Consider the following 112,736-nt stretch of genomic DNA (forward strand, 5'->3'; position numbering starts at 1 on the left):
GCTCCGATCGCCATGGAAACCGGTCTGCGCTTCGCTATCCGCGAAGGTGGCCGTACCGTGGGTTCGGGTGTGGTTGCTACCATCCTGGCCTAACACTTTTGCGTGACCAGTCCGTTAGGCTGCTTTCGGCAGCCAAGCGGGCTTCACCTACTTCGCGGTACTCAAGCGATTGAGTCCGCACGCTCTTTGAAGGAATCGTCATGCAAAAGCAAAAGATCCGCATCCGCCTGAAGGCGTTTGACTACAAGCTGATCGACCAATCGGCTGCCGAGATCGTGGAAACCGCCAAGCGCACCGGCGCGATCGTCAAGGGCCCCGTGCCCCTGCCGACACGCTTTGAGCGTTTCGACATCCTGCGTTCGCCGCACGTCAACAAGTCTTCGCGCGACCAGTTCGAAATCCGTACCCACCAACGTCTGATGGACATCGTGGACCCGACGGACAAGACTGTTGATGCACTGATGAAGCTCGACCTGCCTGCCGGTGTCGACGTTGAAATCAAGCTGCAGTGATCATTTGAGTGCCAGAGTTGCCGTGAGGCGGCGCCAGGCACTTGAGCTGATCTAAGAAGAGGGCGATTCGAAAGGATCGCCCTTTTTCTATGGTGAGTCCAGCAGGCCTTGCGCATTCCTCAGGGTTCACGCTATACTCGCCAGCTTTTCCGCGGTGGAATTTTCCGGCGCGGAATTTGGCGCATCGTGTCCGGCAAGGCCTTCTCGAGAGGTTTTGTGCGTACGGTGCACTGGTCAGCCCGGCCAATCGATGTCGGGTGTATGTAAATGGCTTCCAGGGTCAACCTGTGGGGCTGGAGAAAAACCATGAGTCTAAGCAATCGTCTCGGATTGCTGGGCCGCAAGGTGGGCATGATGCGCATCTTCACGGACGACGGCGATGCCGTTCCTGTGACGGTGCTGGATGTGTCCAACAACCGCGTGTCCCAGATCAAGACCGTAGAGACCGACGGCTACACCGCCATTCAAGTGGTGTTCGGTGAGCGCAAAGCATCGCGCGTTACCAAGCCGGAAGCCGGCCACCTCGCCAAGGCAGGTGTTGAAGCCGGTCGTGTCATGAGCGAATTCCGTGTTGCCGCCGAAGTGGCTGCCGAATACAAGCCGGGCGCGCAAGTGCCGGTCTCGCTGTTCGCAGCGGGCCAACTGGTGGACGTGCAAGGCACATCCATCGGTAAGGGTTTTGAGGGCACCATCAAGCGCCACAACTTCAGCTCGCAGCGTGCCTCGCACGGTAACAGCCGCTCGCACAATGTTCCTGGCTCCATCTCGATGGCGCAGGATCCGGGTCGCGTGTTCCCGGGCAAGAAGATGTCGGGTCACCTGGGTGACGTGACGGTGAGCGTGCAGAACCTGGACATCGTGCGCGTTGACGAAGCTCGTCAGCTGCTGCTGGTCCGCGGTGCTGTACCGGGTTCGAAGAATGGCCACGTTGTCGTTCGCCCCGCCGTCAAGGTCAAGCTCAAGAAGGGAGCCATCTGATGCAGCTCGAGCTCCTGAATGAGCAAGGTCAGGCCACCGCCAAGGTGGACGCTCCTGATACGCTGTTTGCTCGCGATTACAACGAAGCCCTGGTGCACCAGGTGGTCGTGGCCTTCCAGGCCAACGCCCGCCAAGGCACTCGCGCCCAGAAGGACCGCGAACAAGTCAAGCACTCGACCAAGAAGCCGTTCCGTCAAAAGGGAACGGGCCGTGCACGTGCTGGTATGACGTCTTCGCCGCTGTGGCGCGGGGGCGGTCGGATTTTCCCGAACATGCCCGACGAAAACTTCACCCACAAGCTGAACAAGAAGATGTATCGCGCCGGTATGGCCGCCATCTTGTCGCAGCTGGCCCGTGAAGGTCGTCTGGCCGTGATCGATTCGATCACGCTGGAAGCTCCCAAGACCAAGCTGTTGGCCGCCAAGTTCAAGGCCATGGGCCTGGAATCGGTGATGCTGATCGCTGATCAGATGGACGACAACCTGCTGCTCGCTTCGCGCAACCTGGCCAATGTGCTGGTGTGCGAGCCGCGCTACGCGGATCCGCTGTCGCTGGTCTTCTACAAGAAGGTGCTGGTGACCAAGGCCGCTATGGAGCAACTCCAGGAGATGCTGGCATGAGCGCCCCTAAGTATTCTGAAGGCCGTCTGGCCTCAGTGCTGCTCGCTCCCATCGTGTCCGAAAAGGCCACGGCGGTTGCTGAAAAGCACAACCAAGTGTTGTTCAAGGTGCTGCGCGACGCCACCAAGCCGGAAATCAAGGCCGCTGTTGAACTGATGTTCAAGGTCGAGGTTGAGGCTGTGAACGTTGTCAACGTCAAGGGCAAGGTCAAGAAGTTCGGTCGTTCGATCGGCCGTCGTGACCACGTCAAGAAGGCTTATGTTTCGCTGAAGGCGGGCCAAGAGCTCAACTTCTCCGGGGAGGCTGCGTAATGGCCGTCGTTAAAGTCAAGCCAACCTCGCCCGGCCGCCGTGCCGTCGTGAAGGTGGTGCATTCGCACCTGCACAAGGGCGCTCCGGAAGCTTCGCTGCTGGAACCGCAAAAGCAAAATGCTGGCCGTAACAACAACGGTCACATCACGATTCGCCACAAGGGCGGTGGTCATAAGCACCACTACCGTGTGGTCGACTTCAAGCGCAACAAGGACGGCATTCCCGCCAAGGTTGAGCGCATTGAGTACGACCCGAACCGTACGGCCCACATCGCTCTGGTGTGCTATGCCGACGGCGAGCGTCGTTACATCATCGCTCCGCGTGGTCTGGAAGTGGGTTCCACAATCTTGAGCGGCGCGGAAGCCCCGATCAAGGCCGGTAACACGCTGCCTATCCGCAACATCCCCGTGGGTTCCACCATCCATTGCGTCGAAATGCTGCCCGGTAAGGGCGCGCAAATCGCTCGCTCGGCTGGCGTGTCCGTGGTGCTGATGGCTCGCGAAGGCGTCTACGCCCAGCTGCGTCTGCGCTCGGGTGAAGTTCGTCGCATCCACATCGACTGCCGCGCCACGATTGGCGAAGTGTCCAACGAAGAGCATCAGCTGCGCCAGTACGGCAAGGCCGGCGCGATCCGCTGGAAGGGCATCCGACCGACCGTTCGTGGTACCGCCATGAACCCGGTGGATCACCCGCACGGTGGTGGTGAAGGTCGTACCGGTGAAGGCCAGGCGCCTGTGTCGCCGTGGAACACCCTCACGAAGGGCTTCCGCACTCGTAACAACAAGCGCACGCAGACGTTCATCGTTTCGCGTCGCAAGAAGTAAAGGGTAGGCCATGACTCGTTCACTGAAGAAGGGCCCGTTCATTGACCACCACCTCTTGGCCAAGGTCGAGAAGGCGGTTGCTGCCAAGGACAAGAAGCCTATCAAGACCTGGTCGCGTCGCTCGACGATCCTGCCCGAGTTCATCGGTCTGACGATCGCTGTGCACAACGGCAAGCAACACGTTCCCGTTTATGTGTCGGACCAGATGGTCGGCCACAAGCTGGGTGAATTCGCACTGACCCGCACCTTCAAAGGCCATCCGGCCGACAAGAAGGCCGGGAAGAAGTAAGGATGCCAACGATGGAAACCAAAGCAATCGTTCGCGGCGTTCGCCTCTCGTGTGACAAGGGCCGCCTGGTGGCGGACCTGATCCGCGGCAAGAAGGTGGACCATGCGCTCAACATCCTGGAATTCACCCAGAAGAAGGCGGCCCTGATCATCAAGAAGGCGCTGGAAAGCGCCATCGCCAACGCCGAACACAACGACGGCGCTGACATTGATGAGCTCAAGGTCACCACGATCTATGTGGAGCAAGGTGCCACGCTGAAGCGTTTCTCTGCCCGGGCCAAAGGCCGTGGCAATCGGATCAGCAAGCCCACCTGCCACATCTTCGTGTCGGTCGGCAACTGAAGGCTGAAGGAAGACTATGGGACAGAAAATTCATCCGACCGGTTTTCGTCTGCCGGTCACGCGTAACTGGGCTTCGCGTTGGTACGCGAACAACCAGAACTTCGCGACCATGCTGGCTGAAGACCTGCAAGTCCGGGAGTTCCTGAAGGCTCGCCTGAAGAACGCCGCTGTGTCGCGCGTTCTGATTGAGCGCCCCGCCAAGAACGCCCGTATCACCATTTACTCGGCACGTCCGGGTGTGGTGATCGGCAAGAAGGGCGAGGACATCGAAAGCCTGAAGGCCGAGTTGACCAAGCGTCTGGGCGTGCCGGTGGCTGTGAACATCGAAGAAGTGCGCAAGCCTGAAATCGATGCTCAGCTGATCGCCGACTCGATCACCCAGCAGCTGGAAAAGCGCATCATGTTCCGCCGCGCCATGAAGCGTGCGATGCAGAACGCGATGCGTCTGGGTGCTCAAGGCATCAAGATCATGTCGTCGGGTCGCCTGAACGGCATCGAAATCGCTCGTTGCGAGTGGTACCGTGAAGGCCGCGTGCCGCTTCACACCCTGAAGGCTGACATCGACTACGGCTTCTCCGAAGCCAGCACGACGTACGGCATCATCGGCGTGAAGGTGTGGGTCTACCGCGGTGACCGCCTGGCCAACGGCGATGCGCCGGTGATCAAGAGCGAAGCCGGTGAAGACGATCGTCGCCCGCGTCGCAACGCCCGTCCTGGCGCCCCCGCCGGCCGTGGCCGTCCGGGTGGTGACCGTGGTCCGCGTGGTGAAGGCGGCGACAAGCCGGCTGCCACCGGTGACGCAGCCCAGCCCGCTGCCAAGCGTGTCGTCCGTAAGGTCGCACCCGCTGGCGGTGAGGCCAAAGGAGAATAAACATGCTGCAACCAGCTCGTCGCAAATACCGCAAGGAGCAAAAGGGCCGTAACACTGGTGTTGCCACCCGTGGTGCTGCCGTGTCTTTCGGTGACTTCGGTCTGAAGGCCACTGAACGCGGTCGCCTGACGGCTCGTCAAATCGAAGCTGCACGTCGTGCAATCTCGCGCCATATCAAGCGCGGTGGTCGCATCTTCATCCGCATCTTCCCCGACAAGCCGATCTCCCAGAAGCCTGCTGAAGTCCGGATGGGTAACGGCAAGGGCAACCCGGAGTACTACGTCGCTGAAATTCAGCCTGGCAAGGTGCTCTACGAGATCAACGGTGTGCCGGAAGCCCTGGCTCGCGAAGCGTTCACTCTGGCAGCTGCAAAGCTGCCGCTGAGCTGCACCTTCGTGACCCGCCAGGTCGGCACCTGAAGCGGAGAACACCATGAAAGCATCTGAACTGCGTGGCAAAGACGTCGCTGCCTTGGAAAAGGAAGTGACCGACCTGCTGAAGGCCCATTTCGGCCTCCGCATGCAAAAGGCGACCCAACAGTTGACCAACCACACCGTGCTGGGCAACACGCGCCGCGACATCGCTCGTGTCAAGACTGTTTTGGCCGAGAAGAAGAAGGGAGCCGCGAAATGACGCAAGCTCAAGAGAAGAACACGCGCACCCTGGTGGGTCGCGTGGTCAGCGACAAGCGCTCCAAGACCGTCACGGTCCTGGTCGAGCGTCGCGCCAAGCACGAGCTCTACGGCAAGATCGTGGCCCGTTCCCGCAAGTACCACGCCCATGATGAAAATGGCGAGTACAAGATGGGTGACGTCGTCGAGATCGCTGAAGGCCGTCCGTTGTCCAAGACCAAGAGCTGGGTTGTGACCCGCTTGGTCGAGAAGGCACAAGTGGTCTGATCGCTGCTAGACATGTCTTTCGCGGGGTCTTAGTGCCCTGATTGACAGGAATGACCGGAACGCTGGAATACTGGCGCCCGGTCATTTTTCATTTTCGAAGTTACTTTCTCTCGTCGCATGGGCCTTCTGTGCGCGATGAGTTCGTTGCTTCCAATTCCGCTACCCAACTAAAAGGACAACTCCATGCTGAAGATTGGCGATCGCCTGCCCGCTGCGACCTTGCAAGAATTCATTGAAGTCGAGGGCGAGGGTTGCTCCCTCGGTCCGAATAAGTTCGCTGTTGACGCCCTGGTGGCTGGCAAGAAGATTGCCATCTTTGCTTTGCCTGGCGCCTTCACGCCAACTTGTTCCGCCCAGCATGTGCCTGGCTATGTGCAGCAGGCTGCGGCTCTGCGCGCCGCTGGTGTTGATGAGATCTGGTGTCTGTCTGTCAATGACGCATTCGTCATGGGAGCTTGGGGCCGCGAGCAAAAGACTGCAGGCAGCGTGCGCATGATGGCTGACGGTAGCGCTGAGTTCACCAAAGCAACGGGACTGACTCTGGACCTGACGGCGGGTGGGCTCGGTCTACGTTCGCAGCGCTACTCCATGCTGGTCGTCGATGGCGTTGTCAAGACGCTCAATATTGAAGCTCCGGGCAAGTTCGAAGTCAGCGACGCATCGACCATGCTGAGCCAGGCTCAGCAGGTCTGAGCTCGCGCGGCACCGTTCGGCGCTGCGCATCGTCGGGCGCTTGCATGACACAGGCCTCGCGAGAGGCTGACTATTCAATTGTTTTGCAAATCGCGCTTGACGGCACCAGAGCTTCTGGTGCACAATCTAAAGCTTCGCCGAACGCAAGGCGCATCTAGTGATGCGTTATGGCCTCGGATCCGCCCTCAACTGCTGGGCGCGAAACTCACACAGGAGTGCTGAGAATCGCGTTTGGTCAACGGGCCCAAGACTGACCGATGAGCTTTGTGCGTCATGCATGGGGTGATTTGGGAAAAGTTGGGGATAGACATGATTCAAATGCAATCGCGACTTGATGTCGCGGACAACACTGGCGCTAAATCCGTCATGTGCATCAAGGTGCTTGGTGGTTCCAAGCGTCGTTATGCCGGGATTGGTGACATCATCAAGGTCAGCATCAAAGAAGCTGCGCCTCGTGCCCGAGTGAAAAAGGGTGAGGTTTACAGCGCTGTGGTGGTTCGCACCGCCAAGGGCGTTCGTCGTCAAGATGGCTCTTTGGTCAAGTTCGACGGCAATGCCGCCGTGCTGCTGAACGCCAAGCTCGAGCCGATCGGCACTCGCATCTTCGGCCCCGTTACGCGTGAACTGCGTACGGAGCGTTTCATGAAGATCGTGTCGCTGGCGCCTGAGGTTCTCTGAGCTCAGCCACAGACAAAGGTATTGCCATGAACAAGATTCGCACAGGCGACGAGGTCATCGTTCTGACCGGCCGTGACAAAGGTAAGCGCGGCGCGGTTTCGCAACGCGTGGATGCTGATCACATCGTCGTCGACGGCATCAATGTCGTCAAAAAGCACGTCAAGCCCAACCCGATGAAGGGTACCACCGGTGGTGTGGTGGACAAGACGATGCCTATCCATCAATCCAACGTGGCGATTTTCAACGCTGCATCCGGCAAGGCCGATCGCGTGGGCATCAAGCTCACCGCCGATGGCAAGAAGGTGCGCGTTTACAAGTCGACCGGCGAAGAGATCAAGGCTTAAGGGGTTCGACATGGCTCGTTTGCAAGCGTTTTATCGCGAAAAAGTTGTGCCCGACCTCTCGACGAAGTTTGGTTACAAGTCGGTCATGGAAGTGCCGCGCATCACCAAGATCACACTGAATATGGGTGTGAGCGAGGCCGTTGCCGACAAGAAGGTCATGGACCACGCCGTGGGTGACCTGACCAAGATCGCCGGCCAGAAGCCCGTCGTGACGAAGTCGAAGAAGGCGATTGCCGGCTTCAAGATTCGTGACTCGGTGCCTATCGGCTGCATGGTCACACTGCGTGGCGTCCAGATGTATGAATTCCTGGATCGCTTTGTGACGATCGCGCTGCCGCGCGTTCGTGACTTCCGTGGTATCTCGGGTCGCTCGTTCGACGGACGTGGCAACTACAACATCGGCGTCAAAGAACAGATCATCTTCCCTGAGATCGACTATGACAAGGTGGATGCGCTGCGTGGTCTGAACATCAGCATCACCACTACCGCCAAGACGGACGACGAAGCCAAGGCTCTCCTGGCTGCGTTCAAGTTTCCGTTCAAGAACTGAGGTGACTCGTGGCTAAAACTTCACTTATTCAACGTGAACTGAAGCGCGACGCGTTGGTGGCCAAGTACGCGAAGAAATACGCGGAACTGAAGGCAATCATCAACGACGCGAAGAAGTCGGACGAAGAGCGCTACATCGCTCGCCTGGAGCTGCAGAAGCTGCCTCGCAATGCCTACCCGACCCGTCAGCGTAATCGCTGCGCGTTGACTGGCCGTCCCCGCGGTACTTTCCGCAAGTTCGGCCTGGGCCGTAACAAGATTCGTGAGCTGGCCTTCAAGGGCGACATCCCCGGTGTCGTCAAGGCCAGCTGGTAATCGGCACGATTAGGAGATTTCGCAAATGAGCATGAGTGATCCTATCGCCGATATGCTGACCCGCATTCGCAACGCCCAAAGCGTTGAGAAGCCCAGCGTCGTGATGCCTTCCTCCAAGTTGAAGATCGCGATCGCCAAAGTCCTGAAGGACGAGGGTTATATCGACAGTTTCGCAGTGCGCGGTGAAGCCGCTCGCCCGGAGCTGGAGATTGCGCTGAAGTATTACGCCGGACGTCCGGTGATCGAGCGCATCGAGCGCGTGAGCCGCCCCGGCCTGCGCATTTACAAGGGCCGCCACGATATTCCTCAGGTCATGAATGGCCTGGGTGTGGCGATTGTCACCACCCCGCAAGGTGTGATGACGGACCGCAAAGCACGTCAAGCCGGCATCGGCGGCGAAGTGCTCTGCTACGTCGCCTAAGCGCAAGGAGATTTACACAATGTCCCGCGTTGGAAAAATGCCGGTCGCCATTCCCCAGGGAGTGGACGTGACCGTGAGCGCTGATCAAGTCAGCGTCAAGGGCGCTCTGGGTACGCTGGTGCGTCCCCTGAACGGCCTCGTGACCATCAAGAATGAAGGCGGCCAGCTGTCTTTCGTTCCCCGTGACGACTCGACCGCCGCTGGCGCGATGAGCGGTACCGTTCGCGCTCTGGTGGCCAATATGGTCAACGGCGTGAGCAAGGGTTTCGAAAAGAAGCTGAACCTGGTTGGCGTGGGCTTCCGTGCCCAGGCTCAAGGTCAAAAGCTGAACCTGCAGATCGGTTTCTCTCACCCTGTGGTGAAAGACATGCCGGCTGGTATCAAGGTTGAGTGCCCGACCCAGACCGAAATTCTGATCAAGGGCGCGGATCGCCAAGTGGTCGGACAGCTGGCAGCAGAAGTGCGCGCCTTCCGTCCGCCGGAGCCCTACAAGGGCAAGGGCATCCGCTATTCCGACGAGAAGGTCTCTCTCAAAGAGACCAAGAAGAAGTAAGGAGCAGCGCCATGTTGACCAAAAAAGAACAGCGCATCCGTCGCTCGCGTCAGACTCGTGCCCGCATTGCGGTGCAGCGCGTCGTGCGCCTGACGGTCTTCCGCTCCAATCTGCACATTTACGCAAGCGTCATCTCCGACGATGGCACCCGTGTGTTGGCCAGTGCTTCGACCGCCGAAAAGGCTGTTCGCGAGCAACTGGGCGGCGCTGGCAAGGGTGGCAATGTGGCCGCAGCCACATTGATCGGCAAGCGCATCGCCGAAAAGGCGAAGGCTGCTGGCATCGAGAAGGTTGCTTTCGACCGCGCAGGTTTCGCCTATCACGGTCGTGTCAAGGCTCTGGCCGAAGCAGCCCGCGAAGCCGGCCTGCAGTTCTGACGCAAAAAGGATTTCGAAATGGCAAAGTTTCAACCCCGCGTGCAGACCGAAGGCAATGACGACGGCCTGAAGGAAAAGATGATCGCGATCAACCGCGTCACCAAGGTGGTGAAGGGTGGTCGTACTCTGAGCTTCGCCGCGTTGACGGTGGTCGGCGACGGCAATGGCCGCATCGGCATGGGCAAGGGCAAGGCGAAGGAAGTTCCCGTCGCAGTGCAAAAGGCCATGGAATCGGCTCGTCGCAATATGGTCAAGGTTGACCTGCGCAACGGCACCATTCACCACAATGTGGTGGGTGGCCACGGTGCAGCCAGCGTCATGATGATCCCCGCACAAGCCGGTACCGGCGTGATCGCTGGTGGTCCGATGCGCGCGGTCTTCGAAGTGATGGGCGTGACCGACATCGTGACCAAGAGCCACGGTTCGACCAACCCTTACAACATGGTTCGCGCCACTCTGGACGCGCTGAAGCGCTCCACGACGGCTGCGGAAGTCGCCGCCAAGCGCGGCAAGTCGGTCGAAGAAATTCTCGGCTGATTCGCCAGCATTGGAGTAGACACATGTCTGACAAGAAAACCGTAACCGTCAAGTTGGTTCGCAGCCCCATCGGTACACGTGCTTCGCACCGTGCCACCGTGGTGGGTCTGGGCCTGCGCAAGCTGAACAGCACCAGCGTGTTGGAAGACACGCCGGCCGTGCGCGGCATGATTAACAAGATCGCCTACCTCGTGCAGGTGCTGTAAGCATCTTCACGAACAGAGGACAACACATGCAACTCAATACCATTCAGCCCGCAGCTGGCGCCAAGCACGCCAAGCGCCGCGTGGGCCGTGGCATCGGCTCTGGCCTGGGCAAGACCGCAGGTCGTGGCCACAAGGGTCAAAAGTCGCGCGCTGGCGGCTACCACAAGGTGGGTTTCGAAGGCGGTCAAATGCCTTTGCAACGTCGCCTGCCCAAGCGTGGTTTCAAGTCGGCTGCTTTGAAGTTCAATGCCGAAGTGAACCTGGACGATCTGCAAGCCCTCGTGGCCGACGAGATCGATCTGATGACGCTGAAGGCTGTGGGCCTGGTGCCCGAGCTGACCAAGAACGCCAAGGTCATCCTGTCAGGTTCGATCAGCCGCAAGGTCGCGCTCAAGGGCGTGGGTGCGACGGTTGGTGCCAAGGCGGCCATCGAGGCAGCCGGCGGCTCGGTCGCTTAAAGCTTTAGGAACGAGGCACAGTGGCTACCAACGCAAACCAACTGGCCAAGAGCGGCAAGTTCGGCGACTTGCGTCGTCGTCTTGTGTTTCTGTTGCTGGCTCTGGTCGTGTATCGCATCGGGGGTCATATCCCGGTGCCTGGTATCGATCCGGCTCAGCTGCAGCAGTTCTTCAAGGGTCAGGAGGGTGGCATCCTGAGCCTGTTCAATATGTTCTCGGGCGGCGCTTTGTCGCGCTTCACCGTCTTTGCGCTGGGCATTACGCCCTACATCTCGGCGTCGATCGTGATCCAGTTGATGGGTTATGTCGTTCCGGCCTTGGAAGCGCTGAAGAAGGAAGGCGAAGCAGGCCGTCGCAAGATCACGCAGTACACACGTTACGGGACCTTGGGTCTGGCGTTGTTTCAGTCGCTGAGCATTGCTCTGGCGCTTGAGAGTTCGGCCGGCTTGGTTGTCAATCCGGGTTTTGGCTTCCGCTTGACGGCGGTGTCCAGCTTGGTGGCCGGAACGATGTTCCTGATGTGGTTGGGTGAGCAGATCACTGAGCGTGGCTTGGGCAATGGGATCTCGATCCTGATCTTTGGCGGTATCGCCGCAGGTTTGCCTGGTGCTATTGGTGGTCTGTTGGAACTGGTGCGTACTGGGGCTATGGGTCCTGTGTCCTTCCTGTTCCTGTCGGCTGTCATCGTTGCCGTGACCTATTTGGTGGTGTTCGTCGAGCGCGGTCAGCGCAAGATCTTGGTGAATTACGCCAAGCGCCAGGTGGGTAACAAGGTCTATGGTGGTCAGTCTTCGCACCTGCCGCTCAAGCTGAACATGTCGGGCGTGATTCCGCCGATCTTCGCGTCGTCCATCATCTTGCTGCCGACCACGATCGTGAGTTGGTTCGCTACGGGTGACGGCCTGCGCTGGTTGAAGGACCTTGCTGGCATGGTGGCGCCAGGACAGCCGATTTACGTGCTGCTCTACGCCGCTGCTATCGTGTTCTTCTGCTTCTTCTACACGGCGCTGGTGTTCAACAGCCGTGAGACTGCAGACAACCTGAAGAAAAGCGGAGCGTTCATTCCGGGTATCCGCCCGGGTGACCAGACTGCAAAGCATATTGACAAGATCTTGTCTCGTTTGACCCTGGCGGGCGCCATCTACATCACCGGTGTGTGCTTGCTGCCAGAGTTCTTGACCTTGAAGTACAACGTGCCGTTCTATTTTGGTGGCACCTCCCTGTTGATCATTGTTGTGGTCACCATGGATTTCTGGGCTCAAGTGCAGTCTTACGTGATGAGCCAGCAGTATGAATCGCTGCTGAAGAAGGCAAATTTCAAGGCCAGCTGAAAAGCTGATCCCCCGTTTAATCAATTTCCATCAGAACAGAAACGAAGGCATGGCGAAAGACGACGTCATTCAGATGCAAGGCGAGATTCTTGAGAATCTTCCTAATGCCACGTTTCGAGTGAAGCTGGAGAACGGGCATGTTGTTCTCGGCCACATCTCCGGCAAGATGCGGATGCATTACATCCGCATCCTGCCTGGCGACAAAGTCACCGTTGAACTAACCCCGTACGATTTGAGTCGTGCTCGCATCGTATTCCGGGCGAAGTGAGCTTTTCTTTTCCCCGGTTACGCGCTGTGAGCGCATTTGAGTAGGTCAAGGAGCAGACCATGAAAGTTTCGGCATCCGTCAAGCAGATGTGCCGCAATTGCAAGATCATCCGTCGCAAGGGCGTGGTGCGTGTGATCTGTACCGATCCGCGCCACAAACAGCGTCAAGGCTGATTGCTGCACGACACGAGCGAATTAGAGGACGCACATGGCACGTATTGCTGGTATCAACATTCCGCCGCATAAGCACACTGAGATTGGTCTGACTTCCATCTACGGCGTTGGCCGTACGACGGCTCAGAAGATCTGCACGACTTGCGGTATTCCTTTCGACAAGAAGGTCAAAGACCTCACCGACGCTGATCTGGAAAAGATCCGTGACGAAGTGGGCCGCATGACCATCGAAGGCGACCTGCGTCGCGAAATGTCGATCAACATCAAGCGCTTGATGGACCTCGGTTGCTACCGCGGTTTCCGTCATCGTCGCGGTTTGCCGATGCGCGGGCAGCGTACTCGCACGAACGCTCGCACTCGTAAGGGCCCGCGCAAGTCGGCCGCTACGGGCAAGAAGTGATCTGCGCACAGCATTGAAAGAAGGTCAAGATGGCAAAAGCACCCAATAACTCGGCTGCGCAACGCGTTCGCAAGAAGGTTCGCAAGAACGTTGCCGATGGCATTGCACACGTTCACGCGTCGTTCAATAACACGATCATCACGATCACCGACCGTCAAGGCGGCGCTCTGTCCTGGGCTTCCAGCGGCGGCCAAGGCTTCAAGGGTTCGCGCAAGTCGACTCCCTTCGCAGCCCAGGTGGCAGCTGAGGTGGCCGGTCGTGCCGCTCAAGACCAAGGCATCAAGAACCTGGACGTCAAGATCAAGGGTCCCGGCCCGGGTCGCGAGTCGTCGGTTCGTGCTCTGGGTGCTTTGGGCATCCGGATCAACTCGATCTCTGATGTGACACCGGTGCCGCACAACGGCTGCCGCCCGCAAAAGCGTCGTCGCATCTAAGTTTCCACGGATGCTCGCTTTTCTGCGATAATCTGCGGTTACTCATCGCCGGCGGGCACGTAAGTGCCGCGCCGGCGGTTCTGTTGAAGCCTTCGGGCTTGTTTGTGGCCTATTCGATCGTGTATGTCGCGATCCAGGCTGATTGTTGAAGACCACCGTCTGAGCCGATAAAAACACTGGCCGGACTCGCGCAGGGCTCATCTTCGATAGGTGTGCTGGCGTTAGATTGAACAAGGACACTCAAAGTGGCACGTTATCTCGGCCCCAAGGCCAAACTTTCCCGCCGTGAAGGCACCGACTTGTTCCTGAAGAGCGCTCGCCGCCCCATCAGCGACAAGGCGAAGTTTGATTCGAAGCCTGGCCAGCATGGCCGCACTTCCGGTCAGCGCACGTCTGATTTCGGTCTGCAGCTGCGTGAAAAGCAGAAGGTCAAGCGCATGTACGGCGTTTTGGAGCGTCAGTTCCGCCGTTACTTCGCAGAGGCCGAGCGCCGCAAGGGTTCGACGGGTGTCAACCTGCTGACGCTGCTGGAATCGCGTCTGGACAATGTCGTGTATCGCATGGGCTTTGGCTCCACTCGTGCAGAAGCCCGTCAGTTGGTTTCGCACAAGGGCATCGTCGTCAACGGTGAAGTCGTGAATATCGCGTCTTACCTGGTCAAGGCCGGTGACACCGTGGGCGTTCGTGAGAAGGCCAAGAAGCAGCTGCGCATTGCTGACTCTCTGAAGCTGGCCGAGTCTATCGGTTTGCCCGCCTGGGTCACTGTGGACGGCACCAAGTTGGAAGGCGTCTTCAAGAAGGCACCTGACCGCGACGAGTTCGGCGCTGAGATCAATGAATCGCTGATCGTTGAGTTGTACTCGCGTTAATCGATCTTCTTTTGCCGGCGATGCTCTTGCGAGCATGGCCGGCGTTTCCTCGTCTGGGCTTAGCGCAGACGCGCAAAGCCCGGCTGGTCCCTCAGCCTTATCGGTGTAACGAACCGAGGGTATTGAAAGAAAGACCTCATGCAAACAAACCTGCTCAAACCCAAATCCATCAATGTGGAGCCCCTGGGCGGACATCGCGCCAAGGTGACTCTGGAGCCGTTTGAACGCGGCTATGGCCACACTCTGGGCAATGCTCTGCGCCGTGTGCTGTTGTCGTCGATGGTGGGTTATGCGCCGACAGAAGTCACGATCGCTGGGGTGCTCCACGAGTACTCGGCCATCGACGGTGTGCAGGAAGACGTCGTTCACATCATGCTCAACCTGAAGGGCGTGGTGTTCCGTCTGCACAACCGCGAGGAAGTGACCCTGGTCTTGCGCAAGGAAGGTGAAGGCCCGGTGACGGCAGCCGACATCCAGACCCCGCACGACGTCGAGATCGTGAACCCTGAGCATGTCATTGCCCACCTGTCGCAAGGTGGCAAGCTCGACATGCAAATCAAGGTTGAAAAGGGCCGTGGCTACGTGCCCGGGTCCATGCGTCGTTATGGCGATGAGCCCACCAAGTCGATCGGTCGCATCGTTCTGGACGCGTCCTTCGCTCCGGTGCGCCGTGTCAGCTATGCGGTGGAAAGCGCCCGTGTGGAGCAGCGCACCGACCTGGACAAGCTGGTCATGGAAATCGAAACCAACGGCGCCATCTCGCCCGAGGAAGCGATCCGTGCTTCGGCCAAAATCCTGGTGGAACAACTGGCCGTGTTCGCTCAGCTGCAAGGCAGCGAAGTGCCTGATTTCGACCAGCCTGCACAGCGCAGCTCGTCGTTCGACCCGATCCTGCTCCGCCCTGTGGACGAGCTGGAACTGACGGTGCGTTCGGCCAACTGCCTGAAGGCCGAAAACATCTACTACATCGGCGACCTGATCCAGCGTACCGAGACCGAGCTGCTGAAGACCCCGAATCTGGGTCGCAAGTCGCTCAACGAAATCAAGGAAGTGCTGGCTTCGCGTGGTCTGACTCTGGGCGCGCGCCTGGAAAACTGGCCGCCGCAAGGACTGGACAAGCGCTGATCCGTCTCCCCCGCAAGGGTTGCGCCTGCAGGGCTGGCTTCGCCAGTCAGGCTGGCGCTTTTGGATTCATTAGTTTTTAAGAAGGGTGGCCTTTCCGGCCACCCGGTGCACCCGGGCAGTACCTGATACGGCTGCTGGGATTAATCGAGAAAGGAATAGCACCATGCGTCACCGTAACGGCCTCCGTAAGCTGAACCGTACCTCCGAACACCGCAAGGCGATGCTGCGCAATATGTGCAACTCGCTGCTGCAGCACGAAGCCATCAAGACCACCGTCCCGAAGGCCAAGGAACTGCGTCGCGTTGTTGAGCCCCTGATCACTCTGGCCAAGGTCCCGACCGTCGCCAACCGCCGCCTGGCTTTCGACCGTCTGCGTGACCGCGACATGGTCGTCAAGTTGTTCGACGTGTTGGGCCCGCGTTTCGCTGCCCGTCCGGGTGGCTACACCCGTATCCTGAAGATGGGTTTCCGTGTGGGCGACAACGCTCCCATGGCCTACGTTGAGCTGGTGGACCGCGGCGAAGCCGAGACTGCTGGCGAAGCTGCTGAGTAAATCCAGCGCAGCCAGGGCGCCGGAGCTGAGTCTTTCAGTTTCGATTGCCTGCAAATGAAGGCCAGCCGACGTGCTGGCCTTTTTTTTGGGCGCTGCGCGAACGGAGCCCTGCCTTGAGTCGGGTCAGTTGCTGCAGTCTGGGCGCACCGGCGGGCTTTCGGCGTACAGTTCCGCGCCTTAGGCAGTCATCACGTGGCTGCTTCTTGCCTTCGAATCTTTTGACCTATGGAACACCCGGGCCGCAGGGCTGGGTGTCGTTTGCCCATGATGCGTCTGTTCTCTTCATCTTCCCTTTGGCGGCCCCTTGCAGGCTTGCTGCTCTTGCTGAGTTTGGTGCTGCAGCCGGGGTTGGCGCGCGCGGACGATTTTCTGGATCCTGAGCAAGCTTTCAAGCTTTCGGTGAAGCCGCTCGATGAGCGTAGCGTCGAGGTCCGGTTTGACATTGCGCCCGGGTACTACATGTACCGTGAGCAGTTCAAAGCGGAGTCGGCAGACGCCAAGTTGGGTGAGCTCGCCATCCCCAAAGGCAAGGTCAAGTTCGACGAGACCTTTCAAAAGGAAGTCGAGGTCTACCGCGAGGCCTTGGTGGTCAAGGTCGCAGTTGAGCAAGCGACTGGGCCGTTCAAGTTGCTGGTCAGCGGCCAAGGCTGCGCAGACAAGGGCTTGTGCTATCCGCCCATGAGCTCTGAGTTCCAAGTACGCCTCTCGGCCTTTGGTGGGGGTGTCAGCGAAGTCAAGCCGGTGCTTGAAGGTGCGTCACTCGCAGCGCAGCAGAGCAGCACGGCAGCGGTTTCCGCGCTGGATGCTGCGTCGATTGCGACTGGTCCGGTGTCGGAGTCGAGTCGGCTGGATGCTGCCTTGCAGTCTGGGAAATTCTGGACTGTGGTCGGCGTCTTCTTTGTTGCCGGCTTGCTGCTGTCGCTCACGCCCTGTGTGTTGCCCATGTTGCCGATTCTGTCGTCCATCATTGTTGGTGAGGCTCAGGGCGGAAAAGCCACCCGTGGGCGCGGTCTGCTGCTGGCGACCAGCTATTCCTTGGGCATGGCGCTGATCTACACCGCCTTGGGTGTCGCCGCCGGCCTTGCTGGTGAAGGCTTGGCTGCCACCCTGCAAAAGCCGTGGGTCCTGGCAGCATTCGCCAGCGCGCTGGTGCTGTTCTCTCTGTCCATGTTCGGCGCCTATGAGATCAGCCTGCCCAGCGGATTGAGTGGTGGGCTCTCGCAGGCTTCGCAGCGACTTCCGGCTGGCCATCTCTTCGGGGTCTTTGTGATGGGCGGTGTGTCGGCCCTGATCGTCAGCCCTTGTGTGGCGGCCCCGCTTGCCGGTGCCTTGTTGTACCTGAGCCAGTCCCGCGATGTGGTGCTTGGCGGCAGTGCACTCTTCGCCCTGGCAAGCGGCATGAGCGTCCCTTTGCTGCTGCTCGGTGCTTCGGCGGGCAGTCTGCTGCCTCGTGCGGGCGCTTGGATGGACGGCGTCAAGCATTTCTTCGGCATGCTCTTGCTTGCTGTCGCGCTGTGGACCGTGCAGCCGGTTCTGCCTGCGGCTCTGTCCCAGGCGCTCTGGGGCGCTTTGTTGATCGGCACCTCTGCCATGCTCGGCTTGTTTCAGCCAGCCCACGCTGTGCACCGCCCGCGTACCTGGTTGCGCAAGACGGCCGCCGTGTTGGCCTTTGTCTATGGCCTGCTGCAGGTGGTGGGAGCGGCCAGCGGCGGCACCGATCCGCTCAAGCCTTTGGCCGGGCTGAGCGTGGCCGAGGCCAGGACTGGCGGCGCGGCAGCTGCCGGTGGGGCATTGAGTTTTCAGAAAGTCCACAGCGTGGCCGAGCTTGACGCGGCTCTCGCCACCGCTGGTCGGCCTGTCATGCTGGACTTTTATGCCGATTGGTGTGTGTCTTGCAAAGAGATGGAGCGATTCACTTTCACCGACCCCGCGGTGCGCCAACGACTGGCTGGGGCACTGCTGCTCAAGGCGGATGTCACGGCCAATACGCCGGCGGACCGCGAGCTGCTCAAGCGCTTCAAGCTCTTCGGCCCGCCGGGCTCGATCTTCTTTGATGCACAAGGCCAGGAGCTGACCAGCGTCCGCGTGATCGGCTTTCAGAACGCCGAACGCTTCCTTTCATCGCTTTCTGCCGCTGGACTTTGACGCCAGGGCGGAAACTGCGCTATACTGCTAGCTTCAGTCGCGGGGTGGAGCAGTCTGGTAGCTCGTTGGGCTCATAACCCAAAGGTCGTAGGTTCAAATCCTGCCCCCGCAACCAAATACCAGTGCAGTGCGGCTCGGAAAGATTTCCTAGCGGTTCTGACAAGAGCCATGAACAACAGCAAGGCTGCCGAATTCGGCAGCCTTTGTTTTCATCACCCATCAGTCGCGGGGTGGAGCAGTCTGGTAGCTCGTTGGGCTCATAACCCAAAGGTCGTAGGTTCAAATCCTGCCCCCGCAACCATCTTGTCGCAGCGCCAACCGTGAGGTTGGCGTTTTGCTTTGTGCGATCGATTTTGCCCGTAGGCCTACGGCACTGTCGTTGCGTCGACACGCTGCTGCGCCAGCCGCACGGCCCGGGTTTTCTTTGTAGCAAGCCAAGAGCCGGATGAGTCTCAGGGACTACGATGCACAGTCTTGCCCAATACATGTGCAAGCGGCTCCGTCTAGAGCCCTGCACCTAAAATGCCGGCCCACGCTGACCTCTCAGCTCCGATTCCTTCCACCGACTCTCATTGATGACCCGGCCTTCGAATCTTCTCCACCTACTGCTGCCGGCGCCCTTGCGCGGCATTCTGGCCAGCGTGCTGCTCGCCCTGAACACTGTGATCGGTGTGGCTTTGATGATGCCGCCGGCGCTGCTCAAGCTCATCCTGCCCTTCTTGCCGGTGCGTCGCCTGTGCGACCGAACCCTCAATGCGATCGCGGCGGGCTGGGTGGCATTCAACAATGCGTGGATTGCGACCTTGAATCCGCAGCCCTGGGATGTCCAGGGCATGGAAGGGCTGCACGAGCGAGGCTGGTATCTGGTTTCGCCCAACCACCAGACCTGGGTGGATATCTTGGTGCTGCAGCGCGTGTTCCATGGCCGCATTCCATTCCTGAAGTTCTTTCTCAAGCGGGAGTTGATGTGGGTGCCCGTGATCGGCCTGGCCTGGTGGGCGCTGGACTTTCCTTTCATGAAGCGAGGCCGCAATGCCAGCTCGCAAGCGGATGACCTGGAAACCACGCGCAAGGCTTGCGAGCGCTTCAAGACCATCCCGACCACGGTGATCAACTTCGTTGAGGGCACGCGCTTCAGTGCTGCCAAGCATGCCGAACAGAACAGCCCGTACCAGCACTTGCTGAAACCCAAGGTAGGTGCCCTGAGCATGGCCATGGCCACCATGGGCGACCAGTTCGAGGCCATGCTGGATGTCACCTTGGCGTATCCCGACGGCACGCCAAGCTTTTGGGATCTGCTCTGCGGCCGTTGCGGGCGTGTAAGGGTGTACGTTCAGCAACGGCCGATTCCCGCCGAGCTGGTCGGAGGCAATCCCATGGCTGACAAGCGCTTGCGGGCAGGTATTTCCATGTGGATCAAAAGGCAATGGTCCGACAAAGATGCCTTGCTTTCTGGCATGCGCGCGCCGGAGTAAGGTGACGCGCGCGATGGTCGGCGGTTTCTTTTTGATCAACTTCCATTAAGGCTATTTGTCATGCGAGTACTCAGCCGCAGCTCGGTGTCCTTCGTCCTGACGGTTTCGGCGCTCGCCGTGGCCGCAGCAGACCTGCAGACATGCCGCAAGATCGCCGACTCCCAGCAGCGACTGAGTTGCTATGACGCGCTCTCGCCTCCAGCTGCTGTTGGCGTGACTGCACCAGCGTCGACGGCTGCCGCCCCAGCTCCGGCCCCCGCGGCTGCTGGCAGTGCCGACGGCTTTGGTCTGCCGGTCACTGCTCGTTCGAGCGAGGCTCAGACCGTGTCCAGCCGTCTGGCCCGCGAACTGGATGGCTGGGGCCCGAATCAGCTCATTCAGCTCGCCAATGGCCAACTGTGGCAGGTGGTCGACGGCAGTAGCGGCGTGCTCCAGGCCGAGAATCAACGCGTTCTGGTGCGCCGCGGCGCTTTGGGGACCTACTTCATGGAGTTCGAAGGGCTCAATCGCTCGCCGCGGGTCAAACGCGTGCAGTGACCTCCGGGGCATCGCTACTCCTGGGCCCTGAAAGCAACGTTTCTTTGCCCGGCGGGCGGATGGCTTGTACCTAAACTAGGACTCGCCTCTGACTATTTGCGCGGCTTGGTGCCGCTTGCCTGATGCCCATGCTTGGCCTGCAGCGTTTTCGGGTCGTAACACCTGCCGCCTTGTGGCGGGAGTTTCGCTTGGGCGGGCGGATGGCCGTACTCGCGGCGCTCGCTGTGGCCGTGGTCGGGGTGGCCCTGACAGCCTTTCTTAGCCTGAGCAAGCACGCCGAGATTGCGCAGGACGCCCAGCTTCGCTTTGACATCCTGGCCGCGCGCATTGAGCGCGAGATTGAGCAGCGCTTGCGCCAGCCGATCTATGGCCTGAAGGGTGCGCGCGGTGTTTATGCGGCCAGCGACTCGGTCACACGTGGCGATTTCCGCAACTATGTGGACTCGCGCCAGATGGAGCAGGAGTTCCCCGGCATCCGCGGCTTCGGCTTCATCGAGCGCGTTCTGCGGGCTGACCTTGATCGTTTCACGGCAGAGGCCAAGGCGGACGGCATGCCCGACTTTCGGGTCCGAAGCAGCCCCGGGGCTACGGCTGAAGACCTGTACGTGATCAAGTACCTTGAGCCCCTGGCCAACAACATCCAAGCCCTTGGATACGACATGGGGCAGGAGCTGCTGCGACGTGAAGCCGTCGAACGGGCGGTGCTCACCGGGCGGGACACTTTGAGCGGGCGGGTCAACTTGCTACAGGACGAAGCCGGCCGGCCTGGTCTGCTGCTCCTGGTGCCGGTCTATCGGCGTGGGGCCGATCCGCAGACCCCGGATCAGCATCTGCGCGCCCTGGTAGGCTTGGTTTACGCGCCCTTGCTGGTCCATGAGTTGATGGCCGGTGTGGCCAAGGTCAGCGAGCAGCTCCTGGACTTCCGCCTGCTCTCCGATGATGGGCCGCAGCAACTGAGCCCCCTCTATGAGACACAGAGTGTGCCGCGACAAGCCGGCTGGCAGATCGAGCGGCGATTGGAGTTCGGCGGCAAGCACCTGCAACTGCAACTGAGCAGCACGCCAGCGTTTGAGCAGCAGATCGACCACGGCCCGGTCCAATGGATTGCTCTCAGTGGCTTGGGCTTGAGTTTGAGCCTCGCGCTGGCAAGCTGGCTGCTGATTTCGGGGCGGCAGCGTGCCGAGGCCTTGGCGGCCGCGCGTACGGCGGATCTGGCGCAGGCGCTTGGAGAGAACCGTTCTCTGCTCAACACCATCCACCAGCACGCCATCGTCTCCATCACCGACCCGGCGGGCACCATCATCGAGGCCAACGAAGCTTTTTGCCGCATCAGCGGCTACAGCCGAGAGGAGCTGCTGGGCAGCGACCATCGCATCGTCAATTCCGGGCACCACCCTGCGGAATTCTGGCGTGGCGTCTGGCATCAGCTGCAAACGGGGCACAGCTGGCGGGGAGAGCTGTGTAACAGGGCCAAGGACGGTCGGCTCTACTGGGTGGATAGCATCATTGCGCCCATTTTTGATCTGCAGGGCAAGCTCGAGAAGTACATCTCGATCCGCACCGACATCAGTGCCGCCAAGCGCGCAGCCCAGCGCCTGCAGAGCAACCAGGTCGTGCTGGACCGTGCCGAGCGTCTGGCCGGGCTTGGCGCCTGGGAGCTGGATCTGGCCAGCGAGCAGCTGATCTGGTCAGACCAAACTTACCGTTTGCATGAGGTCAGCCTGGACTCGCCCGTGACCCTGGAGTTGGCGCTTTCGCACCTGGCCGAGCCCGGCCGAGCGGCCCTGCAAGAGGCCTTGCACGAGGCCGCTTCGGGGCGGGCCTGGGACTTGGAGCTCAGCCTGCGCACGAGCAAGGGCCGCGAGCTGTGGGTGCGCTCGGTCGGCGAGGCGTCCTTCGACGACCACGGCGCCCTGCGGGTGTTCGGCACCTACCAAGACATCACCCTGCAGCGCGCTCTCGAGGCCCAGACTTTGCAGGCCAACCAGGTGCTGCGCAGCGTGCTGGAGAACCTGCCTTGCGCCCTGAGCGTGTTTGATGCCCAGCTCAATTTGCTGGCACATAACGCCCAATTTCGGCGCCTCCTGGACTTTCCAGACGATCTTTTCGACGGCGAGGTCACGAGCTTCGAGCGCATCATCCGGTTCAATGCGGCGCGCGGCGAGTATGGTCAGCCGGCAGACCTGGAAGCCACGGTGCAGCAGATCATCGAGCGCGCCCGTCACCCCAGCGCCCATCAGTTCGAACGCACCCGCCCCAATGGCGACACCCTGGAAGTGCGCGGCTCTCCCATGCCAGGCGGTGGTTTTGTCACCACCTATGTCGATATCAGCGCACGCAAGCGAGCCGAGGCCGAGATCTTGCGTGCCGAAGCGTTGCTGCGTGGCTCGATTGATGCCGTCAATGAAGGCTTTGTGCTCTACGACCCGGACGACCGCCTGGTCTTTTGCAATGAGAAGTACCGCCAGATGTACGCCGCGTCCGCCGACCTGATCGTGCCGGGCGCAAGCTTTGAGTCCATCATCCGCGGCGGCGCCGAACGGGGTCAGTATGCGGAGGCGCAGGGTCGGGTCGATGAGTGGGTGGCCGAGCGCATGAAAGCCCATCGTGAGGGGCAGACCAGTCCCTTGCAAAAGCTTGGTGACGGTCGCTGGGTCCGAGTTGTCGAACGCCGCATGGACGATGGGCATCAGGTCGGCTTCCGCATCGACATCACCGATCTGATGCGCGCCACCGAGGCGGCTGAGAGCGCCTCACGCTCCAAGAGCCAGTTCCTGGCCAATATGAGCCATGAGATCCGCACGCCCATGAACGCCATTCTGGGCATGCTCAAGCTGCTGCAAAAGACCGAGCTGAGCGAGCGGCAACTGGACTACGCCAGCAAGACCGAAGGCGCAGCGCGCTCGCTGCTGGGCCTGCTCAATGACATTCTGGATTTCTCCAAGGTCGAAGCCGGCAAGATGACCCTGGATCCGCAGCCCTTCCGCCTGGAGCCGCTGCTGCGTGATCTGTCGGTGATTCTTTCGGCGACGGTCGGCCCCAAGCCGGTCGAGGTCTTGTTCGATCTCGACCCGGCTCTGCCGCCGGCCGTGGTCGGCGATGCCCTGCGACTGCAGCAGGTGCTGATCAATCTCTGTGGCAATGCCGTCAAGTTCACGCCGCGCGGTGAAGTGGTGCTGGCCTTGCGCCTGCTCAGCCTGAAGGCTGGCGAAGCCGAACTGGAGTTCTCGGTGCGCGACAGCGGCATCGGCATTGCGCCCGAGCATCAGGCACAGATCTTTTCCGGCTTCACGCAGGCTGAGGCCTCAACAACTCGCCGCTTTGGCGGCACCGGGCTGGGCCTGGCCATCAGTCAGCGCCTGGTGCAGCTGATGGGCGGCGACTTGAGCCTGGACAGCGCGCTCGGAAAGGGCAGTCGTTTCGCCTTCACCTTGATGCTGCCGTTGGCGCCGGATGTCGCCGAGGCGCCGGCACAAGTGGCCGCTACAGAGCCGCCGCTGCGCGCCTTGATCGTGGATGACAACCCGCTGTCCCTGGCCCTGCTCGGGCAGATGGCCCAGACCCTGGGCTGGCAGGCCGAGCTGGCCAGCTCGGGCGAGGCCTGCCTGGCCTTGCTGGAGGCCGCCGGGGCCAGCAATCGTGCTTATCAGCTGGTGCTGATCGACTGGCAGATGCCGGGCCTGGATGGCTTCGAGACGGCTCGGCGGATTCACGCCTTGGACGCCGCCGCCACGGCACCGCTGCTGATCATGGTCACGGCCCATGGGCGCGAGGTGCTGAGCCAGCGCAGCGAGCAGGATCAAGAGCTGCTGCAGGGCTATCTGGTGAAGCCGGTCACACCGGCCATGCTGGCGGATGCCCTGCGGGCGGCCCAGGCCCACCTCGGTCGGCCGGTGTCGCCTGCCCTGGCCACGGCCGCCGCGCCGCAGCGTCCCTTGCAGGGTTTGCGTTTGCTGGTGGTGGAGGACAACCCGAACAATCAGCAAGTGGCTCAGGAGCTGCTCGAAGATGCCGGTGCGCTGGTCCAGCTGGCGGGCCATGGCCAGATCGCCGTCGATGTCTTGCGCGCTGACCCCGACGGTTTCGATGTCGTGCTGATGGATGTGCAGATGCCGGTGATGGATGGCTACACCGCCACGCGTGTGATCCGGCAGCAGCTCGGCTTGGTCGAGCTGCCCATCGTCGCCATGACGGCCAATGCCATGGCCTCGGACCGCGAGGACTGCCTGGCCGCGGGCATGAACGAGCATGTCGGCAAACCTTTCGATCTCGAACATCTGGCCCAGGTGCTGCTGCGCTTGAGCGGCCGTGTCGCTCCCGAGGCGCCGGTGCAGCCCGAGCGCAGCTTCCCGACGCTGGCCGTGCCGGGCGCGCTGCGCCAGCGGGCCCAGAGTCTGGGCGTCGACTTGCAGGCCGCTATGGACCGTTTCATGGGCAAGACGGCGCTGTTCCAGCGCATGGTGAGCTCCTTCTGCAAGTCCGCTGGGCAGATGGATGCGCAGCTGCGCAGCTGTCTGGCGCAGGATGACCGCGCTGGCGCCATGTTGGCGCTGCACAGCTTCAAAGGCTTGGCTGCAACCCTGGGCGCACAGCGCCTGTCCGAGCGCGGTGCCGAGGGCGAAACCCTGCTCAAGCAGGGGCAGGCGCTGGGCGAGGCCTGGCTGGTCGATCTGCAGCAGCAGGTGTTGCAGGGCAGTCAGGACTTGCAGCAATTGGCCGGTGAGCTGGCGGCACTGGAGGCCATTCCGGTCGAGCAGGCGCCGCCTGTCGAGGCGGCGGCCGGCGATGATGCGGCCTTCCGCGCCGCTCTGCAGGGCTTCATGCGCATGCTGGAGGATTTCGACATGGATGCCACCGAAGCTTTTGCCGAGCTGCAGCGCCAACACGGGGCGCGCCTGGGTGCGCAGGCTGAGGGCCTGGACGAAGCCGTCAGCGCCCTGGACTTTGCCCGTGCCTTGCAGCTGGCCCGCGAGCTTGTGCCGGAGGCTGCCACATGAATGCCATCGTCAGCAGCCCCAGCGAAAGCTTCAACCCTTTGCAGCAGCTGGGCCGGCGGCCACGCCTGCTGATCGTCGACGACCAGCCGGTCAATATCCAGGCGCTCTACCAGGTGTTCGCTCATGACCACCAGGTCTTCATGGCCACCTCTGGCGCCCAGGCCCTGCAGCTGTGCCGAGAGAAGCAGCCGGACCTGCTGCTCTTGGACATCCAGATGCCCGGCATGGATGGCTACGAGGTCTGTCGTCAGATCAAGGCCGACCCCGAGCTGGCGGCCCTGCCGGTGGTCTTCGTCACGGCACACAGCGATGCCGAGACCGAAACCCGCGGCCTGGACTTGGGCGCGGTGGATTTCATCAGCAAGCCCTTCAGCCCGGCCGTGGTGCGCGCGCGCGTTCGCACGCATCTGACGCTCAAGGTCCAGAGTGATTTGCTGCGTGAACTGGTCTTTATCGATGGTCTGACCGGGGTCTACAACCGCCGGCATTTCGACGAGCGCCTGGCCCGTGAGTTTCAGCGGGCGCGCCGCCAGGGCAGCAGCCTGGCCTTGATGATGATCGATGTCGACTATTTCAAGCGCTTCAACGACCGCTACGGTCATCTGGCCGGCGACGACGGCTTGCGTCGGGTGGCGATGGCGCTGAAGGCCCAGCTCAAGCGCCCGGCGGATTTGCTCAGCCGTTTTGGCGGCGAGGAGTTTGCCTGTGTGCTGCCCGACACCGAGCTGGCCGGTGCCCTGTCCTTGGCCGAAGCCATGGGCGAGGCCATGACGGCGCTGGACATCGCCCATGCCGACTCCGAAGTCGCGCGCTGCTTGAGCGTCAGCATCGGGGTGGCTGCGTTGCGACCGCACGGCACGCTGGCGGCGTCCGACCTGGTCACGGCGGCTGACGAGCAGCTCTATCTGGCCAAGTCCGGCGGGCGCCGGCGTGCCTGCGGCATCACGCTGTAGCGGCGTCGGCCGTCAAGCGCTTGTAGTAGAGCGCCGAGCCATGGAGCCGTCCATCGGCACAGGCTTCATGGTCCGGGATCTCGCCGGCGCGCTGCCAGCCCAGGTGGACGAACACCGCTTCGGCTTGCGATCCGGCCTGGGCCTCCAGCACCAGCAGTGAGCGTCCTTGTGCCTGGGCGCTGCATTCCAGTCGGGCCATCAGTCGGCCCGCAATGCCGCGGCCGCGCGCTTGGCTGTGCACCATCAGCTTTTGCACCTCACCACGGTGGTGCGCATTGCTGTGCGGCGCCAGCGACAGCTGCACCGCACCCTGCAGCGGGCCGCTGGGCACGTGCGCGTCACTGCCGTCGGCGCTGTCGCTGTCGCAGGCAATCCAGAGGCTGTGTTGTGGGCCCAGGCGGGCGAACACGCCGTGCCAGTAGGTCAGGGCTGCATAGCGCGACAGCGGGGCCAGGAAGCCAAGGCTGGCGCCCCGGTGCACACCGTCGATCAGCAGGTCGCACAGTGCCGGCAGCCACTGCAGATCGTTGGGGCCGATCTTGCGCACGCTCAGTGCTTGCTGGCCTTTGACGGCCTGCAGCGCCGAGGCGGTCAGGCATTTGCGGGCGGCCTCGGGCGCCATCAGGGCGCTGCGTGCGGTGAAAGCGCTGGCGGCGGGTTTGGCAGAGAGGATGGTGGAAAACATGGCCTGGCCTCCGGGTGCGTGCAAAAGGAATCAAGAGCCCGGGTGATCCCCTGGGTTTGTCCTGCTTGCATGCAAGCGGCGTGCCAGGCCTCGCGAAATCAGTCTTGTAGACCGGGCTCGGCCTGCAGATGGGCGCGGCCGCCGCGCTTGGCCTCATACAGCGCAGTTTCGGCGCGGCGTTTGAGGTCTTCGATGTCACGGTCGCCATGCCTCAGCTTGGCCCATCCGCCGCTGTAGGCCAGCTCGAAACCGAGCTCCGCTGGTGCACGCTGCGCCAGGGCGGTGCGCAAGCGCGCATCGAGGGCCTCAGGGCCCTGGGCGTCGCAGCGCGCCATCAGCACGCCGAACTCTTCAGGGCCGATGCGCCCGGCCAGGTCGCCGAGCCGCATCTGCGCTTGGATGCAGCTGCCGAACAGGGCCAGGGCGCGGTCGCCACCTTCATTGCCGTGGCTGGCGTTGATCGCCTTCAAATGGTCCAAGTCCAGCAGCACGAGGGCCAGCGGCTCCTGGTGCCGGCGCGCCATGGAGATCAGCGCCACCGAGCGGGCCGCGAAGGCGCGGGCGTCGGCCAGGCCGGTCAAGCTGTCGGTCTGGGCCAGGCGAGCCAGCTCAGCCTCCGCCTCGCCGCGCCAAGCCAGCACCAGGCCCAGCAGGCCGGCCGTCAGGCTCCAGTGCACGGTCAGTCCGAGCAGGCTGTTGGCCGCGCCGGCCAGATGCAGATTGGCCAGGCTGCTGGCATCTTGCAGGCCCACAGCCGTCAAGGCAGCACGCAGCAGGCAGATCAGGCCGATCGGCACGATGGCAGACAGCAGCAGTGCGCGCCAGCGCAGGCTGACACTGCTGGGCTGCAGTTCGGCTGCGGTCGCGCTCATGTCTGGGTGCAGCTCCTGCGGCGGCCGCGGCAGGGCCAGGCTCAAGGTCAGCATCAGGCATTGCAGGCCCAGCCAGGCCTGGCTCCAGGCCAGACGGAAGCTCACGCTGTCATGAAAGTGAATGCCATAGCCCAGGCCCAGCAACACCGGCGCCGCTGCCATCAGCCAGAGGCCCCGACGGCGCAGCAGCCAGAGCTGCAAAGCCCACCAAAGGGCGCTGAGGCTGGCGCTGAAGGCCACCATGGCGAGGGTTTGCAGGCCGCGCGCCAGCTCGGGCTGATTGACGCTGGCCTCGATCAGCAGCCAGCCGAGCGCGTTCGCACCCATGCAGGCCTGGGCCCAGCGCGTGGCCGGGCCGCTGCGCCAGCCACTCAAGGCCAAGAACAGGAGGGCCGCAGCCAGGGCCTGCACCAGCAGCACATTGAACAGCGTGGGGTTGTCAAACAGCATGGTGGCGGGCTCTGGTTGTTCTTGTCGCTTGCAATGGACGCAGGGCGGCTTGATGGATTCTCTACTGGAAGGCCACCTCGGCAAAGCTGCGCAGCTTGCGGCTGTGCAGCTGCGCGGCCGAGCCCTGGCGCAGCAGCTCGACGGCACGCAGGCCGATCTGCAGATGCTGGTCGACGCGGGCACGATAGAACTGGTCGGCCATGCCGGGCAGCTTGATCTCGCCGTGCAGGGGCTTGTCGCTGACGCAGAGCAGGGTGCCGTAGGGCACGCGCAGGCGCAGGCCGTTGGCGGCGATGGTGGCGCTTTCCATGTCCAGGGCCACGGCCCGGCTCTGGCTGAAGCGGCGCTCGGGGCCGCCGTGGCGGGTCTTGGGCAGCAGCTCCCAGTTGCGGTTGTCGGTGGAGGCCACCGTGCCGGTGCGCAGCAGGCGCTTGAGCTCCAGGCCGCTGAGCTGGGTGATGTCGGCCACGGCGGTTTCCAGCGCCACCTGCACCTCGGCCAGGGGCGGGATGGGCACCCACAGCGGCAGGTCTTCGTCCAGCACATGGTCCTCGCGCACATAGGCATGGGCCAGCACATAGTCGCCCAGCTGCTGGCTGTTGCGCAGGCCGGCGCAGTGGCCCAGCATCAGCCAGGCATGCGGGCGCAGCACGGCCACATGGTCGGTGATGGTCTTGGCATTGGCCGGGCCGACGCCAATATTGATCAGGCTGATGCCGCTGCGGTCGCGCCGGATCAGGTGATAGGCCGGCATCTGCGGCAGGCGCGGCGGCAACTGGCCCAGGGCATCGGCGTCCTCGGCGCTCAGGCCCACGCGGCGCGTGATGCGGTTGCCCGGCTCGACCAGGGCGATGCAGTCGTCCAGCTCATGCGGGCGGTTTGGGTCGGGCCGCTCGCGCATCAGCGCCAGGCCCAGCTTGACGAACTCGTCGATGTAGAACTGGTAGTTGGTGAAGAGCACGAAGTTCTGGAAGTGCTCGGGGCTGGTGCCGGTGTAGTGGCGCAGGCGGTGCAGGGAGTAATCCACCCGCGGCGCGGTGAACAGGGCCAGGGGCTGGGGCGCACCGGGTGGCAGCTCCTGCGTGCCGTTGGCGATGCCGTCGTCCATATCGGCCAGCTCGGGGAAATCGAACAGGCTGCGCAGCAGGCGGCGGCGCTCGGGCGCCAGCTGGCTGTCCAGGCTGGCCTGCTCGTCGAGCGCGAAGTGCAGGGGGATGGGCTGCTTGCTGCTGCAAACCTCCAGCTCCACGCCGTGGTTCTGCAGCAGCAGCTCGAACTGTTCCAGGTAGTAGCGCGCAAACAGCTCGGGGCGGGTCAGCGTCGTCTCGTAAACGCCGGGGCCGGCCACAAAGCCGTAGGCCAGGCGCGACACCTGGCGCTGCTCGCGCGCGCTGCTGCCCACGCGCAGGCGCAACAGGGGGTAGCAGGCGCGCACCGGGGCGATGTCCTGGCCGGCGAGAAAGTCCTGCAGCGCGCGGCGCAACTGCTGCAAGCCGGCCTGGTAGATCTGCTGCACATAGGCCAGGGCCGGGGCGGCCTGGTCAAAGGTCTGGGGCGCGAAGAACAGTGAGTCCATGAGGCAGTGTCGGGCGGGTTGGGCGCGGCCGAGGCGCTGCGCCATCGGCCTTGATTGTGGCCCCGGCCAGGACAGCCTCGACCTCTCCGCGACCCAGGGCCAGATCGTTCAGCGCCCGACCATCCATCTCGCGCAGCTCGGCCCGTGCGCGGCGGGCTTGCTGGCTTTGTTTCAGCATGCGCAGCAGGGTTTGTGGGAGCAGAGAGAAAGGCTTGGAGCTCATGGCGTTCACCGTGTGGGTTGCGAGTGGTTGCCATCTTGGGTTTTGAGGTATGGTTTGAAAAGTTGAATGAACTGATTGGAAAGATCAGGAAAACTGATGCGATGCCTGAGCCTGGACCAGATCCGCACCTTGGTGGCAATCGCCGACCTGGGCAGTTTTGCCGCCGCCGCCCAGGCCCTGCACCTGGCGCCGCCGACGGTGAGCCTGCACATCAGCGAGCTGGAATCGCGCCTCGACGCCACACTGCTGCTGCGCCGCAAAGGCGCGCCGCGCGCCGATGCGCGGGCCGCTGGGCTGAGCCTGACCCCTGCCGGCCAGGAGCTGGTGCAGCGCGGCCGTCAGCTCTTGCGCGATGCCGAGGACGCCGAGGCCCAGGTGCGCCGCCATGCGCGCGGCCTGGTTGGGCGGGTGCGCCTGGGCACGGCCACCGGTGTGGTCGTGCATCTGCTGCCGCAGGTGCTGGAGGCGCTGGCTCAGCAGCATCCGGGCATCGATGTGGAGCTCAGCGTGCTGGGCTCGGCCGACACTTTGGCGCGGCTCGATGCCGGGCGCCTGGACATCGGCCTGGTCACCTTGCCCTTGCCCGGCGGCACCGGCCTGCGCTGCACGCCCTGGCGGCGCGATCCCATGGTGGCTTTTCTGCCGGCCGACTGGGAGGCGCCCGCGCAGCTGGACCCGGCCTGGCTGGCCGACAAGCCGCTGATCTTCAACGACAGCAGCACCCAGATGTACCGTATGACCATGGCCTGGTTCGGTCAGGCCGGCTTCAACCCCAGCGCCCGCATCGAGCTCAATTTCACCGAGGCGATGAAGAGCCTGGTGGCGGCCGGCTACGGCGCGGCCCTGCTGCCGCTGGAGAGTGAGCCGGAAGCCGAACGTCTGACCCGCCTGGTCGGCCAGGAGCGCATGCAGCTGCGCCCCCTGAACCCGCCGCTGAGCCGCGAGCTGGCCCTGGTCCATGCCGACGAGGCCATGCTGCCGCCCGGCGCGGCGCCGGTGCTGGAGGTGTTGCGGGCTTTTGCTCAGGCCTGAGGGGCGCGTTTCTTGGGCGGGTCCCTTCAGCGGGCCAGCGTCACCGCCGCCAGCAGCAGCCAGGCGCTGTGCGGCAGCCATTGCTCGTTCCAGCGCCACTGGTCTTCGCTCGGGCCATTGGCAAAGGCCAGGCCCCCGCCGGCCTCGCTGTCCGGCGCGCCGGTGATGCCGTTGGACACACCGCCGCGCAGCATCACGCCCGCGCTGCTGGGGGCTGCTGGCGGGTTGCGCGCACCAAAGCCGTAGAGCATGGAGATGCCGTAGGGGTTGCGGCCCAGGATCCAGTCCAGCTGCGCCTGGGCGCTGCGGGCCAGGTCGGCACGGATGCCGAAGTTGGCGCTTCCGGCGGGCACGGCCGATGGCTCCAGTGCCCGTCCGGCCAGCACGGCGGCTGTGCTTAGGGACGCCAGGCGGGCGCTCTCGCCCTGCCACCAGTAGCCGGTTTCATTGCGGTGCGGCATGAAGAAACCGCTCTGGATGGGGCCGGGTGTTCCGCCTGCTGCGGCCAGGCGGAAGCGCTGGCGGGCGTAGCCGTAGGGGTTGGCCACGGCCTGGTCCAGACGCTGCTGCGCGTCCAGCGCACGGCCCAAGGCTTGCCGCACAGAAGCTTGCCTTGCGGCCTCGGGCTCGATGCTCAGGTAGTGGCTGAGGCTGATCAAGGGCAGGCCAGCCTCGACCGCGTGGTAATGCGGGCGCTGACCCACGGCATCGCTGTAGAAATGGCCTTCGCCGTCCTGCCGCTGCAGCATCTGCGCGGCGCGTTCGCGCGCGGCTTGCAGGTACTCGGCGTCGCCAGTGGCGCGCAGTAGTTCCACCGCTGCGAGCAGGGCGCTGTAGTCGTCGATCAGGTTCTCCTGGCCGTTGGCGCAGTAGCTGCGGCCGAAGGTTTGCAGATGGCTGAAGGCCCGGCGCGCATCGGCCAAGTAAGTGGCGCCGCTGAACTCGCCCTGGCGCCCGCTGCTCTCGGCCAGCAAGGCGGCACGCGCCAGCGCGGCGATGGCCAGGCCGCCGCCGGCGCGGAAGGCGCTGCGGTAGCCTCGGGTGTAGACGCCGTCCTCGCCCTCGTAGCCCACCACCATGCGTTCGGCATCGGCGGCGCCCCAGCGGTCGAAGACGGTGGTGTAGAAGTAGCCCTCTTCGTCCAGCACGCGGTGCAGGTAGTCGGCGCCCCAGAAGGCCTCATCCTGGGCCTGGCGCAGCAGGCCGGCGCGGGCGAACAGACCGGCCGATTCATGGGCGCTGTGGGCCAGCACCCACGCGGCCATGGGGGCTTGTTGCGGGTTGAAGAAGTTGGCGTAGCCGAGGTGGGACAGGTATTTGCCGGTGTCGCCACCGGCATCGCGCCAGCCGCCCCAGACATCGACGACACGGTCGGTCTCAAAGATGCGGCGGCGGCGATCGCCTTCATCGAGGTGGCGCGACTGGCGGAAGTAGTCCAGCAAGGCCCCGGCCGTCTGGCGGAACAGGGCTTGCGGCTCCACCTGCACCGTGGCCGAGCGCACATGCTGGCCGCCGACCCACACCTCGACCTGGTAGCGGCCGGGCGCCGTCAACGCTGAAAAGTCGACCTGGAAGTGTTGACGCCCCGGCGTCCAGGCCTCGAAAGCGGGCAGGGCGCTGAGCGGCCCTTCGGTCTGCACCCGGCCCTCGCGCAGCACGCGGTAGCGCCCGCTGCTGGCGCGGCCGGCCGAGCTGACCACGGCCACCTTGGGCCCCAAGCTGTCCAGCCCCACCTGGTTGATCTGCACCTGCAGCGCGGCCCGGGGCAAACGCACCAGGCCTTCGACCTTGGCGCTCGGGGCGCCGTTGGCGCTGCCGAGCAAGCCCAGACTCAGGCCGGTGGCCGCCAGCCAGAGGGCGCGCCGACGCGGGCAGGGACAGGCGGGGTGCGGGGGAGATGGCTGATGCATGGGCGTGGCTCGTGAATCGAAGCGGGTGGGGATGATTGGGAAAGGGGTGGAATGCCCGGCGGACCATAGCGACCCGGGCTGCGATCGTCAATACATACAACCACTAGAAGTAATAAAATGAAGGATGAGCTCAGTGGGGCAGGCGCCGAACGGCCGCCCGGGCCCCCTGGCTTATGATTTCAGCGACATCACGAGGACTTGAATCCATGCGAACCATAGGCCGCGGCGCCACCCAGCAATCCAGTGCTCCTTACAACCGCCGGGTCGTCTTGGACTTCATCCGCCAGCAGGGCGCGGCCTCGCGCAAGGACATTGCCGACATGGTCTCGCTGAGCCCGCAGACCGTGGCCAATATCACCAACGATCTGGAGTCCATCGGCCTGATCGTCTCGCGCCGGCAGAAAGTGGACAAGACGCGCGGCCAGCCGCCGATTGCCTTTGAGCTGAACCCGGAAGGCGGTCATGCCATCGGCGTCAGCCTGGAGCCCGGGCGTGTGTCGGCGGCGCGGGTCAATCTGGTCGGTGATGTGCTGGAGCGCAGCGAGATCGAGCTGGACACCAGCCACCGGCAAAACCTGCTGGCTGCCATGCTGGCCCAGGTGCTGCAGCTGCGCAAAGGCACGCGTGAGCGGCTCTGGGGCATCGGCGTGGCCCTGCCGGGGCCGCTGGGCGCCACCGACATCAGCTTCCTCGGCCCCACGGCCATGGAGGGCTGGGCCGATCTGTCCTTGCTGGACGAGCTGCGCGATGCCGCCCGGCTGCCCCTGTTCTACAGCGTCGACAGCGTGGCCGGCGCCCTGGGCGAGACCCTGTTCGGCGTGGCCCAGTCCCTGGACAACTTCTTTTACCTGCACCTGGGCCTGGGCCTGGGCGGCGCCCTGGTGGTGAACCGCAATGCCTACCGCGGCACCAATGGCAATGCCACCGAGATCGGCCATGTGCCGGTGGTGCCCGGCGGTCTGCCTTGCTACTGCGGCAATTCCGGCTGTCTGGAGCGTTATGTCTCCATGCATGCCTTGGCCGAGGCCCTGGGCCTGAGCGACCCGCAGCTGCGCGCGCCCGAGCTCTTGGCGCGGCTGGCGGACCCGGCCGATGCGGTCGTCAAGGCCTGGTGCCAGCAGGCCGGTGAGCGCCTGCGCGACGCCATCTGCATGATCGAGAACATGCTGGATCCGCGCGCCATCGTCATCGGCGGCGGGGCGCCCAAAGTGCTGGTCGAGCGCTTGCTGGCCGCCGCGCAGCCCCTGCGTCGTTCGGTGCGCGGCGGCGTCGGTGATCCGGATCTGCGCCTCTTGCTGTCGGAGCGCCAGGGTGACAGCTCCATCCTCGGGGCGGCCGTGTTGCCGATCTACGAAATGCTCTCGCCACGGCTGGAAACCGTGCAACAGGACCGCCGCCCGGATGCCGATGTGGCCGAGCTGCTGGGGCACCGCAGCGGCGGCCGCTGGGGTGGCTGAAGCGGCGATGAAAAATAAACACATCCATTGGATTTAATTATTGACGAGGCGATTCGGGCCGACCTATAGTCGCGCCCCATGGATCGCAACACCTCTTCTTCGTCCCCTCTCATCTGCGCCATCGGCGACATCGGCGTCGATCTCGTCATGGGCATGCTCGATCAATGGCCGGAGCTGGGCACCGAGCTGGTGCTGCCGCGCAGCGAGCTGCGCGCCGGTGGCTCGGCCGGCAACGCCGTGCTGGCCCTGCGCCACCTGGGCGCGCCGGCACGCTTGGTGTCGGCCGTGGGGGATGACGACTTTGGCCGCTGGCTGAGCGCGCAGTTCGAGGGCGTGGATGCCCGCCTGGCGGTCTGCGAGGTGGCTTCCACCGTCTCGGTCGGCCTGATGCACCGCTGCAGCGAGCGCAATTTCTTCACCACCGAAGGCCATCTGGCCGCCTTCAGCCTGGAGCAGGTGCTGGAGCGCGTGCCGGCCGCTGCACCGGGCAGCATCGCCTTGCTGACCGGCGTGTTCCTGCTGCCGCGCCTGCGCCCGCACTACCCGCAGCTGCTTGCCGAGCTGCGCGCCCGTGGCTACCAGCTGGCGCTGGACACCGGCTGGCCCAGCGAGGGCTGGACGGAGGCCGTCCGGGCCGAGGTGCTGGCTTGGCTGCCGGACTGCGATCACCTGCTGCTCAATGAGCTCGAGGTCCGCCAGCTGGCAGGGATCGAGGATGTCGATCAGGCCATTCGCATCTTGCAGGCCCATCTGCCGCCGGGTGGCACCTTGGTCGTCAAAGCTGGATCGCGCGGCGCCTTGGCGGCGCGGGGCTCGCAGCGCTTGCGCCAAACTGCCGAGGCGGCTGAAGTGTTTGACACCATCGGCGCCGGCGACAGCTTCAACGCCGGCTACCTGGCCGCCTGCCTGCGCGGCGCCCCTCTGCAGCAGGCCCTGGCCTGTGCTTGCCAATTGGCTTCGGCGGTTCTGGCGCGCTTCCCGCGCCGGGGCATCCAGCCGGGCGAGTTCCGTGAACTGCTGCTGGCCCAGCCGGCTTGAAGCTAGACCGAAAGACCGAGGAGGCCCGAATGAGACAACAGCGCCATGGCATCGTCATCTACATCCTGGTGATCTGGTTCGCGATCTCCTTCGTGACCAATCTGATCGGCCCGCTGATGCCGGTGCTGATCGAGGACTTCCATCTCAGCCTCGGGATGGCGGGCTTTCTGCCTTTTTCCTTCTTTCTCGCTTACGGTCTGGTGTCGATTCCCGGCGGCCTGCTGGTCGAACGACGCGGCGCCCGCTTCACGCTGGCCCTGGCCTTTGCCCTCAATCTGATCGGTGCCCTGGCAATCGCGCTACAGCCGGTGTATGCGGTGGTGATTGGCGGGCTGTTCGTGATCGGCCTGGGCATGGCCTTATTGCAGGTGGTGATCAACCCGCTGATGCGCACGGCCGGCGGCGAGGCGAATTTCGCTTTCTATTCGGTGATGGGGCAGCTGGTGTTCGGCCTGGCGTCCTTCATCAGTCCCTGGGTCTTCCAGCGCTTGATGGCGCGCCCGCCGGCCCATCCCGGCGCGCTGGTCTGGGTCGATTTCTACTGGGCGTTTGTGTTCGCCTTTGCCGCCCTGGTGCTGCTCAATCAGCGTCTGCCCCTGCCTCAGGTGGAGTTGCGCGAGGATGAGCGCATGGGCGGCTGGTTGGCCTACCGCGAGCTGCTGCGGCGGGTTGATGTGTGGTGTTACTTCCTGGCCATCGTCGCCTACGTCGGCACCGAGCAAACCCTGGCGAACTGGATGTCGCAATTCCTCAGCAGCCAGCATGGCCTGTCGGCCACGGCCGAGGGCGCCGATGCGGTGGGCCAGTTCTGGGGCCTGATGTCCCTGGGCTGCTTGCTGGGCCTGCTGCTGCTCAAGCTGATGGACTCGCGCCGGGTGCTGGCCCTGTTCGTGCTGGCGGCCATGGCCAGTGTGGCGGCCGCGCTGTTTGGCAGTGCGAGCCTGGCGCTGTGGGCCTTTCCGGCGGCTGGCTTTTGCCTGTCGGTGATGTTCTCGGTGCTGTTCTCGCTGGCGCTGAACTCGGTGCCCCTGCACCACGGCGCCTTCTCAGGCATCTTGTGCACGGGCATTCTGGGCGGCGCGGTGCTGCCCATGCTGGTGGGTCAGCTGGCCGAGACCACCGGCCTGCGCCTGGCCATGTGCAGCGTGTTTCTCAGCCTGGCCTATATCTTCAGCGTGTCGATCTGGGCACGGCCTCTGGTCAGCAACCAGATGCTACCGCTGTCCGAACTCTTGCAGCGGGCGCGACGACGAGCGCCGGCCACACCGGCGCAGCCCTGACGCTGCCGTCGAGCTTCTCTCCCAGTTTTTCTTGCTTCCTTGCGCATGCCGTCTCGGCATGAGCCGGTTCGTCTCTGTCTGCTTGTCTGTCTCTACGTCCTTCTTCTCCCTACAACGATTCAGGAGCCTTGAATGAAGACCCGTCACCCCACCCGTTTGACCTTGACGGCCCTGGCCGCCGCTGCAGCGCTGAGCTGCCTGGCGCAGCAGGCGCGCGCGCAGGAGGCCAGCGCCGCTGCGCCGGCCGCGAGCCGCGCTGAAGCCAAGGACAGCAAGGCGCAGGACAAGAACGAACTGCCCTTGGTGACGGTGACGGCCACGCGCGTCAGCACCGGTCTGCTGCAAACCCCGGTGGCGGTGACGGCCATCACCCAGGATAAGCTCACCCGCGAGGGCGTGACCGATGTGCGCGGACTCAGCGGCTCGGTACCCAATTTGCAGATTTCCACCGGTGCCGATTCGGGCGTGCAGATCAGCATCCGCGGCGTCAGCTCCAACAACTTCACCGAGATCGGCGACCCGGCCGTGGGCCTGCATGTGGGCGGCCTCTACTCGCCGCGGCCGCAGGGCGCCATGGCCTTGATGTTCGACCTGGAGCAGGTGGAAGTCTTGCGCGGCCCGCAGGGCACGCTGTTCGGCCGCAACTCCACAGCCGGAAGCGTCAACATCATCCCGGCCAAGCCCGAGTTTGGCGAGACCTACGGCACGGCCGAGCTCGACCTGGGCAACTACAACAAGCGCCAACTCAATCTGGTGCAGAACATCGGCCTGAGCGACACCCTGGCCTTGCGGGCCACCTTCAGCAAGGTCACGCGCGACGGCTGGATCAATCAAAGCCAGGACTTCACCGATGTTTACGACCCGGTGCATGGCCTGCAGCCCGATGGCATCCCCGATGTCGACCAGCGGCGCAACAGCAAGGTCAGCAAGAAGAACTACTACTACAACAAGAACGAGTGGGCCGGCCGCATCACGGCGCGCGCCAAGTTCAGCTCCGATCTGGAAGGCAGCCTGTCCTACGAGAAGTTCCAGAACTCCGGCGCCGGCGAGCTGGCCATGAAGGACTGCGACCAGGCCGCGGGCACGGCCTTTGCCTGCCCGGGCGGCAAATGGGATGCCAAGGTCAATGTGCCCGGCAAGATCGACATGTCCATCGACACCGTGCGCGGTGGCCTGGTCTGGAATTTGAACAAGAGTTCCACCCTGGAGTACAACTTCGCCTACGCTGACCAGCGCCGTTCCCAGCAGACCGATGACGATGCCGGTTATCACCCGCTGGCCAATCAGATCACGGCCGAGGTGCCCAACCACTCGGGCGAGGAGAGCTGGGGCATCTACCCCTTCTACGACAACTCCTCCAACACCATCGATTCCAAGTACATCTCGACGGTGCATGAGCTGCAGTTCAAGCAGAAGACCGAGACCCTGCAATACGTGCTGGGCGCCTTCTGGATGCACGAGAAGAACCAGATCAACTACGCCCAGGACATGCTGATGGGCGGCCCCTACGGCCTGCCGACCAGCGCCTACTTCGCGCAGCCGAACCGGCCGGTTGATTCCAAGGCGCTGTTTGCTCAGGCCGACTGGAAATTTGCACCGACCTGGACGGCCACGCTCGGCGGCCGCTTCAGCTGGGACAAGAAAACCGACATCGGCGGCCGCAACTACGGCTCCTACGGCGTGGCCGACGGCGCTTACTACAACGGCAAGTACGAGGCCGGCCTGCCCGGCCACGAGGGCTTTCGCCCGCACACCAGCAAAGACCTGACGGCTGAGATGGGCGCATTCGCAGGCGTGGGCGCCTATGCCGGTTACGGTGAGCCCGCGCACAACGACCACAGCGAGAGCTGGAAGAAGGTCACCTACCGCCTGGGCCTGATGAACCAGATCACGCCCAAGGACATGGTCTACACCTCGCTGGCCACCGGCTACAAAGCGGGTGGCTTCGGCGACAAGGACACCTTTTGCATGGAGCACGAGTGCATCGGACCCTACGCCGGCAAGACCACCTTCCTGCCCTACAAACCCGAGACCGTCACCAACCTAGAGTTCGGCTACAAGGGCTTGATGCTGAACAATCGTCTCAGCATCTCGGCCACCGCCTTCTACAGCAAGTACAAGGACATGCAGGTCACCGGCGATGCCTTCATGAGCAAGTTCAAGCCCGAGGCACCTTGCCCGGCTGACAACCCGGGCTGCGATCTGCACAGCACCTGGCAGACCGTCAATGTCGGCGTGGTGGACATCGCGGGCCTGGAGTTGGAGCTGGACTACAAGCCTTGGGCGGGCGCCCGCTTGGGCGGCTTCTTCTCTTACCTCAGCACCAAGATGAAGAACTACCCGAGCTTCAGCGATGCCTGGCAATGCGACTACCGCGCGCAGATGGGTGCTCCGGCCTGCCCGCCGACTTATGAAGGCAGCGACCCAGCGCTGCTCGGTCGCCCCATCTACGACATCACCGGCAACCAGCTGCCCCTGGCGCCCAAGTACAGCCTGGGCCTCAACTTCTCGCAGGACTTCAACTTCGCCGGCGGCTACAAGCTGACGCCTTGGGTTTCGCTCAAGTGGCAAGACAAGATGTACTTCACCCTGCGCAACCTGGACAATGCCCACATCTCGGATGCCCAGAAGGCGCACACCAAGGTCGATGCCTCGATCAAGCTGGTGTCACCCAAGCAATGGCATGTTGAGGCCTATGCGCTCAACCTGGGCAACACCATGACCAAGAACTCCTTGATGGCGGGTGATGGCTGGGTCAAGGGCACTTGGAACGATCCGCGCATGTATGGCGTTCGGGTGGGTATTGAATACTGAGCCGGCACAGCCGGCCTGAGGAGGAGCACCGGCATGGCCGTTCTTGAGAGCAACGAGGCGCCCGCGAGCGCCTCCTGGCCCGCGCTGCGCGGGGGCCGCATCGTCGCCATCGACATCTTCCGGGCGCTTACCGTGCTGGTGATGATCACGGTCAACACCTGGGGCGGGGTCGCCGGCCTGCCCGCCTGGATGCGCCACATGCCGGCGAATGCCGATGCCATGAGCTTTGTCGATGCGGTGTTCCCGGCCTTTCTCTTCATTGTCGGCATGTCCATTCCTTTCGCCCTGCAGCAGCGCCAGCGCCTGGGCGACAGCACCGTGCAGCTGCAACTGCAGGTGCTGCAAAGAGCGCTGGGCCTGGTCTTGATCGGGGTCTTCATGGTCAATGCGGAGGGCGGCTTTCATGCAGCGTCCATGCCGCTGCCCATCACGGCCTGGACCCTGTTGATCTACCTGGCGGCCTTTGGGGTCTGGGGCTCGCTGCGTGGTGGGCCGGCGCTGGCGCGGTCCTGGCGTTGGGCCGGGCTGGGCCTGTTTGCCCTGCTGGCCTGGCTCTACCGCGGCGGCGCCGATGGGCAGAGCGGCATGAGCCCGCAGTGGTGGGGCATTCTGGGCTTGATCGGCTGGGCCTACCTGATTGGCTGCGCGGTCTATATGCTGGCGCGTGGTCGTCTGGGCGGCGTTCTGCTCGGCTTGGTGTTCAGCGCGGCCTATGCCACGCTGCATTGGCTCGACGCTGTGCAGGCGTCACCGGGCTTGGCCCTCTTGTTCAGCCAAAACGGGCATTTCGCCCATGCGGTCCTGGTGCTCAGCGGCTGCGCCACGGCCTTGCTGTTTTATGGAACCCGGAGCCAAACGGATCGCGCGCGGCTTTGGCTCTGGGCCCTGGCTTTTGCGGTGCTGCTGGCGCTGGCAGCGGCGCTGCTGCGGCCGGAGTTCAAGGTCTCCAAGATCCTGGCCACGCCGAGCTGGGCTTTGTACAGCGCGGCGGCCTGCGTGTTGATCTTTGCGGCGCTGGCGCAGTGGGTGGACGGCTGGGGCCGCAACATGTGGCCCGCCTTGCTGGAGCCAGTGGCGGCCAACCCCTTGCTGGCTTATTTGATCCCCTTCGTCGTCGGCGCCGCCATGGGCTTGGTCGGCTGGAGCTGGCCTGAGCTGTTCAGCCGCAGCCCGGGCGGGGTGATCTTCGGCCTGGTCTATGCCTTGCTCGTGGCTGCTGCGGTTAAGTGGCTGGCCGCACGTGGCGTGCGGCTGCGCATTTGAGTGAGCAGGCGTGGTGGCGAATTCAGCGCAGCGCCTGCGGTACCGGGCGATGCACCGGGGCATGGATCAGCGCAATGCTCATCCAGACCGCGACGCTGAAGTAGGCCGACATCCAGAGCATCTCGCCCTGCCAGTCTTCCTGGCGGTGTGACACCACCCAGCGGCCGGCCACATCGATCAGGCCCTGGCTCACGCTCAGATAGGGGCGGCCGGCCAGCTCATCGGCCACCCAGCGAGCCCAGTACATGGGCACGTCCACCATGAACATGAAGGCCACGTACACCACGCCGGCCACGCACCAGGCCGCCAGCAGCGGGCGCTGGCGCGGGCTGCAGCGCGGCCAGATGGCCACCAAGCTGAGCACCAGCAGGGCGGCGCACAAGCCCCAGATCGACTCCTCCATCACATGGCCGATATTGGCCGTGGTCAGCACCGAGTACCAGGAGCAGGTTTCGGCCACCGCGATCAAGGGCACGATCCAGAAGGAGGTCAGGTGGCCGACCCGGCTGCCGGTGGCCTTGGACACCTCGCGCAACATCAGCGCCCACTGCGCCACAAAGCAGAGCTCGGCCACGGTCGCCACCGAGCGACCGATCAGCACGCTGGACATCCAGCTGTCCAGCAAGACCAGGCGGGGCACGTCATAGACCGGGACAAAGGAGCGGTAAGCGCAACCGAAGACATAGCCGGCCGAGAGCAGCAGCTGCCAGCGCCGCATCAGAAACACCTCGTCGCTGAGGGCCGCTCGCCGGCGTCGCAACAAGGCGGTGGAGAGCAGCCAGGCGAGGATGTTGAAGGCGGCGACCGTGCTCAGCAGGGTCCACCATTCGGCGACAGTCAATGTCATCATCTTGTCATGGTGGCACGCTAAAGCGATGTGGGCAAGCGCCAAACAAGCGGGCGGAGCCCTGGTTCATGGCCGCTTGACGGCTGCGCTGGCCGGCCGATGATGGCGCTTCAGTTCTTGCCCGAGCCCCGCCATGCCCGCTTCGGAAAACAATGCCGTCAGCCCGCGCGTGCAACGTCTGCACCAGATCCTGCTCTGGCCCCTGCGCCTGATGCCGATCGGCGATGCGCCCGGCGCGCCACGCCGCCCCTGGGAGCGCCTGGCCGCCGTGGCCGACAGCCCCTGGCGCGAAGTGGCCGACGAATACACCGGCGGGCCGCAGAATTTCCACGAGCGCCACTACCAGGAGTTCGTCACCTTCCTGCCCTATGTGCAGCGCTTTCTCTACGGCGAGGGTGCCGAGGGCGGAGCCGGCTCGGGCATGAAGGTGTTCCGCCGGCATGACGTCCAACAGCTGCGCGTGCAGACCCGGCCACAGGACGCGCCGCTGCTGCTGGAGGTGGTCCATGTCGACCTCTATTTCTTCTTCGATGTCGACGTGGTGCTGCTGAATGTGGAAGTCAGCAGCTCCGATCTGGCCCTGGCCCAGGCGCAAGAGCTGATGTACCGCCTGGGCCGCGCCTACCCGCCGGGCTGGGATGCGCAAGGCATGCCTCTGCACTGCCTGGCGCAAGCCGAGTGGCTGGACGCCGAGGGGCTGGTCTTGTCCAGCTCCGACAGCCGCGAGCGCGAGCGCTTCATCGAACATGTGCACCGCCACCGTGCGCCGCGTCTGGCCACGCATTGGGACTGGTTGCTGCGCCCGCTGCTCAACCATGCCAGCGAGGAGGCGCGGGCACAGCCGGGCGCGCTCAGCTACCGGCAGATCGAGTACTACCGCATGCCCATGATGGCTTACCTGGCGGTGGACGAGCCGCGCGCCTTGACGCGCAGCGACTTCGTTCGCCTGGGCCTGGTCACCGGTTCCGGCCCGGTGGCGCAGGAGGGCAGCCTGCCTTATGGCGAAGATCATCTGAGCGACTTCGAGCGGCGCTATTGCTACGACCGCTTCTGGAGCGATGGTGGTGCGGCGCCGCAGACGCGCTATCTGTGCAGCGGCCATGCCCTGGTGGTGGTGGGGCGGGCCGATGCGGAATTCTTCAGCTGTCGCGACCGCGGCGTGCTGGCCCAATTCCGGCACCAGCATTTCCTGATCTTCTTGATTGCGCATTTTCAGAAGGCGGCGCTGTTGATGTTCTCCGACCGCCTGGTCGAGGCGCTGCGCCGGCTCAATGTGCAAGACCCGGAGAATGTGCGCCGCTTCAAGCGCGCCATCCGCTCGGCCTTCGAGGGCTTTCTGCGCTTCACCCACCGCTACTGGTTCCACGATGTGGCCGAGCAGGCGCAGTCCCGCGCGCTGTTCCGCATGTGTGCCGAGCACCTGGGGCTGGATGCCTTGCATGCCGAGGTCAAGCAGCGCGTCACCGATATGAGCGCCTATCTGGAGACCGACAGCATCCGCCGCCAGGCCAACACCGTGGTGCGCCTGACCGTGGTCACCATCTTCGGCCTGGTCGGCACCATCACCACTGGCTTTCTCGGCATGAACCTGCTGGCCGAGGCCGATGCGCCCTGGACCGAGCGCCTGGGCTACTTCGCCGGCGTGCTTGCGGTGACGATGGCGCTGACGGTCTACACCATGGTCAAGTCCAAGCGCTTGTCCGATTTTCTCGATGCCTTGTCGGACGAGCGCCTCAGCGCCTGGGACAAGTTGCGGGCCTTTGCCGCGGTCTGGCGGAGTGGTCCGGGCTGAGGAAAATCGACCCGCATTTGGGCCTCGCGGACTTGGTGAATTCACCAGCCTTTATGCTCCCGCGATGAACCGAACTTCCGCCGCCCCGTTTCGTTTGCCGCCGGCCCTGCCCGCTTGGTGCTTGGTCTCGCCCGTGCTGGCCTTGTTGGGCCTCTGGGGCATCAGCCATCTGGGCCAAGAAATGGGCGGCTGGGCCATGCTGCCCCCAGCCTTGCTCTTGATGGCCGCGGTGCTGTCCGCCGTGCACCATGCCGAGGTGGTCGCGCACCGCGTGGGCGAACCGTTCGGCTCCCTGGTGCTGGCCGTGGCGGTGACCGTGATCGAGGTGGCGCTGATCGTGTCGCTGATGCTGGCCGGAGGTGAGAGCTCGAATGCGCTGGCGCGCGACACGGTGTTCTCGGCCCTGATGATTGTCTGCAACGGGGTGGTCGGCCTGTGCCTGCTGCTGGGCGGCCTGCGCCACAAGGTGCTGGCCTTCCGGGTCGAGGCGACCAGCCCGACTCTGGCCGTGCTGGTGGCCCTGGCCACCCTGACTCTGGTGCTGCCCAGCTTCACCACCAGCACGCCGGGCCCGACCTTTTCCACCGCCCAGCTGATGTTTGCCGGCTTGGTGTCCCTGGTGCTCTACGGCGCGTTCGTCTTTGTGCAGACGGTGCGGCACCGCGAGTACTTCCTGCCCATCGAAACCGAAGAGGGGGAGCAGGCGGCAGAGCGCCCCTCGGCCGGCGTGGCGGCTTGGAGCGTCGTGCTGCTGCTGGCCTGCCTGGTCGGCGTGGTGGGCCTGGCCAAGCTGTTGGCGCCGGGCATCGAGGCCGGCGTGCGCGCGGCCGGTGCGCCGCCGTCTGTGGTGGGCGTGATCGTGGCCTTGCTGGTGCTGCTGCCGGAGACCGTGGCCGCCGTGCGAGCGGCTCTGCGCAAGCGCTTGCAGACCAGCCTCAACCTGGCCCTCGGCTCGGGCGTGGCCAGCATCGGCCTGACGATCCCGGCCGTGGCCCTGCTGTCCCTGTTCTTCCCCTATCCCCTGGTGCTGGGCCTGTCCAACACCAGCATGGTGCTGTTCCTGCTGACGGTGGTGGTGGCCACTCTGACCCTGGGCAGCGGCCGCGCCACGGTGCTGCAAGGTGCCGTGCACCTGGTGCTGTTTGCGGTGTTCTGTTTCCTGGCCGTCGTGCCCTGATCGGTGGGCGCGGTGTCCGCGCTTTCCGAGTGCTTTGTGTTTTTTCTCTGATTGATGCAGCAAACCCGACTTCTTCTCGAAGGCGCCGCCGGCGCGCCCCTGCCTGACTGGGCCTTGCTGGAGCCCGGCTACCGCCTGGGCCACTACGCCCGTGGCGACGATGTGTTCAGCATCGGCCAGTGGCAGCCTTTTGTGTATGTGCTGCGCCAGGGTGTGGTCAAGCTCAGCTACAGCAATGAGGCGGGCGAGGAGTGGATCAAGTCCTTCATCGGCGAAGGCGACTTTTTCGCCTGCCCCAATGTGCTGGTGGCCGGTGGCAAGACCGACTATGCCGCCGTGGCCCTGGAGGATTGTCAGATCGAGCAGGTGGACTTTGCCGCCATGCATGCGCTGACCGAGCGCCACCCGGCCTGGCAGCGCGCCATCCGCCAGTTGCTGGCCTGGCACATCGTGCGCAAGGAGCAGCGCGAGCGCGAACTGCTGACCCTGCGCCCCGATGAGCGCTACCAGGCCTTTCTGCGCAGCCAGCCAGCCCTGGCCGAGCGGGTGCAGCAGCGCGACTTGGCCCATTACCTGGGCGTGACGCCCGAGGCCTTGAGCCGCATCCGCAAGCGTCTGAAAAGCTGAGGTTTTCTGCTGCGCCCTCGCCATGCGTCGTTGGCCCTCGCTTCAGGATCCTCACGTACAGGAAGTACGTTCCGGTCCTTCAGCTCCGGCCGCCTAGCCTGCCGAGCGCTCGCGACGAAAACCGGGCTCCGTGAACACGCGGGTTGACCCAAGTCAAAGCCCCGCCACACGACCCGGGCCGATTGATCCGGATCATTTGTCAGCCGCCTCGGCGGCGCCAAGCTACGCCCATGCCTTCACCGCTTCCCTGGCGAACGGTGAGGTTCAGCGGATTCCTGAAGGATCTGCTGCCACCCCTGATATGAAAGCGAGCTTTGCCATGACCACACCTCAATCGACCCGCCCCATTGATTCATCCTTCCGCGCCTTCCTGCTGGGCGGCGGTATCGGCTCCATGGCCGCAGCGGCCTTCATGATCCGCGACGCCGGCGTGCCCGGCGCGCAGATCCACGTCCTGGAGGCCTTGCCCTTGCTGGGCGGCAGCCTGGACGGCGCCGGCGATGCCGAGCGCGGCTACTCGCTGCGCGGCGGCCGCATGCTGACCACCGACAACTACGAGTGCACCTGGGACCTGTTCAAGTCCATCCCCTCGCTGGAACACCCGGGCCAGAGCGTGCTCGGCGAAACCCTGGATTTCAACGAGAAGTACAAGGCCCATTCGCAAGCCCGCCTGGTCAACCGACAGCGCGCCAAGGTGCCAGTCGAGTCCATGGGCTTTTCCATGCACGACCGCCTGGAGCTGCTCAAGCTCTCCAATGCCAGCGAAGAAGAGCTGGGCACCAGCACCATCACCGACTGGCTGTCGCCCGCTTTCTTCGAAACCGAGTTCTGGTTCATGTGGGCCACCACCTTTGCTTTCCAGCCCTGGCACAGTGCCGTCGAGTTCAAGCGCTATCTGCATCGCTTCATGATGGAGTTCTCGCGCATCGAAACCCTGGGCGGCGTCAAGCGCACGGTCTACAACCAGTACGACTCTTTCGTCCGGCCGCTGCAGGCCTGGCTGCGCGAGCAGGGCGTGAACTTCGTGATGGACTGCCAGGTCACCGATCTGGAACATGTCGAGACCGAGGGTCAGTTCCAGGTCACCGCGATCTGCTGCCAGCGCGCCGGCCAGGCCGAGCGCATCGAGCTGGGCCCGCAGGACCTGGTGTTTTTCCAGAACGGCTCCATGACCGATGCCTCCAGCCTGGGCTCCATGCACAGCGCGCCGCCCCAGCTGAACAAGCGCGACAGCCAGGGCTGGGCCTTGTGGGAAAAGCTGGCCCAGGGCCGGCCCGAGTTCGGCAATCCGGCGGCCTTCAACAGCAGCATCGCTGAGTCCATGTGGGAGTCCTTCACCGTCACGCTCAAGGACACGGCCTTCTTCGACAAGATGCGCGCCTTCAGCGGCAACGAGCCGGGCACCGGCGGCCTGGTGACCTTCAAGGATTCGAACTGGCTGATGTCCATCGTGCTGGCCCACCAGCCGCACTTTGCCAACCAGCCGGCCGATGTGCAGGTGTTCTGGGGTTATGCCTTGTTCCCGGATCGTGTCGGTGATTTCGTGGCCAAGCCCATGTCCGAGTGCACGGGCGAAGAGATCCTGCGCGAGCTCTGCGGTCACCTGCGCTTCGATCTCGATGCCGTAGCCCAGGCCAACTGCATCCCCTGCCGCATGCCCTACATCACCAGCATGTTCATGCCGCGCGCGCTCAGCGACCGACCGCTGCCGGTGCCCAAGAACTCGCGCAATCTGGCTTTTGTCAGCCAGTTCGTTGAGATTCCGGACGATGTGGTCTTCACCGTCGAATACTCGGTGCGTGCGGCGCAGATGGCCGTCTACCAGTTGCTGAATGTGCCGCGCACGGTGCCGCCCATCTTGCGCCACGACCATTCGCTCAAGGTGCAGCTGGACGCCTTGGTCAAGGCGCTGAAGTGAGCTGTTAGCGCTCTGGAGGCCGCTCAGGCCTCCAGCCCTTGCAGCTGCCGCGCCGAGCGTGCCATTTCTTCATGCAGCCACCTGCACAGGGTGCGCAGAGCGGGCTCGTCCTTCAGGGCGGGCGGATAGACGATGTGATAGCGGCGCTGCACTGCGCCCTCGAGTGCCGGCCCAGGCAGGCGAACCAGGCGGCCGTCCAGCAAGGCATCGGCGGACAGCAGTTCGCGCACCAGGGCCACGCCCATGCCAGCCTCGGCGGCCTGCACCAGCAGGCCTCCGTCGTTGAAGCTGGCGCTGGGCAGCACCCGGCGGGCCAGGCCGCAGCGGGCGAACCACTGCGTCCACTGCTCGGCGTCGCCCAGCAGGGGTTCATCGGCCAGTGCTGCAGGCGGCGCGCCCGTCAGGCGCTGGGCAAGCGCGGGCGCTGCCACCACGATCTGGCGCGATTCCATCATCACCTCGTTGACCAGGCCTGGCCAAGGGCCCACGCCTTGGCGCACGGCCAGGTGAAAGCCCTCCTGCTCCAGATCGATCACCCTTTGCAGGGTGAAGAGTTTGAGCACGATATGGGGGTTCGCCGCTTGCCAGCGGCCCAGGCGGGGGATCAGCCAGCGCTGCGCAAACGAAGGCGTGCAGGTGATGTTGAGGCTTTGCATGGCGCTGCCGCTGGCGGCGCTGGCCGCGCGCAGGCCCAGCTCCAGCTCGGTCCAGGCGCGCTCGAGCGCGTTCTGCAGGGCGCGGCCGGCGGCGTTCAGGCGGATGCCGCGGCCCTGGCGCTCGAACAAGGGGTAGCCCAGCTGCGCCTCCAGGGACTTGATCTGCTGGCTGACGGCGCTGTGCGTGAGGTGCAGCTGTTCGGCCGCGGCGCGCACGTTTTCGCTGCGGGCGGTGGCGCGGAAGGCGGCCAGGTATTGCAAGGGCAGGCGGGCGGCTGAAACCATCTGGAAAGTTTAACTGTCCAATCCGGCCAGAAATTCGCGCTATTCATCGGTTTGCTGAAAACCTAGGATGCCCAGCCATGGCTTCCACGGGGTTCAGGAGATGAATATGAAGGATATGAAGGTCGCCGCACGCACGCTCAAAAAGCACTCGCGCAGTCTCTTGCTGGGCCTCGTCTTGATGGCGACGCTGGGTTTTGTCTTCAGCCTGCCGAGCGGGTCGCCCAGCGAAGTGATGGGCGCGCTCAAGCCCATGCCGCCGGTGCCGGCCGCTTCCAGTTCCTTGCAGCCGCTGCGTGATCGCCGTGTACTCAGCCTTGCCGGTGCGAGCTCGGCCGCGGATGGCGGCGCCGCTGCTGCCGAATGGTCCGAGCATCAGTTTTCCACGCCCGATGGCCTGCTGGCCTACACCAGCCTGGGCCAGGGCCCGGTGCTGGTGGTGCTGCCGGGCGGGCCCGGTGGCAGCGGCCATGGTCTGAGGCCCTGGTTCCGCGTGCTGGCGCGCGAGCATACCGTGGTGCTGCTGGACAATATCGGCCGGGGCCGCTCGGCCCGCCTGACGGATGCCTCTCGCTACACCGTGGACCGCGATGCTGAAGATGTCGAACGCCTGCGCCGCCACCTCGGCGTGCGCACGCTGGCGGTCTACGGCCATTCCTACGGCGGCCTGGTGGCGCAGGCCTATGCCAGCCGCTACCCGCAGGCGGTGGACCATCTGATTCTGGGCAACACCTTGCATGGCGCGCGCAGCTGGCAGGCGCAGATCGACCACTTCGAAGCGCATCTGCAGCGCCACGAGCCCGAGCGCTGGCAGGCCTTGCAAACCCTGCGGGAGCAGGGCAGTTTGAGCGGTAGCGCCGAGGCGCAGCGCCTGCTCGGCGACGCGTTCTCGCCCTTGTACTGGGCCGACCGCGCCGCCAGCCACCCCCGGGCGGCGCCCAGCCGCGATCCGCGCGATGCCCTCAATCTGGATGTCTACCGCGCCATGCTGGGCCCCGACCCGGAGCGCCGCGTCGGCGGCACCCTGGTCGGCGTGGAATTGCTGCCGCGGCTCAAGGCGGTGACGGCGCCCACGCTGCTGCTGACCGGCCGCTACGACCCGGTGGCGCCGCCCCTGGTGATGAACGAGATGCGCGATGCCCTGGGCTCGCAGGCCCGGGCCGAGAGCGAGGTGTTCGAGCATTCCGGCCACCGGCCCTTCATTGAAGAGGGGGCGGCCTGGGCCGGACGGGTGCAGGCCTTTCTGGCGCGCTGAAGTCGGGGCCGCACAGGCGGAAGCCCTGGCCGGAACTGCCGCTACTTGCGCGGCTGGCACGCTATTGACGTGCGCGGGTCGGGGCCACCTCCTGGCCCGCAGCCTGCGCTCCCAAAGCGACAGGCGCTCAGATGCGGAACATGGCGCTACGCGGAAAGCTCAGGATGAAACGACTGCCCTGCCCGGGCGAGGACTTCGCTTGCAAATCGCCACCCAGCACCGTGGTGACGATGCGGTAAGCCACCGACAGCCCGAGCCCGGAGCCGCCACTCCCCAGCTGGGTGGTGAAGAAGGGGTCAAACACATGGGCCAACACCTGCGGGCTCATGCCGGAGCCATCGTCCGCCACCTCAAGGTGCAGCACATCGCCATGGACCTCAAGTTCAATGGCGATACGGCCGCTTGCTCGGCCCTTGAAAGCATGGGTCAAACAGTTCTGCAGCACATTGCCCAAGGCCCAGCCCAGAGGCCCTGGGTAGCTGTCGCAGCGCAGCGCCTGTGGCACTTCGATATGAACCCGCAAACCTGACAGCTCGGCCGGGACGCGCAGCGCTGCCACGCAGTCTTCCACCAAGCTCCTCAGATCAAACTCGCGCCGCTCTTCCGACGCCTGGTCAACCACCAGTTGCTTGAAGTCTGCAATCAGACCGGCCGCACGCTTCATGGACCGGGTCACCAAGGCTGAGCTATGCAGACCATCGGCCACAAAGCTGTCCAGCGCGGAGCGACGCAGTTGGCCTTCGGTCAGCGTTTGGGCGATCTGATCGAAGCGACTCTCCAGGGTCGTGCTCGCCATCAGGGCGTTGCCGATCGGCGTGTTCAGCTCATGTGACAGTCCCGCCACCATGGCGCCCAGCGACGCCAGCTTTTCCTGTTGCACCAGCAAGACCTGCGTGCGCTTCAAGGCCTGAATCGCCTCAGCGTTGGCCAAGGCAATCGCACCATAGGCACACAGCGTTCGAAAAATCGCGGTTTCCCGTTCCCCATAAGCCTGCTCGCGGACGGACTGGATGGTCATGGCCCCCAGGCAGCGCTCACCGACCGTCAGCGGCGCAAACATCATGCTCAGTGTCGGCAAGCTTCCAGGAATCAGCATCGGGCTGCTCGTGCCCGCAGCCAAGGAGCGAACGATCTCAAGCCCCTCACGCACGCATCGCACCAAATTGGACTCAGGATCATCCAGGGCGATCCGGTGAGGGCTCAAGCGCTGCCCGCATTCCTCGCGCAGCGCACTGTGCAAGAAGCAGCCTTGCTCGTCCAACAAATAGATCGAAAAGCTGGCGGCATCGAGCAGACCCTGAACATGGCGGGCCAAGGCATTGAACACCGCCTCGGCATCCAGGCTGGCGGTGATTTCCCGGCCGATCTTGCCCAAATCTTCCAGGGTTGCATTGGCGCCCAGCAAGGCGTCGGCTCGGTGCGCCTCAGCCAATGCGCGTTCGGCTTGGGCCTGGGCGAGCTGCTTCAAATGCTCCGCTTCCAAGCGCGCCCGCTCCATCTCGTGGCGGATCTGCACGGCCATGGCGCGGTTGCCGGCCTCCCTGGACTGGATGCGTTCACGCGAGAGCCCCGCCTGCAGCGCCAGTTGATAGGCCTGCTCCAACTGACCGAGGCGAGCGCATTCGCTGGCGGCATCTTCCAGCAAGGCATGGGGCACAACATAGCCCTCCAGTTGCGCCGCCAGTCCCAAGGCTTGCTGGAGATAGTGCAGGGCGGGGCTGGGCGCATGGTTTTGCTCAGAAACCGGTATCGCTAGGTCCAGCTGACCCTGCAAGCCGGCGACCACCTGCAAAAGCTCGATCTGCTCGATACGGTAGCCCCATGCATGACAGAGACTGAGTGCCTCCTGGGCGTGGGCGAGCGCCTGGTCCGGGCTGCCCAGCTGCTTTTTCACAAGCGCCAAGCCACGCAAGACATCAATCAAGCGGTCTTGTGCCGACATGGCCCGACACATCGCTTCGGCCTGCCTGAACCAATCCAAGGCTTGCGCCGGCTCGGCCAGGGCCAGGGCGATATCGCCCAGCTCAATGAGGGCGATCAGATAATTGCGCGAAGCCTTGACTGGCTGCAAGGCCTGGAGCGCATCCAGCAAATGCGCCTGGGCAGCGGCCGGCTGGCCCAGATGGCGCAAAGCCTCGCCGGTTCGTTGCAGCATGCTGCCTGTCAAGACATCCAGGCCAGCTGTGCGGGCAATCTCCAGCCCGCGTTCGGACCACTCGAGCGCCAAGGCCGGGTTGTTCAATTGCAGGAACGCAAAGCTCATGCTGGCCGCGGCCATGACGGCTTGTTTGATCTGACCGGTCTGAAGTGCGCTCGAACAAGCCAACTGGAAATGCCAAGTGGCTTGCCGATGCTGGCTCGCCAATCCGGCCAACAAGGCAATGCCGGCATGCAGCCAGGCTGCCGCTGCCGGATCGAGCGCCAGCCCCTCCTCCAAACCGCAAGTGGCCAGCAGGGCCTGGGCCGCCGATGCGTCGAGATAGGCCTGCACATAAATGCTGCGGGCCAGGCCCATCTGTCGACGTTGTCCATCGTCGCTGGCGGCGTAGGCCTCGCAGGCGCATTGCATGTCTTGCAAGGCCTGCTGCGGCGCGCCGCAGTCATTGCTGAGAAAAGCCGACAGCCAATACGCATCTCCGCGTCCCGCTGGGTCCTGCAGGCGCTCGAACTCGGCCAAGGCTTCGCGCAGCAGCTGCCGGGCTTGTTCCAGATGGCCAAGCAACCAGGCGCCTTCGGCTCGTATCAGCTGCAGTCGTGCTTGGTGGCGCTGCCATTCGCTGCCCGCACAAGCGACCGTGATGAACAAGCGTTCCGCCTGTTCAGCCAACTGCAATGCACGTCTGACATCGCGTTGGCGAAGCTGCCAAGCCAGGGCCAACATCAAGGCGGGAACCGCTTCGGGAGATGCGGCAGCAAGCCTGGACTCCAGGCGCGCAAGATCCTCTGAATTGGCAAAGAATTGCATTTCGTCACGACGTTCTCTGCAGACGCCGGAGTCTACAAGGCTGCCCAGCGTCGGGCCGCCTTCGTTCATCCATTTCGGAACCCACGAGAGGGCATGGCCGCGGCCGGAGGAGCGTTCAAGGGAGCGGCCGTCCGCGCCCTCAACGGCGGGCTCCGCGTCCGCATTCCGGCTGGTGTTGCTCCTGGGCGCCAAGTAAGTCTGCGAGAGCGCGAGAGGTGCTGACGCTGTGTTCAGCGCTGAAGCGCAGCCAAGGCCTGCACCGCGGCGACGATTTCGGCCGGCGTCAGCGCGGCAAAGCCAAGCAACCAGCCGTCCTGACGCGCAGGACCCCGATAGAGTGCGCTGAGGCTGGGCGTCAGCAGGCCGGCGCTGGTGGCGCGCCGAGTCCACAGCGATTCTTCCTTGGGTGGCAGCAGGGCAGCGATCTGCAGGCCGCCCGGGCTGGGCTGGGGCCGCAGCCAGTCGCCGACGCGGGCCTGCAGCTCGTTCATCAAGACCTCTCGTCGCTGGCGGTAGAGCTGGCGCATCAGACGCAGATGCGCGGCGAAATGGCCCTGGGCGATGAAGTCAGCGGTGACCGCTTGGGACAGCAGGGCGCTGTGCCCGTCCTGGATGCTGCGCGCCGTGCACAGCGGCGCCACCAGCTCCGTCGGCAGCACCAGATAGGCCAGGCGCAGCGAAGGGAACAAGGCTTTGGAAAAGGTGCCGAGGTACAGCACCCGGCCCGGCTCCTGCTCGGGCTGCAGGCCTTGCAGCGCGGGCATGGGCCGGCCTTCGTAGTGGAACTCGCTGTCGTAGTCGTCCTCGATCAGCCAGCTGCCCTCGCGCCGCGCCAACTCCAGCAAGGCCTGGCGCCGGGCCAGGCTCAGGGCCACGCCGCTGGGGTATTGGTGCGAGGGCGTCAGGAATATCAGGCGCGGGGCTGGCACTGCATCCCCCGCAGGTGGGCACAGGCCCTGCGCATCCACCGGCACCGGCCGCAGCCGCGCGCCCGCAGCGGCAAAGGCGGTGGCGGCGCCGCGGTAGCCGGGCTCTTCCATCCAGACGCTGTCGCCTTCATCCAGCAGCATGCTGGCCAGCAGCTGCAAAGCCTGCTGCGAGCTGGTCAGCACCAGCACTTGCTCTGCGCTGCAGCGCAGGCCGCGCGCCTGGCGCAGATAGCCGGCAATCGCTTCGCGCAGGCAGGCCAGGCCTTGGGGATCGCCATAGCCCAGCAGCTCGCGCCCGCCCGCGTCGCTGAGCCGGCGCTTGATCAGCTGGCGCCAGAGCGGCAGGGGAAAGGCGCGCAGATCGGGGCTGCCGGCGGCAAAAGGCAGGGGGTGACGCGGGTCTTCACAGGCGCCGCCGCTGGCGATGCGTTGGCCGCGCAGAGAGAGCGGGGGCGGGCGGCTGGGCTGCGGTTGCGGCCTGGCCCCTGCGCGGGGGCTGTTAGCGGGAGCCTGAGTCATGGCGAAGGCGACAAAGCTGCCCTGGCCGATGTGGCGGCTCAGATAGCCCTCGGCCTCCAGCTGGCCGTAGGCCGCCTCCACTGTCACGCGAGACAAGCCCAGATCGGCCGCCAGCATACGGCTCGAAGGCAGGCGCTCGCCCTGCTGCAGATCGCCTTCGCGCATGGCCTGACGCAGGCTGGCGCAGAGCTGCTCGCGCCGGCCCAGGCCTGCGGCTGCGCCGCGCTCGAACCACTGCAGCCAGAGGCGGGATGGAGGCATGGGTCTTATTGAATTGAGGAAATTGGCCTCAATGCTAAGGCCAATGCGGCGCACAGTGGCCCTGCCGTGTGGCTCAGCCCCGGCTTGCCACCTTGTTGTTCATTTCGCAAAGGAAGTTTCCTGTGATTGCTGTATCTGTAGAATCGAGCTTGTCCCTGGTTTTGGCCCACCCCGCCCCCAGCCCCGCTGAGAGCGCTGCCTTCATGGCCGCCAAGCTGCGCTTCCATGCCGATGCCTGGGATGTGGCCGAGGACTTGAGCGCCGGCATAGCCGCCCTGGTCGTTATTGACACCCGCTCTGAGGCGCTTTACGCCGCCGGCCATGTGCCGGGTGCGCTGAGCCTGCCGCACCGGTTGATGGACGCTGCCGGCACCGCCGGCCTGGACCGCAGCAAGACCTATGTGACCTACTGCGATGGCATCGGCTGCAATGGCTCCACCAAGGGCGCGCTCAAGCTGGCCTTGCTGGGCTTCCAGGTCAAGGAGATGCTGGGAGGGCTGGACTTCTGGAAGCGCGACGGCCACCCCGTGGCCCAGGGCAGCGAGCCCGGCAGCATGCGCGGCCATGCCTTGATCGCTTGTGCGTGCTGAGGCCTCGCTGGACCCAGCGTCGCTGACTGTGCGCCGGGCCGCGCCAGGCGATGCCGAGGCTCTGGTCCGCCTGGGCGAGGCGCACGCCGCCTTTGAAGGCCTGGCCCTGCCGGATGGCCGTGAAGCACGGCGACGCCGTCTGGAGCTTGCCTTGTTGCAGCAGCGCGTGCAGGCTTGGCTGGTGTGCGGCCCGCAGGCCCTGTCCCTGTCCCGGGCTCATGGCTATGCCAGCCTGACGCTGGACTTTTCCACTTTGGCCGCCGAGCCCTATGCCCATCTCGACTGCCTCTACTTGCAGCCGGCGCTGCGCGGCCAGGGCTGGGGTCAGGTCTTGCTGCAGCTCGCCAGCGGCCATGCCCGCGCCCAGGGCTGCCGTGAGCTGCAGTGGCAAACGCCGGAGTGGAACGAGGCTGCGGCGCGTTTCTACCGCCGGCAGGGTGCGCAGGAACGGATCAAGCGCCGCTTCATCCTGGCGCTACCGGATTGAATCCGCCGGCGTCTGGCTTCAGGGCGTGGTGGCGCCGAGTTGCAGGCCTTGCGCGTCAATGCGGATCTGCTCGGCCGGCAGCTTCAAGGCTGCCTCCAGGCTGGCGCGTGCGGCGGCGCGGTAGTTCTGCTCGGCCGCCGGCTGGGGCTGTTTGAGAAAAGCCAGCCGGGCCACGGCCATGAACATGCCTTGCATGGCGCTTTGCTCATAGAGCTTGCGCTTGGCGGCGCCGCTCTTGGCGCTGAAGCCGGGGTTGCGGGGCAGGGTCTCGCGCAGCTGAGCGGCCAGGCGGACAAAGCTGGCGTCGGGCACCTCGACCTGGTGCATGGCCATGTAGTTGCCGGCGATGAAGGCGGCCAAGGCATTGGCCACATCGTTCTCCGGCAGGCCCAGCTTTCGCTCGAGCTGGCGGTAGCCTTCGAAGGCTTGGCTGTAGGCCTGAGCCAGGGCTTCGCGCTGTGCCGGCAGCACTTGGGCGGCCAGCTCTCGCGCATGGGCTTGCACCTGGGGCGGCTCGGTCGCCAGCGTGATGCTGGACGTGTGGTTGCTATTGCTGCGTGGAGTCGGTTTGTTGCTGCTGCTGGCTGAGCTGCCTGAAAAGGGAATGGCCGAGGAGCCAGGGAACAAGGGGAAGATCAGCCCTTGGTAGAGCGGTGGCGGTGGCGGCGGGATGTCGAAGGCCCAGGTTGACTGCAGCAGGCTGCACAGCAGCAAGCCTGCCAGCGTGCGCCGGCCGAAACGCAATGCCCGGAATGAGGAATTCAACTTCATCGGATCCGCTCCTTGGCGGCCGCGGGCCGCCGTTTGAAACATGGGCCGCAGTCTAGAGGTCGGCGCAGCGTCACGAGGCCGGCGGCCTAACGACTTTGTTACCGGACATCTCCAGCCTTGAGGACACTGCGGTCGCAGAGTCCGCGCCTTCTGCGCATCTCCCGCGCGCTGTTGGTTCTGGTGCACAGCTGTGGCGTCGGGATGACAGTCGCGCAGCGCCGCCGCACAATGGTTGAAACGCCTGACCTTGTTTCCCGCCCCGATGGATCGACGTGCTCTCTTGCTCAGCCTGGCCCTGCCGGCCGTCGCGCCGCGGCGTGTGGCGGCCACGCCTCGGACGATCAGCTACCCGGTGTTCGGCGGGCTGGAGGACCCGTTCCGGGTCTACTGCATCGAGGTCCTGAAGCTCGCGATCGAGCACTGCGGGGTCCCGTACGCCTTGCAGGCGGTGCCGCAACCGGTCGGCCAAGGCCGGGCCATCCGGCAGCTCAGCGCCGGCGAGGGGCCGCTGCAGCTGATTTGGAGCATGACCAGCAAATCCCGGGAGCGCGAGCTTCTGCCGCTGCGCATCCCGCTCGACCGCGGTTTGATGGGCTGGCGCCTGCTGCTGGTTCGAAAGAGTGATCAGCAGCGTTTCGCGCGCATCCACAGCCTGGCCGAGCTGGCCCCGTTGACCGCGGGCCAGATGTACGACTGGCCTGACACCGAGATCCTGCGTGCCAACGGCCTCCAGGTCGGCACGGCCAGCGCTTACGAGAGCTTGTTCGCGATGCTGCAGCGTGGTCGCACCGACTATTTCCCGCGTTCGGCTCTGGAGATTGAAGACGATCTGGTTCGCTATGGCGCTAAGCACGAGTTGGCCATTGCGCCGGGCCTGCTGCTGCGCTACCCGACGGCCTTCTATTTCTTTGTCAGCCCAAGGGAGCCGCGCCTGGCCGAGGATCTGGGCCGTGGGCTAGAGCGCCTGGTCAGTGACGGCGGCATGCGGGCGCTGTTCCTGCAGCATATGCAGCCACTACTCAAGCAGCTGGGTTTGAACCGGCGCCAGGTGCTGGCCCTGCGCAACCCCTTGCTGCCGGAGGCCACCCCGCTGCGGCGCAGCGAACTCTGGGAAGAGCCAGGGCGCTGGGGCAGCTGAGGCGTGGCGCACGGCGCCTACACTGCCGGCCGTGAAGCCCGCTCTGTTCCCTGCTCTTGTCCTGCTGCTGTTGGCCTTGCCCGCCGCGGCGCCGCTGTGGGCGCAGCCCCTTGTCACCGCGCCTCCCTTGCTGACTCTGGAACAGCTGCCGCGCCCCAGCGGCCCGCCGCCGGACCGGGCCCTGGTGGTGCCGTCCCAGGTCTTGCGCTGGCGTGATGAGGCCAAGGCCTTGGAGCATGGGGTCAATGGCGTGCCACGCGACCCGGCGGCCGCCGCCGCGCTCTACTGCCGTGCTTCTCGCTACGGCGACGCTGAGTCGCAGTACAGCTTGGCCTGGATGCTCAGCCATGACCGCGGCATCGCCCGCAACGACGCCGAAGCGGCCCATTTGTTTGCCGCCGCCGCCGAGCAAGGCATCGCCCAGGCCGAGCGCATGCTGGCCGCCATGGGCGGCACGCCCATGGGCGAACCGCCGCCTTGCCTGCGCCCGCCCGAGGCCGATGTGCTGCCGCCCAAGCCGGTGATGGCGGCTCAGAAACCTGGCGCAAAAGGGCAAGCACTGGCCCGCTCGCAAGACTGGCCCGCGATGCCGCCGCCGGCGCAGGCCCCGGCGGCCATCGTCGACTTCGTCCAGCAAGTGGCGCCCGAGTACCGCCTGGCACCGGCCTTGGTGCTGGCCGTGATGGCCACCGAGTCGAATTTCGATCCGGCTGCCTTGTCGCCCAAGAACGCTCAAGGGCTGATGCAGCTGATGCCCGACACCGCCCGCCGCTTCAAGGTCAGCCGCCTGACCGACCCGACGCAGAACATCCGTGGCGGCATGGCCTATCTGCGTTGGCTGCTGGCCTACTTTGAGGGCGATGTCGCCCTGGCCTTGGCCGGCTACAACGCCGGTGAGCGGGCGGTGGAGCGCTACCGCGGCGTGCCGCCGTACGCGGAGACTCGGGCTTATGTGCGCCGGATATTGACAGCGGTGCATGGGCAGCGAAACCACCCTTTCGATGCCGCGGTGACGCCACCCTCGCCGGTGCTGGATTTCTGGCGCCCTGTGGCGCCACGAAGGCCCTGAAACGATGGCGACTCTTGATAAGTTTGATCGGCAGATTCTGGGCCTGATGCAGCAGGACTGCCGGCAGAGCGCGGAGCAGATCGCCGACCGTGTCGGCCTGTCGGCGACGGCGGTGCAGCGCCGCATCAAACGCCTGCGCGAGACCGGTGTGATCCAAGCGGAGGTGGCGCTGGTCGACGCGCAGGCGGTGGGCCTTGGCGTCAGCGTGCTGGTCGAGGTTGAACTGGCCGAAGCCAGCCGTGAGGCGGTGATCGATGGCTTCAAGCGCCGCATGGTCGCGCGGCCGGAGGTGCAGCAGTGCTTGTATGTGGCCGGCGCCAGCGACTTCGTGCTCTTGATTGCCGCGGCCGATTTGGCGTCCTTCGAACGCTTGACCCGTGAGCTGTTCTTTGACGACCCCAACATCAAAAAGTTTCGCAGCACCTTTGTGCTTGAAAGTGCCAAGCTGGGCCTGGCTCTGCCCTTGGCCGTTTGAGTTTGCGGTTTGTCGGCGCGAGGGCCGTCGAAAACGCCGCCGGGCGACGCCGCTGCCTGCCGACACTGAGGGCTTTGGCAGATCGAGCCCCCCATGAACAGCCCCGCCCGCTACGAAATCCTGGATCCCCGTTTTGAAGACTGCATTCGCCTGAGTGCCCAGCTGGAGCAACTCCACACGGGCAACCGTTGGTGCGAGGGCCCGGCCTGGTTTCCCGCCCACCGCTCTCTGGTCTGGAGTGATATTCCCAACGAACGCATGTTGCGCCTGGACGAGGCCTCGAACGCGGTCAGTGTGTTTCGCCAGCCCTCGGGCTACAGCAATGGCAATACGGTGGACCGGGAAGGGCGCCTCATCAGCTGCGAGCATGGCGGGCGCCGTGTGCTGCGCACCGAGCATGACGGCAGCTTGACCGTGCTGGCCGAGCGCTACCAAGGTCGCCGGCTCAACAGCCCCAACGATGTGGTGGTCAAGTCCGACGGCACGGTCTGGTTCACCGACCCCAACTACGGCATCACGTCGAACTATGAGGGGGTCAAGGCCGAGCAGGAATTGCCGGGCTGCTATGTCTACCGGCTGGACCCCCGCAGCGGCGAGCTCACAGTGGTGGCCGATGATTTCGTCAGCCCCAACGGCCTGGCGTTCTCGCCCGATGAGCGCCATCTCTACATCGCCGACACCGGGCTCGACTGCGGCACCATGCGGCGCTTTTCCGTGGGGGAGGGCGGGGTGCTGTCCGGCGGCGAGGTGTTCATCCGCTGCCAAACCGGCTTTTATGACGGCTTTCGTTTTGACGAGGAGGGCCGGCTCTGGACCAGTGCCGGCAGCGCCATTCACTGCCACCTGCCTGACGGAACGCTGATCGGGCGCATCCTCATGCCCGAGCGTGTGGCCAATCTGGTGTTCGGGGGCCCCAAGCGCAACCGACTCTTCATCTGCGCCAGCAGCTCGCTCTATGCGCTCTTGCTCGCGGTCAGTGGCGCCAAAACCTTTTGAGGGCGAGGCCCGTCGGGCGCGCGCTGGCAATTCCGGCCCGCGCGGTGTCGCGGGCGAACTTCAGACCTTCAGGACTTCAGTTTCGCCTTGAGGCGGGCCAGGCCGAGTTTCAGCTGGTCGCCGGTCTGTTGGGCTTGGCTCAACAGTTGCTCTTGGCTGGGCAGGCGCTCGCTGGCCCAGGCCGTCGCTTGAGCCGCGGCCTCGGCGGCCGCCAGACCCAGCTGCTCGGCCGTCTGGCCGGCCTTGCTGGCTCCGACTTTCAAGCGCTGTGTGGATTGCTCGGCCGCCTCGCGCAGCTGTTCGGCCGTGGGCAGGCGCTCGGCGGTCCAGTCGGCCGCCTCCAGGGTGGCGCGTTTGACCTGCTCGGCCGCTTCGCCGGCCTTGGTCTTGGCCGTGGCCCAAGACGCGGCCAGTTCGCTGGCAGGCGCCGCCCGCAAGGTCTGCGACACGCGGGCTAGGGCCAGGCTTTCTTCGTTGGAGAGCGGACCGGCGGCTTCCAGCATCTGGGCCAGAAAGGCGATCAGCTCTTCCACCATGACTTTCTGATTGCAGTCGGGGTTGGCATGCAGCAGGTCGGAGAGGTCTTTTGCCAAAACCTCCAACGGCGCCTCGGCAAGCTCAGACTCGACAGCGCCGATGGCGGCGTCGATAAAGCGCGGGTCCAGCCCCCATTCATCGACCAGGTGCTGGCGCAGAAACGCACGCTCGGCCGCTTCAATCTCGCCGTCGACCATGGCCAAACTCAAGCTTAGCGGCGCGATCAGATCGAACAGGGCCAGGCCCAAGGTGTCCAGCGGCGTGTTGAGAAACTTCGGAATCTCGATCACGCGGCTGCCCTTGCTGTGGCCCAGCCAGCGATAGATGCCGTAGCAGGCACCGCCCGAGGCCAGAGCCGCGAAGGCCACCCAGCCGACCGGTGTGGCGGCGGCGCCAATGCCCATGGCGCCCATCAGCCCGCTGGGCGCAAAAAAAGTCGAAGCCACCAGGCTGGACTTGGCAATTGCAGCGCCCGCGCCCGCAGCGCCCAGCACATCCCAGACCTCGCGCGCACGGTTGACCATGCGCAGCGAGGCGTAGGCGTCTTCGCCGATGGCCAGCTTGGCCTTGAATCGCAGCGGCTCGGCCACCACGCGTTCCACGCCTGAAAAACGCGTCAGATCATGGGCGACGTTGTGGGTCTGATCGGCTGTCACGGTGCGGCGCTCCCTTCAAGCAGTGGGAGCGCAAGCGTAACCGAGCGGCCTGTGACCCGGCAATCGCAGGGGCAAGGCTGCCGTTCGGCGCCCGCGCCCTGGTCGCACTTACATGCTCCGCCGGTACTGCCCGCCCACCTCGAACAGCGCCGAGGTGATCTGGCCCAGGGAGCAGACGCGCACGGCGTCCATCAGCACTTCGAAGACGTTCTTGTTGTCGATCACGGCCTGCTGCAGGCGCTGCAGCTGGGTGGCGCTGTCGCCGGCATGGCTGTGGTGGAAATCGCGCAGGCGGTGCAGCTGGCTTTGCTTTTCTTCTTCGGTCGAGCGGGCCAGTTCAATGCTTTCCGGCGCGTGGTCGCCGTGCGGATTGCGGAAGGTGTTGACGCCGATGATGGGGTACTCGCCGGTGTGCTTGAGCATCTCGTAGTGCATGCTCTCTTCCTGGATCTTGCTGCGCTGGTAGCCGGTCTCCATGGCGCCCAGCACGCCGCCGCGTTCGGCGATCTTCTCGAACTCGCTCAGCACGGCTTCTTCCAGCAGCTCGGTCAGCTCTTCGATGATGAAGGCGCCTTGGCTTGGGTTCTCGTTCTTGGCCAGGCCCCACTCGCGGTTGATGATCAACTGGATGGCCATGGCGCGGCGCACAGACTCTTCGGTCGGCGTGGTGATGGCCTCGTCAAACGCATTGGTGTGCAGGCTGTTGCAGTTGTCGTAGATGGCGATCAGGGCCTGCAGCGTGGTGCGGATGTCGTTGAACTGGATCTCCTGCGCGTGCAGGGAGCGGCCCGAAGTCTGGATGTGGTACTTCAGCTTCTGGCTGCGCTCATTGGCGCCGTATTTGTCGCGCATGGCCACGGCCCAGATGCGGCGGGCGACACGGCCGAGCACGGTGTACTCGGGGTCCATGCCGTTGCTGAAGAAGAAGCTCAGGTTGGGCGCGAAGTCATCGATGTGCATGCCGCGCGCCAGATAGGCTTCCACAAAGGTGAAACCGTTGGAGAGCGTCAGCGCGAGCTGGCTGATCGGGTTGGCGCCGGCCTCGGCGATGTGATAACCGCTGATCGAGACGGAGTAGAAATTGCGCACATTGTGGTGCACGAAGTACTCGGCGATGTCGCCCATCACCTTGAGCGAGAACTCGGTCGAGAAGATGCAGGTGTTCTGGCCCTGGTCTTCCTTCAGGATGTCGGCCTGCACCGTGCCGCGCACATTGGCCAGCACCCAGTCCTTGATCTTGGCGGCCTCGTCGGCGGTGGGCTCGCGGCCGTTGTCCTGGCGGAATTTGGTCAGGTTCTGGTCGATGGCCGTGTTCATGAACATGGCCAGAATCGTCGGCGCCGGGCCGTTGATGGTCATGGACACGGAGGTCGTGGGGCTGCACAGGTCGAAGCCGTCGTACAGCACCTTCATATCGTCCAGCGTCGCGATGCTGACGCCGGAGTTGCCGACCTTGCCGTAGATGTCCGGCCGCGGTGCCGGGTCGGCGCCGTAGAGCGTGACCGAGTCAAACGCGGTGGACAGGCGCTTGGCCGGCATGCCTTCGGACACCAGCTTGAAGCGGCGATTCGTGCGGAAGGCATCGCCCTCGCCGGCGAACATGCGGGTCGGGTCCTCGCCCTCACGCTTGAAGGCGAACACGCCGGCGGTGTAGGGGAAGCTGCCCGGCACGTTTTCCAGCAGCAGCCACTTGAGCAGCTCGCCATGGCACTCGTAGTGCGGCAGCACGACCTTGCGGATCTTGGTGCCCGAGAGGCTGGTGTGAACGAGGTTGGTGCGGATCTCCTTGTCGCGGATCTTCACCACGTACTCGTCGCCGGCGTAAGCCTTTTGCATATCGGGCCATTGCTTGAGCAGCTGGCGGGCGCCGCCTTCCATCTGCGCTTCGCGGGCCTCGGCCAGCTCGCCCAGGGCGGTGCGGGCGCCGTTCTTTTCGGGGTTGGCTTCCAGCAGCATGCGTGAGCTGCCCCAGAGCTGCTGAATCTCGCGCGCCAGCGTGGCCTGCTGGCGGGCGCGCTTTTTGTAGCCGCGCACGGTGTCAGCAATTTCGGCCAGATAACGCACACGCGCAGCGGGCACCACCGGCGTCTGGTGGGTGCTGTGGCGGGTGGCGACCAGGGGCAGGCGGCCTTCTTGCAGCTGCAGGCCCAGCTCGGCCAGGCGAGGCTTCATGGCCTGGTAGAGGGCGGTGACGCCGTCGTCGTTGAAGCGGCTGGCCATGGTGCCGAAGACCGGCATCTGGTCCGGCGCGGTGGTCCAGGCTTCCTTGTTGCGCTGCACCTGCTTGGCGACATCGCGGATCGCGTCCAGCGCGCCCTTGCGGTCGAATTTGTTGATGGCCACGAACTCGGCGAAGTCCAGCATGTCGATCTTCTCGAGCTGGCTGGCGGCGCCGAACTCGGGCGTCATCACATACATGGGCACGTCCACATGCGGCACGATGGCCGCATCGCCCTGGCCGATGCCCGAGGTCTCGACCACGATCAGGTCGAAGCCGGCCACCTTGGCGGCGGCAATCGCGTCGGGCAGGGCAGGGGAGATTTCGCTGCCGAAGTCACGGGTGGCGAGGCTGCGCATGAACACTCTTTGACCTTGGCTCCACGGACCAATCGCGTTCATGCGAATGCGGTCGCCGAGCAAGGCGCCACCGCTCTTGCGGCGCGAGGGGTCGATGGAAATGACGGCCACGCGCAGGCGGTCGCTCTGGTCCAGGCGCAGGCGGCGGATCAGCTCGTCGGTCAGGCTGCTCTTGCCGGCGCCACCGGTGCCGGTGATGCCCAGCACGGGCACCTGGATGCTCTTGGCGGCGGCTTGCAGCTCGGCCACCAGGTTCGCATCGGCCTTGTCGTTTTCCAGCGCGGTGATCAGCTGGGCCAGGGCGCGCCAGGCGGCTTCGCTGTGGCCTTGCAGGGCGCTCAGGGCGCTGGGGGCGTAGACGCTGAAGTCCTGGTCGGCCTTCATCACCATCTCGCCGATCATGCCTTGCAGGCCCATGCGCTGGCCGTCTTCGGGGCTGAAGATGCGCACGCCGTGGGCGGCCAGATCGCGGATCTCGGCCGGCACGATCACGCCGCCGCCGCCGCCGAAGACCTGGATGTGTTCGCCGCCGCGTGCTTTCAGCAGCTCGACCATGTATTTGAAGTACTCGACATGGCCGCCCTGGTAGGAGCTGATGGCGATGCCTTGCGCGTCTTCCTGCAGCGCAGCGGTGACCACCTCGTCGACCGAGCGGTTGTGGCCCAGGTGGATCACCTCGGCGCCCATGCCTTGCAGGATGCGGCGCATGATGTTGATGGCCGCATCGTGGCCGTCGAAGAGGCTGGCGGCCGTCACAAAGCGCACCTTGTTCGTCGGGCGGTAATTGGCCAGGGCTTTGTTTTCGGCGGACAAATCGGTCATGGCGAGTCTCCTGCGGGCTGTGCGGTGGCGAAGCCCGGTTCTATCAGCAAAGGTGGGCGGATTCTAGGTGTTGATTGACGTTTACGTAAACGTCATTGGCCGCGAAGGCTGGGTTCGTCCTTGCACCTCCTTGTACCTCCTTGCGCTCTCGGGTGAGCTTCGTCAAGTCTGCCCAAGCCCGGCGATCTCGCCTAGCATCCAGCGCTGCCCGTCCTGACTTTCACCCCCGCCCGCCACGGCCGCCCTGTGCTGTCGCGGGCCGAACCAGGAGATTGCTGTGCCCCGTCCCTCCCTCGCCAACAAGCATCGTCTTCTTGCCACGGGGGCTGCGGCCACCTGGCTTTGCTCCGTGTTGCTGGCGGCTGCGCTGCCGGCCACGCCCTTGCGCGCCGCTGAGGCGCCGGCTGCCGCCGCGGCGGCAAGCCAACAGACCGCCACCGGCCACACCTTCAGCCCCCCCGAGGGCTTTGTGCTCAAGAACGAAGGCCGGCTCAGCTTGATGACCGCGCCCGAGGGCGATGCCACTCTGGCTATTGCCGACCTGGCCGAGGCCAAGGATGCCGACAGCGCCGTCGCCCAGGCCTGGGCCCTGTTCAAGCCCGGCTTCAAGCGCAGTCTGCGCTTGGCCACGCCGCGCCCGCCGCGCCACGGCTGGGAGGAGCAGCGGGTCTATGACTACGAAACCTCGCCCAACGAGCGCCTGGTGCTGCAGGCCATGGCGCGGCGCGCTGGCAGCCGCTGGGTGGTGCTGATGTTGGAGGGCTCGGAGGCCACCATCGAAAAACGCGGCTCCCCCATCAACCAGACCTTCTCCAGCCTGCGCCCGCAGGGCTACCAGCGAGAGAGCTTTGTTGGCCGCAAGCCGCTGCCGCTGACGCCGGAGCGCATCGCCGCGCTCAAGGCCTTTCTGGCCCAGGGCATGAAGGCGCTCGATGTGCCGGGCGTGGGCTTCAGCCTGATCGATGGCAACAAGGTGGTGTTCGAAGGTGGCTTGGGCGTGCGGGCCATGGGCTCGACCAAGCCAGTCGATGCCGACACGGTCTTCATGGCCGCCTCCAACACCAAGGCCATGACCACGGCCTTGCTGGCCCAGGCCGTGGATGCCGGCCGCCTGCGCTGGGATCAACCGGCCGCCCAGGCTTTCCCTGGCTTCAAGCTGGCCGACCCAGGCGTGACCCAGCAGGTGCTGATCAAACACCTGGTCTGCGCCTGCACCGGCATGCCGCGCCAGGACCTGGAATGGCTGTTCGGTGAAGTGAAGGCGCCGGCCAGCTCCACCTTCGACCAGCTCAGCCTGATGAAGCCGACCAGCCAGTTTGGCGAGGTGTTTCAGTACAGCAATTTGATGGTGGCGGCCGGTGGCTACATCGCGGCTTCTGCCTTCGCGCCGGGCCAGGATGTCGGTCTCGCTTACGACCGCCTGATGCGCGACAAGCTCTTCGGCCCGCTGGGCATGAAGAACACCACCTTCGACTTCGCCCAGGCATTGCGCGGCAACCATGCCGAGCCGCATGGTGACGACCTGATGGGCCGCACCCGCCCGGCGCGCATGGACCTGAACTACACCATCGTGCCGGCCCGGCCGGCCGGCGCCGTGTGGACCAGCCCGCGCGATTTCAGCCGCTATGTGCTGATGGAGCTGGGCCAGGGCCGCACGCCCGAGGGCCAGATCCTGATCAGCGAGCCCAACTGGCGTGCCCGTTATGCGCCGCAAGTCATGGTGGGCGAAGACATTCACTACGGCATGGGTTTGATGATTGACCGCCAGCAAGGCGTCACCGTGGTGCGCCACGGCGGTGACATGATCGGCTTTCACAGCGATATGTTCTGGCTGCCCGATTTTGGCATCGGCGGCACCATCCTGACCAACTCCGATTCCGGCGTGCTGCTGCGCGGCCCCTTCCTGCGCAAGCTGCTGGAGATCGTGTTCGAGGGCAAGCCCGAGGCCGACGAGCGCCTGCGCCTGGCGGCCCTGAATCGCCATGCCGAGGCCAAGCGGGCGCGCGAACTGCTGACCTTGCCCGTGCCCAAGGCCAGCATGGAAGCCTTGAACGCCGGCTATGTCAGCAAGGAGCTGGGGCCGATCCAAGTGGGCAAGAAAGGCGGCAAGCTGGACTTCCGCTTCCAGCATTGGCACAGCGAAGTGGCTCTGCGCAAGGCCGAGGACGGCACCCAGTCCTTCATGACCATTGACCCAGGCATCGGCGGCATCGAGTTCGTGCTCGGCGCGGCCAAGCCCGCTGGCGGCGCTCGCGCGGCGGCGCCGCTGATCTTGCGCGATGCCCAGCACGAGTACGAGTTCGCCCCGGCTTGCGGCCGCTGGAAGCAAGACGACAGCGGCGCCTGGACGGCGGCGGCCTGCGGGCGCTGAAGCTCGGCCGCAGCCTGGCCGCGACAGGGTTTGGCCTGCTTGTTCGTTTCGGGCTTGACCCTGACGCAAGGGTAGGCTTCATCATCCAGCCTGACTCGCATGGGGCGAGCCGTTTGGAGATGCAAAGCAGGCCATGAACGAGCAGAACAGCAACAACTACAACTACAGCGTGGGTGAGCTGGCCCAGCGCAGCGGGCTGACCGTTCGCGCCTTGCACCATTATGAAAAGCTGGGGCTTTTGCTCCCCTCGGCACGCAGCGAGGCCGGTTACCGGCTGTACAGCGAGGCCGATGTGTTGCGTCTGCACCGGCTGTTGGCATGGCGCCAGACCGGCATGGCCTTGAAGGACATCGGGCCCTTGCTGGACAGTGAAAGCCCGGCGCTGCGCGAGGTGCTGGCGCGCCAGGTGGCGGCTTTGCAGGCGCAGATGCTGCAGCAACAGCAGCTGCTCGATGCGCTGCAGCATGTCGCCCGTCAGGCGGAAGGGCAGGGCGCGGGTGCGGATACCGAACCGAGCTTGATCGAACACCTGTTGTTCGCCATGTCCATGATGCGCGTGCAGGACAAGTACTTCAGCGCTGAGGACCGCCTGGTGCTGGCGCAGCAGAAGGCGCAAATGGGGCCCGAACGCGTGCTCGCGGCCGAGGCCGAGTGGCCGGCCCTGATTCGAAGCGTGCAGCAGGAAATGGCGCGAGGCACACCGTCTGGCAGTCCGCGTGTGCGCACCCTGGCGCAGCGCTGGATGGCCCTGACCCAGCAGTTCGTGGGTGACAGCCCGACGCTGCGCAGCAAGGTCACGACCATGTATGCGCAGGAGCCCGACCTGCAACGCCTCACCGGCGTGACGCCTGAGTTGATCGGCTACTTGCGTCAGGCCGTGGCCGCTTCCGGCGATGCAGCAGCCGCCGGCGAGGCGCAAGCATGAGTGCCGCGAACGACGTCAAGGCCGCGCCGGCTGCCGACCCGCGCCGCGCCCTGTTCGCCAATGCCAACTTCCGCTGGCTGCTGGGCGGTGGATTTTTGTCCATGTTGGGCGATCAGTTCACCTTGCTGGCCTTGCCCTGGCTGGTGCTGCAACTCAGCAGCGACCCGCTGGTGCTGGGCACTGTGCTGGCGCTGGCCAGCCTGCCGCGCGCGGTCTTCATCCTGATCGGCGGTGCCATCGTCGACCGCTACTCCTCGCAAGCCGTGCTGCAGCTGAGCAAATGGGCCAATGCCCTGCTGCTGGGCGCGCTGGCGGCCATGGTGGCTTCGGGCACGGTCAGTCTCCAGGCCGTGTATGCGATCAGCCTGCTGATCGGCCTGGCCACGGCCTTCAGCTATCCCGCCGGCAGCTCCATCCTGCCTCAGGCGCTGCCGCCGGCCCTGTTGCAGCCGGCCAATGGCCTGCTGATGGCCTTGCGCCAGCTCTCTGCCTTGCTGGGGCCGGTCACGGCGGGCCTGCTGATCGCGGGCCAGGCCTCGGGGCTCGACGCCAGCGCAGCGCCTGGGCGCAGCGGCCTGGCCTGGGCCTTTGCGCTCGATGCCCTGAGCTTTGTGCTGTCCAGCTGGACCCTCAGCCGCGTGCGCCTGCTGCCGCGCACGGCGCCCCTGGCCGATGCTCAGTCGGTGCTGCAAGCCGTGGCCGAGGCCTTGCGCTGGTGCTGGCGCGATGTCGAGTTGCGCAGCCTCTGCCTCTACTTTGCGGCGGTGTCCTTTTTCGTCGCTGGACCCTTGCAGGTGGCGCTGCCGGTGTTGGCCAAGAACCAGCTGCCGGAGGGGGCCGCGGGCTTGGGCCTGCTGCTCACAGTGCATGGTGTGGGCAGCCTGATCGGCATGGCCATCGCCGGCCTGCGGCCCAACTGGCGTCTGTCCACGCTGGGCGGCACGGTGCTCTTGATCGACACCGTGGCCGCGCTGGTCTTCATGCCTTTCGGCCACATCCACGCCAGCTGGCAGGGGGCCGCTTTGCTCTTGCCCTTGGGAGTCTTGGGCGGCCTGGTGCAGGTGGCGGTGTTCAGCTGGATGCAGCAGCGCGTGCCGCCGGCCATGCTGGGCCGGGCCATGAGTGTGTTCATGTTCATCTTCATGGGCGTGGCGCCTTTGGCTGCTGCTTTGGCTGGTGCTGCGCTGCGGTTCTTGGCCGTGGCCGATCTCTTCACGGCTGCGGGCGTCTGCTTGCTGCTGATCGTGCTTCTCGGCCTCTGGCTGACGCCGATCCGGCGCATCGCCTACTTGGTGCCGGCGGAACCGCGAGCCGGCGTTTGAAGGCTGGAGCGATCGGCAGGGCTGCGCAAGCTGCGATGATGGGCGCACCTCATTTCTTATCAAGCGAGAGCGCTCTGACCATGAACTCCAAGTTCCAATTTCTGGCTTCTTCGACCGCACTGGCCTTGAGCCTGAGCTTGGCCCTTCAGCCGGCCCGGGCCGCCGAAGAGCCGGCCAAGCCGGCGGTCAAGAAGGTCGTCAAAAAGGCCGCAGACAGCAAGAAGGCCGCAGCCGTCGCCGCCACCGGCGCGGCCGCAGCGGCTGCCACTGCTGCTGCTGCTGCAGCATCGGCAGCGGCACCTGTAGCGGCGCCGGCCCCGGTGCTCACCGCTTCAGGCCTGCGTTATGAAGAGCTTCGCACTGGCACCGGCGCCCATCCGACGGCAGCCGACAAGGTGCGCGTGCATTACGTCGGCACTTTTCTCGATGGCCGCGAATTCGACAGCTCGATCAAGCGCGGCACGCCGGCCGAGTTCCCGCTGGGTCGTGTGATCAAGTGCTGGACCGAAGGCGTGCAGCTGATGAAGGTCGGCGGCAAAGCTCGCTTGCATTGCCCCTCGGCGTTGGCCTACGGTGAGCGCGGCGCCGGCGGCGGCGTGATCCCGCCGAACAGCGACCTGCAGTTTGAGGTCGAGCTGCTGGATATCGTGGCGCCTTGATCGTGGTCGGGGGCGGCTGGATTCGGCACAGAGCCGTCGTTCGCTGAGATTTGAATACGAACGCAGAGTGCGCGGAGGTTCGCAGAGATCGCAGAGAGAGAAGAAGAGCGAGGATTGTGTTCTCAGCGTCCTCTGCGGTCCTCTGCGAACTCTGCGTGCTGAAGCTTCTCCGCGAACGACGGCTCCGTGCCGATTGCAGCCCCGGCCAACACAGCCATAAATTCGCCTCAGCGCAGCTTCACCGGCGTCAGGTTGTCATCCGAGTTGCGGTCGATGCGCAGGTTGTACGGGTCCACGCCGACGAAGCTGGGCAGGCGGTCCAACAGCAAGTGGATCTGCTGTGAGCCCGACTTGAGCCGCTGGCGTTCCATCTTCAACACCGAGTTGCGCTGGAATTCCGGCTTGCCGGGCTCTGCGGTGAAGGCGCCGATGTCGAAGGCTTCGTCGAGCACAGCCTCGGTCTCTTTGCCCTTGCCGTCGGCGTAGACCTTGCGAGCGTCGACCCGGAAGCTGACTTCATAGCGGCCATCACTGCGCTTCGTGGCCGTCGCTTCGCTGGCCTTGAGGTCGAACAGGGTGATGCGTTCGAACAGGTCCTGGATCAAGGCTTCATGCTGGGGCCCGGCCTCGGCGCGCAGCAGGCGCAGGAAGTCGCGGCTGTCGGCATAGGGCGCGCCCTTGAAGCCGAATTCTTGGATCAGCTTGCGCATCGCCCGGTTGACGGGCGCTTCGCCGACCAGCTCCTTGAGTGAATACATGACCACCGCGCCTTTGCGGTAGTGGATGTAAGCCTGGTTCTCCACCCGGGCCAGGGGCAACTCTTCGATCAGCTCGTTGCCGCGCTCGCGCAGATAGCGGTCCAGCTCGAACTTGAGGAACTGGCGGATCTGTTCCTTGCCGTAGAGCTTCTCCATCACCAGCATGGCCGAGTACTGGGCGAAGGATTCGGTCAGCAGGGTCATGCCTTGCTTGTCGGCGCCATTGACCTGGTGGCCCCACCACTGGTGCGCCATCTCGTGGGCGGTGACAAAGCTGCCCAGGTCGATCTTGTGCTCGGCGTCGTTCTTGAAGTTCTGGATGAAGCCGATGCTTTCCGAGAATGGCACCGTGCCGGCAAAAGCCTGGGCAAAGCGCTCGTAGGCCGGGAACTCGATGATGCGGGCGTGGCGGAAGGGATAGGGGCCGAACTGTTGGCTGAATACCTCCAGCGAGGCCTTCATGCCGTCAAGCATGCGCTGCACATTGGCCACATGCTCCGGATGATAGAACACCTGCAGCTGGACGGCTCGGCCATCCGGCCCGGTCCAGCTGGATTCCTTGAGCGCATAACGGGCCGATTGCAGGGAGAAGAAATGCGCAATCGGCACCTCGCTGCGCGTCACCAAGGTGCGGCGGCCGTCGTGGCTCTGGTCGCTGACCGTCATGCCCGGGGCCACTGGCGTCTGGTCGGCGTCGGTGCTGAAGCTGATCTCGGCATTGACGAAGTCGCTGTCGCGGCGCAGGTAGTTGTGGGCATTGGCGCTGTCGTCTTCCAGCAGCGGCGGCCGCATGTCTGGCACCAAGCCATGCTTGCGGCGCTTGCTGCGGTCTTGCAGCAGCACGCTTTGAGGCACGCCCAGCTGCGGGCTGATGCTGGCGTTGTTGAGGAAGCTGCCGTTGGCGACGATGCGGGTCAGCGGGTCATGGTTGACAAAGCCGCGCTCTTCTAGGCGTGTGGCAAAGCGAAGCTGGCGGCGCTCGCCGGCCTGCATGGGCGTGCTCAGCTTGTAGATGCGGTGGTGGAACTGCGGGTAGTCTTTTTCAAGCACGGCACCGTCGAGTTCCAGCGTTCGCATCTGCAGCGCCTGCGGCCATTGCACATGGATGCGGTCCAGCGCCTTTCCGCTGCGGTTCTCCAGCTCGTAGCGACCTTCGGTGTCGGCGCGGGTCTCCCGGGGGAAAAGCTCGACCTTGAGCTTCACATCGGTGATGGTCGGCTGGGGCCGCGAGGCAAAGGCCCAGAGCGCTTTTTCGTAGTCGGCGGCCAGGCGCTCGGCATCGTCCTTGGTCGCGTAGCGGTTCAGCACATTGCTGTTGTAGAAGATCCAGGCGCCGCTGCCCAGCCAGGCCAGGCAGGCGGCGGCCAGCAGCAGCCCTGCAGGGCCGGCCAGGCGTTGGCGCAGCTGGGCCAGACGCGGGCGCAGCCGGGTCTCCACGCCACGGCGCCACATCAGGTGGCTGGCCACCAGCAGCATCAGGCCGAAGGCCAGCCAGTAGGCTTGGTGCCAGGCGCGGGCGATCCAGAAGCGGCCCATGGCGTTCATATCGGACAAGGGCACGTTCGCCGTGTCCGCATAGTTGTAGAGCTTGTGCTCCAGGCCCAGGCTGGACATCACCATGCTGGAGACCATGAAGACCAGCATCACCGCCCAGCCGACAAACTTGTGCGGCACCAGGGCCTGGACAAAGATCGCCAGAATGGCCAGCAGCAGCATGGTGACCAGGCCCGGCAGCACCAGCCAGAGCAGGTAGGCATCGATTTGTAGATGGGTGTAGCCATGGGCCAGCTGGAAGCCCATGCCGGTCAGCATGGCCACCAGGTAGCAGCCCAGCAGCACGCCGGTGATGGCCAGCACCTTGGGTGCCAGAAAGGCCCAGTTCGGCGCCGCGCTGGCGTCGATGATCTCGTGCATGCGGCGCTCGCGGTCGCGCCAGACCAGCTCGCCGGCGTAGTAGATCGCCACCAGCATGGGGATCAGGCTGAAGCTGCCGGCCAGGGCCTCGACCACGCTGCGCGTGACCGGAAAGTAGTCGATGCCGCGCTCGGTGACGGTCATCATCAGAGACGCCAAGGCATTGGCCACGCCCATGGCCAACAGCACGAAGAAGGCCGGGCTCTTGAAGACGAAACGCATGTCAAAGCGCGCCAGGGCCCAGAACTGGGCGCGGCTGGCGGCCGCACCGTGGCGCGGCGCCGCGAGCGGCTTGGCGGCTGGCGCGGCAGCCTCGGCCTGCGTCTGGCTTGCGGGCTTGAGCCGTGCGGCGCGCGGCTCGAAGCTGAAGCCGCGATAGGCCAGGCCGAACAGCAGCGCCGACACACCGAGCCAGATCAGGCGGTTCTGCAGCAGCAGACCCTCAAATGGCGGCAGCAGGCTGTTGCGGTCGGCGGTGGTCCAGTACTTGGTGACTCGGCCCAGGGTGCTCAGGGCAAAAGGGTCGCTGAGCGAGGCCGCCGCATCGAGGCTGGGGTCGCGCAGCAAGGCACGCGAGGCGCCGTAAAGCACCAGCAGGGCGACCGCGCCGACATAGCTCCACATCATTGAGCGCGTCAGCGTCGCCAAGGCGAACAGCGCCGTGCCGGCCAGCAGCAGGCTGGGCAGGCCGATCACCAGCTGGGCATAGAGATAGTGCTGCAGCACGAAGGGACCGAGCTGTTCCGCATCGAGCCAGGGCATCTGCGAGCCGATGGCAATCGCCAGGGGCACGGCCAGGGTGACCAGAAAGGCCACGCCCATGGCGCCGAGGAAGCGGCCGACCAGGTAGTCGAACTTGCTGACCCGAGTGGCGCGCAGCAGGGCGGCGAAGCCGAACTCCTCATCGCGGATCACCACATTGGCGACGAAGGCGCAGACCACGAACAGCGCCATCATGTGCATGAGGGCCACGGTCATCAAGATGGCGTGCGGCGCATTCAGATGGGTGCTGCCCTTGGGGCCGCCGATCTGGATGTCGGGCGAGGTGATGGCGCCGAAGCTGAGCAGAAAGAAGATCACGAAGCTCAGCACGAACAGGGGCGAGCGCAGCTGGTAGCGTGCCTCGAAGGCGGCGATGTGTTTCATCATCATCATGATGGCCGTCCTCAGGCGCCGGCGCGCTGGCGCGAAGCCGTCAAGGTGGCGAAGTACAGGTCCTCCAGATCGGCGCTGACCGGCTCGAAGCCCGCCTCGGGTGCGGCGTCGGCCAGCACATGGATGACGGTGTCGCCGCCGCGCAGGCGGTGCGAGATCAGCTGGTGCTCCATCTGCATGCGCGGCAGCTCGGCCGCGCTGACGCGGCGGCGCCAGACCCGACCGGCCAGGCTGCGCATCAGCTCCTGCGGCGCGCCGCTCAGGACGATGCGGCCGCCGGACAGGATGGCCATGCGTGGGCACAGGTCGGCCACATCCTCGACGATGTGGGTGGACAGGATCACCACCACCTGTTCGCCGATGGCGGCCAGCAGATTGTTGAAGCGGTTGCGCTCCTCGGGGTCCAGGCCGGCCGTCGGTTCGTCGACGATGATCAAGCGCGGCTGGCCGATCAAGGCCTGGGCCACGCCGAAGCGCTGGCGCATGCCGCCCGAAAAGCCGGCCACGGCCTTCTTGCGCACGCCCCAGAGGTTGACCTGGGCCAGCAGGGTCTCGACCGTCTCGCGCCGCTCGGCCTTGTCGCTCATGCCCTTGAGCACGGCCAGGTGGTCCAGCAGCTCCAGCGCCGACACGCGCGGGTAGACGCCGAAGTCCTGCGGCAAGTAGCCCAGGGTGGCGCGCAGGCGCTCGGGCTGCTGGATGACATCGATGTCATCGAAGCGGATGCGGCCGGCGCTCGGTGTTTGCAGCGTGGCGATGCAGCGCATCAGCGAGGACTTGCCGGCGCCGTTGGGGCCGAGCAGGCCGAACATGCCGGTGGGGATGTCGAGATTCACATCGTCGAGTGCGACGGTGCCATTGGGGTAGGTGTGGCTCAGGGCCCGGATTTGCAGCATGGTCTTCCTTGGAGCGGCGGAGGCGCCGGCGATGGCATGACGAAGAGGGTTGGGCGCAGTGTGGCGGCCCGTGCCTGCCGCGGCCAGCGGCTTGCGAGCAGGCGGCGAATCCGCGGGATGAACTGCAGAGCGCCGTCCATGGGCACGATGCTTGCAAGCGCTCGTTCATCCAAGCCGCAGCCATGTCCATCGATTCCACCGCACCCTTGACCTCCCCGCCGACGGATGAACCCGGCGCCCCCCTGCCCGAGCTGGGCTTGCGCGTGCTCCTCATTGATGACGGCGCCCACCGCGTGCAACTGATCCGCGAGGAACTGGTGCGGCGCGGCTGCGAGGTGGTCGGCGTGATCGAACAGGCCACCCTGATCCATGACTGCGTGCTGCGGCTCAAGCCCGATGTCGTCATCGTCGACAGCGAATCGCCGACCCGCGACACCCTGGAAAACCTGGCCACGCTCTCGGCCCAGCTGCCGCACCCGGTGGTGATGTTCTCGGAGGACGCCAGCAGCGCACCCATGCACCGGGCCTTGAAGGCCGGGGTCAGTGCCTATGTGGTGGCCGGCCTGCAGCCGGAGCGCCTGGCCTCGGTGCTGCAGGTGGCGATCGCCCGCTTCGAGCAAGACCTGGCCCTGCGCCAGGAGCTGAGCCGGGCTCAAGCCCAGCTCAGCGCGCGCAAGGGTATCGAGCGCGCCAAGGGCATTCTGATGAGCGAGCTGGGCCTGGACGAGGACGCTGCCTACAAGCGCCTGCGCCGCCTGGCCATGGACCGCGGCCAGGCCTTGGCCGAGGTGGCCGAGCGCATCATCGACGCGCAATCGCTGCTGCGGCCAGGCTGAGCTGGCGGCCACCCTTTGGGGCGCGCTCGCACCAATGTGGCGTGAAGAGGCCGCGCTCTGCCTTCGAAACGTGCACATGGCGCCGTTCCCTCCGGGCAAAGGCTGCTGGCACGAGTTCTGCTAGATACGGACTGCGGGCCTGCAACGGCGCAGGCCCGCGACACGTACGAATTTTGTATTCACGAACGTAGGAACCGCAGGCTGCACCGCCTGCAGGTCCCGGACAAAGGCGTCCGATCCATGTCCCCAAACCGCTCCCTTCATCGGGGTCGGGCTTGCGGCGGATCGCGACGCCTTTTTTCGTTTCCTTTTTTCTTTCTACATGTTCATTCAGTGACGGAGCCAGACCATGCGATTCGGCAAACCCCGCCAGCAGCCACAGAGCGCCCCCAGACCTGCCGCTGCGCGTCAGGCCCCCCGACGGGGGCAAGCAAATTCGGGAGCGGCCCTTCACTTGCTTGAGAAGACGCAGGCGCAGCAACACCCCGGCGACGCAGCCCAAAGCGCCACCGCAACAGGAGTCGGTTTGATGAGTGAAGACAGACGCAAGCTGCTGGTCAGCGGCGCGGCCGCGGCCGTCGGTACGGCGGGCAGCGGCCTGAGCATCCAGGCCTGGGCCGCCGGCTCCGACAAGCCCGAGAAAGAGGAGGTGCGCATCGGCTTCATTCCGCTGACCGATTGCGCCTCGGTGGTGATGGCCTCGGTGCTGGGTTTTGACAAGAAGTACGGCGTGCGCATCGTCGCCAGCAAGGAAGCCTCCTGGGCCGGCGTGCGCGACAAGCTGGTCAATGGCGAGTTGGACATGGCGCATGCGCTCTACGGCCTGGTCTACGGCGTTCACCTGGGCGTGGCGGGCCCGAAGAAAGACATGGCCGTGCTGATGACGCTGAACCAGAACGGCCAGGCCATCACTTTGTCGCGCAAGCTCGCCGACAAGGGCGCGGTCGATGGCGCCTCGCTGTCCAAGCTGATGGCGGCCGAGAAGCGCGGCCCCGATGACGCACGCACCTTTGCTCAGACCTTCCCGACCGGCACCCACGCCATGTGGCTGTATTACTGGATGGCGGCGCACGGCATCCATCCGCTGAAGGAGGCCAAGGTCATCACCGTGCCGCCGCCGCAGATGGTGGCCAATATGCGCGCCTCGGCCATGGACGGCTTCTGTGTCGGCGAACCCTGGAACCACCGCGCCATCATGGACGGCATCGGCATCACGGCTGCGACCACCCAGGAGATCTGGACCGACCATCCGGAGAAGGTGCTGGCCTGCAGCGGCGACTTTGCCCGCAAGTACCCGAACACGGCGCGTGCCGTCATCATGGCCGTGCTGGAAGCCAGCCGCTGGATCGATGCCAGCCTCAGCAACAAGCTGAAGATGGCCGAGACCATCGCCGAGAAGTCCTATGTCAACACCGGCGTGGACGCGATCAACCAGCGCATCCTGGGTCGCTACCAAAACGGCCTGGGCAAGACTTGGGACGACCCCAACCACATGAAGTTCTTCCGCGATGGGGCGGTCAACTTCCCCTACCTCAGCGACGGCATGTGGTTCCTGACCCAGCACAAGCGCTGGGGCCTGATCAAGGAGCATCCGGACTATCTGGACGTCGCTCGCCAGATCAACCAAGTCGCGCTCTACCGCGAGGCGGCCGGGGCCTTGAAGATCAACACGCCCAAGGACGTGATGCGCAGCGCCAAGCTGATTGACGGTGTGGTCTGGGATGGCCGGGACCCGGCCCGTTATGCCGACGGTTTCAAGATCAAGGCCTGAGCCTTGATCTGATCCCTGATCCCTTTCTTTTCTGCGATCAACCCGGAGGACCATGCCATGGTCAGCGCTGTCTTTCATTCACCCGGCGAGCTGCTCGCCGACGCCCCGCCGGCCGCCCCCGCACTTGCGGCCCCGGCAGCCCCGGCGGCCGCTGCGGCGCCGGCCAAGGCCGCACCGCGCCCCGGCGTCGACGGCCGCGAACTGGCGCTGCGTCTGCTGCCGCCTCTGCTGGGCCTGGCCCTGCTGCTGGGTTTCTGGGCTCTGGCCACGCAGAAGGCGGGCGGGCCCTTCCCAACGCCGCTGGCCACCTTCGAGGCCGCCGTCAAACTCTTCTCCGACCCCTTCTACAGCCGCGGCCCCAATGACCAGGGCATAGGCTGGAACATCTTGTTCTCGCTGCAGCGGGTGGCGCTGGGCTTTGGTTTGGCCGCAGCGGTGGGCATACCGCTGGGCTTTGTGATCGGGCGCTTCCAGTTTGCCCAGCGCATGGTGGCGCCGCTGATCAGCCTGCTCAAGCCGGTCTCGCCTCTGGCCTGGTTGCCGATCGGCCTGCTGGTCTTCCAGAGCGCCAACCCGGCCGCGATCTGGACCATCTTCATCTGCTCGATCTGGCCCATGGTGGTCAACACCGCCGCCGGCGTGCAGCGGGTGCCGGAGGACTATCTGAACGTGGCCCGGGTGCTCAAGCTGTCCGAGTGGCGGGTGTTCACGCAGATCCTGTTCCCGGCCGTGCTGCCCCATGTGTTGACCGGCGTGCGCCTGTCGGTGGGCACGGCCTGGTTGGTCATCGTCGCGGCCGAGATGCTGACCGGCGGCGTCGGCATTGGCTTCTGGGTCTGGGACGAGTGGAACAACCTCAATGTCAAACACATCATCGTCGCCATCTTTGTCATTGGCATCGTCGGCCTGGCCCTGGAATGGGCGCTGATGGCTGTGGCCCGCCGCTTCAGTTTCGAGGAGTGAGTCTCACCATGAACACATACATTGCACGGCCCGAGCTGGCCTCGCCCGAGCCCCACAGTACCCGGCCCTTCATCGAGGTGCAGGGCGCCGAGATGGTGTTCCACAGCCGCAAGGGCAGCTTCCACGCCCTGCAGAACATCCATCTGCAGGTTCGGCGCGGCGAGTTCCTCACCTTGATCGGCCATTCGGGTTGCGGCAAGTCGACCCTGCTCAATCTGATTGCCGGCCTGCTGCAGCCCAGCGCCGGTGTGCTGTTGTGCGACAACCGCGAGATCCGTGAGCCCGGCCCCGAGCGCGCCGTGGTGTTCCAGAACCATTCGCTGCTGCCCTGGCTCAGCTGTTTCGACAATGTGCTGCTGGGCGTGCATGCGGTGTTCGGCAAGAGCGAGTCGCGCGCGCGCCTGCAGGAACGCAGCCAGGCGGCGCTGGAGTTGGTCGGCATGGCCCACGCGGCGCAGAAGCGGCCGCAGGAGATCTCGGGCGGCATGAAGCAGCGCATCGGCATCGCCCGTGCGCTGGCCATGGAACCCAAGGTCTTGTTGATGGATGAGCCTTTCGGCGCGCTCGATGCGCTGACCCGCACCCATTTGCAGGACGAGCTGCTCAAGATCGTGGCCCGCACCCAGAGCACGGTGGTGATGGTGACCCACGATGTCGACGAGGCCGTGCTGCTGTCGGACCGCATCGTCATGATGAGCAACGGCCCTGCCGCCACCATCGGCGAGATCCTGGACGTGAACCTGCCACGACCGCGCGAGCGTGTGGCCCTGGCCGAGCAGCCCGCGTATGCGCGTGCGCGCAAGGCGGTGATCGATTTTCTCTACACCCGCCATGCCCCTGTGGAGCGTGCCGCATGAACGCCCCAACCCCGAACGCCGGGCTCAAGCCCGCGGCCAGGAAGCTGCGATTGGTGCTGATCGGCAATGGCATGGCTGGCGTGCGCACGCTGGAAGAACTGCTCAAGCTGGAGCCCGATCTCTATGACATCACCGTCTTTGGCGCCGAGCCCCATCCCAACTACAACCGCATCCTGCTCAGCCCGGTGCTGGCCGGCGAGCAGACGCTGGACGAGATCATCCTCAACCCGCTGGACTGGTATGTCGAGAACGGCATCACCCTGCATCTGGGCAAGACGGTCACCGCGATCGACCGCCTGCGGCGCGTGGTCACGGCCAGCGACGGCAGCGAGGCGCCCTATGACCGTCTGCTGATCGCCACCGGCTCCGTGCCCTTCGTGCCGCCGATTCCGGGCAAGGACCTGGACGGCGTGCTGGCCTACCGCGACATCGCCGACACCGAGGCCATGATTGCGGCCGCGGCACGCTACCAGCATGCGGTCGTCATCGGCGGCGGCTTGCTGGGCCTGGAGGCGGCCAACGGGCTGATGCTGCGCGGCATGCAAGTGACCGTGGTCCATCTCGGCGAGAGCCTGATGGAGCGCCAGCTCGACGAGACCGCCGGCGATCTCTTGCGCCAGTCCCTGCAGGCGCGCGGCCTGCGCTTTCTGCTCGGAGCGCAGACCCAGGCGCTGATCGCCGAGCGCCCGGCCGCAAGCACTGCGCAGGGTGAAACAAGCCCAGCCCGGCAGCGCGTGCTGGCCGTGCAGTTCAAGGACGGCCGCGAGATCCCGGCCGACCTGGTCGTCATGGCGGCCGGCATCCGCCCCAACACCGCCCTGGCCGAGTCGGCCGGCCTGCTGTGCGAGCGCGGCATCGTCGTCAGCGACAGCCTGCAGACCCGCACCGATCCGCGCATTTATGCCGTCGGCGAATGCGCGGCGCACCGCGGCATCGCCTATGGCCTGGTGGCACCGCTGTTCGAGCAGGCCAAGGTCTGCGCCAACCACCTGGCGCAGTTGGGGCTGGGTCGCTACCTCGGTTCTCAGACCAGCACCAAGCTCAAGGTCACCGGCATTGACCTGTTCTCGGCCGGCAACTTCAGCGGCGGCGAAGGCACCGAAGAAATCGTCATGAGCGACCCCTTTGCCGGCGTCTACAAGAAGCTGGTGATCCAGGCGGACCGCCTGGTCGGCGCCTGCCTCTACGGCGACACGGTGGATGGCAGCTGGTACTTCAAGCTGCTGCGCGAGGGCCGCAAGATCAGCGACATCCGCGACCGCCTGATGTTCGGCGAGTCGAACATTGGCGATGTTGGCCACCAGGGCCACAACCGAGCCGCAGCCATGGCCGACAGCGACGAGGTCTGTGGCTGCAATGGGGTCAGCAAGGGCGCGATCTGCAAGGCCATCAAGGACAAGGGCCTGTTCACGATCGAGGATGTGCGCAAGCACACCAAGGCCAGCGCCTCCTGTGGCTCGTGCACCGGCCTGGTCGAGCAACTGCTGATGGCCACGGCCGGTGGGGACTACTCCGCCGCGCCCGGCAAAAAAGCGATGTGCGGCTGCACCGAGCTGAGCCATCAGGAGGTTCGTGACGCCATTGTCGAGCGGCATCTGACCCGGCTGGATGAGCTCTACGCGGCGCTGTCCTGGCGCAGCCCCAATGGCTGCGCCAGCTGCCGGCCGGCCTTGAATTACTACCTGATTTCCAGCTGGCCCAAGGAGGCGCAGGACGACCCGCAGTCGCGCCTGATCAACGAACGCGCCCATGCCAACATCCAGAAGGACGGCAGCTACAGCGTGATCCCGCGCATGTGGGGCGGCGAGACCTCGGCCGACGAGCTGCGCCGCATCGCCGACGCGGTCGACAAATACAAGATCCGCACCGTCAAGGTCACCGGTGGCCAGCGCATCGATCTGCTGGGCGTGCGCAAGGAGGATCTGCCGGCGGTCTGGAAGGACATCGGCATGCCCTCGGGTCACGCCTATGCCAAGGCCTTGCGCACCGTGAAGACCTGCGTTGGTTCCGATTGGTGCCGGGTCGGCACGCAGGACAGCACGGCCATGGGCAAGACCCTGGAGCGGGCCATGTGGCGCATGTACGCGCCGCACAAGGTCAAGTTCGCCGTCTCGGGCTGCCCGCGCAACTGCGCGGAGTCCGGCATCAAGGACGTGGGCATCATCGGCGTGGACAGCGGCTGGGAGATGTACATCGGCGGCAATGGCGGCATCAAGACCGAGGTGGCGCAGTTCTTCACCAAACTCAAGACGGCCGAGGAGGTGCTGGAGTACACCGGCGCCTTCATGCAGCTCTACCGCAAGGAGGGCTGGTATCTGGAGCGCACCGTGCACTACCTGGCGCGCGTCGGCATGGCCCACGTCAAGCAACGCATCCTCGACGATGCCGAGGGCCGGCGCGCCCTCTGGGCCGAGCTGCAGTTCGCGCTCGACGGCGAGCCCGACCCCTGGGTGGAGCTGGATCAGGCGCGGGTCGACCGGCGCCAGTTCGAGTTGCTGGCATGAAGACCATGGAGACCTCAATGACGACGATGGACACCCAAGCGGCGGACTGGACGCGGGTCTGCCACATCAAGGAGATTCCGGTGCTCGGCGCGCGCCAGCTGCAGCGCCCGCAAGGGCCGGCCGTGGCTTTGTTCAGGACCGCGGACGAGCGCGTGTTTGCCTTGCTCGACCGTTGCCCGCACAAGGGCGGGCCGCTGAGCCAAGGCCTGGTCTTCGGCCATGCGGTCGCCTGCCCCTTGCACAACTGGACCATTGCCCTGGACAGCGGCCAGGCCCTGGCGCCCGATCAGGGCTGTTCGGCCCGCTTCAGCGTGCAATTGCGCGAGGGCGAGGTCTGGCTGCGCCGCAGCGAGCTGGACAGCCTGGGCCTGGAGTTCGCGCCGCTGCAGGCCGGGCCTTGCGGTGCTTGAAACCATGAACGAGGCCAAGGACACCCGTTCCACTTGCCCCTACTGCGGCGTCGGTTGCGGCCTCATCATCGAAAGCGTGGCCGGTGAGATCCGCGGCGTGCGCGGTGACCCTGAGCATCCGGCCAATGCCGGCCGTTTGTGCAGCAAGGGCGCCACCCTGCATCTGACGGCCACGCCGCTGATCCAGCGCAGCCGCCGGCTCTTGCAGCCGGCCTGGCGGCCCGAGCGCGGCGCGCCGGCGCAGGCGCAGCGCTGGGATCAGACCCTGCCGCGCCTGGCCGAGCGCCTGGCCGAGATCCACCGCAGCCATGGGCCGGATGCGATCGGCTTCTACATCTCGGGCCAATTGCTGACGGAGGACTACCACGCCTTCAACAAGCTGGCGCGTGGCCTGGTCGGCACCAACAACATCGACAGCAACTCGCGCCTGTGCATGAGTTCGGCCGTGGTCGGCTACAAGCAGAGCCTGGGCGCCGACGCCCCGCCTTGCTGCTATGAGGACATCGAGCAGGCCGGCTGCGTGCTGATCAGCGGCGCCAATCCGGCCTGGGCTCACCCCATCCTCTTCCGTCGCATGGAGGCCGCGCGCGCCGCCCGGCCCGAGATGAAGATCATCGTCGTCGACCCGCGTCGCACCGAAAGCGCCGAGTTCGCCGATCTGCATCTGCAGATCCTGCCGGGCAGCGATGTCGCGCTCTGCCTGGGTTTGCTGCACGCCTGCATCTGGGAAGGCTGGATTGCCGAGGACTTCATCGCCGCCCACACCGAAGGCTTTGCCGCCTTGAAGGAGCTGGCGCGCGGCTACACGCCGCGCGAGGCCGCGCGCTTGTGCGGCATCCAGGAGGCCGACCTGTTGACGGCCGCGCGCTGGTTCGCGCTCAGCCCGGCCAGCCTGTCGCTCTACTGCCAAGGCCTGAACCAGAGCAGCAGCGGCAGCGACAAAAACAGCGCCCTGATCAATCTGCACCTGGCCACGGCCCAGATCGGCCGGCCCGGGGCCGGGCCTTTTTCGCTGACCGGCCAGCCCAATGCCATGGGCGGGCGCGAAGCCGGCGGCATGGCGACGCTGCTGCCCGGCCACCGCGACCCGGCCGACGCCGCACACCGCGCCGAGATCGCCGCGCTCTGGGGCGTGGACGCGCTGCCGGAGCGGCCGGGCAAGAGTGCGGTCGAGCTGTTCGAGGCCGCTGCGCGTGGCGAGATCAAGGCGCTCTGGATCGCCTGCACCAACCCGGCTCAATCCATGCCCGACCAGGCCCTGGTGCGGCGCGCATTGGAGGCCTGCGAGTTGGTCATCCTGCAGGACTGCTTTGCCGATACCGCCACCGCGCCCTATGCCGATGTCTTGCTGCCCGCTGCCGGCTGGGGCGAGAAAGAAGGCACGGTCAGCAACAGCGAGCGCCGCATCAGCCGGGTGCGCGCCGCCATCGCGCCGCCCGGCGAGGCGCGGCCGGACTGGCAGATCGTGCGCGATCTGGCCCAGCATCTGGAGCCGCTGCTGCGTCCGGGCCGGCCGGGCTTGTTCGAGTTTGAGCGCAGTGAGCAGCTGTGGCTGGAGCACCGCGCCGCTACCTTGGGCCGTGACCTCGACATCGGTGGCCTCAGCTATGCCTTGCTGGACGCCCAAGGCCCGCAGCAATGGCCGTTTCCGGCCGGCGCCCTGCGCGGCCAGGCCCGGCTGTACCAGGACGGGCGTTTTGCAACGCCCGACGGCCGGGCGCGCTTCATCGCCCGGCCTTGGCAGGCGCCGCGCGACAAGATCGATGCCAAATACCCCTTGGGCCTGAACACCGGCCGCCTGCGTGAGCACTGGCATGGCATGAGCCGCAGCGGTCAGGTGCCGCGTCTGTTTGGCCATGAACCGCGACCGCTGCTGCGGCTGAATCCGCAGGACATGCCGCGCCGCGGCCTGGCCGATGGTGATCTGGTCCGCTTGAGCTCGCGCCGCGGCGAGATGGTTTTGGCGGTGCAGGGCGATGCCCGCGTGCGGCCCACCCTGGCCGATCTGCCCATGCACTGGGGCCAGGACCATGTGTCCGGGCGGGACAGCCAGGGCCGGCCGCTGCTGGGTGTCAATGCGCTGAGTCAGCCGGCTTTTTGCCCGGACTCCCGCCAGCCCGAGCTGAAATTCACCGCCGTGGCCGTTCACAAGCTGGACCTGCCCTGGCGGCTCAGTGCCGCGGCATGGGTGTCGGGCGATGCGGTGGCCACTGTGGGTCGGGCCTTGTCGGCGCTGCTGTCCGAGTTCGACTATGCGCACTGCCTGCCGGTGGCAGCGCCGGCCGGGCTGCCGCCCGAGGAGGGCTTGCAGGGCTGGAGCCTGGAGGCGGCCAGCGCCGCGCCGGTGGCGCCGGAGCTTTTGCGGCGCATCGGTGATCTGCTCGGCCTGCGTGGCGCGCGCCTGCTCCGTTATGTGGACGGCCAGCGTGGTCGCAGCCGCCTGGCGCTGCTGGACGAGGGCGGTCATCAGGCCCGGCTGCGCGCCGTCCTGACGGTGGGCTCGGTCGGTGAGGGCGCTTGGGTGCAAGCACTGTGGCGCAGTGCGGCCCTGGCTGCACCCTATGGCCGCCGTCTGCTGGAGCCGGCCGAAGTCGATCTCTCGGACGCCGGGCCGCCGGCCGCTGCGCCCAGCCCCCAGGTCTGCAACTGCCTCGATGTCAGCGAGGCGCGCATCCGGGCGCAACTGGCGAGCTGCGCTGGCAGCCCGGCCGAGCGCCTGGCCGCGCTGCAGCAGGCCCTGGCCTGCGGCACGCAGTGCGGCTCCTGTCTGCCGGCGCTGCGCCGGCTGGAGCGCAGCACGGCGCCTGCTCTTGTTTCTTCAGCCCCTTGCCTGGAGTCTCAGCCATGAAGAACTCATCTGCTTGCTTGCATCCGGTCAGCCTGGTCGGAGCCGGCCCCGGTGACCCGGAGCTGCTGACCCTGCAGGCCTTGAAGCGCCTGCAAGCGGCCGAGCTCATCCTCTGCGACGACCTGGTCGATGCCCGCGTGCTGGCCCTGGCCCACCCGGCGGCGCGGGTCTTGCGGGTCGGCAAGCGCGGCGGCTGCGTCTCGACCGAGCAGAGCTTCATCCATGAGCTGATGATCCGCGAGGCGCGCGCCGGACGGCGCGTGTTGCGCCTCAAGGGCGGCGACCCCTTTGTCTTCGGCCGCGGTGCCGAGGAGGTCGATGCGCTGCGCGCCGCCGGCCTTTCTGTCGAGGTGCTGCCGGGCATCACCGCCGGCATTGCCTCCCCGGCCAGCATCGGCATTCCGGTCACCGACCGGCGCCATGCACCCGGCGTGGCTTTTGTCACCGGCCACAGCCGGCCGGAGCTCGGCCAGGACGCGGGCCCGGCCGGTCCCGACTGGGCCGCGCTCGCGCGCAGCGGGCTGAGCCTGGTCATTTATATGGGCTTGAGCCGCATCGAGGACACGGTGGCCGCCTTGTGCGCCGGAGGCCTGGCCGGCACCACACCGGCGGCCGTCATTGCCGCGGCCCACACGCCGCAGCAGCGCCAAGCCGTCTGCACCCTGGAGAGTCTCGCCACCACCGTGCGCGAGCAGGGCCTGGCCAGCCCGGCCATCATCGTCATCGGCACCGTCGTCTTGCAGGCCCATGCTGGAGCCTCGGGTTTGCCGCTGGATTTGCAGCCGGATTCGTTGGGGAAACCGCTGGTGGAACTGCAGCGGAGCTTGCGCCAGGCCTGAAGCTTCCTGTGCGGCCGAGGGTCTGCACGCGCGAGCAGCCCGAAACTGCTGGTAGGCTGCGCGCAATGCCACTGTTGCGTCTGCGGTCGCCCTTCTTGCCATGAGCTTTCTTGCCATCGATATCGGCAACACGCGCCTGAAATGGGCGCTTTACGCCTCGCCCCAGCCGGGCGCGGTGCTCTTGGCGCATGGGGCTGTGTTCCTGGAGAACATCGACCAGCTGGCCGACAGCGACTGGCGCGCCTTGCCGGCGCCGCACAGCGTGCTGGGCTGCAATGTGGCCGGGGATGCGGTGCGCCGCCGTGTCGAGGAGCAGCTGGAACTTTGGGACATCGAGCCGCGCTGGGTGGTCAGCAGCGCGCAGGCGGGCGGCGTCACCAATGGCTATGACCACCCGGGCCGGCTCGGTACCGATCGCTTCGTGGCCTTGATCGGCGCGCGCGCCCATGTGCTGGCGCGGGCCACGGCCGAGCGGCCGGCGCGCGCGGCCCTGGTGGTGATGATTGGCACGGCCGTGACGGTCGATGCGCTCGATGCCAGCGGGCGTTTTCTGGGCGGGCTGATCATGCCCGGCCACGGCATCATGCTGCGCGCGCTGGAAGGCGGCACGGCCGGCCTGCGCGTGCCCACCGGCGAGGTGCGCGAGTTCCCGACCAACACCTCGGACGCGCTGACCAGCGGCGGCACTTACGCCATCACCGGCGCCATCGAACGCATGCATCGCCACCTGCAGAAGCGCGAGGGCGCCATGCCCTTGACCCTGATGACCGGCGGTGCCGGCTGGAAGGTATCACCGACCCTGGACATCGAGCACGAGCTGGTCGACTCGCTGATCTTCGACGGCATGCTGGCGCTGCAGTCGCATCGGCTGGCGCTGTAGTCAGCCTGGCTCGCGTCGCTGGCGAAGCTCGTCCTTGAGCTCGGCCAGCTCTTGGTGCACGCTGCGCAGCTGCGCGTGCAGGTCGCGCAAAATGTCTTCCTCCATGCGCCGCTCCGAGGTCTCCACCCACATGGCCGCAATCGCCGCCGTGACCAGAGACAGCACGGCATAACCGAGCAGCACGACGAAGACCGAGAAGATCTTGGAAGCGGCTGTGGTGGGCACGATGTCACCGAAGCCCACCGTGGCCGCGGTGGTGAAGGCCAGCCAGAGGCCGTCGCCCAGGGTGCTGGCACGCGGCTCCAAAGCCCAGAAGCCGACGCCGCACATGCCCAGCACCAGCAGGGACAGCAAGAGCAGATAGCCCAGGCCGCCACGCGTCACCCAGCTCTTGACCGCCCAGACCATGCGCAGCAAGGTCAGCATGGCAATCACCAGGCGGATGGCCAAGGCGGCCTGAGATTCATTGCTGGGCGGTATCAAGGCCGCCACCGGCAGCAGCACGACCAGACAGAGATCGAGCAGATTGCCTCGCAGGTATTGGCGCGGATGGCTGCAGTGCCGTGCCACCCGCCAGAGCGAGGTGGTCACCAGGGCTGCTGCCACCAGGTAGATGGCCACGGCCAGCGGCGTGGGCAGCGATTCCAGCAGCTCGATGTAGAAGGCCGGAATCGTGCACATCAAGGCCACCAGCACCGGCCAGCGCCAGAACTTCTCGGCGCGCACGGCGCCGGCATTGAGGGCGCTGGGCCGGCTCAGGCCCCAGCTTCGGGTGGGCAGTCGGTGTGGCATGGCGCGAGCTTAAGCGCCGGGGCCAGGCTGCGAATTGATGTAAGACAAGATGCGGAGGCGGAGCGGAGCGCTCTCGCTGGAGGATTCGTGCCGCGAGCGAGGCTGAGTCCGGCCTGGCGCCTGAGGTACATCAGACCCGTGCCCAACGCAGCAGCTCTGTCGCATGGACTTGGGCGCTCCCTGCGTTGCTCAGCCGCATCCTGCCGCAGGCTTCCTGAGCGGATATATAGCGCCCCAGAGGCGCCAGCACATCAATAATGCAATTGCAGGTGGACTTTGACTAGGACGGCTATGGTTGCTGCTCGATTGGGAAAGAATGAGCCGGAGCGCCTGCAGGCGCTGGTCGATCTCAATGTCCTGGACACAGGGCCTGAGCCGGAGTTCGATGCGCTTGTGCAGGCCGCCGCCGCCGTATGCGAAGTGCCCATTTCCCTGGTCAGCCTGGTTGACGTGGATCGCCAGTGGTTCAAGGCCAATGTCGGACTGCCAGGTGCAGAGCAAACGCCGCGAGACGTAGCGTTTTGCGCGCACGCCATCCTTGAAGACGGTCTTTTTGAGATCGACAACGCGATGGAAGACCCGAGGTTTGCTAGCAACCCCTTGGTCACCAGTGATCCGAACATTCGCTATTACTGTGGCGCCAGCCTCACTTTGAGCAGTGGTGAGAAGGTTGGAACGCTGTGCGTGATCGACCGCAAGCCGCGGCACTTGAGCGAACATCAGCGCACCATCTTGAAACTGCTCGCACAAGCAGCGACCGCGGCATTGGAGCGGCGGCGAGATGCCCTGGCCTTCTTCAAGAGTGAGGCCAAGTTTCGAGCTTTGAGCGATGCATCTCCGTTAGGGATTTTTGCCGCCAATCCAGCAGGGGAATGCACCTACACCAATGTGCGGTGGCAGCAGATTCATGGCCTGACATTGGCGCAGAGCTTAGGTTCCGGATACAGCCTGACGCTGCACCCTGAGGATCGTGATCAAGTGCTGGAGGAATTGCGCACGACCCTGGGGGCGGGCCAGGATTTTCGGCGGACTTACCGAGTGCAGCCAGCTCCCGATGTGATCCGTACCGTGCGAGCCTGGGCCAAGCCAGTCCGTGGGAGTGATGAAGCGTTGCTTGGCTTTGTCGGGTCCATCGAGGACATTACCGACGCCATGGCCGTCGAGCAGGCATTGAATGCCGAGCGCCAGTTCCTGGCTTCGGTCATCGAAGGCACTGGCGCCGGCATCTGGGAGTGGAATGTTCAAACTGGGGCGGTGAAGTTGAACGAGCGATGGGCGAACATGCTCGGTTACACGCTGGTCGAATTGGCTCCCATTGACATTTCGACCTGGCAGCGGCTTTGCAACGCTGAGGATTTGGCCAAAGCGAGGGATGCGTTGACGGCCCACTTTGAAGGCAAGAGCGCGTACTACGACCACGAGCTGAGAATGCGGCATCGTCTGGGCCATTGGGTCTGGGTCCAGGCGCGCGGCAGCCTGAAGTCCAGGCTGCTTGGAGGCGAGCCCGAGTGGATGGTCGGCACCCACCTCGACATTTCTGAACGCAAGCAAGCGCAAGCCGAGTTGGCCGAGCGCGATCGCTTCATGCGCAGCCTTGTCGACGTGCTGCCGGGTCTGGTGGGGTATTGGGATACGAATCTGCAATGCAGATTTTCAAACAGTGCCTATCAAGAGTGGTTTGGCAGAACGACTCAGCAGATGCTCGGCATCTCCATGAGCGAATTGCTGGGCCCGGAATTGTTTGCCAAGAACGAGGCTTACATCAACGCAGTACTGCGTGGCCAAGTGCAGCATTTCGAGCGCACCCTGGTGAAGCCCGATGGGTCGAGCGGCTATACCTGGGCTCACTACGTACCGGACATCGATGGCGAAGTGGTGCGCGGGTTTTTCGTGCTGGTGGCTGATATCACCGAGATCAAGCAGGCCCAGTTCACATTGCAATCGATGAACCAGGAACTTGAACTCAGAACGCGCCAAGCGGAATCTGCGAGTGCGGCCAAGGCCCAGTTTCTGGCCAATATGAGCCATGAATTGCGCACACCGATGAACGCCGTGCTGGGCATGCTCCAGCTGATGCGGCGCACTGATTTGACGCCCCGCCAAGTCGACTATGTCGACAAATCACAGATTGCGGCCAAGTCGCTGCTATCGATCCTGAACGACATCCTCGACTTCTCCAAGATTGACGCCGGCAAGATGACGCTGGATCCGCAGCCTTTCCAGTTCAGTCGATTGCTAGACGATCTCTCGGTGGTCTTGTCGGCCAGTGTTGGTGAAAAGAGCATCGAAGTTCTGTTCCGGGTCGCCAGTCAGTTTCCAAACGAACTCACCGGTGACGCATTGCGGCTCAAGCAGATTCTGATCAATCTGGCGAGCAATGCGATCAAGTTCACGGACCGAGGCGAGGTGGTGATTGCTGTCGATTCGATCGCCAGCGATGAGCAGCGTGTGACGGCGAGATTTTCGATTCAGGACTCCGGCATTGGTATTCCGTCGGACAAGCTTGAAACGATCTTTGAAGGTTTTTCCCAGGCCGAAGCCTCGACCACGCGAAGGTTCGGTGGCACGGGTTTGGGTCTGGCAATCAGCCGGCGCTTTGTGGAATTGATGGGGGGGCAGCTGACCGTACACAGCGAACTTGGCAAAGGCAGTTGTTTCAGCTTTGAAGTCACATTCGAAAGAGCCAAGACGCACGCTGAACCTCAGCCTCAGCCGCCTTCAGCCCTGCCATTGCGGGTGCTGGCGATTGACGATAGCGCGGCTTCGCTCGACTTGCTATCTGTCTATGGGCGCGAGTTCGGCTGGCACATGCAGGTGGCGGCCAGCGGACCGCAGGGTTTGGCCGCGCTGGCTGAAGCTGCTGAGAACGACCGAAGCTTTGACGTCGTTCTGGTGGACTGGCGCATGCCCGAGATGGACGGATGGGAGGTGTGCGAGCGTATTCGACGTAATGGCAGCAACAACCCGCCTGTGCTCATCATGGTCACCGCGCACGGTCGCGAAGTCCTGTCGAAGAAGGCCGAGCTTTCAAGAAGAACTCTGGACGGCTTCCTCGTCAAGCCGGTGACACCGGCCATGCTTCTGGACGCAGTGACCGAGGCCCACAACAAGTTGAATGCGAATGGCGAAGGTGCCCGCCGTTCTAGCCACGTCAGTGCCCTCTTGCTCAAGGGCTTGAGAATCCTGTTGGCCGAGGACAGTCCGCTCAATCAGCAGGTGGCGACCGAGTTGTTGAGTGACGAGGGCGCCACAGTTTTCCTGGCAGAGGATGGACAGGCTGCAGTGGATGCAGTGAGGTCAGCGGAAGCGCCGTTTGATTTGGTGTTGATGGATGTGCAAATGCCAAAGATGGACGGCTACGAGGCCTCCCGCAGAATTCGGCGTGAACTCGGTCATGCCGCGCTGCCTATCATCGCAATGACCGCCAATGCAATGCCGGCCGACCGTCAGGCTTGTCTTGATGCAGGCATGAACGACCACATCGGCAAGCCGATTGACTTTTCGGAGTTGGTTGAGATCGTTCGGCGTCACGCAATGCGTTTGAGTTCAGCGCCGGTTGACAACTCTCCGACCCGACCATCAGATGAAAAAACGCAGGGCAGCCAGACCGTGCTGGACATGCCCTTGGCACTGGCCCGTTTCGGAGGACGCGATGCCCTGCTGCAACGCAGCGTCCGAAAGTTGATCTCCTCGCTTGAATCATTGCCTGAGCAGCTGCGAGAAGAGGCCGCTCGGGACAGCACCGCGGTCATTCGGATATTGCACACCATCAAGGGCAATGCTGGCATGACGGGCGCTGTGTTGCTGGCGGACGTCGCAGGCAAAGCAGAGGACCGTGCGGAACAGCGGGCAGGGTCGGGTGAGCTCTCGCAGTCCTTCATCGATGATCTTCTTCGCAGCATGGACGTGGTGGTGCGTCAGTCCGTCGATGCGCTCAACGCCTACCTGGACCAATGCCTGCCCTTGGTGGCTCAAACCACCGTCGTGACACCTTCCATTGCAGCCGAAGACCTGCAGCGCCGACTCGAAGAACTGGACACACTTTTGCGTGATGGAAATATGCGTGCAAGCGAAGAGTTCGAAGCATTGCGTTCCGATTTGGGCCAGGTCTTTGGCGAGCGTACTGCGGGGCTTGATGTTGCAATCGAAAGCCTAGACTTTCAGATGGCCTCCAAGATCGTTCAACAACTCAGGAAGACCGCACCGTGAAATCTGGCTTCCTAGATCTATCAGACGAAGTCGAAGAGGGGGCCTTGGTCCCATTGCGTCGCGCATCGATCTTGATCGTGGACGATCAGGCGACGGTGTTGCAATCGCTCTATCAGCTTTTCAAGGACAGCCACGAGGTGTTCGTTGCGACCAGTGGCATCCAGGCACTGAACCTGGTCAAGGTGAATCCGCCCGACCTCATCCTTCTCGACATGGTGATGCCCGGGATGACAGGCATGGAGGTCTGCAGGCAATTGAAAGAAGACCCCGAGACCCAGAATATTCCGGTCATATTCCTCACTGCAAATTGCAGCGTCGATGACGAGGCACGCGCCCTCGATGCAGGCGCGGCCGACTTCATTTCCAAGCCTTTCAATCCGAGAATCGTGACGGTCCGTGTCAATACGCAGTTACGCCTCAAGGCCAAGTCGGATCTTCTCCGGCGGATTGCAAGGACTGACGCCTTGACCGGCCTGAGCAATCGGAGGCACTTCAACAGCACCTTGAGCAGGGAATGGCGACGTTGCGCACGAAGCTCGCTGCCCATCTCGCTGGTTTTCATCGACGTGGACTTTTTCAAGCGATTCAACGACATTTACGGCCATCCGATGGGTGACTATTGCCTGTCTTCGGTCGCCACGGCGATGAAGTCGCGCATGTGGCGGCCTGCTGACTTGCTGGCCCGGTTCGGGGGTGAGGAGTTTGTTTGCCTGTTGCCCGAGACTCCGCTGGAAGGTGCCACTCACAAAGCGCAGGAACTTGAAGCTTCCGTGCGTGCCTTGGCGATTGCGCATGAGGGCTCGGGAGTTGCCCCGGTCGTCACCATCAGTCTTGGCGTCGCTGCTGCTCAGCCCGCTCATGGAGATGATCCGAGAGCCTTGGTCGATGCAGCCGACCGCATGCTCTATGAAGCGAAAGCGGGTGGGCGAGGGCAAGTCAGGTCGGCTCAGATCCCTGTTTCGACGGCTGCTTGATGGCCTGAAAACGTTCGGCCGAACGCCGCCCGCCCGAGACGACGCTGCGCTGCGCAGGCCGCAGAGGATGTGTTGCCCTACGGCCCTTGCGCGGCAAGAAAAAACGCTCAAGCGATCACAGGATGAAGCGCGACAAGTCCTCGTTGCGCGACAACTCACCCAGCTTGGCATCGACTTCGGCAGCACCGAGTTGCACCGTCTGACCGCCGAGCTTGGGGGCATCGAAGCTGATCTCGTCGAGCAGGCGTTCCATCACGGTCGCCAGGCGGCGGGCGCCGATGTTCTCGGTGCGCTCGTTGACGTCATAGGCGATCTCGGCGAGGCGGCGAATGCCTTCGGCCGTGATCTCCAGTGTCACGCCTTCGGTCGCCAGCAGGGCCTGGTATTGCTTGATCAGGCTGGCATGCGTACTGCTGAGGATGGCTTCGAAATCATCGACCGACAGCGAGCCCAGCTCGACCCGGATCGGGAAGCGGCCTTGCAGCTCGGGGATCAAGTCGCTGGGCTTGGCCAGATGGAAGGCGCCCGAGGCGATGAAGAGCATGTGGTCGGTCTTGACCATGCCGTACTTGGTGTTGACCGTCGTGCCCTCGACCAGGGGCAGCAGATCGCGCTGCACGCCCTGACGCGAAACTTCAGCGGTGCCGGTGTCAGAGCGCGAGCAGACCTTGTCGATTTCGTCGATGAAGACGATTCCCATCTCCTGCGCGCTCTGTAGGGCGGCGGTCTTGATCTCGTCTTCGTTGAGCAGCTTGGCCGCCTCTTCCTCGACCAGCAGCTTGAGTGCCTCGCCGATTTTGAGCTTGCGGGTCTTCTTCTTGCCCGCGCCCATTTGCGAAAACATGCCTTTGATCTGCTCGGCCATCTCCTCCATGCCCTGGCCGCCCAGGATCTCCATGGTCGGCTTCGCTTCCAGCAGATCGAGCTCGATTTCTTTGTCGTTCATGCTGCCTTCACGCAGGCGCTTTCGCATGATCTGGCGGGTGGTGCTGTCGGGGGCTGGGCTGCTGCTTTCGGCTTCCAGGCGGGCCGGGGGCACCAGGATGTCCAGCACCCGGTCTTCGGCGGCGTCCTCGGCGCGCAGACGCTGGCGGCGCATCTGCACCTCGCGCTCCTGCTTGACGGCGGTCTCGATCAAGTCGCGGATGATGCTGTCCACGTCCTTGCCGACATAGCCGACTTCGGTGAACTTGGTCGCTTCGACCTTGATGAAGGGCGCGCCGGCCAGGCGAGCCAGGCGGCGAGCGATCTCGGTCTTGCCGACGCCGGTGGGGCCGATCATCAGGATGTTCTTGGGCGTGATTTCGCCGCGCAGCTTGTCGTCCACCTGCTGGCGGCGCCAGCGGTTGCGCATGGCAATGGCCACGGCCCGCTTGGCGGCGTTCTGGCCGACGATGTGCTGGTCGAGTTCGGAGACGATTTCTTGGGGGGTCATGGAGCTCACTCGAGCACCTCGATGGTGTGGTTGCCGTTGGTGTAGATGCAGATCTCGCCGGCGATTTCCAGCGACTGCTTGACGATCTCGGAGGCGGTGAGCGTGCTGTGCTGCAGCAGGGCGCGCGCGGCAGCCTGAGCGTAGGCGCCACCCGAGCCGATGGCGACGATGCCCAGCTCGGGCTCCAGCACATCGCCGTTGCCGGTGATGATCAGCGAGGCCGTGCGGTCGGCCACGGCCAGCATGGCCTCCAGGCGGCGCAGCACGCGGTCGGTGCGCCAGTCGCGCGTCAGTTCGACGGCTGCCCGCACCAGATGGCCTTGGTGCTTTTCCAGCTTGGCCTCGAAGCGTTCGAACAGGGTGAAGGCATCGGCGGTGGCACCGGCGAAACCGGCCAGCACTTGGTCGCGGTGCAGCTTGCGCACCTTGCGTGCGCTGGCCTTGACGACGATGGTGCCCAGGGTGACCTGGCCGTCGCCGCCAATGGCGACCTGCATGCGGCCGTCGGGCAAGGGCCGGCGTACGCTGACGATGGTGGTGCCGTGGAAGGACGGCGGGGCGCTGTGGCCCTGGGAGTATGAAGAGTCCATAGCGGCTCCAGATGGGGCTGCGGGTCGCAGCTTTCAAGCATGCGACCCGCAGGTTTCAATCATGGCTGTCGGTGCCGCTCGCCGAGAGCTGCGAGCAAAGCCCAGCGCAGCGGTTCTGGCTAGGCGGCCTGGCGCAGACAGTACTCAGAGTACGGCAAGCCAGGCCAACGCCGCCAGAAGGGTTTTGCTCGCAGCTCTAAACGGTGCGGACCTTGATCTTGGCGTGTTCGTTGATGCCCATGGCGGCAAAGAACATGGCCACCAGGCGGTGGGGTTCGCTGAAGCTGACGCTGCGGTTCTCGCTGCGGCGGCTCAGCACCCAGTTCAGCAGGTCGCCAGCGGCCATGAAGTCGAGGCGGATCAGGCGCGGGCAGTTGACATTGATGACGGTGGCCGCGCCAAGCTCGCCGCTCAGCTTGCGCAGCAGTTCGGAGATGTCGCCGCTGAGCTGGCCGCTGAGCTCCAACTGCACGCTGGCCTCCAGGCTGGCCTGCTCGGTGATCTGGGACTCCATGAAGGAGGTCGAGATGCCTTCCTGTGTGGTCGTTCCCGTGGCCGGCCCGTTGGTGGACAGGCTGGAGCCGCTGACGTTGACCCGGCAGCGCGTGCGCTCCCAGGACGGCGGCGAGACTTCATAGGTGACGCAGTAGTCGATGGCGGCTTCGTCGAACTGGTCCGGGCGGTTGACCAGGCGCAACGCCTCCAAGCGCAGCATCCAGAGCTGGGGGTCGACTTCGCGCACGCCAATCGGGGTCAGCTCTTTGAGTGCCTGCAAGAAGGCCTCACCGGCCAACCAGCGCATATCGACTTGCTGGCCGGCCCAGCTGCGGAACAGATCGCGCAGTTGCACGCAGGCCACCGGGTCGACCTGACGCGCCGCCGACCAATCGAGCACCCAGGGCATGGGCATGTTCTGGCAGCGCTTCTGCAGCAGGGCCACGGCCTCTTCGGTCAAGGCTTCGGGCGCCGCCCAGCTGACGTTGCTGGCCTTGGCCATGGGCGCGCGCACCTGCTTGGCGGCCGCTTCGGCCACCAGCTTGGGCAGGGAGAACCACTGCGGGGCCGAGCGCCCAAACTGCTGGGCATAGGTCAGGGCCAGGGCTTCGAACTTGGCTTGCTGGCCGGTGGCGCGGTAATGGTCAAACAGCACCAGCCAGGTTTCGCCGTCACCATGGCGGCGGCCCCCCGTGCGGGTCAGCTCGACCAGGGCGCGCTCGCAGCTTTCGTAGTCGGCATTGGCAAAGGCGATAACCGCCTCGTCCAGCTCGGGGTCATGGATCAGCTCATGGACTTCAATCGGTGCCTTCTCGGCGGCCAGGAAGCTCAGGGCTTGATCCAGCACGGGCAGGGCGGTGGCTGGAGGTCGTGCAGCCGGAGCGGGGGCAGGCGCTGGCTTGGCGCGCTCGGCGGCCGGCCGGGCCGCTTTGGCGGGCGCGGCCTTGGCTGAAGGGAAGGGTGCGGCCGGCAGGGCGCCGAGGCTGGGCAGGCGGCTCGGCTTGGCATCGGACAGTGGCGCCATACCGGCGCCCATGACCAGAGCGGCCGGGCCGGCCTTGCTGTCCATGCGTTCCTTATCGGCGGCGCTGGCGAATTCGCTGACGCGGCTGATCCGGCTGGCGCCGGGTTCGGCCGTGATGGTGGTGGGCGAGAAATGCACCGGCCGGGTGCTGGTTTCAAAGAAACCGGGCGGATGCGAGCTCTGCACCTGGGTCGGCGCGAAGCTCTCGCCGGCCATTTGTTGTTCGATCTCGTCGATCTTGGCCTTGACGCCCAGATCGATCTTGGAATTGACCTCGCTGTTGCCGCTGGCGCTGGCGCGCTCGACTTCTTCCAGCTTGGAGTTCGACGAGCCCAAGGCGGCCAACTGCTCGGGGGTCAGGCCCTCGCGGCGGATGCGGCGCAGCATGTCGAGCTCGCGCTTGCGCACAAAGTCATTGCGGCGCTTGCGCTCGACCATGGCGCGCAGCTCGGCCTTGGCCTGGTCACCTTCCGGGTCATCTTGGCGCGAGTTGATCTCGGCCCAGTCCGTGGTCGGGTTGGCCACAAAGCGCGCGACCTTGCGGAAGAAGCTCTCGCCGTCTTTCGGTTCTGTCATGCGCGCTGGACCTTGGCTGGATGGAGGGTGGGGTGGAGAGGGCGGCAGCGTCGTGAGAGCGCTGCGTGGGCGGGGCGGCCGACAGCCGGCCCCGCGGGCGCCGCTCATCAGTCACCGAACATCTTCTGCTTCATTTCGCGACGTTGTTGGGCTTCCAGCGACAGCGAGGCGGTGGGGCGGGCGATCAGTCGGCCCAGGCCAATCGGCTCGCCGGTTTCGTCGCAGTAGCCGTACTCGCCGCTGTCCAGACGCGACAGCGATTGCATGATCTTCTTCAGCAGCTTGCGCTCGCGGTCGCGGGTGCGCAGCTCCAGGGCATGCTCTTCCTCGATGGTGGCGCGGTCGGCCGGGTCGGGGACGATGGAGGTGTCTTCACGCAGATGCTCGGTGGTCTCACCGGCATTGGACAGCACACCGTTCTTCAGTTCGGTCAGCTTGGCGCGGAAGAATTCAATTTGCTTGGCGCCCATGTACTCGGTGTCGGGCATGGCCAGCACTTCGGCATCGGTCAGTTCGGCGCCAGACTTGGTCTTCCAGGCATTGGCCAGCTTGGGGTCGGCCTTGGCGGCCTTGTTGTTGGAGTTCTGAGGGCTTTCGATCACGGGCGTATTCATCTGTCGGGTGGGCGGCTTCGGGGGGGCGAATCGGTCAGCGAAGCGGCTGTTTCCGGTCGGTGGGGGGGCGGCATCCAGCAAAGCGACCGCTGGCTGAACCCCTGCATCGGTCTTGGACTTGGATGCCGCCTTGCTGGTTTTGCTGCTTGGCTTGGCATCGCCGTCAGGCTTGGTGGCTGACGTCGGTGTCGGATGTGGGGCCTGGATCTTGCTCACGTTTCTCTCCTCGCTCCGGCAGTTGAAGAGGTCTCTGCCGGGCTAGATTGCAATCGGGATCAACTGAATCGCTTTTTCGGGCGCCGCGGATTGTAGCCAGCTTGAGTGTGCGCCCAGAACGCCCGAACTAGGGGAGTTTTCCCCCAGCTCGTGAGCCGGCGCTGCGGCCTCAGGCCAGGCAGCCTTCCAGGCCTTGCAAGAGGATCTCCTTGGGCAGGTCGATGCCGATGAAAACCATTTTGCTCGTCTTTTTCTCACCTGGCATCCAGCGCGGGCCGAGGTCGGAGCCCATCAGCTGGTGCACGCCCTGGAAGATCACCCGCTTGTCGGTGCCCTTCATGTTCAGCACGCCCTTGTAGCGCAGCAGCTTGGGGCCGTAGACCTGAACGATGGCGCCCAGGAAGTCTTCCAGCTTGGCCGGGTTGAAGGCGCGGTCCGACTTGAAGACGAAGGACTTCACATCGTCGTCATGGACATGGTGATGCGGGTGGTCGCAATGCTCGCCATGCTCATGGTCGTGATCATGGTGGTGGTGGTCGTCAATCTTCAGGAAGTCCGGGTCGATTTCCAGCTTGGCGTTCAGATTGAAGCCGCGCAGATCCAGCACGCGCGACAGCTCCACCTCGCCGAAGTGCACGCGTTGCTGCGGCGCACGCGGGTTCATGTGCTTGAGGCGGTGGCTCAGAGCATCGACGGCGGCGCTGTCGACCAGGTCCGACTTGCTGATGAAGATCTGGTCGGCGAAACCGACCTGGCGGCGCGCTTCCTGGCGGCTGTCCAGCTGCTGGTTGGCGTGCACGGCATCGACCAGGGTCAGCACGCCGTCCAGCAGATAGGCCTCGGCGATCTCGTCGTCCATGAAAAAGGTCTGGGCCACCGGGCCGGGGTCGGCCACGCCGGTGGTTTCAATGATGACGCGCTCGAAGTTGAGCTCGCCGCGGCGCTTCTTGGCAGCCAGGTCGGACAGCGTGGTGCGCAGATCTTCACGGATGGTGCAGCAGACGCAGCCGTTGTTCATCTGGATGATCTGTTCCTCGGTGTCGGCCACCAGGATCTCGGTGTCGATGTCCTCTTCACCGAACTCGTTTTCGATCACGGCGATCTTCTGGCCGTGGGCTTCCGAGAGCACGCGCTTGAGCAGGGTGGTCTTGCCGGATCCGAGGAAGCCGGTGAGGATGGTGACGGGGATGAGACCTTTGGACATGATGGGTTCGCGCGCGGCGCTCTGCTAGAAAAACCAGCCCTGGATATGGGGGCGGGTGAATGTCCTGCAAGAGCTCTGTCATGTCAATCGGTTATTCTGCAAGCTTGTGTAACTACGACACGCAGTCCCAGTGTCTGAACCTCAGCCTAGTCGGCCCTCTGCAAATCATGCAAAAGGGGGCGAAAGAAATCCATCCGCTGTGCCGCGCGGCCTCATGGTGCGCATTCTGGAGTTTCTCCATCCCGGCCCGGATTCCAAGAGTGAACTGCTCGAAGCGCTGGCTGATGCCGAGCAGCGCGAGCTGATCGAGCCCGAATCACGCCAGATGCTGGAAGGCGTGCTGCGCATGGCCGAGCTCAGCGCCGGCGATGTGATGGTGGCGGCGCCGCGCATGGATCTGCTCGATATTGACGCGCCTTATGACGAGCTGCTGGCGGCGGTGATCGATTCCGGTCACTCCCGCTTCCCGGTCTTCGAGGGCTCGCGCCAGAACATCATCGGCATCTTGCTGGCCAAGGACCTGCTCAAGATCCAGCGTGCCCCGGAGCTGAATCTGCGTGCCCTGCTGCGGCCGACCATCTTCGTGCCCGAGAGCAAGGGTCTCAATGATCTGCTGCGCGACTTCCGCTCCAACCGCAACCACCTGGCCATCGTCATCGATGAGTTCGGCAACACCGCCGGCCTGATCACCATCGAGGATGTGCTGGAGGAAATCGTCGGCGAGATCGAGGACGAGTTCGACGACAAGGACGGCGAATCCGGCATCTACACCCTGGCCGATGGCAGCCAGCGCGTGGCCGGCGACACGCCCATCGTCCAGGTCAACCAGGCCTTCACGGTGGCGCTGGCAGTGGACGAATTCGACACCATCGGCGGCCTGGTCGCCCAGGAGCATGGCCGGGTGCCGCGCCGCGGCGAGGTGGTCGAGCTGGCTGGCCTGCGCTTTGCGGTCATGCTCACGCGTGGCGGCTCGGTGCGCTGGTTCAAGGTCACGCGCGTACCCAAAACCGAGACTTGATGTTCATGCCTCACGACTCCCTCAAGGCCGCCCCCCGGGTGGCCTTTTTTGCGGCACTGCTGGCCGGGGTGCTGCACACCGCGGCCTTTGCGCCGCTCGACGCCTGGTGGCTGCAGATCCTGGCCTTGGCCGGCTTGGCGGCCTTGAGCTGGTCCGCCGCACCGCGTCGCGCCGCCTGGCTGGGTGCGGGCTTTGGCCTGGGCTGGCTCAGCAGTGGTTTGTGGTGGCTGCACATCAGCATGCACCAGTTCGGGGGAATTCCCTGGCTCTTGGCGGCTCTTGCCGTGCTGCTGCTGGCGGCGTTTCTGTCCAGCTATTACGCGGCCATGTTGGCTTTGCTGGCGCAGCTGCGCCTGCGAACCCAGCCGGGCGCAGGCTTGCAGGCGCTCTTGTTTGCCAGTGTCTGGCTGCTGGCCGAGCTGCTGCGCGCCACCGTGTTCGGCGGCTTCCCCTGGCTGGCCAGCGGCTATGCCCACACCACCGGGCCGCTGGCGGCCTGGGCGCCCTGGGTGGGCATCTACGGCATCTCGGCCCTGGCTGCGCTGGCCGCGGCAGCGCTGGCGGCCTTGGCCTTGCCGGCCGTGCGCGCCTGGCGGCCGGCGGTGGCCGTGCTGGGGCTGCTGACCGTGGCTGCGCTGCTGCTGCCGCAGGAATTCACCCGCTCCACCGGTTATCTGAAAGTGTCCCTGCTGCAGCCCAATGTGCCGCAGGATCAGAAGTTCGACCGTGAGCGCATCGACGGCAATCTGGAGCATTTGGCCCAGCTGATCGAGTCGGCACGCGGGCAGCTGGTGCTGACCCCAGAGTCGGTGGTGCCGGTGCCCATGGCCTATCTGGACCCCGACTACCTGCTCCGTTTGCAGGCCACCTCGGTCGACCGCCCCTTGTTGCTGGGCAGCTTTTTGGGCAGCGAGAAGGAGGGTTTCGTCAACTCTCTGCAGAGCTTCGGCAGCCTGCCCAGCTACAACTATGGCAAGCGCCATTTGCTGCCTTTTGGTGAGTTCATCCCGCCCGGCTTCCACTGGTTTGTGCGCCTGATGGGCATTCCCATGGATGACCAGGCGCGTGGCCAGCACCAGCGCGCCTTTGCCGTGGCCGGCCAGCGCCTGCGACCCTTGATCTGTTACGAGGATCTGTTCGGCGAGGACTTTGTCGAAAGCGTGCGTGGCCCCGAGGCCGCCACCGTGCTGGCCAATGTCAGCAATCTGGCCTGGTTCGGCACGCTGATGGTGCAAGACCAGCATCTGCAGTTCTCGCGCATGCGGGCGCTGGAGTTCCAGCGGCCTTTCATCCGCTCGACCAACACCGGCGCCACGGCGGTGCTCGACCACCGCGCCGAGCTCACGGCCCAGTTGCCTCCGGCCCAGGCCGGTGTGCTGGAAGCCGAGGTCGAAGGGCGGCAGGGCGAAACCCCCTATGCCCGCTGGCTGTATGCCCTGGGCCTGTGGCCGCTCTGGCTTGTGGCACTGGCACTTCCGCTCGCCCTCGCATGGCGGGCGCAAGCCGCCCGCCGCGCCTCGTAGAATCGGCCCCAAGCGATGGCGGGGCTGGGCCCCGCCGCATCCCACCACTTCTTTCTTGTCAGCGGCGCAAGCCCGATGCCATCACCTCTATGCTGAGCTTCCAGCACATCATCTTGACCCTGCAGGACTACTGGTCCAAGCAGGGCTGCGCACTCCTCCAGCCCTACGACATGGAAGTCGGCGCCGGCACCAGCCACACCGCCACCTTCCTGCGCGCCCTGGGCCCTGAGCCCTGGAAGGCCGCCTACGTTCAGCCCAGCCGCCGCCCCAAGGACGGCCGCTACGGCGAGAACCCCAACCGCCTGCAGCACTACTACCAATACCAGGTGGTGCTCAAGCCCGCGCCGGCCAACATCTTGGAGCTGTATCTCGGCTCGCTCGAAGCCCTGGGCTTTGACCTGAAGAAGAACGACGTGCGCTTCGTCGAGGACGATTGGGAAAACCCGACCCTCGGTTGCTGGGGCCTGGGCTGGGAGGTCTGGCTGAACGGCATGGAAGTGACCCAGTTCACCTACTTCCAGCAGGTCGGCGGTATCGACTGCAAGCCCATCACCGGCGAGATCACTTACGGTCTGGAGCGTCTGGCCATGTATCTGCAGGGCGTGGAGTCGGTCTACGACCTGGTCTATGTCGAAGGCAAGGACGGCGCGCCGGACATCAAGTACGGCGATGTCTTCCACCAGAACGAGGTCGAGCAATCGACCTACAACTTCGAGCACAGTGACGTCGAGTTCCTGCTGACTGCTTTTGCCGCGCACGAGAAGCAGTCCAAGCACCTGATGGAGCAGCAGCTGGCGCTGCCCGCCTACGAGCAACTGCTCAAGGCCGGCCACAGCTTCAACCTGCTGGACGCCCGTGGCGCCATCAGCGTGACCGAGCGCGCCGCCTACATCGGCCGCATCCGCAATCTGGCACGCGCCGTGGCGCAGAGCTATCTGGAAAGCCGCGCACGCCTGGGCTTCCCCATGGCGCCGAAGGAATGGGCCGATCAAGTCATCGCCCAGATTGAAAAGAAAGCAAAGGCGGCCTGAGTCATGAGCGCGCACAAGAATCTGCTGATTGAATTGTTTGTCGAAGAGCTGCCGCCCAAGGCGCTCAAGAAGCTGGGCGAGGCTTTCTCCGCCGTGCTGGTGGACAGCCTCAAGGCCCAGGGCCTGGTGGGTGAGGGCGCGCAAGCGACCGCCATCGCCACGCCGCGTCGCCTTGGCCTGCATCTGACGAACGTCGCGCCCAAGGCCGCCGACCGCGCCGTGCAGCAAAAGCTGATGCCGGTGGCGGTGGCTCTGACGGCCGAGGGCCAGGCCACGCCGGCCCTGCTGAAGAAGCTGGCCAGCGTCGGCGCCGATGCCTCGGTGCTGCCCCAGCTCAAGCGCCTGCCCGATGGCAAGGCCGAAGCCCTGTTCCTGGATCAGTTGGTGCCCGGCGCCACCCTGGCCGAAGGCCTGCAAAAGGCTCTGGACGAGAGCCTGGCCAAGCTGCCCATCCCCAAGGTCATGAGCTACCAGCTGAAAGACGGCTGGACCGATGTGAAGTTTGTGCGCCCGGCCCATGGCATCGTCGCCCTGCACGGCGCTGAGCTGGTGGCTGTTTCGGCCCTGGGTCTGCAATCGGGCCGCACGACGCGCGGCCACCGCTTCGAGGCCAGCGCGCCCGAGCTGACGATTGAAAGCGCCGACAGCTATGCCGCGCAGATGCGCGAGCAGGGCGCCGTGATCGCCGGCTTTGCCGAACGCCGCGCCGAGATCGCGCGCCAGCTGCAGGCCGCTGCCGCCCAGCAAGGGCTGAAGCCCATCGAGGACGAGGCTTTGCTGGACGAGGTCACCGGCCTGGTTGAGCGGCCGAATGTGCTGAGCTGCCAGTTCGAGCCCGAGTTCCTGGCCGTGCCGCAGGAATGCCTGATCCTGACCATGAAGGCCAATCAGAAGTATTTTCCGCTGCTGGACGCCGCCGGCAAGCTAACGAACCACTTCCTGGTCGTCAGCGCCATCAGCCCGACTGACGCCAGTGCCGTGATTCAGGGCAATGAGCGTGTCGTGCGCCCACGCCTGGCCGATGCGAAGTTCTTCTTCGACCAAGACCGCAAAAAGACTCTGGCCGATCGGGTGCCAGGTCTTGCCAAGGTGGTCTACCACGGCAAGCTCGGTACGCAAGGCGACCGCGTCGAGCGTGTGCGAGCCATTGCTCGCGCCATCGCCGGCCTGCTGGGCGGCGGCGCGCTGACCGAGCAAGCCGACCAGGCTGCACTGCTGGCCAAGTCCGATCTGCTGACCGATATGGTCGGCGAGTTCCCCGAGCTGCAAGGCATCATGGGTGGTTACTACGCCCGCCATGACGGCCTCAGCGAGGCCGTGGCCCTGGCCGTGGAAGACCATTACAAGCCGCGCTTTGCTGGCGACGAGCTGCCGCGCAACGAGGTCGGCCTGGTCGTGGCCCTGGCCGACAAGCTGGAGACCCTGGTCGGCCTGTTCGGCATCGGCCAGCTGCCCACCGGCGACAAGGACCCGTTTGCCCTGCGCCGCCATGCCCTGGGCCTGGTGCGCATGCTCAGCGAGCGCGCGCCCACGCTGGCGCTGGACGCTTTGATCGAAGCGGCTGTGCCGGCCTTCGCTGCCCTGATCCAGAACCCCGCCGGCCCGCTTTCCGACTTTGTCTTCGACCGCCTGTCCGGCTCGCTGCGCGAGCAGGGTTACAGCGCTCAGGAAGTCGACGCCGTGCTGGCCCTGCGCCCGCAGCGCTTGGCCGATGTGGCCGCGCGCCTGACGGCCGTGCGCGCCTTTGCCGCCCTGCCGGAAGCCGCCGCTCTGGCCGCCGCCAACAAGCGCATCGGCAACATCCTGAAAAAGAGCGAAGAGCCGGTGCAGGCTCAGATCAACGAGGCCCTGCTGGTCGAACCGGGCGAGCAGCATCTGGCGGCGGCGCTGAAGAATGCCAAGCCGCTCGCGGACGGCCTGTTCCACAACGGCGAGTACGCCGCCTCGCTGCGCGAGCTGGCGGTGCTCAAAGGCCCGGTCGATGCCTTCTTCGATGGCGTCATGGTCAATGCCGAAGACCCGGCCCTGCGCGCCAACCGCTTGGGCCTGCTCAAGACCCTGCACGAGGCCATGAACCGGGTGGCCGAGCTGGCGCGTCTGGCCTCCTGAGTTTTCATCAACTCCACCCCTAAGCAGACAGGCAAGCGCATGCGTTCTGATCACAGCCACAGCATGAAACTGGTCATCCTGGGCCGTGATGGCACGCTCAATGAGTACCGGGACGACCACGTCAAGTCGGTCGATGAGCTGGTGCCCGTGCCCGGTGCGCTGGAAGCGGTGGCGCGGCTCAACCATGCCGGCTGGCACACGGTGATGGCCACCAACCAACCCGGCATCGGCCGTGGCTTGCTGGACATGGTGTCGCTGAACGCCATCCACATCCGGCTCAACCAGCTGCTGGCGGAGAAGGGTGGCCGGCTGGCTGCCGCCTTCTTCTGCCCGCACACGCCCGAGGAAGGCTGCGAATGCCGCAAGCCCCTGCCGGGCCTGGTGCAGCAGATCGGTGAGCGCTTTGGCGTCGAGCTGTCCAGCATTCATATGGTCGGCGCCAGTTTGCGGGACTTGCAGACGGCGCAGGCGGCCGGCTGTGTGCCGCATCTGATCCGTGGCGCCCGCCTCGGCGCGCTCGATGACGAGCAGCTGGCCAGCTTGCTGGCCTTGGTGCCGGGCGCCAAGGTTCATGCCAGCCTGGGTGCTTTCGCCGAGAGCCTGATCCAGAAAGAGCGCCGCAGCAAGGCCGATGCGCGCGGCGAAGCCCTGGCCCCTGACACCGCGCCTGGAGCGCTGAACTGATGGCCACGCCGCTGGCCAGCTTGATCGCGGCCCTGCGCTCGCTGCTGTTCGTGCTCTGGCTGACCGTGACGGTCGCGCCCTGGGCGACGGCCGTCTTGTTGATCTCGCTGTTTGCCAAGGGCGACCGGGTCTACTGGGCCTGCGCTGGCTGGTTGCGCCTGGCCATCCACAGCGCGCGCTGGATTTGCGGCGTGCAGTGGCGCATCCAGGGCATGGAAAACCTGCCCAGCCAGGCCGCCCGCCGCTCGGCCGTGATCCTGCTGCCCAAGCACCAAAGCACCTGGGAGACTTTTGCCTTCCCGGCCCTGATGTCGCACCCGCTGGCCTATGTCTTCAAACGCGAGTTGCTCTATGTTCCCTTCTTCGGTTGGGCCATGGCGCGGATGGACATGATCCATATTGACCGCAGCAAGCGTGCGGAGGCCTGGGCGAAGGTGGCCGAACAAGGCAAGCGTCTGGCCGCCCAGGGCAACTGGGTCATCATGTTCCCCGAGGGCACGCGCACCGCGCGCGGCCAGAAGGGCGAGTACAAGACCGGCGGCACACGCCTGGCCATCGAGACCGGCGTGCCGGTGGTGCCGATCGCGGCCACCTCGGGGCGCTGCTGGCCGCGCAAGAGTTTTCTGCTGCGCCCGGGTGTGGTGGACATCTCCATCGGCCGGCCGATCGCACCGCAAGGCCGCGAGGCCGGCGAGCTGATGCGCGAGGTTGAGGCCTGGATCGAGGCCGAGATGCAGCGTCTGGACCCCGAGGCCTATCCTTCGGCAGCGGCACAGGGCGCGGCCCGATCTTCGGCGGCTTTGCAGGCCTGAGGCCCGACGTATCCCATGCTCAAGAACCTGCTTCCCTTGTTGCAAGGCGCTCAGCTCAGTCTCTTTGGCCAGGAGCCGGTGCCGGCCCGCAGTGAGGCCGAGGTGCTACAGAATCCGCGCGCCCAGCGCGAGCTGAGCCTGGGCGAACACCGCGTGGCTTACGAGCTCAAGCGGGCGCGCCGGCGCAGCATCGGCTTTGTCGTTGGCGCCCAGGGCTTGCGCGTCAGTGCGCCGCGCTGGCTGCCGCAGGCCGATATCGAACGCGCCTTGCATCACAAGGCCGACTGGATTCTGCGCAAGCTGGTGGAGCAGCGCGAACGCGCCCGCCGTGTCGAAGCTGCCCGCATCGAGTGGCGCGACGGCGCCAGCCTGCCTTACCTTGGCTCGCCCATCACCCTGCGACTGGAGCCGCAGCGCAGCGGCGTGCAGTTCGACGAGGCCGAGCGCGTACTGCGTATCGGCCTGCCTTTGGCGGCCAGCGAGGAGCAGCTGCGCGACACCGTGCAGGCCTGGCTCAAGCGCCGCGCGCGTGCCGATTTCGAGCCGCGCTGCCAGCGTTTCGGCGCCGCCCTGGGCGTGCAGATGACCCAGCTGCGCCTGAGCTCGGCCCAGACGCGCTGGGGCAGCGCCAGTGTCGACGGCTCCATCCGCCTGAACTGGCGCCTGATCCATTTCGCGCCGGCCATCATCGATTACGTGGTCGCCCACGAGCTGGCCCATCTGCGTGAGATGAACCACAGCCCGGCCTTCTGGGCCGTGGTGCGTTCGGTGTTGCCCGACTTCGAAACCGCCCGCGGCCGCTTGCGCGAAGAGTCCATCGTCAGCGAGTGAGCGCGCCTAGCGGGCGGCTCGGCGCTGTATCCCTCTTTGGGGGGGCTTGTCCCCAAAGAGGGTGACGATAGACACTCTGGGCCAACGCTGTCATCACCCGCACCCAGTTCTAGATTCCATACGGCGTGGAATCACTCGCAGCCCGGCTGCCGAGGGGTGCTAAAAGGGGCCGAGAGTCCGCCATCCTTGACGCTGCCATGCCGGCAGCCTCAGCGATGGCGGATTTCTTTTGGGCGCGGCGCTTCGGGCTGGTTCAGGTTTTAGGCGCCGCTGCCGGCGTGGCCAGGGTGCTGAAACGGTAGATGCCGTCGGCGCCTCGCTCGCGGCGCAGCTGCCCGCCCAGCCAGAGCGAGTTCAGGTGGGCCACCGATTCGCCCATGGCAAAGGTGGTCTGGTGCAGATCCAGCTTGCGCTTGAACAGCAGCTCCAGCAGCTCGGCGGCATGGCAGGGCTTGTCGGCGCAAGCCTGGCGCACATCGGCCAGGCGCTCGACATGGTGCTCCTGCAGCTGCTCGATGCGCGCATGCAGGCCGCGGAAGGGCAGGCCATGGGCCGGCAGCACCAGGGTGTCGGCCGGCAGGCTGAGCAGGCGCTGCAGCGAATCGAGGTAGAGGCGCAGCGGGTCGGCCTCGGGCTCGACATCGACGACCGAGACATTGGTCGAGATGCGCGGCAGCACCATATCGCCCGAGATCATCAGGCCGAGTGCGGCGCAGTAGAGGCTGATGTGCTCGGGCGCATGGCCGTAGCCGACCAGGCATTGCCAGCTCTGGCCGCCGATTTGCAAGGTCTTGCCGCCCATCAGGCGGCGAAAACTGGCCGGCACTTGCGGCACCATGCTCGGGTAGTAGCTGCTGCGGGCGCGGATCTTGGTCAAGGCCTCCGGGTCGCTCAGGCCATGGCTGGCGAAAAAGGCGGCGGCGGTTTCGCCGCCCATGCCCACGGTCGAGCCGCTGGCCAGGCGGGCCAGGTGGAAGTCGGTGGCGCTGATCCAGAGCCGGCATTCGTGATGCGCCGGCAGACCCGGCGCCACGGCGCCGCTCCAGCGCTGGCACAGCCAGTGGGCCAGGCCGATGTGATCGGGGTGGAAGTGGGTGACGATGACGCGCAGCACCGGCAGGCCTTCGAGCTGGTCGGCAAAGATGGCTTCCCAGTTCGCCTGCGTCGCTTCATTGGCCACGCCGCAATCGACGATGGTCCAGCCTTGGACCTTGGCACCCTCGGTGCCGTCGATCTCGTCGCGCAGCAGCCAGAGGTTGATGTGGTCCAGCGCGAAGGGCAGGCCCATGCGCAGCCAGCGCACGCCGGGCGCCAGCTCGATCAGCTCGCCCGGGCCGGGCCGACGCTCGCCGAGCGGGTAGTGCAGTTCCGATTCGCGGGGATTGGCCATGGTCGTTCAGCAAGAAGCAGAAATTGGGAGGGGAGAGGGCAAGGCCCGACGCGGCGCCGCGTCGCAGGTGCATAGAATTGCCGCTTACGTCAACGTCAATGCGAGCGAGCCCCAGTTTAGCCATGAGCACCGTCACCCCACCGAATGCCGCGAGCGAGGGTGCCCGCCAGTTCACCATCACCGAGCTGGCCCATGAGTTCGACATCACCCCGCGGGCCATTCGTTTTTATGAAGACATGGGCCTGCTCGAGCCCTCGCGCGCCGGCCGCAACCGCGTCTACACCCACCGCGACCGCACCCGCCTCAAGCTGACGCTGCGCGGCAAGCGCCTGGGCCTGAGCTTGCAAGAGATCAAGCAGCTGGTCGATATGTACGACGCCTCCAGCGGCGCCGCGCCGCAGCTGCGTGCCTTTCTGGAGGTGCTGCAGCAGCACCGTCGCCAGCTCGAGCAGCAGTTGGACGATATCGAGGTGACGCTGGGTGAGATTGCCCAGCATGAGGAGCGCTGCCGCAGTCTTTTGGGTGAGAGACTGCCGGGCGTTTGACGGGGCGGGTGAATCGGCTTTTCGCCGCTGAGCCGCTGAGCCGCCGGGATGGCGGTGCTTGGTGCCTCATTTGCTGCAATAAGCGCATCCATAATGAGCTCAAACTCGCTGAGCTATGGTCCGCTTTGTTTCGATCATTCTGTTGAGCCTGGTGCTCCTTAACTTGAGCAGCCATGCTCAAGTGGCACCGGCTGCGCCCAATGAGGAACAACTCCGGGCCAGCTATGTGGCAGGGTTTGGCAGCTATATCGAATGGCCGGCTGCCGCGTTTGCCGATGCGGATGCGCCGTTTGTGATCGGCGTGATCGATGACGAGCCCATGCTGCGTCTCTTGGAGGCGGGTTTCAAATCCCGCAAGTTGCAAGGCCGACAGGTCCAAGTGCGTCGCATCGATAGCATTCCGCAGGCTACCCGCATTCACATGCTCTATGTGCCCGAGGGCAACACCGCATCGCTCCGGCCTTTGAATGGCTTGCCGGTGTTGACGGTGGGCGCCGGCACCGCGTTTCTGGACCGAGGCGGAGTGATCGGATTGCTGCTGCACAAAGATCGCCTCCGTTTTGAGTTCAATGCCAAGGCGGCCGAGCGCTCAGGCTTGAAGGTTTCGGCCAAGCTCCAGCAGTTGGCACTCAACACCTATGAGGAGCTGCGCTGATGAGGCAGCGACTTTCATCAATGCGTTTGAAACGCAAGATCCTGCTGGCGATGGTGTTTGGCACTTTGCTGGCTGTATTGGTCGCCGCCTTGGCTGTCTTGGCCTATGAAACGACCAGTTTTCGACCCCGTGTGGCGGCGCAGTTAGATGCTGTCGGCAAAGTCATGGCCGACGTCAATCAGGCCGCACTGGAGTTTGATGACGCGGGACAAGGCAAAGAGAACCTGGCCTTCTTGCGCTTGTATGAAGGCGTGGATGCCGGAGCGCTGTACCGCGTCGACGGCAGCGTGTTCGCGACCTGGACCAAAGCCGATCCCAAGCTTGCTGGGGTGCAGCCTCCGCACCCGCCTGCGCCGCCCAAAGAGGGGGTGGTGCAGCAGCTGTCGCACGCCAGTCTCACCCTACCTGTCTTGCGTGAGGGCCATGAGCTGGGCCGACTCTGGGTTCGCGTGCAACTGCCGCCCTTGGTTCAGCGCATGCCCCAGTACACCATCATGTTTGGCGCTTTGGCGATGGCGATTTTTGTCCTGGGCTTGGTGGTGCAATGGGCTTCGCAGTGGCTGATCAGCGAGCCTTTGGAGCGTCTGAGCAAGGCAGCAATCGAGGTGGGGAGAACCGGCGACTTCTCACTGCGCGTGATCAAGAGCAATGATGACGAGATTGGTCAGCTCACGGTCGAGTTCAACCGCATGTTGGGCGTGGTGGGTGATCGCGATGCAGCTTTGCAGCAGGCTCATGATTTGTTGGAACAACGCGTCCAGGAGCGCAGCCAGGAGTTGGAGCAGGCGATGGGCCTGCTGATGCAGAGCGAGAAACTGGCTGCGCTGGGGAATGTCGTGGCGGGCGTGGCTCATGAGTTGAACACGCCGATCGGCAATGCCTTGCTGGCAGCAACCAGCCTGAGCAAAAACACCCACCAGATGCGCGATCAAATGACCGGGAACTCACTCAGCCGTAAGGGCCTGGATGATTTCGTTTCTTCGGTCGACGAGGGGGCGGGCATCGTCACACGCTCCTTGGAACGAGCGGCCGCCTTGGTGCGCAGCTTCAAATCGGTGGCCGTCAATGAGACCAGCGAAGCGCGGATGGACTTTGATCTGCGCCAAGTGCTGGACGACTGCATTGCCTTGTTGGGCCCGGGAATGAAACATCGCCCGATTGAGATCCGCCTCGACTGCGCCGCGGGCATCCCGTGCAACAGCTACCCCGGCGCATTGACGCAGATCGTCAGCAATCTGGTCGAGAACGCGGCCCGCCACGGTTTGGAGCCGATTGGCGGCGGGGTGGTGGAGGTTCAGGTCCGACGTGCCGGCCCCTTGGATTCAAGCGGTGGCAGCGATTTGCTGCTCACGGTCTCTGATCAGGGGGCGGGCATTTCGCCCGAGCATTTGCGGCGTGTTTTTGAGCCCTTTTTCACCACACGCCTGGGGCAGGGCGGCTCAGGCTTGGGTTTGCATGTGGTGCACAGCCTGGCCAAGAGCCCATTGGGCGGCAACATTGAGGTGCGCAGCGAAAAGGGTGTCGGCACTTGCTTTGAGCTGCGCTTCCCGAGTCGCGCGCCAATGAATCAGCTCTAGGCTAGTTTGAACCTCGCTGAAAAATGCCCGCCTAGCAAAGGCGGTGCGTGAGGACGTCGGCTGAAGCCTTGCATCAAGCCTTGGCGCTGCGCGCCGTCATCCAGGCTTTCAACTCAGCCAGGGGCATGCCTTTGGCGTAGAGCCAGCCTTGCGCGGTAGTGCAGCCTTGCTGGCGCAAGAAGTCGGCTTGCCCTTCAGTCTCCACGCCTTCGGCGATGATTTCGGTGCCGAGTCGCTTGCCGAGCGACAACACTGTTTCGACAAAGACCTCGCCTTGAGGCTCGCCAATTTGCTGGACAAAGGATTTGTCGATCTTCAGCACATCGATGGGCAAGGCTCGCAAGTGCGCCAGGGACGAGTAGCCGGTGCCGAAGTCGTCCAAGGCCACACGCACGCCACGCTGCCGCAGCCCTTGCAATGCGGCAATCACCAGCTCTGGCTCATCCATCGCCATGCTCTCTGTGATCTCAAGCTCCAGGGCGCTGGCAGGCATGCCCTGCTTCGCCAGGGCTTGGTCCACTTGGGTTTGTAACTCGCCGCTGCGGAATTGCGGCATGCTGACGTTGACGCTGACCCGCGGTGGCGCTCCGGCCAGTGATTGCAATGCGCACCAGTCCTCGGCCGCTTGCTCCAGTGCCCAGCGACCCAGCGCATTTATCAAGCCAGACTGCTCGGCCAGCGGGACAAACACGGCAGGTGACTCCACCATTGATGCCGATCCGATCTCTGGCCAGCGCATCAAGGCTTCAATGCCGGTGAGTTCATGCCCCTGCATGCTGAGCTGTGGCTGATACCAGAGTTGCAGGCGCCCCGCTTGTATATCGCTGCGCAGTCGACGCAGCAGCGCCAGTCTCTTGTGGGTGTGAGCCTCCATGCTGGCTTCAAATTGCAGCGCCATCACCTGGGGGCTGGACTTAGCGCCGGTGAGCGCGATGCTGGCGCGGCGCAGCGCGGCCGAGGCTGAATCCTGATGCTGCTTCAGCAGGTAGCAGCCGGAAGAAAACGCCACGCTCAAATGGTGCTCGCCGACCTGCAGTGCCTCTTCAAACAAGGCCCCCACTTGGGCCGCTGACACTTCATCTTCCGGGCCGACCAGGCCAAACACATCGCCTGTCAGCCGCGCCACCTGGGTACGGCTCGAGAAGCCGGCGCGCAGGCGCTGAGCAATCGCTGTCAAAAGGGCGTTGCCGACATCGTGGCCCAAACCATTGTTGAGTTCGGCAAAGCGCCGGATGTCCAGCAACAAAAGGGCATGATCGGCGGAGCTCGCCTGCAGCGCTGCTTCAATGTCCCGGACAAACTGGGAGCGATTGGCCAGCCCGGTCAAGGTGTCCCAAAAAGCCAGACGGTTGAGCTCGCCAATCAGATTCACATTGCCGAAATAGGCTGAAATATTGGTCGCAAAAACTTCCACCAACTGCCGGTCTATGGGCGCAAGAGGCAGGGGCGATTGAATGTAGACGGCGGCTTCATGCCCATCTGCTTCTAGAAAAAGAACGGTGTGATCGTTGGCGAAGTGATGCTGACGCTGCTGCAAGGCTTTCAGCACAGCGGTGCGAACCACGCTATTGCCCAGGGTGTCGAGGGTGCAACTCAAATAGTCAGAAAACTGGCCGCCAGCGGTAATGACATAGAACGCATCAGCCCGCTCGCCGCGTTTTTCTTGGCCCCGGTGCACGCAAACAATGCCGTTCTTGGGCAGACCTAAAAGGGCCGCCAACTGAGTCAACACGCCCTCAGCAAAGCTGAGCATGGCATGGCGTTCCATCAGGTCGGCGGCGGAGCGAACAATCAATTCAAGACCGCGCCGGCTTTCTGCAATCGTGCGAATCTGCTCGTAGGAGCGCAACGCGGCCGTCACCGCGGTGATCAGCCGGGTTTGGGTCAGTTCGCTTTTGGTGCGGTAGTCGTTGATGTCATAGGCTTCGATGATGGGCAACTCGGGGGCCGACCCGGGCTGGCCGGTGCGCAAGATGATGCGCGTCTCATGCATCTGGCAGTCCTTGCGGATGTACTCGACCAGTGACAAGCCAGCCTGAGGATCCTCCATCACCACATCCAAGAGCACCAAGGCGTAGTCCTTGTCTTGTGCCAACAGGGCGCGACTCTCCGAGGCGGAATAGCAATGATCCAAGACCATGGGCCGGCCCAAGATGTGAGCATTGCGAAAAGCAAACTGGGTGGCCCGATGCACCTCGTCGTCATCGTCAATGACCAAGACCCGCCAAGGCTTCTGCCCTGGACTGGCATCCGGGGTCTCTGCGTCAATGAGCATGATCAGGTCGTCATCAGGCATCAATCGCTCCTGGGCTTGCGAGGCCGCCATTTGGCGCAGATGCCCTGTGCGGGCTCGCGCTTATGAAGCAGCATATTAGTACATGCCTACCGTCTCTTTGCTGGGCTTGCAAGGCGTCAAACTGACGCAACTTTCTTGGGCAGATCACCCTTGCGCGCGCAGGCTTAGTTATCAATACTGCGTTTCAAGCAGGCCGGCTGGCCGCAGCGGCTTCGCCGCCTTCTTGATGATGAGCAAGGATGGGTC

At 64.8% G+C, this 112,736-nt stretch carries 100 protein-coding genes and 2 tRNA genes; 80 read left to right on the plus strand and 22 right to left on the minus strand.

Annotated features, from left to right (window positions below):
- From LNV28_RS13345 to LNV28_RS13530, 38 genes are all read left to right on the plus strand, one after another.
- The coding region (locus LNV28_RS13345; RefSeq protein WP_505190963.1) for an EF-Tu C-terminal domain-related protein at positions 1 to 93 on the plus strand (93 nt) is incomplete at its 5' end.
- A 107-nt stretch (positions 94 to 200) separates the two neighbouring features.
- Positions 201 to 512 (plus strand): 30S ribosomal protein S10, encoded by a 312-nt coding sequence (rpsJ, locus tag LNV28_RS13350; RefSeq protein ID WP_102766015.1) that lies wholly within the window; start codon positions 201 to 203, stop codon positions 510 to 512.
- A 306-nt stretch (positions 513 to 818) separates the two neighbouring features.
- On the plus strand, positions 819 to 1,490 hold the full coding sequence (gene rplC, locus LNV28_RS13355; RefSeq protein ID WP_263521060.1) for a 50S ribosomal protein L3: 672 nt from the start codon (positions 819 to 821) through the stop codon (positions 1,488 to 1,490).
- Positions 1,490 to 2,110, plus strand: coding sequence for a 50S ribosomal protein L4 (rplD, locus tag LNV28_RS13360; RefSeq protein ID WP_102766017.1), 621 nt, complete (start codon positions 1,490 to 1,492; stop codon positions 2,108 to 2,110). The genes rplC and rplD overlap by 1 nt, the downstream gene beginning before the upstream one ends.
- Positions 2,107 to 2,421, plus strand: a complete 315-nt coding sequence (rplW, locus tag LNV28_RS13365) for a 50S ribosomal protein L23 (protein ID WP_263521054.1) — start codon at positions 2,107 to 2,109, stop codon at positions 2,419 to 2,421. Before rplD ends, rplW begins: the two co-directional genes overlap by 4 nt.
- Complete coding sequence (rplB, locus tag LNV28_RS13370) at positions 2,421 to 3,245, plus strand: 50S ribosomal protein L2 (RefSeq protein WP_263521052.1); 825 nt, start codon at positions 2,421 to 2,423, stop codon at positions 3,243 to 3,245. The genes rplW and rplB overlap by 1 nt, the downstream gene beginning before the upstream one ends.
- Positions 3,246 to 3,255: 10 nt before the next feature.
- On the plus strand, positions 3,256 to 3,534 hold the full coding sequence (gene rpsS / locus LNV28_RS13375; RefSeq protein WP_102766020.1) for a 30S ribosomal protein S19: 279 nt from the start codon (positions 3,256 to 3,258) through the stop codon (positions 3,532 to 3,534).
- 11 nt (positions 3,535 to 3,545) lie between these two features.
- On the plus strand, positions 3,546 to 3,875 hold the full coding sequence (rplV, locus tag LNV28_RS13380; RefSeq protein ID WP_263521049.1) for a 50S ribosomal protein L22: 330 nt from the start codon (positions 3,546 to 3,548) through the stop codon (positions 3,873 to 3,875).
- Between the two features lie 16 nt (positions 3,876 to 3,891).
- Entirely contained in the window at positions 3,892 to 4,746 is an 855-nt protein-coding gene (gene rpsC / locus LNV28_RS13385; RefSeq protein ID WP_263521047.1) for a 30S ribosomal protein S3, read from the plus strand.
- Between the two features lie 2 nt (positions 4,747 to 4,748).
- Positions 4,749 to 5,165 (plus strand): 50S ribosomal protein L16, encoded by a 417-nt coding sequence (rplP, locus tag LNV28_RS13390; RefSeq protein ID WP_058721910.1) that lies wholly within the window; start codon positions 4,749 to 4,751, stop codon positions 5,163 to 5,165.
- A gap of 13 nt (positions 5,166 to 5,178) precedes the next feature.
- On the plus strand, positions 5,179 to 5,379 hold the full coding sequence (rpmC, locus tag LNV28_RS13395) for a 50S ribosomal protein L29 (RefSeq protein ID WP_137945235.1): 201 nt from the start codon (positions 5,179 to 5,181) through the stop codon (positions 5,377 to 5,379).
- Positions 5,376 to 5,645 carry a 30S ribosomal protein S17 gene (gene rpsQ / locus LNV28_RS13400; protein ID WP_263521044.1) on the plus strand — a complete coding sequence of 90 codons (270 nt, stop codon included), beginning with the start codon at positions 5,376 to 5,378 and terminating at the stop codon, positions 5,643 to 5,645. Before rpmC ends, rpsQ begins: the two co-directional genes overlap by 4 nt.
- A gap of 183 nt (positions 5,646 to 5,828) precedes the next feature.
- Positions 5,829 to 6,338, plus strand: coding sequence for a peroxiredoxin (locus tag LNV28_RS13405; RefSeq protein ID WP_263521042.1), 510 nt, complete (start codon positions 5,829 to 5,831; stop codon positions 6,336 to 6,338).
- A gap of 309 nt (positions 6,339 to 6,647) precedes the next feature.
- Positions 6,648 to 7,016 (plus strand): 50S ribosomal protein L14, encoded by a 369-nt coding sequence (gene rplN, locus LNV28_RS13410; protein WP_058721914.1) that lies wholly within the window; start codon positions 6,648 to 6,650, stop codon positions 7,014 to 7,016.
- A 26-nt stretch (positions 7,017 to 7,042) separates the two neighbouring features.
- Complete coding sequence (gene rplX / locus LNV28_RS13415; RefSeq protein WP_263521041.1) at positions 7,043 to 7,360, plus strand: 50S ribosomal protein L24; 318 nt, start codon at positions 7,043 to 7,045, stop codon at positions 7,358 to 7,360.
- Positions 7,361 to 7,370: 10 nt separating this feature from the next.
- Complete coding sequence (rplE, locus tag LNV28_RS13420; protein ID WP_263521039.1) at positions 7,371 to 7,910, plus strand: 50S ribosomal protein L5; 540 nt, start codon at positions 7,371 to 7,373, stop codon at positions 7,908 to 7,910.
- Between the two features lie 8 nt (positions 7,911 to 7,918).
- Positions 7,919 to 8,224: a 30S ribosomal protein S14 gene (gene rpsN, locus LNV28_RS13425; RefSeq protein WP_263521037.1), complete on the plus strand. Its 306-nt coding sequence runs from the start codon at positions 7,919 to 7,921 to the stop codon at positions 8,222 to 8,224.
- A gap of 25 nt (positions 8,225 to 8,249) precedes the next feature.
- Positions 8,250 to 8,645, plus strand: coding sequence for a 30S ribosomal protein S8 (gene rpsH / locus LNV28_RS13430; RefSeq protein WP_102766029.1), 396 nt, complete (start codon positions 8,250 to 8,252; stop codon positions 8,643 to 8,645).
- Between the two features lie 19 nt (positions 8,646 to 8,664).
- Entirely contained in the window at positions 8,665 to 9,198 is a 534-nt protein-coding gene (gene rplF / locus LNV28_RS13435) for a 50S ribosomal protein L6 (RefSeq protein WP_263521034.1), read from the plus strand.
- 11 nt (positions 9,199 to 9,209) lie between these two features.
- The gene (gene rplR / locus LNV28_RS13440; RefSeq protein WP_102766031.1) at positions 9,210 to 9,575 is read left to right on the plus strand and encodes a 50S ribosomal protein L18; all 366 of its coding nucleotides are present in this window, start codon (positions 9,210 to 9,212) and stop codon (positions 9,573 to 9,575) included.
- An 18-nt stretch (positions 9,576 to 9,593) separates the two neighbouring features.
- Positions 9,594 to 10,112, plus strand: coding sequence for a 30S ribosomal protein S5 (gene rpsE, locus LNV28_RS13445; RefSeq protein ID WP_263521032.1), 519 nt, complete (start codon positions 9,594 to 9,596; stop codon positions 10,110 to 10,112).
- A 23-nt stretch (positions 10,113 to 10,135) separates the two neighbouring features.
- A complete protein-coding gene (gene rpmD, locus LNV28_RS13450; protein ID WP_102766033.1) occupies positions 10,136 to 10,318 on the plus strand; it encodes a 50S ribosomal protein L30 in 183 nt (60 codons plus the stop codon).
- Between the two features lie 26 nt (positions 10,319 to 10,344).
- A complete protein-coding gene (rplO, locus tag LNV28_RS13455; protein ID WP_263521030.1) occupies positions 10,345 to 10,776 on the plus strand; it encodes a 50S ribosomal protein L15 in 432 nt (143 codons plus the stop codon).
- A 20-nt stretch (positions 10,777 to 10,796) separates the two neighbouring features.
- On the plus strand, positions 10,797 to 12,107 hold the full coding sequence (gene secY / locus LNV28_RS13460) for a preprotein translocase subunit SecY (RefSeq protein WP_263521029.1): 1,311 nt from the start codon (positions 10,797 to 10,799) through the stop codon (positions 12,105 to 12,107).
- A 49-nt stretch (positions 12,108 to 12,156) separates the two neighbouring features.
- Positions 12,157 to 12,375, plus strand: coding sequence for a translation initiation factor IF-1 (gene infA, locus LNV28_RS13465; RefSeq protein WP_009855680.1), 219 nt, complete (start codon positions 12,157 to 12,159; stop codon positions 12,373 to 12,375).
- A gap of 59 nt (positions 12,376 to 12,434) precedes the next feature.
- A complete protein-coding gene (gene rpmJ, locus LNV28_RS13470; protein ID WP_056194202.1) occupies positions 12,435 to 12,548 on the plus strand; it encodes a 50S ribosomal protein L36 in 114 nt (37 codons plus the stop codon).
- 34 nt (positions 12,549 to 12,582) lie between these two features.
- On the plus strand, positions 12,583 to 12,948 hold the full coding sequence (gene rpsM, locus LNV28_RS13475) for a 30S ribosomal protein S13 (protein ID WP_263521019.1): 366 nt from the start codon (positions 12,583 to 12,585) through the stop codon (positions 12,946 to 12,948).
- Positions 12,949 to 12,977: 29 nt separating this feature from the next.
- Positions 12,978 to 13,382 (plus strand): 30S ribosomal protein S11, encoded by a 405-nt coding sequence (gene rpsK / locus LNV28_RS13480; protein WP_058721926.1) that lies wholly within the window; start codon positions 12,978 to 12,980, stop codon positions 13,380 to 13,382.
- 245 nt (positions 13,383 to 13,627) lie between these two features.
- Entirely contained in the window at positions 13,628 to 14,251 is a 624-nt protein-coding gene (rpsD, locus tag LNV28_RS13485) for a 30S ribosomal protein S4 (RefSeq protein WP_263521015.1), read from the plus strand.
- A 138-nt stretch (positions 14,252 to 14,389) separates the two neighbouring features.
- Entirely contained in the window at positions 14,390 to 15,376 is a 987-nt protein-coding gene (locus tag LNV28_RS13490) for a DNA-directed RNA polymerase subunit alpha (protein WP_263521013.1), read from the plus strand.
- Positions 15,377 to 15,539: 163 nt separating this feature from the next.
- Positions 15,540 to 15,929 carry a 50S ribosomal protein L17 gene (gene rplQ, locus LNV28_RS13495; protein ID WP_263521011.1) on the plus strand — a complete coding sequence of 130 codons (390 nt, stop codon included), beginning with the start codon at positions 15,540 to 15,542 and terminating at the stop codon, positions 15,927 to 15,929.
- A gap of 267 nt (positions 15,930 to 16,196) precedes the next feature.
- Positions 16,197 to 18,074 carry a protein-disulfide reductase DsbD gene (gene dsbD, locus LNV28_RS13500; protein ID WP_263521057.1) on the plus strand — a complete coding sequence of 626 codons (1,878 nt, stop codon included), beginning with the start codon at positions 16,197 to 16,199 and terminating at the stop codon, positions 18,072 to 18,074.
- 38 nt (positions 18,075 to 18,112) lie between these two features.
- Positions 18,113 to 18,189: transfer RNA gene (locus LNV28_RS13505), tRNA-Met, on the plus strand.
- A gap of 109 nt (positions 18,190 to 18,298) precedes the next feature.
- Positions 18,299 to 18,375, plus strand: a tRNA-Met gene (locus LNV28_RS13510).
- Between the two features lie 274 nt (positions 18,376 to 18,649).
- Positions 18,650 to 19,549: a 1-acylglycerol-3-phosphate O-acyltransferase, YihG family gene (gene yihG / locus LNV28_RS13515; protein ID WP_263519161.1), complete on the plus strand. Its 900-nt coding sequence runs from the start codon at positions 18,650 to 18,652 to the stop codon at positions 19,547 to 19,549.
- Between the two features lie 60 nt (positions 19,550 to 19,609).
- A complete protein-coding gene (locus tag LNV28_RS13520) occupies positions 19,610 to 20,086 on the plus strand; it encodes a hypothetical protein (RefSeq protein WP_263519160.1) in 477 nt (158 codons plus the stop codon).
- 200 nt (positions 20,087 to 20,286) lie between these two features.
- Positions 20,287 to 25,083 (plus strand): CHASE domain-containing hybrid sensor histidine kinase/response regulator, encoded by a 4,797-nt coding sequence (locus LNV28_RS13525; RefSeq protein ID WP_263568984.1) that lies wholly within the window; start codon positions 20,287 to 20,289, stop codon positions 25,081 to 25,083.
- Positions 25,080 to 26,036, plus strand: a complete 957-nt coding sequence (locus LNV28_RS13530) for a diguanylate cyclase (RefSeq protein ID WP_263519158.1) — start codon at positions 25,080 to 25,082, stop codon at positions 26,034 to 26,036. Before LNV28_RS13525 ends, LNV28_RS13530 begins: the two co-directional genes overlap by 4 nt.
- On the opposite strand, the gene LNV28_RS13535 is transcribed toward LNV28_RS13530, so the two are convergent.
- From LNV28_RS13535 to LNV28_RS13550, 4 genes are all read right to left on the minus strand, one after another.
- Positions 26,026 to 26,721, minus strand: a complete 696-nt coding sequence (locus LNV28_RS13535) for a GNAT family N-acetyltransferase (RefSeq protein WP_263519157.1) — start codon at positions 26,719 to 26,721, stop codon at positions 26,026 to 26,028. The genes LNV28_RS13530 and LNV28_RS13535 overlap by 11 nt on opposite strands.
- A gap of 98 nt (positions 26,722 to 26,819) precedes the next feature.
- Positions 26,820 to 28,043 (minus strand): GGDEF domain-containing protein, encoded by a 1,224-nt coding sequence (locus tag LNV28_RS13540; RefSeq protein ID WP_263519156.1) that lies wholly within the window; start codon positions 28,041 to 28,043, stop codon positions 26,820 to 26,822.
- 61 nt (positions 28,044 to 28,104) lie between these two features.
- Entirely contained in the window at positions 28,105 to 29,619 is a 1,515-nt protein-coding gene (locus LNV28_RS13545) for an AMP nucleosidase (protein ID WP_263519155.1), read from the minus strand.
- A complete protein-coding gene (locus LNV28_RS13550) occupies positions 29,585 to 29,842 on the minus strand; it encodes a YjiS-like domain-containing protein (protein ID WP_263519154.1) in 258 nt (85 codons plus the stop codon). Before LNV28_RS13550 ends, LNV28_RS13545 begins: the two co-directional genes overlap by 35 nt.
- 96 nt (positions 29,843 to 29,938) lie before the next feature.
- On the opposite strand from LNV28_RS13550, the gene LNV28_RS13555 reads away from it, so the two are divergent.
- Positions 29,939 to 30,874, plus strand: coding sequence for a LysR family transcriptional regulator (locus tag LNV28_RS13555; RefSeq protein ID WP_263519153.1), 936 nt, complete (start codon positions 29,939 to 29,941; stop codon positions 30,872 to 30,874).
- 26 nt (positions 30,875 to 30,900) lie between these two features.
- On the opposite strand, the gene LNV28_RS13560 is transcribed toward LNV28_RS13555, so the two are convergent.
- Positions 30,901 to 32,784, minus strand: a complete 1,884-nt coding sequence (locus LNV28_RS13560; RefSeq protein ID WP_263519152.1) for a glycoside hydrolase family 9 protein — start codon at positions 32,782 to 32,784, stop codon at positions 30,901 to 30,903.
- A 206-nt stretch (positions 32,785 to 32,990) separates the two neighbouring features.
- Here LNV28_RS13560 and LNV28_RS13565 point away from each other — a divergent pair, with 206 nt between their 5' ends.
- From LNV28_RS13565 to LNV28_RS13585, 5 genes are all read left to right on the plus strand, one after another.
- On the plus strand, positions 32,991 to 34,241 hold the full coding sequence (locus LNV28_RS13565; protein WP_263519151.1) for an ROK family transcriptional regulator: 1,251 nt from the start codon (positions 32,991 to 32,993) through the stop codon (positions 34,239 to 34,241).
- 78 nt (positions 34,242 to 34,319) lie between these two features.
- Entirely contained in the window at positions 34,320 to 35,279 is a 960-nt protein-coding gene (locus LNV28_RS13570) for a carbohydrate kinase family protein (protein WP_263519150.1), read from the plus strand.
- Positions 35,280 to 35,308: 29 nt separating this feature from the next.
- Positions 35,309 to 36,559 carry an MFS transporter gene (locus LNV28_RS13575; RefSeq protein ID WP_263519149.1) on the plus strand — a complete coding sequence of 417 codons (1,251 nt, stop codon included), beginning with the start codon at positions 35,309 to 35,311 and terminating at the stop codon, positions 36,557 to 36,559.
- A 132-nt stretch (positions 36,560 to 36,691) separates the two neighbouring features.
- Entirely contained in the window at positions 36,692 to 39,373 is a 2,682-nt protein-coding gene (locus LNV28_RS13580; RefSeq protein ID WP_263519148.1) for a TonB-dependent receptor, read from the plus strand.
- A gap of 33 nt (positions 39,374 to 39,406) precedes the next feature.
- Positions 39,407 to 40,636 carry a DUF5009 domain-containing protein gene (locus LNV28_RS13585; protein WP_263519147.1) on the plus strand — a complete coding sequence of 410 codons (1,230 nt, stop codon included), beginning with the start codon at positions 39,407 to 39,409 and terminating at the stop codon, positions 40,634 to 40,636.
- 22 nt (positions 40,637 to 40,658) lie between these two features.
- Here LNV28_RS13585 and LNV28_RS13590 read toward each other — a convergent pair whose 3' ends face one another.
- Positions 40,659 to 41,486: a hypothetical protein gene (locus tag LNV28_RS13590; RefSeq protein WP_263519146.1), complete on the minus strand. Its 828-nt coding sequence runs from the start codon at positions 41,484 to 41,486 to the stop codon at positions 40,659 to 40,661.
- 130 nt (positions 41,487 to 41,616) lie between these two features.
- Here LNV28_RS13590 and LNV28_RS13595 point away from each other — a divergent pair, with 130 nt between their 5' ends.
- The 4 genes from LNV28_RS13595 (at position 41,617) to LNV28_RS13610 (ending at position 46,997) form a co-directional block, all read left to right on the plus strand.
- Positions 41,617 to 43,275, plus strand: a complete 1,659-nt coding sequence (locus LNV28_RS13595) for a magnesium transporter CorA family protein (protein ID WP_263519145.1) — start codon at positions 41,617 to 41,619, stop codon at positions 43,273 to 43,275.
- 64 nt (positions 43,276 to 43,339) lie between these two features.
- Positions 43,340 to 44,452 (plus strand): calcium:cation antiporter, encoded by a 1,113-nt coding sequence (locus LNV28_RS13600; protein WP_263519144.1) that lies wholly within the window; start codon positions 43,340 to 43,342, stop codon positions 44,450 to 44,452.
- Between the two features lie 54 nt (positions 44,453 to 44,506).
- Positions 44,507 to 45,079: a Crp/Fnr family transcriptional regulator gene (locus LNV28_RS13605; protein WP_263519143.1), complete on the plus strand. Its 573-nt coding sequence runs from the start codon at positions 44,507 to 44,509 to the stop codon at positions 45,077 to 45,079.
- 319 nt (positions 45,080 to 45,398) lie between these two features.
- Positions 45,399 to 46,997 carry an oleate hydratase gene (locus tag LNV28_RS13610; protein ID WP_263519142.1) on the plus strand — a complete coding sequence of 533 codons (1,599 nt, stop codon included), beginning with the start codon at positions 45,399 to 45,401 and terminating at the stop codon, positions 46,995 to 46,997.
- A 23-nt stretch (positions 46,998 to 47,020) separates the two neighbouring features.
- Here the strand turns inward: LNV28_RS13610 and LNV28_RS13615 are convergent, their stop codons facing one another.
- Entirely contained in the window at positions 47,021 to 47,938 is a 918-nt protein-coding gene (locus LNV28_RS13615; RefSeq protein WP_263519141.1) for a LysR substrate-binding domain-containing protein, read from the minus strand.
- Between the two features lie 106 nt (positions 47,939 to 48,044).
- Here LNV28_RS13615 and LNV28_RS13620 point away from each other — a divergent pair, with 106 nt between their 5' ends.
- Positions 48,045 to 49,190: an alpha/beta fold hydrolase gene (locus LNV28_RS13620; protein WP_263519140.1), complete on the plus strand. Its 1,146-nt coding sequence runs from the start codon at positions 48,045 to 48,047 to the stop codon at positions 49,188 to 49,190.
- A 127-nt stretch (positions 49,191 to 49,317) separates the two neighbouring features.
- Here the strand turns inward: LNV28_RS13620 and LNV28_RS13625 are convergent, their stop codons facing one another.
- Both LNV28_RS13625 and pdxR read right to left on the minus strand, forming a co-directional pair.
- Positions 49,318 to 52,071, minus strand: a complete 2,754-nt coding sequence (locus LNV28_RS13625) for an ATP-binding protein (RefSeq protein WP_263519181.1) — start codon at positions 52,069 to 52,071, stop codon at positions 49,318 to 49,320.
- Between the two features lie 314 nt (positions 52,072 to 52,385).
- The gene (gene pdxR / locus LNV28_RS13630; RefSeq protein WP_263519139.1) at positions 52,386 to 53,864 is read right to left on the minus strand and encodes a MocR-like pyridoxine biosynthesis transcription factor PdxR; all 1,479 of its coding nucleotides are present in this window, start codon (positions 53,862 to 53,864) and stop codon (positions 52,386 to 52,388) included.
- Positions 53,865 to 54,067: 203 nt separating this feature from the next.
- Here pdxR and LNV28_RS13635 point away from each other — a divergent pair, with 203 nt between their 5' ends.
- Together LNV28_RS13635 and LNV28_RS13640 are read left to right on the plus strand one after the other, a co-directional pair.
- Positions 54,068 to 54,454: a rhodanese-like domain-containing protein gene (locus LNV28_RS13635; protein WP_263519138.1), complete on the plus strand. Its 387-nt coding sequence runs from the start codon at positions 54,068 to 54,070 to the stop codon at positions 54,452 to 54,454.
- The gene (locus LNV28_RS13640; RefSeq protein ID WP_263519137.1) at positions 54,444 to 54,941 is read left to right on the plus strand and encodes a GNAT family N-acetyltransferase; all 498 of its coding nucleotides are present in this window, start codon (positions 54,444 to 54,446) and stop codon (positions 54,939 to 54,941) included. The genes LNV28_RS13635 and LNV28_RS13640 overlap by 11 nt, the downstream gene beginning before the upstream one ends.
- An 18-nt stretch (positions 54,942 to 54,959) precedes the next feature.
- Here the strand turns inward: LNV28_RS13640 and LNV28_RS13645 are convergent, their stop codons facing one another.
- Positions 54,960 to 55,712, minus strand: a complete 753-nt coding sequence (locus LNV28_RS13645; protein WP_263519136.1) for a DUF6683 family protein — start codon at positions 55,710 to 55,712, stop codon at positions 54,960 to 54,962.
- A 262-nt stretch (positions 55,713 to 55,974) separates the two neighbouring features.
- Between LNV28_RS13645 and LNV28_RS13650 the strand changes: the two genes are divergently transcribed.
- The 4 genes from LNV28_RS13650 (at position 55,975) to LNV28_RS13665 (ending at position 59,390) form a co-directional block, all read left to right on the plus strand.
- Complete coding sequence (locus tag LNV28_RS13650; RefSeq protein ID WP_263519135.1) at positions 55,975 to 56,850, plus strand: substrate-binding periplasmic protein; 876 nt, start codon at positions 55,975 to 55,977, stop codon at positions 56,848 to 56,850.
- Between the two features lie 31 nt (positions 56,851 to 56,881).
- Entirely contained in the window at positions 56,882 to 57,919 is a 1,038-nt protein-coding gene (locus LNV28_RS13655) for a transglycosylase SLT domain-containing protein (RefSeq protein WP_263519134.1), read from the plus strand.
- A 4-nt stretch (positions 57,920 to 57,923) separates the two neighbouring features.
- Positions 57,924 to 58,394 (plus strand): Lrp/AsnC family transcriptional regulator, encoded by a 471-nt coding sequence (locus LNV28_RS13660; RefSeq protein ID WP_263519133.1) that lies wholly within the window; start codon positions 57,924 to 57,926, stop codon positions 58,392 to 58,394.
- Between the two features lie 93 nt (positions 58,395 to 58,487).
- Positions 58,488 to 59,390, plus strand: a complete 903-nt coding sequence (locus LNV28_RS13665) for an SMP-30/gluconolactonase/LRE family protein (protein ID WP_263519132.1) — start codon at positions 58,488 to 58,490, stop codon at positions 59,388 to 59,390.
- Between the two features lie 68 nt (positions 59,391 to 59,458).
- On the opposite strand, the gene LNV28_RS13670 is transcribed toward LNV28_RS13665, so the two are convergent.
- Both LNV28_RS13670 and icmF read right to left on the minus strand, forming a co-directional pair.
- Positions 59,459 to 60,583, minus strand: a complete 1,125-nt coding sequence (locus LNV28_RS13670) for a TerB family tellurite resistance protein (RefSeq protein WP_263519131.1) — start codon at positions 60,581 to 60,583, stop codon at positions 59,459 to 59,461.
- A gap of 108 nt (positions 60,584 to 60,691) precedes the next feature.
- The gene (gene icmF / locus LNV28_RS13675; protein ID WP_263519130.1) at positions 60,692 to 63,982 is read right to left on the minus strand and encodes a fused isobutyryl-CoA mutase/GTPase IcmF; all 3,291 of its coding nucleotides are present in this window, start codon (positions 63,980 to 63,982) and stop codon (positions 60,692 to 60,694) included.
- 277 nt (positions 63,983 to 64,259) lie between these two features.
- On the opposite strand from icmF, the gene LNV28_RS13680 reads away from it, so the two are divergent.
- The 4 genes from LNV28_RS13680 to LNV28_RS13695 all read left to right on the plus strand — a co-directional run bounded on the left by LNV28_RS13680 (position 64,260) and on the right by LNV28_RS13695 (position 69,259).
- The gene (locus tag LNV28_RS13680) at positions 64,260 to 66,353 is read left to right on the plus strand and encodes a serine hydrolase domain-containing protein (RefSeq protein ID WP_263519129.1); all 2,094 of its coding nucleotides are present in this window, start codon (positions 64,260 to 64,262) and stop codon (positions 66,351 to 66,353) included.
- A gap of 133 nt (positions 66,354 to 66,486) precedes the next feature.
- Positions 66,487 to 67,278 (plus strand): MerR family transcriptional regulator, encoded by a 792-nt coding sequence (locus tag LNV28_RS13685; protein ID WP_263519128.1) that lies wholly within the window; start codon positions 66,487 to 66,489, stop codon positions 67,276 to 67,278.
- The gene (locus LNV28_RS13690; protein WP_263519127.1) at positions 67,275 to 68,600 is read left to right on the plus strand and encodes an MFS transporter; all 1,326 of its coding nucleotides are present in this window, start codon (positions 67,275 to 67,277) and stop codon (positions 68,598 to 68,600) included. Before LNV28_RS13685 ends, LNV28_RS13690 begins: the two co-directional genes overlap by 4 nt.
- A gap of 137 nt (positions 68,601 to 68,737) precedes the next feature.
- On the plus strand, positions 68,738 to 69,259 hold the full coding sequence (locus tag LNV28_RS13695; RefSeq protein WP_411969980.1) for an FKBP-type peptidyl-prolyl cis-trans isomerase: 522 nt from the start codon (positions 68,738 to 68,740) through the stop codon (positions 69,257 to 69,259).
- A gap of 227 nt (positions 69,260 to 69,486) precedes the next feature.
- Here the strand turns inward: LNV28_RS13695 and LNV28_RS13700 are convergent, their stop codons facing one another.
- Together LNV28_RS13700 and LNV28_RS13705 are read right to left on the minus strand one after the other, a co-directional pair.
- Positions 69,487 to 73,086 carry an ABC transporter permease/M1 family aminopeptidase gene (locus LNV28_RS13700; RefSeq protein WP_263519126.1) on the minus strand — a complete coding sequence of 1,200 codons (3,600 nt, stop codon included), beginning with the start codon at positions 73,084 to 73,086 and terminating at the stop codon, positions 69,487 to 69,489.
- Positions 73,087 to 73,097: 11 nt separating this feature from the next.
- Positions 73,098 to 73,982 carry an ABC transporter ATP-binding protein gene (locus LNV28_RS13705; protein WP_263519125.1) on the minus strand — a complete coding sequence of 295 codons (885 nt, stop codon included), beginning with the start codon at positions 73,980 to 73,982 and terminating at the stop codon, positions 73,098 to 73,100.
- A gap of 182 nt (positions 73,983 to 74,164) precedes the next feature.
- Here LNV28_RS13705 and LNV28_RS13710 point away from each other — a divergent pair, with 182 nt between their 5' ends.
- The 9 genes from LNV28_RS13710 (at position 74,165) to LNV28_RS13750 (ending at position 85,890) form a co-directional block, all read left to right on the plus strand.
- Positions 74,165 to 74,818: an ANTAR domain-containing response regulator gene (locus tag LNV28_RS13710; RefSeq protein WP_263519124.1), complete on the plus strand. Its 654-nt coding sequence runs from the start codon at positions 74,165 to 74,167 to the stop codon at positions 74,816 to 74,818.
- 529 nt (positions 74,819 to 75,347) lie between these two features.
- Positions 75,348 to 76,589, plus strand: a complete 1,242-nt coding sequence (locus LNV28_RS13715; RefSeq protein WP_263519123.1) for a CmpA/NrtA family ABC transporter substrate-binding protein — start codon at positions 75,348 to 75,350, stop codon at positions 76,587 to 76,589.
- 57 nt (positions 76,590 to 76,646) lie between these two features.
- Entirely contained in the window at positions 76,647 to 77,552 is a 906-nt protein-coding gene (gene ntrB / locus LNV28_RS13720; protein WP_263519122.1) for a nitrate ABC transporter permease, read from the plus strand.
- 8 nt (positions 77,553 to 77,560) lie between these two features.
- Positions 77,561 to 78,409, plus strand: coding sequence for an ABC transporter ATP-binding protein (locus LNV28_RS13725; protein WP_263519121.1), 849 nt, complete (start codon positions 77,561 to 77,563; stop codon positions 78,407 to 78,409).
- The gene (gene nirB, locus LNV28_RS13730) at positions 78,406 to 80,913 is read left to right on the plus strand and encodes a nitrite reductase large subunit NirB (protein WP_263519120.1); all 2,508 of its coding nucleotides are present in this window, start codon (positions 78,406 to 78,408) and stop codon (positions 80,911 to 80,913) included. Before LNV28_RS13725 ends, nirB begins: the two co-directional genes overlap by 4 nt.
- A gap of 17 nt (positions 80,914 to 80,930) precedes the next feature.
- Entirely contained in the window at positions 80,931 to 81,323 is a 393-nt protein-coding gene (gene nirD / locus LNV28_RS13735) for a nitrite reductase small subunit NirD (protein WP_411969973.1), read from the plus strand.
- 4 nt (positions 81,324 to 81,327) lie between these two features.
- Positions 81,328 to 84,171 carry a nitrate reductase gene (locus tag LNV28_RS13740; RefSeq protein ID WP_263519119.1) on the plus strand — a complete coding sequence of 948 codons (2,844 nt, stop codon included), beginning with the start codon at positions 81,328 to 81,330 and terminating at the stop codon, positions 84,169 to 84,171.
- Positions 84,168 to 85,010, plus strand: a complete 843-nt coding sequence (gene cobA / locus LNV28_RS13745; protein WP_263519118.1) for a uroporphyrinogen-III C-methyltransferase — start codon at positions 84,168 to 84,170, stop codon at positions 85,008 to 85,010. Before LNV28_RS13740 ends, cobA begins: the two co-directional genes overlap by 4 nt.
- Before the next feature lie 100 nt (positions 85,011 to 85,110).
- Positions 85,111 to 85,890, plus strand: coding sequence for a type III pantothenate kinase (locus tag LNV28_RS13750; RefSeq protein WP_263519117.1), 780 nt, complete (start codon positions 85,111 to 85,113; stop codon positions 85,888 to 85,890).
- Here the strand turns inward: LNV28_RS13750 and LNV28_RS13755 are convergent, their stop codons facing one another.
- Positions 85,891 to 86,682, minus strand: a complete 792-nt coding sequence (locus LNV28_RS13755; RefSeq protein ID WP_263519116.1) for a potassium channel family protein — start codon at positions 86,680 to 86,682, stop codon at positions 85,891 to 85,893.
- A gap of 291 nt (positions 86,683 to 86,973) precedes the next feature.
- Between LNV28_RS13755 and LNV28_RS13760 the strand changes: the two genes are divergently transcribed.
- Positions 86,974 to 90,891 (plus strand): response regulator, encoded by a 3,918-nt coding sequence (locus tag LNV28_RS13760; protein ID WP_263519115.1) that lies wholly within the window; start codon positions 86,974 to 86,976, stop codon positions 90,889 to 90,891.
- Positions 90,888 to 91,865: a diguanylate cyclase gene (locus tag LNV28_RS13765; RefSeq protein WP_263519114.1), complete on the plus strand. Its 978-nt coding sequence runs from the start codon at positions 90,888 to 90,890 to the stop codon at positions 91,863 to 91,865. The genes LNV28_RS13760 and LNV28_RS13765 overlap by 4 nt, the downstream gene beginning before the upstream one ends.
- A 115-nt stretch (positions 91,866 to 91,980) precedes the next feature.
- On the opposite strand, the gene hslU is transcribed toward LNV28_RS13765, so the two are convergent.
- The 5 genes from hslU to LNV28_RS13790 form a co-directional block, all read right to left on the minus strand.
- Positions 91,981 to 93,309, minus strand: a complete 1,329-nt coding sequence (gene hslU / locus LNV28_RS13770) for an ATP-dependent protease ATPase subunit HslU (protein WP_263519113.1) — start codon at positions 93,307 to 93,309, stop codon at positions 91,981 to 91,983.
- Entirely contained in the window at positions 93,306 to 93,890 is a 585-nt protein-coding gene (hslV, locus tag LNV28_RS13775; protein WP_318013855.1) for an ATP-dependent protease subunit HslV, read from the minus strand. Before hslV ends, hslU begins: the two co-directional genes overlap by 4 nt.
- Positions 93,891 to 94,086: 196 nt before the next feature.
- Positions 94,087 to 95,985, minus strand: a complete 1,899-nt coding sequence (locus LNV28_RS13780) for an STAS domain-containing protein (RefSeq protein WP_263519112.1) — start codon at positions 95,983 to 95,985, stop codon at positions 94,087 to 94,089.
- A 107-nt stretch (positions 95,986 to 96,092) separates the two neighbouring features.
- Complete coding sequence (dksA, locus tag LNV28_RS13785) at positions 96,093 to 96,815, minus strand: RNA polymerase-binding protein DksA (RefSeq protein ID WP_263568985.1); 723 nt, start codon at positions 96,813 to 96,815, stop codon at positions 96,093 to 96,095.
- 169 nt (positions 96,816 to 96,984) lie between these two features.
- The gene (locus tag LNV28_RS13790) at positions 96,985 to 98,019 is read right to left on the minus strand and encodes a CobW family GTP-binding protein (protein WP_263519111.1); all 1,035 of its coding nucleotides are present in this window, start codon (positions 98,017 to 98,019) and stop codon (positions 96,985 to 96,987) included.
- Between the two features lie 214 nt (positions 98,020 to 98,233).
- Between LNV28_RS13790 and LNV28_RS13795 the strand changes: the two genes are divergently transcribed.
- From LNV28_RS13795 to LNV28_RS13825, 7 genes are all read left to right on the plus strand, one after another.
- Positions 98,234 to 99,037, plus strand: coding sequence for a CorC family transporter (locus tag LNV28_RS13795; RefSeq protein ID WP_263519110.1), 804 nt, complete (start codon positions 98,234 to 98,236; stop codon positions 99,035 to 99,037).
- Positions 99,038 to 99,042: 5 nt separating this feature from the next.
- Positions 99,043 to 100,560, plus strand: a complete 1,518-nt coding sequence (gene lnt, locus LNV28_RS13800; RefSeq protein WP_263519109.1) for an apolipoprotein N-acyltransferase — start codon at positions 99,043 to 99,045, stop codon at positions 100,558 to 100,560.
- An 89-nt stretch (positions 100,561 to 100,649) separates the two neighbouring features.
- Positions 100,650 to 101,591, plus strand: coding sequence for a glycine--tRNA ligase subunit alpha (gene glyQ, locus LNV28_RS13805; RefSeq protein WP_263519108.1), 942 nt, complete (start codon positions 100,650 to 100,652; stop codon positions 101,589 to 101,591).
- Between the two features lie 3 nt (positions 101,592 to 101,594).
- Positions 101,595 to 103,700 (plus strand): glycine--tRNA ligase subunit beta, encoded by a 2,106-nt coding sequence (gene glyS / locus LNV28_RS13810; RefSeq protein WP_263519107.1) that lies wholly within the window; start codon positions 101,595 to 101,597, stop codon positions 103,698 to 103,700.
- 63 nt (positions 103,701 to 103,763) lie between these two features.
- A complete protein-coding gene (gene gmhB, locus LNV28_RS13815) occupies positions 103,764 to 104,384 on the plus strand; it encodes a D-glycero-beta-D-manno-heptose 1,7-bisphosphate 7-phosphatase (RefSeq protein WP_263519106.1) in 621 nt (206 codons plus the stop codon).
- Positions 104,384 to 105,196, plus strand: coding sequence for a lysophospholipid acyltransferase family protein (locus tag LNV28_RS13820; RefSeq protein ID WP_263519105.1), 813 nt, complete (start codon positions 104,384 to 104,386; stop codon positions 105,194 to 105,196). The genes gmhB and LNV28_RS13820 overlap by 1 nt, the downstream gene beginning before the upstream one ends.
- A gap of 15 nt (positions 105,197 to 105,211) precedes the next feature.
- On the plus strand, positions 105,212 to 106,027 hold the full coding sequence (locus LNV28_RS13825) for a M48 family metallopeptidase (protein ID WP_263519104.1): 816 nt from the start codon (positions 105,212 to 105,214) through the stop codon (positions 106,025 to 106,027).
- Between the two features lie 253 nt (positions 106,028 to 106,280).
- Here the strand turns inward: LNV28_RS13825 and LNV28_RS13830 are convergent, their stop codons facing one another.
- Positions 106,281 to 107,417: an MBL fold metallo-hydrolase gene (locus LNV28_RS13830; RefSeq protein ID WP_263519103.1), complete on the minus strand. Its 1,137-nt coding sequence runs from the start codon at positions 107,415 to 107,417 to the stop codon at positions 106,281 to 106,283.
- 98 nt (positions 107,418 to 107,515) lie between these two features.
- On the opposite strand from LNV28_RS13830, the gene LNV28_RS13835 reads away from it, so the two are divergent.
- The 3 genes from LNV28_RS13835 (at position 107,516) to LNV28_RS13845 (ending at position 110,194) form a co-directional block, all read left to right on the plus strand.
- Entirely contained in the window at positions 107,516 to 107,962 is a 447-nt protein-coding gene (locus tag LNV28_RS13835; protein WP_411969974.1) for a MerR family transcriptional regulator, read from the plus strand.
- Between the two features lie 163 nt (positions 107,963 to 108,125).
- A complete protein-coding gene (locus LNV28_RS13840; protein ID WP_263519101.1) occupies positions 108,126 to 108,617 on the plus strand; it encodes a TOL_0243 family YfiR-like periplasmic protein in 492 nt (163 codons plus the stop codon).
- Between the two features lie 20 nt (positions 108,618 to 108,637).
- The gene (locus LNV28_RS13845) at positions 108,638 to 110,194 is read left to right on the plus strand and encodes an ATP-binding protein (protein ID WP_263519100.1); all 1,557 of its coding nucleotides are present in this window, start codon (positions 108,638 to 108,640) and stop codon (positions 110,192 to 110,194) included.
- A gap of 73 nt (positions 110,195 to 110,267) precedes the next feature.
- Here LNV28_RS13845 and LNV28_RS13850 read toward each other — a convergent pair whose 3' ends face one another.
- On the minus strand, positions 110,268 to 112,490 hold the full coding sequence (locus tag LNV28_RS13850) for a putative bifunctional diguanylate cyclase/phosphodiesterase (protein WP_263519099.1): 2,223 nt from the start codon (positions 112,488 to 112,490) through the stop codon (positions 110,268 to 110,270).
- Positions 112,491 to 112,736: the final 246 nt, after the last annotated feature.

Source organism: Paucibacter sp. DJ2R-2 (assembly GCF_025717675.1).
In the GTDB taxonomy this organism is placed as follows: Bacteria; Pseudomonadota; Gammaproteobacteria; order Burkholderiales; family Burkholderiaceae_C; genus Paucibacter_A.

Excerpts from the sequence above, each read along its gene's own strand:
- rpsJ (WP_102766015.1), top strand. The coding sequence starts at position 201 with ATGCAAAAGCAAAAGATCCGCATCCGCCTGAAGGCGTTTGACTACAAG.
- rplC (WP_263521060.1), top strand. The coding sequence starts at position 819 with ATGAGTCTAAGCAATCGTCTCGGATTGCTGGGCCGCAAGGTGGGCATG.
- rplD (WP_102766017.1), top strand. The coding sequence starts at position 1,490 with ATGCAGCTCGAGCTCCTGAATGAGCAAGGTCAGGCCACCGCCAAGGTG.
- rplW (WP_263521054.1), top strand. The coding sequence starts at position 2,107 with ATGAGCGCCCCTAAGTATTCTGAAGGCCGTCTGGCCTCAGTGCTGCTC.
- rplB (WP_263521052.1), top strand. The coding sequence starts at position 2,421 with ATGGCCGTCGTTAAAGTCAAGCCAACCTCGCCCGGCCGCCGTGCCGTC.
- rpsS (WP_102766020.1), top strand. The coding sequence starts at position 3,256 with ATGACTCGTTCACTGAAGAAGGGCCCGTTCATTGACCACCACCTCTTG.
- rplV (WP_263521049.1), top strand. The coding sequence starts at position 3,546 with ATGGAAACCAAAGCAATCGTTCGCGGCGTTCGCCTCTCGTGTGACAAG.
- rpsC (WP_263521047.1), top strand. The coding sequence starts at position 3,892 with ATGGGACAGAAAATTCATCCGACCGGTTTTCGTCTGCCGGTCACGCGT.
- rplP (WP_058721910.1), top strand. The coding sequence starts at position 4,749 with ATGCTGCAACCAGCTCGTCGCAAATACCGCAAGGAGCAAAAGGGCCGT.
- rpmC (WP_137945235.1), top strand. The coding sequence starts at position 5,179 with ATGAAAGCATCTGAACTGCGTGGCAAAGACGTCGCTGCCTTGGAAAAG.
- rpsQ (WP_263521044.1), top strand. The coding sequence starts at position 5,376 with ATGACGCAAGCTCAAGAGAAGAACACGCGCACCCTGGTGGGTCGCGTG.
- LNV28_RS13405 (WP_263521042.1), top strand. The coding sequence starts at position 5,829 with ATGCTGAAGATTGGCGATCGCCTGCCCGCTGCGACCTTGCAAGAATTC.
- rplN (WP_058721914.1), top strand. The coding sequence starts at position 6,648 with ATGATTCAAATGCAATCGCGACTTGATGTCGCGGACAACACTGGCGCT.
- rplX (WP_263521041.1), top strand. The coding sequence starts at position 7,043 with ATGAACAAGATTCGCACAGGCGACGAGGTCATCGTTCTGACCGGCCGT.
- rplE (WP_263521039.1), top strand. The coding sequence starts at position 7,371 with ATGGCTCGTTTGCAAGCGTTTTATCGCGAAAAAGTTGTGCCCGACCTC.
- rpsH (WP_102766029.1), top strand. The coding sequence starts at position 8,250 with ATGAGCATGAGTGATCCTATCGCCGATATGCTGACCCGCATTCGCAAC.
- rplF (WP_263521034.1), top strand. The coding sequence starts at position 8,665 with ATGTCCCGCGTTGGAAAAATGCCGGTCGCCATTCCCCAGGGAGTGGAC.
- rplR (WP_102766031.1), top strand. The coding sequence starts at position 9,210 with ATGTTGACCAAAAAAGAACAGCGCATCCGTCGCTCGCGTCAGACTCGT.
- rpsE (WP_263521032.1), top strand. The coding sequence starts at position 9,594 with ATGGCAAAGTTTCAACCCCGCGTGCAGACCGAAGGCAATGACGACGGC.
- rpmD (WP_102766033.1), top strand. The coding sequence starts at position 10,136 with ATGTCTGACAAGAAAACCGTAACCGTCAAGTTGGTTCGCAGCCCCATC.
- rplO (WP_263521030.1), top strand. The coding sequence starts at position 10,345 with ATGCAACTCAATACCATTCAGCCCGCAGCTGGCGCCAAGCACGCCAAG.
- infA (WP_009855680.1), top strand. The coding sequence starts at position 12,157 with ATGGCGAAAGACGACGTCATTCAGATGCAAGGCGAGATTCTTGAGAAT.
- rpmJ (WP_056194202.1), top strand. The coding sequence starts at position 12,435 with ATGAAAGTTTCGGCATCCGTCAAGCAGATGTGCCGCAATTGCAAGATC.
- rpsM (WP_263521019.1), top strand. The coding sequence starts at position 12,583 with ATGGCACGTATTGCTGGTATCAACATTCCGCCGCATAAGCACACTGAG.
- rpsK (WP_058721926.1), top strand. The coding sequence starts at position 12,978 with ATGGCAAAAGCACCCAATAACTCGGCTGCGCAACGCGTTCGCAAGAAG.
- LNV28_RS13490 (WP_263521013.1), top strand. The coding sequence starts at position 14,390 with ATGCAAACAAACCTGCTCAAACCCAAATCCATCAATGTGGAGCCCCTG.
- rplQ (WP_263521011.1), top strand. The coding sequence starts at position 15,540 with ATGCGTCACCGTAACGGCCTCCGTAAGCTGAACCGTACCTCCGAACAC.
- dsbD (WP_263521057.1), top strand. The coding sequence starts at position 16,197 with ATGCGTCTGTTCTCTTCATCTTCCCTTTGGCGGCCCCTTGCAGGCTTG.
- yihG (WP_263519161.1), top strand. The coding sequence starts at position 18,650 with ATGACCCGGCCTTCGAATCTTCTCCACCTACTGCTGCCGGCGCCCTTG.
- LNV28_RS13520 (WP_263519160.1), top strand. The coding sequence starts at position 19,610 with ATGCGAGTACTCAGCCGCAGCTCGGTGTCCTTCGTCCTGACGGTTTCG.
- LNV28_RS13525 (WP_263568984.1), top strand. The coding sequence starts at position 20,287 with ATGGCCGTACTCGCGGCGCTCGCTGTGGCCGTGGTCGGGGTGGCCCTG.
- LNV28_RS13530 (WP_263519158.1), top strand. The coding sequence starts at position 25,080 with ATGAATGCCATCGTCAGCAGCCCCAGCGAAAGCTTCAACCCTTTGCAG.
- LNV28_RS13535 (WP_263519157.1), bottom strand. The coding sequence starts at position 26,721 with ATGTTTTCCACCATCCTCTCTGCCAAACCCGCCGCCAGCGCTTTCACC.
- LNV28_RS13540 (WP_263519156.1), bottom strand. The coding sequence starts at position 28,043 with ATGCTGTTTGACAACCCCACGCTGTTCAATGTGCTGCTGGTGCAGGCC.
- LNV28_RS13545 (WP_263519155.1), bottom strand. The coding sequence starts at position 29,619 with ATGGACTCACTGTTCTTCGCGCCCCAGACCTTTGACCAGGCCGCCCCG.
- LNV28_RS13550 (WP_263519154.1), bottom strand. The coding sequence starts at position 29,842 with ATGAGCTCCAAGCCTTTCTCTCTGCTCCCACAAACCCTGCTGCGCATG.
- LNV28_RS13555 (WP_263519153.1), top strand. The coding sequence starts at position 29,939 with ATGCGATGCCTGAGCCTGGACCAGATCCGCACCTTGGTGGCAATCGCC.
- LNV28_RS13560 (WP_263519152.1), bottom strand. The coding sequence starts at position 32,784 with ATGCATCAGCCATCTCCCCCGCACCCCGCCTGTCCCTGCCCGCGTCGG.
- LNV28_RS13565 (WP_263519151.1), top strand. The coding sequence starts at position 32,991 with ATGCGAACCATAGGCCGCGGCGCCACCCAGCAATCCAGTGCTCCTTAC.
- LNV28_RS13570 (WP_263519150.1), top strand. The coding sequence starts at position 34,320 with ATGGATCGCAACACCTCTTCTTCGTCCCCTCTCATCTGCGCCATCGGC.
- LNV28_RS13575 (WP_263519149.1), top strand. The coding sequence starts at position 35,309 with ATGAGACAACAGCGCCATGGCATCGTCATCTACATCCTGGTGATCTGG.
- LNV28_RS13580 (WP_263519148.1), top strand. The coding sequence starts at position 36,692 with ATGAAGACCCGTCACCCCACCCGTTTGACCTTGACGGCCCTGGCCGCC.
- LNV28_RS13585 (WP_263519147.1), top strand. The coding sequence starts at position 39,407 with ATGGCCGTTCTTGAGAGCAACGAGGCGCCCGCGAGCGCCTCCTGGCCC.
- LNV28_RS13590 (WP_263519146.1), bottom strand. The coding sequence starts at position 41,486 with ATGATGACATTGACTGTCGCCGAATGGTGGACCCTGCTGAGCACGGTC.
- LNV28_RS13595 (WP_263519145.1), top strand. The coding sequence starts at position 41,617 with ATGCCCGCTTCGGAAAACAATGCCGTCAGCCCGCGCGTGCAACGTCTG.
- LNV28_RS13600 (WP_263519144.1), top strand. The coding sequence starts at position 43,340 with ATGAACCGAACTTCCGCCGCCCCGTTTCGTTTGCCGCCGGCCCTGCCC.
- LNV28_RS13605 (WP_263519143.1), top strand. The coding sequence starts at position 44,507 with ATGCAGCAAACCCGACTTCTTCTCGAAGGCGCCGCCGGCGCGCCCCTG.
- LNV28_RS13610 (WP_263519142.1), top strand. The coding sequence starts at position 45,399 with ATGACCACACCTCAATCGACCCGCCCCATTGATTCATCCTTCCGCGCC.
- LNV28_RS13615 (WP_263519141.1), bottom strand. The coding sequence starts at position 47,938 with ATGGTTTCAGCCGCCCGCCTGCCCTTGCAATACCTGGCCGCCTTCCGC.
- LNV28_RS13620 (WP_263519140.1), top strand. The coding sequence starts at position 48,045 with ATGAAGGATATGAAGGTCGCCGCACGCACGCTCAAAAAGCACTCGCGC.
- LNV28_RS13625 (WP_263519181.1), bottom strand. The coding sequence starts at position 52,071 with ATGTTGGCCCTGGCTTGGCAGCTTCGCCAACGCGATGTCAGACGTGCA.
- pdxR (WP_263519139.1), bottom strand. The coding sequence starts at position 53,864 with ATGCCTCCATCCCGCCTCTGGCTGCAGTGGTTCGAGCGCGGCGCAGCC.
- LNV28_RS13635 (WP_263519138.1), top strand. The coding sequence starts at position 54,068 with ATGGCCGCCAAGCTGCGCTTCCATGCCGATGCCTGGGATGTGGCCGAG.
- LNV28_RS13645 (WP_263519136.1), bottom strand. The coding sequence starts at position 55,712 with ATGAAGTTGAATTCCTCATTCCGGGCATTGCGTTTCGGCCGGCGCACG.
- LNV28_RS13650 (WP_263519135.1), top strand. The coding sequence starts at position 55,975 with ATGGATCGACGTGCTCTCTTGCTCAGCCTGGCCCTGCCGGCCGTCGCG.
- LNV28_RS13660 (WP_263519133.1), top strand. The coding sequence starts at position 57,924 with ATGGCGACTCTTGATAAGTTTGATCGGCAGATTCTGGGCCTGATGCAG.
- LNV28_RS13665 (WP_263519132.1), top strand. The coding sequence starts at position 58,488 with ATGAACAGCCCCGCCCGCTACGAAATCCTGGATCCCCGTTTTGAAGAC.
- icmF (WP_263519130.1), bottom strand. The coding sequence starts at position 63,982 with ATGACCGATTTGTCCGCCGAAAACAAAGCCCTGGCCAATTACCGCCCG.
- LNV28_RS13685 (WP_263519128.1), top strand. The coding sequence starts at position 66,487 with ATGAACGAGCAGAACAGCAACAACTACAACTACAGCGTGGGTGAGCTG.
- LNV28_RS13690 (WP_263519127.1), top strand. The coding sequence starts at position 67,275 with ATGAGTGCCGCGAACGACGTCAAGGCCGCGCCGGCTGCCGACCCGCGC.
- LNV28_RS13700 (WP_263519126.1), bottom strand. The coding sequence starts at position 73,086 with ATGATGATGATGAAACACATCGCCGCCTTCGAGGCACGCTACCAGCTG.
- LNV28_RS13705 (WP_263519125.1), bottom strand. The coding sequence starts at position 73,982 with ATGCTGCAAATCCGGGCCCTGAGCCACACCTACCCCAATGGCACCGTC.
- LNV28_RS13710 (WP_263519124.1), top strand. The coding sequence starts at position 74,165 with ATGTCCATCGATTCCACCGCACCCTTGACCTCCCCGCCGACGGATGAA.
- LNV28_RS13715 (WP_263519123.1), top strand. The coding sequence starts at position 75,348 with ATGAGTGAAGACAGACGCAAGCTGCTGGTCAGCGGCGCGGCCGCGGCC.
- ntrB (WP_263519122.1), top strand. The coding sequence starts at position 76,647 with ATGGTCAGCGCTGTCTTTCATTCACCCGGCGAGCTGCTCGCCGACGCC.
- LNV28_RS13725 (WP_263519121.1), top strand. The coding sequence starts at position 77,561 with ATGAACACATACATTGCACGGCCCGAGCTGGCCTCGCCCGAGCCCCAC.
- nirB (WP_263519120.1), top strand. The coding sequence starts at position 78,406 with ATGAACGCCCCAACCCCGAACGCCGGGCTCAAGCCCGCGGCCAGGAAG.
- nirD (WP_411969973.1), top strand. The coding sequence starts at position 80,931 with ATGACGACGATGGACACCCAAGCGGCGGACTGGACGCGGGTCTGCCAC.
- LNV28_RS13740 (WP_263519119.1), top strand. The coding sequence starts at position 81,328 with ATGAACGAGGCCAAGGACACCCGTTCCACTTGCCCCTACTGCGGCGTC.
- cobA (WP_263519118.1), top strand. The coding sequence starts at position 84,168 with ATGAAGAACTCATCTGCTTGCTTGCATCCGGTCAGCCTGGTCGGAGCC.
- LNV28_RS13750 (WP_263519117.1), top strand. The coding sequence starts at position 85,111 with ATGAGCTTTCTTGCCATCGATATCGGCAACACGCGCCTGAAATGGGCG.
- LNV28_RS13755 (WP_263519116.1), bottom strand. The coding sequence starts at position 86,682 with ATGCCACACCGACTGCCCACCCGAAGCTGGGGCCTGAGCCGGCCCAGC.
- LNV28_RS13760 (WP_263519115.1), top strand. The coding sequence starts at position 86,974 with ATGGTTGCTGCTCGATTGGGAAAGAATGAGCCGGAGCGCCTGCAGGCG.
- hslV (WP_318013855.1), bottom strand. The coding sequence starts at position 93,890 with ATGGACTCTTCATACTCCCAGGGCCACAGCGCCCCGCCGTCCTTCCAC.
- LNV28_RS13780 (WP_263519112.1), bottom strand. The coding sequence starts at position 95,985 with ATGACAGAACCGAAAGACGGCGAGAGCTTCTTCCGCAAGGTCGCGCGC.
- LNV28_RS13790 (WP_263519111.1), bottom strand. The coding sequence starts at position 98,019 with ATGTCCAAAGGTCTCATCCCCGTCACCATCCTCACCGGCTTCCTCGGA.
- LNV28_RS13795 (WP_263519110.1), top strand. The coding sequence starts at position 98,234 with ATGGTGCGCATTCTGGAGTTTCTCCATCCCGGCCCGGATTCCAAGAGT.
- lnt (WP_263519109.1), top strand. The coding sequence starts at position 99,043 with ATGCCTCACGACTCCCTCAAGGCCGCCCCCCGGGTGGCCTTTTTTGCG.
- glyQ (WP_263519108.1), top strand. The coding sequence starts at position 100,650 with ATGCTGAGCTTCCAGCACATCATCTTGACCCTGCAGGACTACTGGTCC.
- glyS (WP_263519107.1), top strand. The coding sequence starts at position 101,595 with ATGAGCGCGCACAAGAATCTGCTGATTGAATTGTTTGTCGAAGAGCTG.
- gmhB (WP_263519106.1), top strand. The coding sequence starts at position 103,764 with ATGAAACTGGTCATCCTGGGCCGTGATGGCACGCTCAATGAGTACCGG.
- LNV28_RS13820 (WP_263519105.1), top strand. The coding sequence starts at position 104,384 with ATGGCCACGCCGCTGGCCAGCTTGATCGCGGCCCTGCGCTCGCTGCTG.
- LNV28_RS13825 (WP_263519104.1), top strand. The coding sequence starts at position 105,212 with ATGCTCAAGAACCTGCTTCCCTTGTTGCAAGGCGCTCAGCTCAGTCTC.
- LNV28_RS13830 (WP_263519103.1), bottom strand. The coding sequence starts at position 107,417 with ATGGCCAATCCCCGCGAATCGGAACTGCACTACCCGCTCGGCGAGCGT.
- LNV28_RS13835 (WP_411969974.1), top strand. The coding sequence starts at position 107,516 with ATGCGAGCGAGCCCCAGTTTAGCCATGAGCACCGTCACCCCACCGAAT.
- LNV28_RS13845 (WP_263519100.1), top strand. The coding sequence starts at position 108,638 with ATGCGTTTGAAACGCAAGATCCTGCTGGCGATGGTGTTTGGCACTTTG.
- LNV28_RS13850 (WP_263519099.1), bottom strand. The coding sequence starts at position 112,490 with ATGCCTGATGACGACCTGATCATGCTCATTGACGCAGAGACCCCGGAT.